The 115343-nt window shown below is 58.1% G+C and carries 97 protein-coding genes, 3 tRNA genes, 1 rRNA gene, 1 other RNA gene and 1 pseudogene (1 of these 103 running past the window's edge); 41 read left to right on the top strand and 62 right to left on the bottom strand.

All coding sequences use genetic code 11. The features are described 5' to 3' along the window. On the top strand, positions 1-146 hold the 3' portion of the coding sequence (locus FHW68_RS21920; RefSeq protein ID WP_183683089.1) for a calcium/sodium antiporter. The gene continues 916 nt to the left of window position 1, outside the view; 146 of the gene's 1062 nt are visible here — the last part of the coding sequence; its start codon lies beyond the left edge, outside the window; its stop codon occupies positions 144-146. Next, entirely contained in the window at positions 143-523 is a 381-nt protein-coding gene (locus tag FHW68_RS21915) for a carboxymuconolactone decarboxylase family protein (RefSeq protein ID WP_095634858.1), read from the top strand. The genes FHW68_RS21920 and FHW68_RS21915 overlap by 4 nt, the downstream gene beginning before the upstream one ends. A gap of 122 nt (positions 524-645) precedes the next feature. Here the strand turns inward: FHW68_RS21915 and FHW68_RS21910 are convergent, their stop codons facing one another. From FHW68_RS21910 to kdgD, 5 genes are all read right to left on the bottom strand, one after another. Further along, entirely contained in the window at positions 646-1587 is a 942-nt protein-coding gene (locus FHW68_RS21910; protein WP_183683087.1) for an AEC family transporter, read from the bottom strand. A 182-nt stretch (positions 1588-1769) separates the two neighbouring features. Beyond that, positions 1770-3323 (bottom strand): galactarate dehydratase, encoded by a 1554-nt coding sequence (gene garD / locus FHW68_RS21905; RefSeq protein ID WP_183683084.1) that lies wholly within the window; start codon positions 3321-3323, stop codon positions 1770-1772. A gap of 11 nt (positions 3324-3334) precedes the next feature. After that, positions 3335-4702, bottom strand: a complete 1368-nt coding sequence (locus FHW68_RS21900) for an MFS transporter (protein ID WP_095631266.1) — start codon at positions 4700-4702, stop codon at positions 3335-3337. Between the two features lie 160 nt (positions 4703-4862). After that, positions 4863-6308, bottom strand: coding sequence for an aldehyde dehydrogenase family protein (locus FHW68_RS21895; RefSeq protein ID WP_183683081.1), 1446 nt, complete (start codon positions 6306-6308; stop codon positions 4863-4865). Between the two features lie 60 nt (positions 6309-6368). Continuing rightward, positions 6369-7280: a 5-dehydro-4-deoxyglucarate dehydratase gene (kdgD, locus tag FHW68_RS21890; protein WP_095631264.1), complete on the bottom strand. Its 912-nt coding sequence runs from the start codon at positions 7278-7280 to the stop codon at positions 6369-6371. A gap of 235 nt (positions 7281-7515) precedes the next feature. Between kdgD and FHW68_RS21885 the strand changes: the two genes are divergently transcribed. Together FHW68_RS21885 and FHW68_RS21880 are read left to right on the top strand one after the other, a co-directional pair. Further along, entirely contained in the window at positions 7516-8847 is a 1332-nt protein-coding gene (locus tag FHW68_RS21885; RefSeq protein ID WP_183683078.1) for a phospholipase, read from the top strand. 14 nt (positions 8848-8861) lie between these two features. Continuing rightward, entirely contained in the window at positions 8862-9053 is a 192-nt protein-coding gene (locus FHW68_RS21880) for a hypothetical protein (protein ID WP_095631262.1), read from the top strand. A 139-nt stretch (positions 9054-9192) separates the two neighbouring features. On the opposite strand, the gene FHW68_RS21875 is transcribed toward FHW68_RS21880, so the two are convergent. The 4 genes from FHW68_RS21875 to FHW68_RS21860 form a co-directional block, all read right to left on the bottom strand. Beyond that, positions 9193-9942 (bottom strand): FadR/GntR family transcriptional regulator, encoded by a 750-nt coding sequence (locus FHW68_RS21875; RefSeq protein ID WP_008067294.1) that lies wholly within the window; start codon positions 9940-9942, stop codon positions 9193-9195. A gap of 178 nt (positions 9943-10120) precedes the next feature. Further along, a complete protein-coding gene (locus FHW68_RS21870) occupies positions 10121-11848 on the bottom strand; it encodes an ABC transporter ATP-binding protein/permease (protein WP_183683075.1) in 1728 nt (575 codons plus the stop codon). Positions 11849-11944: 96 nt separating this feature from the next. After that, complete coding sequence (locus tag FHW68_RS21865; protein WP_007901386.1) at positions 11945-12505, bottom strand: response regulator transcription factor; 561 nt, start codon at positions 12503-12505, stop codon at positions 11945-11947. After that, positions 12498-13760: an ATP-binding protein gene (locus tag FHW68_RS21860; protein ID WP_095631260.1), complete on the bottom strand. Its 1263-nt coding sequence runs from the start codon at positions 13758-13760 to the stop codon at positions 12498-12500. The genes FHW68_RS21865 and FHW68_RS21860 overlap by 8 nt, the downstream gene beginning before the upstream one ends. A 319-nt stretch (positions 13761-14079) precedes the next feature. Between FHW68_RS21860 and FHW68_RS21855 the strand changes: the two genes are divergently transcribed. The 9 genes from FHW68_RS21855 (at position 14080) to FHW68_RS21815 (ending at position 26209) form a co-directional block, all read left to right on the top strand. Beyond that, a complete protein-coding gene (locus FHW68_RS21855) occupies positions 14080-14796 on the top strand; it encodes an SIMPL domain-containing protein (RefSeq protein ID WP_123498939.1) in 717 nt (238 codons plus the stop codon). A gap of 647 nt (positions 14797-15443) precedes the next feature. After that, complete coding sequence (locus FHW68_RS21850) at positions 15444-17069, top strand: ABC transporter substrate-binding protein (protein WP_095631258.1); 1626 nt, start codon at positions 15444-15446, stop codon at positions 17067-17069. A 300-nt stretch (positions 17070-17369) separates the two neighbouring features. Further along, positions 17370-18971 (top strand): ABC transporter substrate-binding protein, encoded by a 1602-nt coding sequence (locus FHW68_RS21845; protein ID WP_183683071.1) that lies wholly within the window; start codon positions 17370-17372, stop codon positions 18969-18971. A 169-nt stretch (positions 18972-19140) separates the two neighbouring features. Beyond that, the gene (locus tag FHW68_RS21840; protein ID WP_095631256.1) at positions 19141-20574 is read left to right on the top strand and encodes an OprD family porin; all 1434 of its coding nucleotides are present in this window, start codon (positions 19141-19143) and stop codon (positions 20572-20574) included. Between the two features lie 75 nt (positions 20575-20649). After that, entirely contained in the window at positions 20650-22245 is a 1596-nt protein-coding gene (locus FHW68_RS21835; protein ID WP_183683068.1) for an ABC transporter substrate-binding protein, read from the top strand. Between the two features lie 72 nt (positions 22246-22317). Beyond that, on the top strand, positions 22318-23328 hold the full coding sequence (locus FHW68_RS21830; RefSeq protein ID WP_007900379.1) for an ABC transporter permease subunit: 1011 nt from the start codon (positions 22318-22320) through the stop codon (positions 23326-23328). A gap of 10 nt (positions 23329-23338) precedes the next feature. Next, positions 23339-24250, top strand: coding sequence for an ABC transporter permease subunit (locus FHW68_RS21825; RefSeq protein ID WP_095631254.1), 912 nt, complete (start codon positions 23339-23341; stop codon positions 24248-24250). Between the two features lie 10 nt (positions 24251-24260). Beyond that, positions 24261-25229: an ABC transporter ATP-binding protein gene (locus FHW68_RS21820; RefSeq protein WP_008067269.1), complete on the top strand. Its 969-nt coding sequence runs from the start codon at positions 24261-24263 to the stop codon at positions 25227-25229. Next, positions 25229-26209 (top strand): peptide ABC transporter ATP-binding protein, encoded by a 981-nt coding sequence (locus FHW68_RS21815; protein WP_183683066.1) that lies wholly within the window; start codon positions 25229-25231, stop codon positions 26207-26209. The genes FHW68_RS21820 and FHW68_RS21815 overlap by 1 nt, the downstream gene beginning before the upstream one ends. Before the next feature lie 104 nt (positions 26210-26313). Here the strand turns inward: FHW68_RS21815 and FHW68_RS21810 are convergent, their stop codons facing one another. Next, complete coding sequence (locus FHW68_RS21810; protein ID WP_095631252.1) at positions 26314-26529, bottom strand: hypothetical protein; 216 nt, start codon at positions 26527-26529, stop codon at positions 26314-26316. Between the two features lie 277 nt (positions 26530-26806). Beyond that, the gene (locus FHW68_RS21805) at positions 26807-28390 is read right to left on the bottom strand and encodes a peptide chain release factor 3 (protein WP_095631251.1); all 1584 of its coding nucleotides are present in this window, start codon (positions 28388-28390) and stop codon (positions 26807-26809) included. 477 nt (positions 28391-28867) lie between these two features. Here FHW68_RS21805 and FHW68_RS21800 point away from each other — a divergent pair, with 477 nt between their 5' ends. From FHW68_RS21800 to FHW68_RS21775, 6 genes are all read left to right on the top strand, one after another. Then, positions 28868-29584 carry an ABC transporter permease gene (locus FHW68_RS21800; protein WP_095631250.1) on the top strand — a complete coding sequence of 239 codons (717 nt, stop codon included), beginning with the start codon at positions 28868-28870 and terminating at the stop codon, positions 29582-29584. Positions 29585-29604: 20 nt separating this feature from the next. Continuing rightward, entirely contained in the window at positions 29605-30498 is an 894-nt protein-coding gene (locus FHW68_RS21795; RefSeq protein ID WP_095631249.1) for a glycine betaine ABC transporter substrate-binding protein, read from the top strand. Positions 30499-30510: 12 nt separating this feature from the next. Further along, a complete protein-coding gene (locus FHW68_RS21790) occupies positions 30511-31164 on the top strand; it encodes an ABC transporter permease (protein WP_183683062.1) in 654 nt (217 codons plus the stop codon). Next, entirely contained in the window at positions 31161-32318 is a 1158-nt protein-coding gene (locus tag FHW68_RS21785) for a betaine/proline/choline family ABC transporter ATP-binding protein (protein ID WP_095631248.1), read from the top strand. The genes FHW68_RS21790 and FHW68_RS21785 overlap by 4 nt, the downstream gene beginning before the upstream one ends. Positions 32319-32785: 467 nt before the next feature. Continuing rightward, complete coding sequence (locus FHW68_RS21780) at positions 32786-33949, top strand: type III PLP-dependent enzyme (protein WP_008067252.1); 1164 nt, start codon at positions 32786-32788, stop codon at positions 33947-33949. Positions 33950-34231: 282 nt separating this feature from the next. Then, on the top strand, positions 34232-36760 hold the full coding sequence (locus tag FHW68_RS21775; protein WP_183683059.1) for a sulfite reductase flavoprotein subunit alpha: 2529 nt from the start codon (positions 34232-34234) through the stop codon (positions 36758-36760). A gap of 171 nt (positions 36761-36931) precedes the next feature. On the opposite strand, the gene FHW68_RS21770 is transcribed toward FHW68_RS21775, so the two are convergent. After that, positions 36932-38473, bottom strand: a complete 1542-nt coding sequence (locus FHW68_RS21770; RefSeq protein WP_095631245.1) for an alkaline phosphatase — start codon at positions 38471-38473, stop codon at positions 36932-36934. A gap of 501 nt (positions 38474-38974) precedes the next feature. Here FHW68_RS21770 and FHW68_RS21765 point away from each other — a divergent pair. Next, positions 38975-40312 (top strand): S-type pyocin domain-containing protein, encoded by a 1338-nt coding sequence (locus FHW68_RS21765; RefSeq protein WP_095631244.1) that lies wholly within the window; start codon positions 38975-38977, stop codon positions 40310-40312. Next, a complete protein-coding gene (locus tag FHW68_RS21760; RefSeq protein ID WP_095631243.1) occupies positions 40312-40575 on the top strand; it encodes a bacteriocin immunity protein in 264 nt (87 codons plus the stop codon). The genes FHW68_RS21765 and FHW68_RS21760 overlap by 1 nt, the downstream gene beginning before the upstream one ends. Before the next feature lie 149 nt (positions 40576-40724). On the opposite strand, the gene FHW68_RS21755 is transcribed toward FHW68_RS21760, so the two are convergent. Genes FHW68_RS21755 through ptsP form a run of 3 tightly spaced genes read right to left on the bottom strand, consistent with a single transcriptional unit; the run spans position 40725 to position 46275 of the window. Then, positions 40725-42461 carry a PTS fructose-like transporter subunit IIB gene (locus tag FHW68_RS21755; RefSeq protein WP_095631242.1) on the bottom strand — a complete coding sequence of 579 codons (1737 nt, stop codon included), beginning with the start codon at positions 42459-42461 and terminating at the stop codon, positions 40725-40727. An 11-nt stretch (positions 42462-42472) separates the two neighbouring features. Then, positions 42473-43414 carry a 1-phosphofructokinase gene (pfkB, locus tag FHW68_RS21750; RefSeq protein WP_183683057.1) on the bottom strand — a complete coding sequence of 314 codons (942 nt, stop codon included), beginning with the start codon at positions 43412-43414 and terminating at the stop codon, positions 42473-42475. Beyond that, positions 43414-46275: a phosphoenolpyruvate--protein phosphotransferase gene (gene ptsP / locus FHW68_RS21745; RefSeq protein WP_183683054.1), complete on the bottom strand. Its 2862-nt coding sequence runs from the start codon at positions 46273-46275 to the stop codon at positions 43414-43416. Before ptsP ends, pfkB begins: the two co-directional genes overlap by 1 nt. A gap of 301 nt (positions 46276-46576) precedes the next feature. Here ptsP and cra point away from each other — a divergent pair, with 301 nt between their 5' ends. Together cra and FHW68_RS21735 are read left to right on the top strand one after the other, a co-directional pair. Continuing rightward, positions 46577-47572, top strand: coding sequence for a catabolite repressor/activator (gene cra, locus FHW68_RS21740; protein ID WP_095631239.1), 996 nt, complete (start codon positions 46577-46579; stop codon positions 47570-47572). A gap of 3 nt (positions 47573-47575) precedes the next feature. Further along, positions 47576-48352, top strand: a complete 777-nt coding sequence (locus FHW68_RS21735; RefSeq protein ID WP_183683050.1) for a TatD family hydrolase — start codon at positions 47576-47578, stop codon at positions 48350-48352. Between the two features lie 188 nt (positions 48353-48540). Here FHW68_RS21735 and FHW68_RS27590 read toward each other — a convergent pair whose 3' ends face one another. From FHW68_RS27590 to FHW68_RS21715, 4 genes are all read right to left on the bottom strand, one after another. Next, complete coding sequence (locus tag FHW68_RS27590) at positions 48541-49245, bottom strand: methyl-accepting chemotaxis protein (RefSeq protein ID WP_371916200.1); 705 nt, start codon at positions 49243-49245, stop codon at positions 48541-48543. A 1628-nt stretch (positions 49246-50873) separates the two neighbouring features. After that, positions 50874-51710 carry a regulatory signaling modulator protein AmpE gene (gene ampE, locus FHW68_RS21725; RefSeq protein WP_095631236.1) on the bottom strand — a complete coding sequence of 279 codons (837 nt, stop codon included), beginning with the start codon at positions 51708-51710 and terminating at the stop codon, positions 50874-50876. A gap of 2 nt (positions 51711-51712) precedes the next feature. Continuing rightward, on the bottom strand, positions 51713-52267 hold the full coding sequence (gene ampD / locus FHW68_RS21720) for a 1,6-anhydro-N-acetylmuramyl-L-alanine amidase AmpD (RefSeq protein WP_095631235.1): 555 nt from the start codon (positions 52265-52267) through the stop codon (positions 51713-51715). 63 nt (positions 52268-52330) lie between these two features. Next, positions 52331-54538, bottom strand: a complete 2208-nt coding sequence (locus tag FHW68_RS21715; RefSeq protein ID WP_183683115.1) for a DUF1631 domain-containing protein — start codon at positions 54536-54538, stop codon at positions 52331-52333. A gap of 357 nt (positions 54539-54895) precedes the next feature. Between FHW68_RS21715 and nadC the strand changes: the two genes are divergently transcribed. Further along, entirely contained in the window at positions 54896-55744 is an 849-nt protein-coding gene (nadC, locus tag FHW68_RS21710) for a carboxylating nicotinate-nucleotide diphosphorylase (RefSeq protein WP_095631234.1), read from the top strand. Between the two features lie 77 nt (positions 55745-55821). On the opposite strand, the gene FHW68_RS21705 is transcribed toward nadC, so the two are convergent. Beyond that, positions 55822-56127, bottom strand: a complete 306-nt coding sequence (locus FHW68_RS21705) for a DUF6388 family protein (RefSeq protein WP_095631233.1) — start codon at positions 56125-56127, stop codon at positions 55822-55824. Between the two features lie 302 nt (positions 56128-56429). Here FHW68_RS21705 and FHW68_RS21700 point away from each other — a divergent pair, with 302 nt between their 5' ends. Further along, positions 56430-56849: a hypothetical protein gene (locus FHW68_RS21700; protein ID WP_183683045.1), complete on the top strand. Its 420-nt coding sequence runs from the start codon at positions 56430-56432 to the stop codon at positions 56847-56849. Positions 56850-56856: 7 nt separating this feature from the next. On the opposite strand, the gene FHW68_RS21695 is transcribed toward FHW68_RS21700, so the two are convergent. The 17 genes from FHW68_RS21695 to rlmE all read right to left on the bottom strand — a co-directional run bounded on the left by FHW68_RS21695 (position 56857) and on the right by rlmE (position 72491). Continuing rightward, positions 56857-56932, bottom strand: a tRNA-Thr gene (locus FHW68_RS21695). Between the two features lie 30 nt (positions 56933-56962). Then, on the bottom strand, positions 56963-57133 hold the full coding sequence (locus FHW68_RS21690; protein ID WP_183683040.1) for a hypothetical protein: 171 nt from the start codon (positions 57131-57133) through the stop codon (positions 56963-56965). Positions 57134-57169: 36 nt separating this feature from the next. Next, complete coding sequence (gene pnp / locus FHW68_RS21685) at positions 57170-59275, bottom strand: polyribonucleotide nucleotidyltransferase (RefSeq protein ID WP_008005453.1); 2106 nt, start codon at positions 59273-59275, stop codon at positions 57170-57172. 195 nt (positions 59276-59470) lie between these two features. Next, complete coding sequence (gene rpsO, locus FHW68_RS21680; protein ID WP_003176135.1) at positions 59471-59740, bottom strand: 30S ribosomal protein S15; 270 nt, start codon at positions 59738-59740, stop codon at positions 59471-59473. A gap of 142 nt (positions 59741-59882) precedes the next feature. Further along, a complete protein-coding gene (truB, locus tag FHW68_RS21675; RefSeq protein ID WP_095631231.1) occupies positions 59883-60800 on the bottom strand; it encodes a tRNA pseudouridine(55) synthase TruB in 918 nt (305 codons plus the stop codon). A 3-nt stretch (positions 60801-60803) separates the two neighbouring features. After that, entirely contained in the window at positions 60804-61205 is a 402-nt protein-coding gene (gene rbfA / locus FHW68_RS21670; protein WP_123355979.1) for a 30S ribosome-binding factor RbfA, read from the bottom strand. Between the two features lie 158 nt (positions 61206-61363). Beyond that, entirely contained in the window at positions 61364-63889 is a 2526-nt protein-coding gene (gene infB, locus FHW68_RS21665; RefSeq protein WP_095631229.1) for a translation initiation factor IF-2, read from the bottom strand. A 27-nt stretch (positions 63890-63916) separates the two neighbouring features. Next, positions 63917-65398: a transcription termination factor NusA gene (gene nusA, locus FHW68_RS21660; protein WP_056854968.1), complete on the bottom strand. Its 1482-nt coding sequence runs from the start codon at positions 65396-65398 to the stop codon at positions 63917-63919. A gap of 47 nt (positions 65399-65445) precedes the next feature. After that, positions 65446-65904, bottom strand: a complete 459-nt coding sequence (rimP, locus tag FHW68_RS21655) for a ribosome maturation factor RimP (protein WP_038843818.1) — start codon at positions 65902-65904, stop codon at positions 65446-65448. Positions 65905-66042: 138 nt separating this feature from the next. Then, positions 66043-66119, bottom strand: a tRNA-Met gene (locus FHW68_RS21650). Positions 66120-66215: 96 nt separating this feature from the next. Then, positions 66216-66301: transfer RNA gene (locus FHW68_RS21645), tRNA-Leu, on the bottom strand. 23 nt (positions 66302-66324) lie between these two features. Further along, a complete protein-coding gene (gene secG / locus FHW68_RS21640; protein ID WP_095631228.1) occupies positions 66325-66708 on the bottom strand; it encodes a preprotein translocase subunit SecG in 384 nt (127 codons plus the stop codon). Between the two features lie 4 nt (positions 66709-66712). Continuing rightward, complete coding sequence (tpiA, locus tag FHW68_RS21635) at positions 66713-67468, bottom strand: triose-phosphate isomerase (RefSeq protein WP_095631227.1); 756 nt, start codon at positions 67466-67468, stop codon at positions 66713-66715. A 66-nt stretch (positions 67469-67534) separates the two neighbouring features. Then, positions 67535-68872: a phosphoglucosamine mutase gene (glmM, locus tag FHW68_RS21630; RefSeq protein WP_095631226.1), complete on the bottom strand. Its 1338-nt coding sequence runs from the start codon at positions 68870-68872 to the stop codon at positions 67535-67537. A gap of 16 nt (positions 68873-68888) precedes the next feature. Further along, positions 68889-69740, bottom strand: a complete 852-nt coding sequence (gene folP / locus FHW68_RS21625) for a dihydropteroate synthase (RefSeq protein WP_095631225.1) — start codon at positions 69738-69740, stop codon at positions 68889-68891. A gap of 8 nt (positions 69741-69748) precedes the next feature. After that, entirely contained in the window at positions 69749-71659 is a 1911-nt protein-coding gene (gene ftsH, locus FHW68_RS21620; RefSeq protein WP_095631224.1) for an ATP-dependent zinc metalloprotease FtsH, read from the bottom strand. A 202-nt stretch (positions 71660-71861) separates the two neighbouring features. After that, complete coding sequence (rlmE, locus tag FHW68_RS21615; RefSeq protein ID WP_007900501.1) at positions 71862-72491, bottom strand: 23S rRNA (uridine(2552)-2'-O)-methyltransferase RlmE; 630 nt, start codon at positions 72489-72491, stop codon at positions 71862-71864. A gap of 101 nt (positions 72492-72592) precedes the next feature. Here rlmE and FHW68_RS21610 point away from each other — a divergent pair, with 101 nt between their 5' ends. Beyond that, positions 72593-72901: a YhbY family RNA-binding protein gene (locus tag FHW68_RS21610; RefSeq protein ID WP_007900503.1), complete on the top strand. Its 309-nt coding sequence runs from the start codon at positions 72593-72595 to the stop codon at positions 72899-72901. Between the two features lie 9 nt (positions 72902-72910). On the opposite strand, the gene FHW68_RS21605 is transcribed toward FHW68_RS21610, so the two are convergent. The 8 genes from FHW68_RS21605 to grpE form a co-directional block, all read right to left on the bottom strand. After that, the gene (locus FHW68_RS21605) at positions 72911-73315 is read right to left on the bottom strand and encodes an MFS transporter (RefSeq protein ID WP_183683037.1); all 405 of its coding nucleotides are present in this window, start codon (positions 73313-73315) and stop codon (positions 72911-72913) included. Between the two features lie 28 nt (positions 73316-73343). Next, positions 73344-73820, bottom strand: coding sequence for a transcription elongation factor GreA (gene greA, locus FHW68_RS21600; RefSeq protein ID WP_007942892.1), 477 nt, complete (start codon positions 73818-73820; stop codon positions 73344-73346). Further along, entirely contained in the window at positions 73817-77038 is a 3222-nt protein-coding gene (carB, locus tag FHW68_RS21595) for a carbamoyl-phosphate synthase large subunit (protein ID WP_095631222.1), read from the bottom strand. Before carB ends, greA begins: the two co-directional genes overlap by 4 nt. Positions 77039-77155: 117 nt before the next feature. Continuing rightward, the gene (gene carA / locus FHW68_RS21590) at positions 77156-78292 is read right to left on the bottom strand and encodes a glutamine-hydrolyzing carbamoyl-phosphate synthase small subunit (protein ID WP_095631221.1); all 1137 of its coding nucleotides are present in this window, start codon (positions 78290-78292) and stop codon (positions 77156-77158) included. A 259-nt stretch (positions 78293-78551) separates the two neighbouring features. Further along, a complete protein-coding gene (dapB, locus tag FHW68_RS21585) occupies positions 78552-79358 on the bottom strand; it encodes a 4-hydroxy-tetrahydrodipicolinate reductase (RefSeq protein WP_095631220.1) in 807 nt (268 codons plus the stop codon). Between the two features lie 9 nt (positions 79359-79367). Beyond that, positions 79368-80492: a molecular chaperone DnaJ gene (dnaJ, locus tag FHW68_RS21580; protein WP_095631219.1), complete on the bottom strand. Its 1125-nt coding sequence runs from the start codon at positions 80490-80492 to the stop codon at positions 79368-79370. A gap of 298 nt (positions 80493-80790) precedes the next feature. Then, entirely contained in the window at positions 80791-82707 is a 1917-nt protein-coding gene (dnaK, locus tag FHW68_RS21575; protein ID WP_183683034.1) for a molecular chaperone DnaK, read from the bottom strand. Positions 82708-82809: 102 nt separating this feature from the next. Next, positions 82810-83376 (bottom strand): nucleotide exchange factor GrpE, encoded by a 567-nt coding sequence (gene grpE, locus FHW68_RS21570; protein WP_095631217.1) that lies wholly within the window; start codon positions 83374-83376, stop codon positions 82810-82812. A 241-nt stretch (positions 83377-83617) separates the two neighbouring features. On the opposite strand from grpE, the gene recN reads away from it, so the two are divergent. After that, entirely contained in the window at positions 83618-85291 is a 1674-nt protein-coding gene (recN, locus tag FHW68_RS21565; protein ID WP_183683030.1) for a DNA repair protein RecN, read from the top strand. 75 nt (positions 85292-85366) lie between these two features. On the opposite strand, the gene fur is transcribed toward recN, so the two are convergent. Further along, complete coding sequence (gene fur / locus FHW68_RS21560) at positions 85367-85771, bottom strand: ferric iron uptake transcriptional regulator (protein WP_003197684.1); 405 nt, start codon at positions 85769-85771, stop codon at positions 85367-85369. A gap of 97 nt (positions 85772-85868) precedes the next feature. On the opposite strand from fur, the gene FHW68_RS21555 reads away from it, so the two are divergent. Next, a complete protein-coding gene (locus FHW68_RS21555) occupies positions 85869-86396 on the top strand; it encodes an outer membrane protein assembly factor BamE (protein WP_007900538.1) in 528 nt (175 codons plus the stop codon). Positions 86397-86457: 61 nt separating this feature from the next. On the opposite strand, the gene FHW68_RS21550 is transcribed toward FHW68_RS21555, so the two are convergent. The 3 genes from FHW68_RS21550 to FHW68_RS21540 are packed head-to-tail and all read right to left on the bottom strand — an operon-like array spanning position 86458 to position 88610. Then, complete coding sequence (locus FHW68_RS21550; protein ID WP_183683027.1) at positions 86458-86772, bottom strand: RnfH family protein; 315 nt, start codon at positions 86770-86772, stop codon at positions 86458-86460. Then, on the bottom strand, positions 86765-87199 hold the full coding sequence (locus FHW68_RS21545; protein ID WP_095631214.1) for a type II toxin-antitoxin system RatA family toxin: 435 nt from the start codon (positions 87197-87199) through the stop codon (positions 86765-86767). Before FHW68_RS21545 ends, FHW68_RS21550 begins: the two co-directional genes overlap by 8 nt. Before the next feature lie 7 nt (positions 87200-87206). Continuing rightward, positions 87207-88610: a sodium-dependent transporter gene (locus FHW68_RS21540; protein ID WP_095631213.1), complete on the bottom strand. Its 1404-nt coding sequence runs from the start codon at positions 88608-88610 to the stop codon at positions 87207-87209. 118 nt (positions 88611-88728) lie between these two features. Between FHW68_RS21540 and smpB the strand changes: the two genes are divergently transcribed. Then, positions 88729-89211, top strand: coding sequence for an SsrA-binding protein SmpB (gene smpB / locus FHW68_RS21535; RefSeq protein ID WP_095055592.1), 483 nt, complete (start codon positions 88729-88731; stop codon positions 89209-89211). A gap of 52 nt (positions 89212-89263) precedes the next feature. Here the strand turns inward: smpB and FHW68_RS21530 are convergent, their stop codons facing one another. Beyond that, positions 89264-90031: a GntR family transcriptional regulator gene (locus FHW68_RS21530; RefSeq protein WP_095631212.1), complete on the bottom strand. Its 768-nt coding sequence runs from the start codon at positions 90029-90031 to the stop codon at positions 89264-89266. Positions 90032-90292: 261 nt separating this feature from the next. On the opposite strand from FHW68_RS21530, the gene FHW68_RS21525 reads away from it, so the two are divergent. The 8 genes from FHW68_RS21525 to FHW68_RS21490 all read left to right on the top strand — a co-directional run bounded on the left by FHW68_RS21525 (position 90293) and on the right by FHW68_RS21490 (position 100234). After that, positions 90293-91984, top strand: a complete 1692-nt coding sequence (locus FHW68_RS21525; RefSeq protein WP_095631211.1) for a lactate permease LctP family transporter — start codon at positions 90293-90295, stop codon at positions 91982-91984. Between the two features lie 152 nt (positions 91985-92136). Beyond that, entirely contained in the window at positions 92137-92961 is an 825-nt protein-coding gene (locus FHW68_RS21520; RefSeq protein WP_183683024.1) for a (Fe-S)-binding protein, read from the top strand. After that, positions 92958-94415 (top strand): LutB/LldF family L-lactate oxidation iron-sulfur protein, encoded by a 1458-nt coding sequence (locus FHW68_RS21515; RefSeq protein ID WP_183683021.1) that lies wholly within the window; start codon positions 92958-92960, stop codon positions 94413-94415. Before FHW68_RS21520 ends, FHW68_RS21515 begins: the two co-directional genes overlap by 4 nt. Then, positions 94412-95083, top strand: a complete 672-nt coding sequence (locus FHW68_RS21510) for a lactate utilization protein (RefSeq protein WP_095631208.1) — start codon at positions 94412-94414, stop codon at positions 95081-95083. Before FHW68_RS21515 ends, FHW68_RS21510 begins: the two co-directional genes overlap by 4 nt. After that, on the top strand, positions 95080-97890 hold the full coding sequence (locus FHW68_RS21505) for an FAD-binding and (Fe-S)-binding domain-containing protein (protein ID WP_183683018.1): 2811 nt from the start codon (positions 95080-95082) through the stop codon (positions 97888-97890). The genes FHW68_RS21510 and FHW68_RS21505 overlap by 4 nt, the downstream gene beginning before the upstream one ends. Before the next feature lie 128 nt (positions 97891-98018). Then, on the top strand, positions 98019-98303 hold the full coding sequence (locus FHW68_RS21500) for a hypothetical protein (protein ID WP_095631206.1): 285 nt from the start codon (positions 98019-98021) through the stop codon (positions 98301-98303). 95 nt (positions 98304-98398) lie between these two features. Continuing rightward, positions 98399-98792: a transfer-messenger RNA gene (gene ssrA, locus FHW68_RS21495) on the top strand. Between the two features lie 185 nt (positions 98793-98977). Beyond that, on the top strand, positions 98978-100234 hold the full coding sequence (locus FHW68_RS21490) for an integrase domain-containing protein (RefSeq protein WP_183683016.1): 1257 nt from the start codon (positions 98978-98980) through the stop codon (positions 100232-100234). A gap of 38 nt (positions 100235-100272) precedes the next feature. Here the strand turns inward: FHW68_RS21490 and FHW68_RS21485 are convergent, their stop codons facing one another. Together FHW68_RS21485 and FHW68_RS21480 are read right to left on the bottom strand one after the other, a co-directional pair. Continuing rightward, positions 100273-100767: a hypothetical protein gene (locus tag FHW68_RS21485; protein WP_183683013.1), complete on the bottom strand. Its 495-nt coding sequence runs from the start codon at positions 100765-100767 to the stop codon at positions 100273-100275. 775 nt (positions 100768-101542) lie between these two features. Then, a complete protein-coding gene (locus FHW68_RS21480) occupies positions 101543-101971 on the bottom strand; it encodes a hypothetical protein (protein WP_183683010.1) in 429 nt (142 codons plus the stop codon). Positions 101972-102507: 536 nt separating this feature from the next. On the opposite strand from FHW68_RS21480, the gene FHW68_RS21475 reads away from it, so the two are divergent. Continuing rightward, complete coding sequence (locus tag FHW68_RS21475) at positions 102508-102948, top strand: pyruvate kinase (RefSeq protein ID WP_150788325.1); 441 nt, start codon at positions 102508-102510, stop codon at positions 102946-102948. 62 nt (positions 102949-103010) lie between these two features. Here the strand turns inward: FHW68_RS21475 and FHW68_RS21470 are convergent, their stop codons facing one another. The 5 genes from FHW68_RS21470 to FHW68_RS21450 all read right to left on the bottom strand — a co-directional run bounded on the left by FHW68_RS21470 (position 103011) and on the right by FHW68_RS21450 (position 106751). After that, positions 103011-103421: a hypothetical protein gene (locus FHW68_RS21470; protein ID WP_150788326.1), complete on the bottom strand. Its 411-nt coding sequence runs from the start codon at positions 103419-103421 to the stop codon at positions 103011-103013. Positions 103422-103425: 4 nt separating this feature from the next. After that, positions 103426-104340, bottom strand: coding sequence for a hypothetical protein (locus tag FHW68_RS21465; RefSeq protein WP_221217233.1), 915 nt, complete (start codon positions 104338-104340; stop codon positions 103426-103428). 30 nt (positions 104341-104370) lie between these two features. After that, positions 104371-104649, bottom strand: coding sequence for a YkgJ family cysteine cluster protein (locus FHW68_RS21460; RefSeq protein WP_311656558.1), 279 nt, complete (start codon positions 104647-104649; stop codon positions 104371-104373). 781 nt (positions 104650-105430) lie between these two features. Next, positions 105431-106483 (bottom strand): ADP-ribosylglycohydrolase family protein, encoded by a 1053-nt coding sequence (locus FHW68_RS21455; RefSeq protein WP_183683001.1) that lies wholly within the window; start codon positions 106481-106483, stop codon positions 105431-105433. 10 nt (positions 106484-106493) lie between these two features. Continuing rightward, on the bottom strand, positions 106494-106751 hold the full coding sequence (locus FHW68_RS21450) for a hypothetical protein (RefSeq protein ID WP_183682998.1): 258 nt from the start codon (positions 106749-106751) through the stop codon (positions 106494-106496). 119 nt (positions 106752-106870) lie between these two features. On the opposite strand from FHW68_RS21450, the gene FHW68_RS21445 reads away from it, so the two are divergent. After that, positions 106871-107746 (top strand): WYL domain-containing protein, encoded by an 876-nt coding sequence (locus tag FHW68_RS21445; RefSeq protein WP_183682995.1) that lies wholly within the window; start codon positions 106871-106873, stop codon positions 107744-107746. Positions 107747-107796: 50 nt separating this feature from the next. Here FHW68_RS21445 and FHW68_RS21440 read toward each other — a convergent pair whose 3' ends face one another. The 3 genes from FHW68_RS21440 to FHW68_RS21430 form a co-directional block, all read right to left on the bottom strand. Beyond that, positions 107797-108465 carry an ankyrin repeat domain-containing protein gene (locus tag FHW68_RS21440; protein ID WP_183682991.1) on the bottom strand — a complete coding sequence of 223 codons (669 nt, stop codon included), beginning with the start codon at positions 108463-108465 and terminating at the stop codon, positions 107797-107799. Positions 108466-108510: 45 nt separating this feature from the next. Beyond that, positions 108511-111912 (bottom strand): TM0106 family RecB-like putative nuclease, encoded by a 3402-nt coding sequence (locus FHW68_RS21435; RefSeq protein ID WP_183682988.1) that lies wholly within the window; start codon positions 111910-111912, stop codon positions 108511-108513. Between the two features lie 63 nt (positions 111913-111975). Continuing rightward, positions 111976-113457 (bottom strand): hypothetical protein, encoded by a 1482-nt coding sequence (locus FHW68_RS21430; RefSeq protein WP_183682985.1) that lies wholly within the window; start codon positions 113455-113457, stop codon positions 111976-111978. 220 nt (positions 113458-113677) lie between these two features. On the opposite strand from FHW68_RS21430, the gene FHW68_RS21425 reads away from it, so the two are divergent. Then, entirely contained in the window at positions 113678-114325 is a 648-nt protein-coding gene (locus FHW68_RS21425) for a HEPN domain-containing protein (protein ID WP_183682982.1), read from the top strand. Here FHW68_RS21425 and FHW68_RS21420 read toward each other — a convergent pair. Next, positions 114315-114526, bottom strand: a pseudogene (locus tag FHW68_RS21420) (transposase domain-containing protein); the annotation flags it as partial. The gene FHW68_RS21425 and the pseudogene FHW68_RS21420 sit on opposite strands and share 11 nt — an antisense overlap. A 210-nt stretch (positions 114527-114736) precedes the next feature. Here FHW68_RS21420 and FHW68_RS21415 point away from each other — a divergent pair. Further along, positions 114737-115066 (top strand): hypothetical protein, encoded by a 330-nt coding sequence (locus FHW68_RS21415; RefSeq protein WP_183682979.1) that lies wholly within the window; start codon positions 114737-114739, stop codon positions 115064-115066. A gap of 183 nt (positions 115067-115249) precedes the next feature. On the opposite strand, the gene rrf is transcribed toward FHW68_RS21415, so the two are convergent. Then, positions 115250-115343, bottom strand: a 5S ribosomal RNA gene (gene rrf / locus FHW68_RS21410); the annotation flags it as partial.

The following is a 115343-nucleotide window of genomic DNA, read 5'->3' as shown; positions in this document are numbered from 1 at the left end:
TGGTGTCGTTCACCACCGGCATGCCGCTGGCCGGCAAGCTTGAACGCCTGATGCTGTTTTTCGTCCTGCCGGCGCTGGGGGCGTTTTTGCTGTTCACCTCGCTACGTGCCTGGCGTCGCCAACACCACAAGAGAGAATTGCCATGACCGACAACAAAAAGCCTGGGGTTGAAGTCCGTCGCCAAGTGATGGGCGACGCTTTCGTCGACCGCGCGTTGGCCAACGCCACCGAGTTCACCCAGCCGCTGCAGGACTTCGTCAACGAACACGCTTGGGGCGGAGTGTGGAACCGCGAAGGTCTGCCGCTGAAAACCCGCAGCCTGATCACCCTCGCCGCGCTGACCGCGTTGAAGTGCCCGCAAGAGCTGAAAGGCCACGTGCGCGGCGCGCTGAACAACGGCTGCACGGTGGAAGAAATTCGCGAGGCGCTACTGCATTGCGCGGTGTATGCCGGCGTGCCGGCGGCGATCGATGCATTTCGGGCGGCGCAGGAAGTGATTGATAGCTATCAGAAGCCGGAGTAATTTCGCCGCATTGAAAAAGATCGCAGCCTTGTAGGAGCTGCCGAAGGCTGCGATCTTTTGATCTTTGTCACCTTCGAGCACGCCAAAAATCAAGATCAAAAGATCGCAGCCTTCGGCAGCTCCTACGCCCATCCACCCCACTGCAACAAAAAGATCCCGACGTTGGTGGTGACCGCCGCCATCAGCGTGGTAATCACGATGATCGCTGCCGCCAGTTCATGATTGCCGTTGGCCTGCCGGGCCATGACGAAACTGGCCGCCGCAGTGGGGCTGCCGAAGTACAAAAACAGAATCCCCAATTCCGCCCCGCGAAACCCCCAGAGCCAGGCCCCGAGTGTTGCCAGCACTGGCAGGCCGATCATCTTCACCAGGCTTGAACTGAGCGCCATCGTGCCGCTTTTACGCATCGCCGCCAGCGACAACGTGCCCCCGATACAGATCAACGCCAACGGCAAGGTGGTTTGTGCCAGGTACTGGCCGGACGTTTCCAGCCACCCCGGCAAACCAATCTTGAAGTACGCAAACGGCGTCGCCGCAAACACGCTGATGATCAGCGGGTTAACCATCACGCTTTTGCAGATGCTCCACGGGTCAGACTTGATCACCGGGCTGTAAACCGCCAGCACGATGGTCGAGAGTGTGTTGTAGAACAGGATCACCAACGCCGCGAGAATGGCCCCCAGGGAAATCCCGTAACCACCGTACATGCTCGCCGCCAGCGCCAGGCCGATAACGCCGTTATTACCGCGAAACGCGCCTTGGGTATAGATGCCCCGGTCTTCCCGCGGGCATTTCCAGATCGCCCAGCCCCAGGCAATCGCAAAACTCATCAGCGTGGCAATCGAGAAGTAGATCAGCAGCGCCGGTTGCAGCGCGGCATGCAGGTCGGCATGCAAGATGCCCAGAAACAGCAACGCCGGCATGCTGACGTTGAACACCAGGGCCGACGCGGTATGAATGAAGTTATCGTTGATCCAGTCGATGCGCTTGAGCAGCGCCCCCAGAAACAGCATGGCAAACACCGGCGCGGTGATGTTCAGGGTTTCGAGGAAAATAGCCAGCATGCCGGGGGAACCTTGGGTGGGCGTCGTTAGGGGGCTAATGATAAGCCACTGGGGACGTTGGCGTCTGGTAGAACGCCTTCGCGGGCAAGCCTCGCTCCTACAGGATCGCGTCGTTCGCGGAAAATACGTACGACGCGATCCTGTAGGAGCGAGGCTTGCCCGCGAAGAACGATAACTCGGTCTCAGGTGATAGGCGCAGGGTTGAACAAGGTGATGTCGTTATGCAGCTTATGCTGCTCGGCCCACGTCTGTTTCTTGCCACTGGCCACGTCCAGGTAGTAGTGGAACAACTCCCAGCCAAGCTCTTCGATCGACGCCCGCCCGGTCGCAATGCGCCCGGCATCGATATCGATCAAATCCGGCCAGCGTTGCGCCAGTTCTGTGCGGGTCGACACCTTCACCACCGGCGCCATCGCCAACCCGTAAGGCGTGCCCCGCCCGGTGGTGAACACATGCAGGTTCATCCCCGCCGCCAACTGCAACGTCCCGCAGACAAAATCACTGGCCGGGGTCGCGCAGAAAATCAGCCCTTTGCGCTTGAACCGTTCGCCGGGGCCCAGTACCCCGTTGATCGCGCTGCTGCCGGACTTGACGATCGAACCCAGCGACTTCTCGACAATGTTCGACAACCCGCCCTTCTTGTTCCCCGGCGTGGTGTTGGCACTGCGATCCGCTTCGCCCTTGGCCAGGTAACGGTCGTACCAGTCCATTTCCCGCACCAGCTCCTGAGCCACCTCCTCGGTTTCGGCGCGGGACGTCAGCAGGTAAATCGCGTCGCGCACCTCGGTGACTTCGGAAAACATCACCGTCGCCCCCGCCCGCAATAACAGGTCCGAGGCATAGCCCAGCGCCGGGTTGGCAGTGATGCCAGAGAATGCATCGCTGCCGCCGCACTGCATGCCGAGGATCAACTCGGACGCCGGCACGGTTTCCCGACGACGCAGGTCGAGCTTCTTCAAACGAGTCTCGGCCAGCGCCATGATCTGCTCGATCATCTCGGTGAAACCGTGACTGGAATCTTGCAAGCGGTACAACCACGGCTCGCTCAAATCCACCGAGCTATCGTTTTCGTGCATCACCTGCCCGGCCTGCAATTTCTCGCAGCCCAGGCTGATCACCAGCGCTTCGCCGCCCAGGTTCGGGTTGCGCGCCAGGTTGCGCACAGTGCGGATCGGGATGTATGCGTCGGTGGCGGTGATCGCCACGCCACAGCCGTAACTGTGGGTCAGCGCGACCACGTCATCGACGTTCGGGTACTGGGGCAGCAACTCGTCCTTGATGCGTTTCACTGCGTGATCCAGCACGCCGGTAACGCACTGCACGGTGGTGGTGATGCCCAGAATGTTGCGCGTGCCAACGGTGCCGTCGGCGTTGCGAAAACCCTCGAAGGTGAAGCCTTCCAGCGGTGCCTGCGCGACCGGCACTTCGGTGGACAGCGGCAGGCTGTCCAGCGGTGGCGCGGTCGGCATGCGCAGTTGATCTTCCTTGACCCAGCTGCCGCGAGGGATCGGCTGCAACGCATACCCAATGGTCTGGCCGTAACGAATCACCTGGCCGCCCTGGGGAATGTCCTCGAGAGTGACCTTGTGGCTCTGCGGCACGAAATCCACGGTGACCAGGCCATCGGGGAATTCCGTACCGGCCGGTACGCCCTGATCATTGACCACGATCACCACATTGTCCCGCTCGTGCAGGCGGATGTAGCGCGGCGAGTCGGAATGTTCAATCAACTGCATGACGCCGCTCCTCAGGAATGCGCTTCGGACAATTTACTGTTGGTTTCGGGACCGCTGACAGGCGGCTCTTTGAGCACCACACGTTTGATCGGGCCAACGATCACCAGATAGCTGAAGACTGCAACCAGCGCGTTGCAACCGACGAACACCAGCGCCCATTTGAACGAACCGGTGGAGCTGATGATGTAGCCGATAACGATTGGCGTGGTGATCGACGCAATGTTGCCGAAGGTGTTGAACAGGCCACCGCTCAGACCGGCGATCTGTTTCGGCGAGGTGTCGGACACCACCGCCCAGCCCAACGCGCCCACGCCTTTGCCGAAGAAGGCCAGGGCCATGAAGCCGACGACCATCCATTCAACGTCGACATAGTTGCAGGCCACGATGCTGCTGGAAACCAGCAGGCCGGCGATGATCGGCGTCTTGCGGGCGAAGGTCAGCGAGTGGCCTTTGCGCAGCAGGTAATCGGAAATCACCCCGCCCAGCACGCCACCGATAAACCCGCAGATCGCCGGCAGCGAGGCAATGAAACCGGCCTTGAGGATGGTCATGCCGCGCTCCTGCACCAGGTACACCGGGAACCAGGTGAGGAAGAAGTAGGTGATGCCGTTGATGCAGTACTGGCCCAGATACACGCCGAGCATCATGCGGTTGGTCAGCAGCTGGCGGATGTAGTCCCACTTCGGACCGTCGCCTTTTTTGCCTTTGCCTTTGTCCTGGTCCATGTCGACCATGCCGCCATTGTCGGCAATGTGCTTGAACTCGGCGTCGTTGATCATCGGGTGTTGGCGCGGGCTGTAAATCACCTTCAACCAGATCCCCGAAAAGACGATGCCGATCACGCCCATGACGATGAACACGTGCTGCCAGCCAAACGCATAGACAATCCAGCCCATCAGCGGTGCGAACAACACAGTGGCGAAGTATTGCGCCGAGTTGAAGATCGCAGACGCTGTGCCGCGTTCAGCGGTGGGGAACCAGGCTGCCACAATGCGTGCATTGCCGGGGAACGATGGCGCTTCGGCCAGCCCCACCAAAAAGCGCAGCATGAACAGCGCAACCACCGCCGTAGAGAGGCCGAACTCACCGACATAGCCTTGCAGCACGGTGAACAGCGACCAGGTGAAAATGCTCAACGCGTAGATTTTTTTCGAACCGAAACGGTCCAGCAGCCAGCCACCGGGAATTTGCCCGGCCACGTAGGCCCAACCGAATGCGGAGAAGATATAACCGAGGGTGACCGCGTCGATGCCGAGGTCTTTTTGCAGGCTGGAGCCGGCGATTGCGATAGTGGCCCGGTCGGCGTAGTTGATCGTGGTCACCAGAAACAGCATGAGCAAGATCAAATAGCGGACGTGAGTCGGCTTGGTCGATTGCATTGTAGATGTACTCCCACTGATTATTTTTATGCGCGGGTGAATCTTCTTTGGTCGGTCTTTTGTGGGAGCTGGCCTGCCAGCGATACAGGCCACGCGGTGTGTCAGTCACACCGCGATGATGCTATCGCCGGCAGGCCAGCTCCCACAGGTATTACGTGGATCAGGAGCCGATGTAGCTGGTCTTCACGACCGTATAAAACTCTTGCGCATAGCGACCTTGCTCACGTGAGCCATAGGATGAACCCTTACGCCCACCGAACGGAACGTGGTAATCCACGCCGGCGGTCGGCAGGTTGACCATCACCATCCCGGCCTGGGAGTGGCGCTTGAAGTGGTTGGCGTACTTCAGCGACGTGGTGGCGATACCCGCCGACAGACCGAACTCCGTGTCGTTGGCCATGGCCAGCGCTGCCTCGTAATCAGCCACGCGAACGATATTGGCCACCGGGCCGAAGATCTCTTCGCGGCTGATGCGCATCGCCGCTGTGCTGTCGACAAACAAGGTCGGCGCGAGGAAGTAGCCTTCGGTGTCGCACGTCACCAGAGCACCGCCACTGACCAGACGCGCACCTTCGCCCTGGCCGATGTCGATGTATTTCATGTCCTGTTCAAGCTGAGCCTGCGAGACGACCGGACCGATATCGGTGCCGGTTTTCAGCGCGTGACCGACCTTGATCGACTTCATGCGCTCGGCCATGGCGTCGACGAATTTGTCGTGAATCCCGGCGGTGACGATGAAGCGGCTCGAGGCGGTGCAACGCTGCCCGGTGGAGTAGAACGCGCTCTGTACCGACAGTTCGACCGCTTGCTTGAGGTCGGCATCATCGAGAATGATCTGCGGGTTCTTGCCGCCCATTTCCAGCTGAACCTTGGCCTGGCGCGATACGCAGCTGACAGCGATCTGCCGACCGACACCGACGGAGCCAGTGAAGCTGATGCCGTCGACTTTCGGACTCTGCACCAGCGCATCGCCAACCACCCGACCGCTGCCCATCACCAGGTTGAACACGCCAGCGGGGAAGCCGGCGCGGGAGATGATTTCCGCCAGCGCCCAGGCACAGCCCGGTACCAGATCGGCAGGCTTGAGCACGACGCAATTGCCATAAGCCAGGGCCGGTGCGATTTTCCACGCCGGGATCGCAATCGGGAAGTTCCACGGAGTGATCAAGCCGACCACACCCAACGCTTCGCGGGTCACTTCGACGTTGACGCCCGGACGCACCGACGGCAAATAGTCGCCGGACAGGCGCAGGCATTCACCGGCGAAGAACTTGAAGATGTTGCCGGCGCGAGTCACTTCGCCGATGGCTTCGGGCAGGGTCTTGCCCTCTTCCCGGGCCAGCAAGGTGCCAAGCTCTTCGCGACGGGCAAGGATCTCGCTGCCGACTTTATCCAGGGCATCGTGACGTGCCTGAATGCCCGAAGTGGACCAGGCCGGGAACGCGGCGCGGGCGGCGTCGATGGCGGCGTGAACCTGGGCCAGATCAGCCTTGGCGTAATCGCCGAGGGAATCGGTCAGCTCCGAGGGGTTGATGTTGGCGCAGTAATCACTGCCCGCCACCCATTCGCCGTTGATGTAGTTGTCGTAACGCTTTGCATCAGCCACTTGAAGATCTCCTCACGCAACAAGCCGCTGATTGCTCAGCGGCCTTGGTTTTATCGAGTGTTATTGCGCACCTTGCTTGTCGATCAGCGCGGCGAGCATTTCGTACTCTTCGCCCGTCAGATCGGTCAGCGGCGCACGCACCGGACCTGCGTCGAAGCCGGCGATTTTCGCCCCGGCCTTGACGATGCTCACCGCGTAACCGGCCTTGCGGTTACGAATGTCCAGGTACGGCAGGAAGAAGTCGTCGATGATCTTGCCAACGGTGGCGTGATCTTCGCGAGCAATGGCGTGGTAGAAATCCATCGCGGTTTTCGGGATGAAGTTGAACACCGCCGAGGAATAAACCGGCACGCCCAGCGCCTTGTAAGCCGCGGCGTAGACTTCAGCGGTCGGCAAACCGCCCAGATAGCTGAAACGATCACCGAGGCGGCGACGGATCGACACCATCAACTCGATATCGCCCAGGCCATCCTTGTAACCAATCAGGTTCGGGCAGCGCTCGGCCAGACGTTCCAGCAAAGGAGCGGTCAGGCGGCAAACGTTGCGGTTGTAAACCACCACGCCGATTTTTACCGATTTGCAGACCGCTTCAACGTGGTCGGCAACGCCGTCCTGGCTGGCTTCGGTCAGATAGTGCGGCAGCAGCAACAGGCCTTTGGCGCCCAAACGTTCGGCTTCCTGAGCGTATTCGATGGCCTGGCGGGTGGCGCCGCCTACGCCGGCAAGAATCGGCACGCTGGTGGAACAAGTGTCGACGGCAGTCTTGATGATTTCCGAATATTCGCTGGCCGCCAGAGAGAAGAACTCACCGGTGCCGCCCGCGGCGAACAATGCCGAGGCGCCGTATGGGGCCAGCCATTCGAGACGCTTGATGTAGCCCGCGCGATGGAAATCGCCCTGAGCATTGAAGTCGGTGACCGGGAACGACAGCAGGCCGGAAGAGAGGATGGACTTCAGTTCTTGTGGATTCATTATTCGAACACCCTGGGTAGCAACGTTGTGTGAGAAAACCGTTCAGCCTTCGCCGAAGTTGTAGGTCATCGTACAACTTAAAATACAACCGTCAACTGCATTTCATCGTGAGCCGCAAAATCTGCGTCGGAAAAAGTAATCCCTTGACGTAGGAAATTTCTCATCTATGATCCAGATAGCTGTATATACATACAGTTAAATTTGATTCTACCTACGACATATCAAGGAGCTAGAAATGTCAGGTGTACACGCACAATCGAAGGAAAAAACCCGACAGATCATCGCCGATCTGGATGATCTTTTTACCGAGCACGGCATCGCCCTTTCTGGCAATGGCGACATGCTTAAACTCACCGCCGGCAGCCATCACGGCCTCAAGCAGCGGCGCCAGGGCCCGCTGCCGACACCAACAGAAAATACGCTGAAAGGCGCGCCCCAGCTGAGGTTTGAAGGTGCAGAACATACCGCGATCGGCGACAGCACCCTGCTGCGTTTCGTCAAGGATGCGCCTGCCATACCGGCCTCTCAGGTGGAGTTGCACCTGCCCAATGGCCTGGCATTGACCTATGGCCAAGTGATTGCGCTGGGAGGTGATTTCTATGGAATTCCCGACCAACCAATCTGCGAAGGCGCAACAGCGGCGGACCGGATCCAGCGCTTTACCAACGCCTTCAATTCCCTGGCGGTATTGCCGGCCTCAAACGCCGAGGCGAAGTTGATCCTCGGTGTCATGCAGAAAGAAATCGCCGCCATCCAGCAAGCGATCAGGGACGGTAAAGAGCCTCATGAGGCTTATGATGCCTTGGGTGATACGTTGTCAGAAGAGTGGAACAAGATCACCGGCGGCGGCAGTTTCGTCTCGGCGCTGTTCCCGTTGGGGCGCTATTTGAAACTGGCCGCCAACAATGCTGACCACTTTGCTGAATGGGCGCTGCTGGCTTACATCGCCGGGCACACGGCAGCGCTGCAACAAGCGGTGCTGGCCCACAACAGCGGCGATGAAAAGCAGCTGGAGCTGGCCTATGCGATGAACGCTTTTGCCGATCACTCCTTGACCGACCTGTATTCCGCCGGTCACCTGCGCGTCCCGCGCAAACAGTTGGCGGCGGTGGTCACGCCCAGCGATCTCGGCTCATTGATTACCCGCTTCATGCACGATGAAGACAGCAAGTTCGGCCTCAACGTGAGCAATGGCAACGGCGATCGCTGGCACGCCTACGGCGACAAGCGCTACTTCGACACCATCGACAGCGCCAATCGCGCCCAGGTCAATCAAGCGGTTCAGGTGTCTGCGGATGAAGTGTTTGCGGCGTACCTCAGCGGCACTGCTCCATCGGCCGGCAGTTTTGCTGCGTTGAAAAGACTGCCCGACCTGCAAGCGGTTCTGAACCCGGCCGGCAATTTCTCGCCACTGTTCAAGGTCGAGGGCGACAAGGTATTGCGGCGCAAGGACGTCAACAATTTGAACGACACCGCCACCGTGGACGACTGGTGGGGCTGGAGCACGTATCTGCTGCTCAAGGATTACCAACCAACTGGCGTGCTGAATTCAGCGGCCAATGCCTGATAAGGAAATCACTGATGACTATCAAACTGAAACTGGAACTGGCTTCTGGCCAATCGCTCAAAGGCGCGCCGCTGGAGTTGCTGTCCAAAGGCTTGCCGATCGCCCGGGCACTTGTAGATGAGCGCGGGCATGCGGTTTTCGATGCCAAACCTGGGGCTGCCGGGTTGGCGGTGAGGGTGGACCGGGGAATTTTGGAGACAATCTGAAAGATTAATTGACGGCGACTGACCCCATCGCGGGCAAGCCCGGCTCCCACAGGTTTCTGTGTGCGCTCACACTGTTGTGATCGACACAAAAACCTGTGGGAGCCGGGCTTGCCCGCGATGGCGTTCTTTCTGGTGACGCTCAGCCCCGCTGCGCCTGCGCCTCTTCATGGGCCTGGCGCAACCGCTCGCGGCTATTCGTCAAATGCAACCGCATCGCCGCCCGCGCCGCATCCGAATCCTGACGCGCGATCGCATCGTAAATCTCTTCATGCTCACGACTCAGGCGACTCATGTAGTGCTGCTGGTCGTCGTGGGCCAGGCGCGCGGAGTTCAGGCGTGTGCGCGGAATGATGCTGGTGCCCAAGTGGGTCATGATGTCGGTGAAGTAGCGGTTGCCGGTGGCCAGGGCAATCTGCAGGTGGAACTGGAAATCGGACGCCACGGCATCGCTGGCGTGGGAAACGCTTTCATTGAGCGCGTCCAGCGCCGCCCGCATCAACGCCAACTGCTCAGGAGTGCGACGTTGCGCGGCAAGGCCGGCGGATTCCACTTCCAGGCTGATGCGCAACTCCAGAATTGCCAGCACATCGCGCAAGGTCACCACGGTGGCCGGGTCGATCCGGAAACCGCTCGGGCTCGGCGTATCGAGCACGAAGGTGCCGATGCCGTGACGGGTTTCGACCTGGCCTGCGGCCTGCAAACGTGAAATCGCTTCGCGCACCACGGTGCGACTGACGCCATGGGCATCCATGATCGCCGACTCGGTGGGCAACTTGTCGCCACGCTTGAGGTGACCGTCGCGGATCTGCTCGGACAGCACCGTCACCAGTTCCTGAGCGAGGCTGCGGCGCTTGCGAGGGAGGCGAGGTGCGTCGATCGGGTTTTCCATGGTGAACGTCTGTCTCGAAAATTCGGCTGAAGCCGCATCATAGCGCATGCGAGTTGTACGATCACCACCACACCCGTAGGAGCGAGGCTTGCCCGCGAAGAACAATAACGTGGTCCTCAATCGGAAACCGCGTGAAGGCCTTCGCGGGCAAGCCTCGCTCCTACAGAGGGTGTGGTGTTCAGGCGGTCACGGTCTGGTCCACCAGATGCCCATTCTCGATCCGCACATGCCGTGGGTGGAAACGTTTCAGGCTGCTGCGATGGCCGACGCTGACAATGCTCAGCCCAGGCAATTCATCGATCAACGCCTGATACAGCGACGCCTCATCCTCTTCATCCATCGCCGACGTCGCCTCATCCATGTACAACCATTGCGGCGCGTACAGCAGCGCACGGGCAAAGGCCAGTCGTTGCTGCTCACCCGGTGAAAGCATGCGCTGCCAGTGATTGGCTTCATCCAGACGCCCAATCAAGTGTGGCAAGCGGCAGGTTTCCAGGACGTGGACGTAACGCTCATGCAGGTAGGTGTCGCCCGGCTGTGGATAACTCAGCACCTCGCGCAGGGTGCCAATCGGCAGATAAGGTTTTTGCGGCAGGAACAGATACCGTCCTGTCGGCAGACGGATGCTGCCATGGCCAGCCGGCCAAAGGTGCCCCATCGCCCGCAGCAACGTTGATTTGCCGCTGCCGGAACGACCGCTGAGCATGACACGCTCGCCCTCCTCCACCGTCATATCGGCGTTGGTCAGCAGGTGACGACCGTCAGCGAGGTCGAGGCCAAGGTTTTGTACTTTCAAGGCCGTGCCCTGGTTTTGCACGTCGATGGCCGGTGCGCGCTCTTCATTGTCGGTCATGGCCTGACGGAAACTCAGCAGGCGATCACAGGTCGCACGCCACTCGGCGAGGTCCTGGTACGCACTGATGAACCAGCTGAAGTTCTCCTGGACGTTGCCGAACGCGGAGTTGATTTGCATCAGTTCACCGAGTTCGATCTTGCCGGCGAAGTAACGCGGCGCCGCGACCATGAACGGGAAGATAATTGCGATCTGGGCATAACCGGAGGTGAAGAAGGTCAGGCGCTTGGACACCTTCATGATGTCCCAGAAGTTGTGCCAGACCAGCCCGAAACGGCTGCTCAAGCGACGATTCTCGTTGGGCTCGCCGTTGTACAGCGCAATGCTTTCGGCATTCTCGCGAACCCGCACCATGGAGAAACGCAAGTCGGCTTCGAAACGTTGCTGGTTGTTGTTAAGACCGATCAAGCGACGACCGATCACATGGGTCAGCCAGCTGCCGACGGCGGCATAAACCAGTGCGCACCAGAACATGTAGCCGGGGATCGTGAAGCCAAGCACTTCGATACTGCCCGATACGCCCCACAAAATGATCGAGAACGACACCAGGCTGACGATGTTACGGATCAGACCAAGGCCCAGGCCCAAGGTATTGGTAGTGAACTTGTTGAGGTCTTCGGAAATCCGCTGGTCCGGGTTATCGGTGTAACCGCCCTGCTCCAGCTGGTAGTAGTTCTTGTTGGCGAGCCAACGGGTAAAGTGCTTCTCGGTGAGCCAGGCCCGCCAGCGAATGGTCAGCATCTGAGTCAGATACAGCCGGTATACAGCGCCGAGAATCGCCACGGCAGCGATGCCGCAAAAATACAGAATCAACTGCCAGAACGCCGCGTCATCCTTCCTCTGCAGGGCGTTATAGAAATCCTTGTACCAACTGTTGATCCACACCGAAATCGCCACGCTGAACAATGACAGCGCGATCACCGCGATCAGCAATGTCCAGGCCTTGCCCTTCTCTTCGCTGTGCCAGTAAGGCGTGGTCATCGCCCAGACTTTGCGAAAAAACTGCCCGCGCACAGCATCGTTGACCGCGGAATATTCAGCGTTCTGATTCATGGAAAAGGCTCGATAAAGAAAAGAACACACACGAACCGATCATAAAGGATCGGTTCGTGTTATCGCGAGGGCTGGCGATAATCGTTCAGCGTCCGTTCAGCGACGGACCGGGCGCTTCTGCAGTTTGCGCTGCAACGTGCGGCGGTGCATGCCCAGGGCGCGGGCGGTAGCGGAGATGTTGCCTTCGTGCTCGGTCAATACGCGCTGGATGTGCTCCCACTGGAGACGGTCCACGGACATCGGGTTTTCCGGCACCAGCGTGTCGAGGTCGGCGTGCTCGGAGAGCAACGCGGCCAGCACGTCATCGGCGTCCGCCGGTTTGCACAAATAATTGCAGGCGCCACGCTTGATTGCCTCGACAGCGGTGGCAATGCTCGAATAACCGGTAAGGATCACCACGCGCATTTCCGGATCGAGCTCAAGCAATTTGGGCAGCAATACCAGGCCCGAATCGCCGTCCATCTTCAGATCCAGCGCGGCGTAATCCGGAATGTCAGCCTGGGCGATGGTCAGGCCTTCTTCGGCGGAACCTGCTGTGCTGACGCGAAACCCGCGGCGGGCCATGGCGCGGGCCATCACGCGGGTGAAGGTTGCGTCGTCGTCTACCAGCAGCAAATGCGGCAGTTCTTCGCCTTCGACTTGGATCTCGTCACTCATGTTCGTCTCCTCGGGCGACACGGGGCAGGCGCAGCTCGGTAAGCGTGCCACCTTCCTCATGACTGTAGAGTTTCACTGAGCCGCCGGCGCGTGTCACGCTGGCCTTGCTCAAAAACAGGCCCAGGCCGAAACCTTTGCCCTTGGTGGTAAAAAACGGTTTGCCAATTTGCTCGGCAATGGCCAATGGCACACCGGCGCCATGGTCGCGAATGCTGATGGTCACGTCCTCGGCATTCCAGTCCAGGGTCACTTGCAAGCCTTCGGGGCAAGCGTCGGCGGCATTGTTCAGCAAATTCAGCAGGGCCTGGGTCAGGTCCGGTGGTGGCGCCATGCGCGGCACGGTCCCCTGGCCCAGGCGCTGGAAGCGGTAACTGGCTTCCGGGCGCATCAAGTGCCAGCGGTTCAGGGCTTCGTCGAGCCAGTCGGTGACGTCTTGCATCTCCACCGCCAGGCGACGATTGGCTTCCGCCGCCCGGACTAACTGCTGCAAGGTTTCTTTGCAGAGTTTGACTTGATCCTGCAACACGCTCAAATCCTCCTGCAACAGCGGGTCGGGATGGTCCTGGCGCATTTCCTTGAGTAGCACGCTCATGGTCGCCAGCGGTGTGCCCAGTTCATGGGCCGCACCGGCAGCCTGGGTGGCGACGGCCAGCAATTGCTGATCGCGCAGGCCTTCTTCGCGACGTATGGCACGCAATTCTTCCTGACGACGCAGCTCCTCGGCCATGCGGGCGGCGAAGAATGTGATCACCGCCGCTGCCAGGGCGAAGCTCAGCCACATGCCGTAGATCTGCAGGTTTTCCCTGGCGATCGGGAACGTTTCCAACGGGTAGAACTGCGCCAGCAGCAACGTGTAAAGCGTCAGGGCGATACCCGACAAAATCACCGAATAGCGCCACGGCAGCGTCACGGCGGCGATGGTCAACGGCACCAGGTAATAAGAAACGAACGGATTGGTCGAACCGCCGGAGAAATACAGCAAGGCACTGTGGATAAACAGGTCACAGGCCAGTTGCAAGGCGTATTCGAGCTCAGTCACCGGCCACGAGGTGCGTAGACGAACCGCCGTGAACGCGCACAGCAACATCGAGCAACCCAGGGTCATTGCCAGTTGTACCCATGGCAACGGCAACAAGTCGAACCAGTAGGCCAGCCCCACAGAGCCGGCCTGAGCGGCCAGCACCAAGGTGCGGATGAACGTGAGCCGCCAGAGGTTCTGGCGAGTGGCGGAAGTAATTTGAACGGGGGCGAGCATGAGCTCTCCTGATGAGCGCTCCAGGCGGATCGCACGGAGTATAACCAAGCCGCGGGCCTGAGAGGCAAAAGTGCGGCAAACGACCACATGGCAGAAAGCACTGCTGCGTCCATAAGGACGCCTTCGCGGGCAAGCCACGCTCCCACATTGGAATGCGTTCCCTGTGGGAGCGTGGCTTGCCCGCGATTGGCTGCGAAGCAGCCACCTGCTGATTATCTGTATAGAAGTTGTAACTGTGCGAACCGGACCATTGAAGCTAGAGTCTGATGGTTTCACGCAGGTTCGGACCTTAACCCCTGCGCACTCCAAGGAGCTTTTCATGCACACATTGCGCCGCAGCGCCGCCCTTCTTGCCTTAAGCGTAGGCACCGTCGCCAGCCTTCCGGCCCTGGCCGTCGACGAGCTGCATTACAACCAGATCTCTCTGCGCGCCGAAGTCAGCCAAGAAGTGGCCCGCGACCTGATGATCGTGACCCTCTACACCGAAGAGCAAAACAGCGACCCGGCCAAACTCGCCGCCGACGTCAGCACCACCATGAACAAGGCACTGGCCCAGGCTAAAGAAGTCAAAGACATCACCCTGCGTCAGGGCAGCCGCAACAGCTACCCAATCTACGACACCAAAGGCCAGAAAATCACCGGCTGGCGCGAACGCGCCGAACTGCGCCTGGAAAGCTCGGACTTCGCTGCCCTCTCCAAACTTACCGGCGAACTGCTCACCGACCTGAAAATGGGCGGCATGGACTTCGCCATCGCGACGCCAACCCGCAAAGCCAGCGAAGACGCCCTGCTCAAAGAAGCCGTGACCGCCTTCAAGTCCCGCGCCCAACTGGCCACCGATGCCCTGGGCGGCAAGAGCTACAAAATCGTCAACCTGAACCTCAACAGCAACGGTTATCCACAGCCGTACATGCGCGGGCCGATGATGATGAAAGCCGCCGCCATGGATTCAGCGCCCGTGACGCCCGAGGTTGAAGCGGGTACTAGCCAGGTCAGCATGACGGCGGATGGGGCGATTGAAGTGTTGATGCAGTGATTGGATAAGTCGGTACAAAAAACGGCGATCACCGAAGTGATCGCCTTTTTTTTATTTTTCGCGAACTATCTGCCGCCATCGCGAGCAGGCTCCCACCTTAGATCTGTGTCGTAGATAAAATCCATATACCCCTCAATCCCTGTGGGAGCGAGCCTGCTCGCGATGAACGATAACGCGGTCTACGCCAGATCGACGTTATCCAACGCCCGGTTCACCGCCAACTCCGCGAGCATGATGACCTGTTGGATTGAGCCCTGAGAGTCACCAAGGTGATGACCAGGTTCCGCGCCAAGGGGGGAAATGTTCCAGCCTCTGAGCACGGAAGTGACCGTCTTCAAGACTCAATCCGTTCGGCCTCACACCTTCGATGAGTGGGTATAAATAAGTAACACCAGGCGCCAACCGGGTGCGCCAGATGGGCCGATTGCCCTGTGTCGGTGCGCGATTTGCACCGTAAAAAACCTGCGCAAACGGTCAAATGCGTCAGTATTTATACATATGCGACATTAAGGTACGTTCGTTCCACTGTTTAAGGTTTGGAGCCATTCAGGATCTTGCATTGGGTATGGCCCCTGCATAAGTATCCGCAGGTCGACTCACGAGGTCGTCCTCTAATTCCAAAAATGACAACAAATCATGAGGCCACCATGCTTAAACACGCGGTCATTCCGTTTTTAGTCGGCGCAAGCTTGTTAGCCAGCGCACCATTCGCCTTCGCGGCGACTAACCTGGTGTTTTGCTCCGAAGGGAGCCCGGCCGGTTTCGATCCTGGTCAGTACACCACCGGAACCGACTTCGACGCCTCTGCCGAGACCATGTTCAACCGCCTGACCCAGTTCGAGCGCGGCGGCACCGCCGTTGTTCCTGGCCTGGCGACCCAGTGGGACATTTCCGATGACGGCCTGACTTACACCTTCCACCTGCGTGAAGGCGTCAAGTTCCACACCACCCCGTACTTCAAGCCAACTCGTGAGTTCAACGCCGACGACGTGCTGTTCACCTTTAATCGCATGATTAACAAGGATGATCCGTTCCGTAAGGTCTATCCGACTGAATTCCCGTACTTCACCGACATGGGGATGGATACCAACATCACCAAGATCGATAAAGTCGACGACCATACGGTCAAGTTCACTCTCAAAGAAGTGGATGCCGCGTTCATCCAGAACATGGCCATGAGTTTCGCCTCGATCCATTCCGCCGAGTACGCTGCCCAGCTGCTCAAGGAAGGCAAAGCCGCCGACATCAACCAGAAGCCGGTCGGTACTGGCCCGTTCGTGTTCAAGAGCTACCAGAAAGACTCCAACATCCGCTATACCGGCAACAAGGACTACTGGAAGCCTGACGACGTGAAGATCGACAACCTGATCTTCGCCATCACCACCGACCCGTCGGTACGCATCCAGAAGCTGAAAAAGAACGAGTGTCAGATCACCCTGTTTCCTCGTCCGGCCGATCTGAAGGCGCTCAAGGAAGACAAAACCCTGAAGGTGCCGGACCAGGCCGGTTTCAACCTGGGTTACATCGCCTACAACGTGATGGACAAGATCAAGGGCAGCGATCAGCCAAACCCGATGGCGCAGCTGAAAGTGCGTCAGGCACTGGACATGGCCGTCAACAAGCAGCAGATCATCGATTCGGTTTACCAGGGTGCTGGCCAGCTGGCCGTCAACGCCATGCCACCGACCCAATGGTCTTATGACACCACCATCAAGGACACGCCGTACAACCCTGAGAAAGCCAAGGAGCTGCTCAAGGAAGCCGGCATCAAGGAAGGCACCGAGATCAACCTGTGGGCCATGCCGGTGCAACGTCCCTATAACCCCAACGCCAAGCTGATGGCCGAAATGCTCCAGTCCGATTGGGCCAAGGTCGGTATCAAGGCCAAGATCGTCACCTACGAATGGGGCGAGTACATCAAGCGCTCCAAAGGCGGCGAAAACGGCGCGATGCTGATTGGCTGGAGCGGCGACAACGGTGACCCGGACAACTGGCTGAACGTGCTGTTCGGCTGCGACTCGTTGCAGGGCAACAACTTCTCCAAATGGTGCGACAAGACGTTCGACGGCATCGTCAAAGAAGCCAAGCGTACGACCGATCAGGCCAAGCGCACCGAACTGTACAAGCAGGCTCAACACGTCCTCAAAGACGCCGTTCCAATGACACCTATCGCTCACTCAACGGTGTTCCAACCCATGCGCAACAACGTGCAGGATTTCAAGATCAGCCCGTTTGGCTTGAACTCCTTCTACGGCGTCAGCGTCAGCAAATAAGAAAAGCAGCGGCGACGTCTTCAGCGGCGCCGCTGTTTTTTTTCTGCCGATAAGTAGGAATTTGCCTACATCCAAATCCGCTGTCTTGTACAGCCAGGATTAGGACGCGTTGACAATTCCTACGAGTTTTTAGGACTCAGCGCAATTTACTGCCAGACCCACGGCCCCTACCGTCGGGATCTGACCAGCAATTGCGTGGCTATCGGTTTGCTGCCCGTATTGGTTTGAGCTCAATGCGCCACAACATCCCCCGACGGGGTCGCGGCGCATTGAATAAACACTACAAAAAGAGGGAGCGTCATGCGCCATACCTTGGTTTTATCCGCATTGCTGGGCACCGGCCTGCTGGCCGTCACTTCCATCGGCCAGGCCGCCAATAACAGCCTGGTGTTTTGCTCCGAAGGCAGCCCCGCCGGTTTCGACACCGCGCAGTACACTACGGCGACCGATAACGACGCCGCGGAACCGCTGTACAACCGATTGGCAGAATTTGAAAAAGGCGCCACCAACGTCGTACCAGGCCTGGCAACGAGCTGGGACGTTTCCGAGGACGGCCTCAAATACACTTTTCACCTGCGTGAAGGGGTGAAATTTCATACCACCAAATATTTCACGCCGACCCGCGATTTCAACGCCGATGACGTGCTGTTTACCTTCAATCGCATGCTCGATCCGCAACAACCCTTCCGAAAGGCTTACCCGACTGAGTTCCCGTACTTCAACGGGATGAGCCTGAACAAGAACATCGCCAAGGTCGAGAAGACCGGACCATTGACCGTGGTAATGACGCTCAACAGCGTCGACGCCGCGTTCATCCAGAACATCGCCATGAGCTTCGCCGCGATCCTGTCCGCCGAATACGCCGATCAATTGCTGGCCTCCGGCAAGCCGAGCGACATCAACCAGAAGCCGATCGGCACGGGCCCGTTCGTGTTCAAGAGCTATCAGAAAGATTCCAGCATCCGTTACAGCGGCAACAAGCAGTACTGGGACCCGAGCCGGGTCAAGCTCGAGAACCTGATTTTCGCCATCAATACCGACGCCTCGGTGCGCGTGCAGAAGCTCAGGGCCAACGAATGCCAGATCACGCTTCATCCACGCCCCGCCGACGTGACCGCGCTGAAAAACGATCCGAAACTGCAATTGATCGAAAAGCCTGGCTTCAACCTGGGTTACATCGCCTATAACGTGCGGCACAAACCGTTCGATCAGCTCCAAGTGCGCCAGGCGCTGGACATGGCGGTGAACAAGCAAGGCATTCTCAACGCGGTCTATCAAGGCGCCGGTCAACTGGCAATGAACGCCATGCCACCGACTCAATGGTCCTACGACGAGACGATTAAAGACGCCGCTTACAACCCGGAAAAGGCCAAGGAATTGCTCAAGGCCGCCGGTGTCAAGGAAGGCACTGAAATCACCCTCTGGGCCATGCCGGTGCAACGTCCCTATAACCCCAACGCCAAGTTGATGGCCGAAATGCTCCAGGCGGATTGGGCGAAGATCGGCCTCAAGGTCAATATCGTCAGCTACGAATGGGGCGAGTACATCAAGCGCACCAAGAACGGCGAGCACGACATCAGCCTCATCGGCTGGACCGGTGACAATGGCGATCCGGACAACTGGCTCGGCACGCTGTACAGCTGCGATGCCATTGGCGGCAACAACTATTCCATGTGGTGTGATCCGGCTTACGACAAGCTGATCAAGCAGGCCAAGGTCGTCACCGACCGCGACCAGCGCACCGTGCTCTACAAACAGGCTCAGCAATTGCTCAAGCAGCAAGTGCCGATCACGCCTGTCGCTCACTCGACGGTCAACCAGCCGTTGAGCGCCAACGTCGAAGGATTCAAGGTGAGTCCTTTCGGTCGCAACGTGTTCTCGGGCGTCAGCATCGACCAATAACCAATTAGCCAGAACGCTGGGGGCGGCTTGCGCCCTCACGCAAGCGTATTGCCGTAATTCGCCAATCCGGCCTATAGCAAACGTTTGCAATGCCTGAATGTGTTCTAAACAAATAGCCGGATCACCAAAAAAAGACCGGCATAAAAAAAGAAAACAAGGAGCTTCACCCATGAAACTGAGCAGCACTGCGTTATTGGCCTTGGCCATCAGCAGCGTGACCGCCACGGCGTACGCAGAATCCCAGAGCCAGGCGTTCACGCCGGTTACCGTTAAAGAGAAAAGTGCCCAGAGTGAAGCCAAAGGTTTTGTCGAAGGCCAATCGATCACCGGCAGCACGCGTAACTGGTACGCCAATGAACAACTGAAGCGCGGCGCCACGTTCAGCTATAAGAAGCACGGTGTATCGACCCCGACTGATCGTCGTATCAACTGGGTTCAGGGCACTATCCTCAAGTACAACTCCGGGTTCACCGAAGGCACCGTAGGTTTCAGCACCGAAGTGGCGGCCTACAACGCTATTGCTCTGGATCGTGATCGCAAGGATCTGGCGTCCAATAACGGTGGCGCACCGGGTACTCGTTCTGGCGCGGGCAACAACCGCACCCTGACCGAAGAAGGTGGCGACGCCGTCGGCCAGTGGAGCAAGCTAGGCCTGGCCAACGTCAAGGCCCGCGTATCCAACACCACCCTTACTGCCGGCCGCCAGAATTTCAGCAGCCCGATGGTCGATGTCATCGGTAACCGTGCGCTGCCTTCAAGCTTCCAGGGTGTGAGCCTGCACAGCGAAGAGCTGGAAAACCTGAGCTTCGACATCGGCACGTTCGATCGCAATTCGCCACGAACCGAACAAAGCCAGCGCAAGTTCCGCACCGAATACGCCAACGGCATCGTTGAAACCGATCACGTCCACACGGCCGGTATCACTTACACGCCATTCGCCAGCCTGACCACCAGTGTGTGGGGCACCCAGGCTGAAGACCTGTGGAACCAGTACTACTTCGGCGCCACTCATGTGTTGGGCGACAGCTCGATCCTGAGCCTGACCACTGGCCTGAACTACTACAAAACCCAGGAAGAAGGCAAAGCCCTTATCGGCAAGATCGATAACGACACCTATTCCCTGTCGCTCGGCCTGACCCACCAGGCTCACAGCCTGACCTTCTCCTATCAGGAAATTAACGGTAACGAGTACTTCGATTACCTGCACGAAACCAACGGCATCTACCTGGCCAACTCCCTGCTGTCGGACTTCAACGGCCCGAACGAGAAGTCCTTCCAGGTTGCCTACGGTTTGAACATGGCTGAATACGGCGTTCCTGGCCTGAAGTTCAACATTTACCAGGCTCGCGGCTGGGGCATCGATGGCACTCACTACACCGGCAACGAAGGCGTAGCAGGCAAGGGTTACGACGGTATCCAGTCCCAGGACGGCGAACACCACTACGAATACGGCATCGGTGCTTCGTACGCCGTGCAGAGCGGCCCACTCAAGGCCACCGCTATCCGCGCCACCTACACCGCTCACCGCGCCAGCGAAAACCAGGCGGATGGCAGCATCAATGAGTTCCGTCTGGTGACCACCATCCCGTTCAACATTTTGTAAAACCCATGCCGGCGGCTGACTCATGATGAGTCGGCCGTCTGGTTTTTCTGTTCAACCGATTGCAGAGGGCTCTAGATGAAAATGCTTCCCCTACGAGCGGCCATCGCTGCCGCGTTGCTGAGTGTCGCCGTCGGCGCCTCGGCCAAACCCTTGGTGGTCTGTACCGAAGCCAGTCCGGAAGGCTTCGACATGGTCCAGTACACAACTGCAGTCACAGGCGATGCGGTGTCCGAAACCATCTTCAACCGTCTGGTGGGCTTCAAGCCCGGTACCACCGAAGTGGTTCCGGCACTGGCCGAGTCGTGGGACATCAGCGATGACGGCCTGACCTATACGTTCCATCTGCGCAAAGGCGTCCAGTTTCACACCACCGATTACTTCAAGCCGACCCGCGACATGAACGCCGACGATGTGGTCTGGAGCTTCCAGCGTCAGCTGGACCCGAATCACCCATGGCACAAACTGTCGAGCGTGGGCTTCCCGTACTTTGAAAGCATGGGCTTCAAAGAACTGCTCAAAAGCGTCGAGAAAGTCGACGACAACACGGTGAAATTCACCCTGACCCGCCGTGAAGCGCCGTTCCTGGCCGACATTGCCATGGCCTTTTCCTCGATCTACTCCGCTGAGTATGCCGACCAGTTGCTCAAAGCCAACAAAACCGGCGACCTGAACAGCAAGCCGATTGGCACCGGCCCGTTCGTTTTCCAGCGCTACGCCAAGGACGCTCAAGTCCGCTTCAAGGCCAACCCGGATTATTTCCTCGGCAAGCCACCGGCCGATGCGCTGATCCTGGCCATCGCCACCGACAACAACGTGCGCCTGCAAAAGCTCAAGGCCAACGAATGCCAGATCGCGCTGTATCCGAAACCGGATGACATCCCGAGCATCAAGAAAGACACCAACCTGAAGGTTGACGAGCTGAACGCGATGACCGTGTCCTATGTCGCCATGAACACCGCCCGCCCGTACATGAGCGACGTGCGCGTGCGTAAAGCCATCGACATTGCCTTCGACAAGGCGGCATACGTCAACGCGTTGTTCGGCAAGGGCAATGCGACCGTGGCGGTCAACCCGTACCCGGACACCCTGCTCGGCTACAACCACCAACTGACCAACCCGCCGCGTGATCTGGACAAGGCTCGCGCCCTGCTCAAGGACGCCGGCGTACCGGAAGGCACCACCTTTACCCTGTTCACCCGCAACGGCGGCGGCCCGACCAACCCGAACCCGATGCTCGGCGCACAGATGATGCAGGCCGACCTGGCCAAGGTCGGGATCAAGATCGATATTCGTGTCATGGAATGGGGCGAAATGCTTAAACGCGCGAAAAACGGCGAGCACGACATGGTGTCCGCCGGCTGGGCTGGCGACAACGGCGACCCGGATAATTTCCTGACGCCTATGCTCAGTTGCGAAGCCGCCAGGAACGGCGAAAACTACGCTCGCTGGTGCAATGAAAAGTTCCAGGCGCTGATCGACGAAGCACGGGCTAAAGTGAACCCGGGCGAACGCACGGCGCTCTACGAACAAGCCCAGGCCATTTTCAATCAGGACCAGCCATGGATCAGCATGGCGCACACCCGCGTGTTCACGGCCATGCGCACCAACGTAGAGGGCTATCACATTAGTCCCCTCACCACTAATAACTTCGCCACCACCCAGGTGAAGTAGATAAAAACGCCCGGCATCGCTGACCCCAGCGCTGCCGGGCATGCCTAACCGGCTGATGAGGTACCACACAAGATGTTTAGTTTTATTGCCCGCCGATTGGGGTTATTGATCCCCACGTTCTTCGGCATCACCTTGCTGACTTTCGCGTTGATTCGCATGATTCCAGGCGACCCCGTGGAAGTGATGATGGGCGAACGCCGGGTCGACCCCGAAATGCATGCTCAGGCAATGGAACGCCTGGGTCTGAACAAACCCCTGTATGCCCAATACCTGGATTACATCGGCAAATTGGCCCACGGCGATCTCGGCGAATCCCTGCGTACCCGTGAAAGCGTCTGGACCGAGTTCAGCTCTCTATTCCCCGCGACCCTGGAACTGTCCATGGCCGCCCTGTTGTTCGCCGGCATCCTGGGCCTTCTGGCCGGGGTGATTGCGGCACTCAAGCGAGGATCCCTGTTCGACCACGGGGTGATGGGTATCTCCCTGGCGGGCTACTCGATGCCGATCTTCTGGTGGGGCCTGATTCTGATCATGTTCTTCTCGGTAAGCCTGGGCTGGACCCCCGTGTCCGGGCGGATCGACCTGCTCTACGACATCGAGCCGCGCACCGGTTTCATGCTGATCGATACGTTGCTGGCCGATGACGTCGGGGCGTTCTTCGATGCCCTGCATCACCTGATCCTGCCGGCCATCGTGCTCGGCACCATCCCGCTGGCGGTGATCGCGCGAATGACCCGTTCGTCGATGCTGGAAGTGCTGCGTGAAGACTACATCCGTACCGCCCGCGCCAAAGGCCTGTCGCCATCGCGGGTGGTGTTCGTTCACGGCCTGCGTAACGCACTGATTCCGGTACTGACCGTGGTCGGCCTGCAAGTCGGCACACTGCTGGCCGGTGCGGTCCTGACCGAAACCATTTTCTCCTGGCCCGGCATCGGCAAATGGCTGATCGAAGCCATTGGCGCACGGGACTATCCCGTGGTGCAGAACGGCATCCTGTTAATCGCCTGCCTGGTGATTCTGGTCAATTTCGTGGTGGACATCCTCTACGGCTTTGCCAACCCACGCATCCGTCATCAGCGCTGAGATCAAGACCATGACCACTCTCATTACACCGGTAGCAGTCGATCAAAGCCTGCTGTATCCGTCCCCGTATAAAGAATTCTGGCACGCGTTCTCCAGGAACAAAGGCGCCGTCGCCGGCCTGATGTTCATGCTGCTGGTGATCTTCTGCGCGATCTTCGCGCCATGGGTTGCACCGCATGACCCAAGCGAGCAATACCGCGACTTCCTGCTGACCCCGCCGTCCTGGCTGGAAGGCGGGCAGATCCAGTTCCTGCTCGGCACCGATGAACTGGGTCGCGACCTGCTGTCGCGGCTGATCAACGGTTCGCGCCTGTCCTTGCTGATCGGCTTGTCGTCGGTGGTGATGTCGCTGATTCCGGGCATCCTTTTGGGTCTGTTCGCCGGGTTCTTTCCGCGCGTGCTCGGCCCGACCATCATGCGTCTGATGGACATCATGCTGGCCCTGCCGTCCCTGCTGCTGGCCGTGGCGATTGTCGCCATCCTCGGCCCTGGCCTGATCAACACCATTATCGCCATCGCCGTGGTTTCGTTGCCGTCTTATGTTCGTCTGACCCGCGCCGCGGTGATGGGCGAATTGAACCGCGACTACGTGACCGCCGCGCGCCTGGCCGGTGCCGGTCTGCCACGTCTGATGTTCGTCACCGTGCTGCCCAACTGCATGGCGCCGCTGATCGTTCAGGCCACCTTGAGTTTCTCCTCGGCGATTCTCGACGCCGCGGCACTGGGCTTCCTCGGCCTTGGCGTACAACCGCCAACCCCTGAGTGGGGCACCATGCTGGCTTCGGCTCGTGACTACATCGAACGTGCCTGGTGGGTGGTGAGCTTGCCGGGTTTGACCATTTTGCTCAGCGTGCTGGCAATCAACTTGATGGGCGACGGCCTGCGCGATGCGCTGGACCCGAAACTCAAGAACGCCGCCTGAGGAGATTCAAATGTCACTGTTAGAAATCAAGAATCTCAACGTTCGCTTCGGCGACGCCAACGCCGTTCCGGTGGTCGACGGTCTCGACATTACCGTGGACAAGGGCGAAGTGCTGGCCATCGTTGGCGAATCGGGTTCCGGCAAGTCCGTGACCATGATGGCGCTGATGGGCCTGATCGAGCATCCGGGGATCGTCACCGCCGACGCCCTGAATTTCGACGGCAAGAACATGCTCAAGCTCAGCAACCGTCAGCGGCGGCAAATCGTCGGCAAAGACCTGGCCATGGTCTTTCAGGATCCGATGACCGCGTTGAACCCGAGCTACACCGTCGGTTTCCAGATCGAAGAAGTGCTGCGCCTGCACCTGAAAATGTCCCGCAAGGACGCCCGCAAACGTGCCATCGAACTGCTGGAAAAAGTGGAAATTCCGGGCGCCGCCAGCCGTATGGACGCCTATCCGCATCAACTCTCCGGCGGCATGAGCCAGCGTGTTGCAATCGCCATGGCGATTGCCGGCGAACCGAAACTGCTGATCGCCGACGAACCGACCACCGCGTTGGACGTAACGATTCAGGCGCAGATCATGGACCTGCTGCTGGCCCTGCAGAAAGAGCAGAACATGGGCCTGGTGCTGATTACCCACGACCTCGCGGTCGTGGCCGAAACGGCCCAGCGCGTGTGCGTGATGTATGCCGGCCAAGCGGTTGAAGTCGGTCAGGTGCCACAACTGTTCGACATTCCGGCGCACCCGTACAGCGAAGCACTGCTCAAGGCGATTCCGGAACACAGCCTGGGCGCCGCGCGCCTGTCGACATTGCCGGGCATCGTTCCCGGTCGTTACGACCGCCCGCAAGGCTGCCTGTTGTCGCCGCGCTGCCCGTACGTGCAGGACAACTGCCGCACCCAGCGTCCGGCCCTTGACCCGAAAAGCAACAGCCTCGCCCGCTGCTTCTACCCGCTGAATCAGGAGGTGGCGTAATGGCCGTCGTACTTACCGCCCGCAACCTGACCCGTCACTACGAAGTGTCCCGTGGCCTGTTCAAGGGGCATGCGACCGTGCGCGCCCTCAACGGTGTGTCGTTCGAACTGGAAGCCGGCAAGACCCTCGCCGTCGTGGGCGAATCGGGTTGCGGCAAATCCACCCTGGCCCGGGCCCTGACGCTGATCGAAGAACCGTCCTCCGGCTCCTTGAAAATCGCCGGGCAGGAAGTCGCCGGCGCCGACAAGGCTCAGCGCAAGCAGCTGCGCAAAGACGTGCAGATGGTGTTCCAGAGCCCGTACGCCTCGCTGAACCCACGACAGAAAGTCGGTGATCAGCTCGCCGAACCGCTGCTGATCAACACCAACCTGAGCGCCTCGGAACGTCGCGAGAAAGTCCAGGCAATGATGAAACAGGTGGGCTTGCGGCCTGAGCATTACCAGCGCTACCCGCACATGTTCTCCGGCGGTCAGCGCCAGCGGATCGCCCTCGCCCGCGCGATGATGCTGCAACCCAAAGTGCTGGTGGCGGATGAACCGACCTCGGCGCTGGACGTGTCGATCCAGGCACAGGTACTGAACCTGTTCATGGATTTGCAGCAAGAGTTCAACACCGCCTACGTGTTCATCTCCCACAACCTGGCGGTGGTGCGCCACGTCGCCGATCACGTGATGGTGATGTACCTCGGCCGTCCGGTGGAAATGGGCCCGAAAGAGGACATCTACACTCGCCCTCTGCACCCCTACACCCAGGCGCTGCTGTCGGCCACGCCGACCATCCACCCGGACCCGGCCAAACCGAAAATCAAGATCGTCGGCGAACTGCCGAACCCGCTGAACCCGCCGTCGGGCTGCGCCTTCCACAAGCGCTGCCCGTACGCGACCGAGCGCTGCACCACAGAAGAACCGCTCCTGCGGCTGGTCGACACCCGTCAGGTGGCTTGTCACTACGCCGAGCAATTTCTCGACGGCGCGGTGTAAAAAAACGCGCCTCGGGTATCGAGGCGCGTTTTTATCGAGTTGACCAGACCCCTCCGCCAGATTGCGCATCAGTCCGGCAGGAGGGGTTTTCTTTTGTCCGTCACTTACGTTTGCGTATCTTCCTCGTCTTCGTCCTCATCGACGTCCGGGTCGTCCTCATCCGATTCGGTCGCGGCGATCATCAGCTCGCTATGCACCCCTTGCCCGTTCAAAGCCTGTTTTTCATGGTTCTCACACTCTGCCCACGCCATCGCCGATGTGCCGAGGGACAGCAGCACCAAAACCTTAAGCAACAACACAATGCGTTGATAAATACTCATAGCCGATTCCATCCTTTTCTTGGGTGACGCGTGGATGCTGAAGGTACTGAGTGAAATCTAGTTCCGATTGACCGGGTTCTCCAGACAGGACACTACCGGGTAGCAGAAATTATCGTTGGCGGGGAGATTGGTTTGGAATAAGGGATATGCTGAACAGCAATTTCAACATCAGTGACGACTTGTGGTGAGGGAACTCGCTCCCTTGCCACAGGTAATTCATGGTCAATAAAAAACCCCGGAGCTTTCACAACGGGGTTTTTGTTTTGTAACTCAGCGCTTAATGATGCTCACGCGTCGCACGGAATTTCACATCCGGCCAGCGCTCTTCCATCAGCGCCAGGTTAACCCGGGTCGGCGCCAGGTAGGTCAGGTGACCACCCCCATCGACCGCAAGGTTTTCCACGGCCTTGACCCGGAACTCCTCGAACTTCTTCTTATCGTCGCAATCAATCCAGCGCGCGGAATAAACAGTGATCGGCTCGTACGAGCACTCGACCTTGTATTCCTCTTTCAAACGGCTGGCGACCACGTCGAACTGCAGCACACCGACGGCACCCAGGATGATGTCGTTGCTGCGCTCGGGGAAGAACACCTGAGTGGCGCCTTCTTCGGCCAGTTGCTGCAAGCCCTGACGCAGTTGCTTGGATTTCAGCGGATCACGCAGACGCACGCGACGGAACAGTTCCGGGGCGAAGTGCGGGATGCCGGTGAAGCCCAGGACTTCGCCTTCGGTGAAGGTGTCGCCGATCTGGATGGTGCCGTGGTTGTGCAAACCGATGATGTCGCCCGCAAAGGCTTCTTCCAGCTGCTCACGTTCGGAGGAGAAGAACGTCAGCGCATCGCCGATCCGTACGTCTTTGCCGGTGCGCACGTGGCGCATTTTCATGCCTTTTTCGTACTTGCCGGAGCAGATCCGCATGAAAGCGATACGGTCGCGGTGTTTCGGGTCCATGTTCGCCTGGATCTTGAACACGAAGCCGCTGAACTTCTCCTCAACCGGCTCCACCGTGCGCTCGTTGGCCACACGGGCCAGCGGTTTCGGCGCCCAGTTGACCACGGCGTCGAGCACGTGATCGACACCGAAGTTGCCCAGTGCGGTACCGAAGAATACCGGCGTCAGTTGGCCGTCGAGGAATTCCTGTTGATTGAATTCGTGGCAGGCGCCCTGCACCAGTTCCAGCTGATCAACGAAGCGATCGTACTCATCGCCCAAGTGCGCACGGGCTTCATCGGAGTCGAGCTTCTCGATGATTTTCACCTCGGTGCGCTCGTGGCCGTGACCGGCGGTGTAGACGATGATGTAGTCGTCGGCGAGGTGATAAACGCCCTTGAAGTCGCGGTAGCAACCGATCGGCCAGGTGATCGGCGCAGCCTTGATTTTCAGGACCGCTTCGATTTCGTCGAGCAGTTCGATCGGGTCGCGGATGTCACGGTCGAGTTTGTTGATGAAGCTGACGATCGGCGTGTCACGCAGACGGCAGACGTCCATCAGGGCGATGGTCCGTGGCTCTACACCCTTACCGCCATCGAGGACCATCAAGGCCGAGTCCACTGCCGTCAAAGTGCGGTAAGTATCTTCGGAGAAGTCTTCGTGCCCCGGGGTGTCGAGCAGGTTGATCATGTGATCGCGATACGGAAACTGCATGACCGACGTGGTAATGGAAATACCCCGTTGTTTTTCCATTTCCATCCAGTCGGAGGTGGCATGGCGGTCGGATTTTCGAGATTTCACCGTGCCCGCAATCGCAATCGCCTTGCCCATCAGCAAGAGCTTCTCGGTGATGGTGGTTTTACCGGCATCGGGGTGGGAAATAATGGCGAAAGTGCGGCGTTTCGCGACTTCGGCGGCCTGTTTGGTCATGGGAAATCGCCTGGCAGGTGATTCAAAAAAGGGCGGCGAGTATAGCGCAAACCGAGCCTGACAGACCACCGTTCGCCCTGTAGCAGCTGCCGAGCCTGTGAGGCTGCGTTCGGCGGCGCAGCCGTCGTAAAACCAGACGCTGCGGTGTATCAGGCAGACCGGGCATGCCGACTCTACGACGGCTGCGCCGCCGAACGCAGCCTCGAAGGCTCGGCAGCTGCTACATGAGGCGCGGGGTGGCTAAATGCTGTTAATTATGGAACCTTTTAAAAGGTGGAGGCGTCCACTCCCCTGTTACGACCCATCGTCAGGGGCTGAAAAATCAGCAAGTTAGCCTGACGGGGCTGCGCTTATGGCTCGATTTCATGCGGTTTCACGAGCATGAAGAGCTGCTTCTCGCGAACGTTGATTTCCCGGCAGCCAGGAATGGCATGCCACTCGGGACTGCGTCCGCCGACTGAAAAAAGGAGTCCGCCTGTGGCTATTCGCTATGGCAAAGGGCTGATAGGAGGTGCGGTTGTCGTCGCCCTTCTGGCCCTGCTGGTCCACTGGATTGGCATCAACACGATCGAACAGTACCGCGACGATTTGTTGTTTTACCTGCAAGCTCATCTGATTCTCGTCCTCGTTTCCATGCTGGCCGCCCTTGTAGTGGGCATACCCGCCGGTATCTTCCTCAGCCGCCCGACCATGGTTGGCCGCGCCGAACGCTTCATGCAGATCTTCAATATCGGCAACACCGTGCCGCCTCTCGCCGTACTGGCCATCGCCCTGGGTATCCTCGGCATCGGCAGCGGCCCTGCGATTTTCGCCTTGTTCCTCGCCTCACTGTTGCCCATTGTGCGCAACACCTACGAAGGGCTGAAAAACGTCCAGGGTTCACTCAAGGAAGCGGCCGTCGGCATCGGCATGACACCGACTCAGGTGCTGTGGCGGGTCGAACTGCCGAACGCCGTGCCGATCATCATTGGCGGCGTGCGCGTGGCACTGGCGATCAACGTCGGTACCGCACCGCTGGCGTTCCTGATTGGCGCCAACAGCTTGGGCAGCCTGATTTTCCCCGGCATCGCCCTGAACAATCAGCCGCAATTGCTGCTCGGCGCGGCCTGCACCGCCCTGCTGGCCTTGCTGCTCGACGGTCTGGTGACAGCCGCCAGCCGACTCTGGCTCGAACGCGGCCTGCGCCCGTCTTAAGCCTCGGCAAAGGAATATTCATGAAGACATTAAGCTTTTTAACAGGCTGCATTCTGCTGTTCGCAGGATTTGCCCAAGCCGCTGAAAAACCCGTGATCCGCATCGGCGCCCGGGTGTTCACTGAACAAACCCTGCTGGCGGAAATCACTTCGCAATACCTGCGCACCAAGGGTTACGACACCCAGGTGACCGGCGGCCTGGGCAGTAACCTGGCCCGTAGCGCCCACGAAAGTGGTCAGCTGGATTTGATGTGGGAATACACCGGCGTGTCGCTGGTGGCTTACAACCACGTCACCGACAAGCTTGATAGCGCTCAGTCCTACGCCCGGGTGAAAGAACTCGACGCAAAAAAAGGCCTGGTCTGGCTCACCCCGTCGAAGTTCAGCAACACCTACGCCCTGGCGCTGCCGGAAAACACCGCCAAGGCTTACCCGCAGATCAACACCATCAGCGAACTGAATGCCGTGTTGCAGGCCGAGGCGAAAAGCCCTCACCTCATCGCCCTGGACACCGAGTTTGCCAACCGCTCCGACGGTCTCGATGGCATGGTAGATCTCTACGGCATGAACCTGACCCGCAACAACATCCGCCAGATGGATGCCGGACTGGTCTACACCGCGCTGCGCAATGGCCAGGTGTTTGCCGGTCTGGTCTACACCACTGACGGTCGCTTGAATGCCTTCAAGCTCAAGTTGCTCGAAGACGACAAGCATTACTTCCCCGACTACACCGCCGCGCCGGTGGTGCGTCAGGTCTACCTCGACGCCCATCCGAAACTCGCCGAAGAACTCAAGCCGCTGGCCGAACTGTTCGACGACGCCACCCTGCGTCAGCTGAATGCGCGGGTCGATGTCGATCACGAAAGTCCTTCATCCGTTGCTGCAGATTTCCTGCGCCAGCACCCCATCCACTGAGGAGGAAAAGCCATGGAATTTTTGAACGCCTTTTCCCATCTCGATTGGTCGCAGGTTTTGCATCTGACCTGGCAGCACATCACCCTGGTTGGCATCGCCGTGACCCTGGCGATTCTGGTCGGCGTGCCGCTGGGCATCCTGATGACCCGTTTCCCGACACTGGCCGGTCCGTTGCAAGCCAGCGCCACGGTGTTGCTGACCGTGCCATCGATTGCGCTGTTCGGCCTGCTGCTGCCGTTCTATTCGAAATTCGGCCAGGGCCTCGGCCCGATGCCGGCGATCACTGCAGTGTTTTTGTACTCGTTGCTGCCGATCATGCGTAACACCTATTTGGCCCTGACCGGCGTCGAACCTGGCATTCGCGAAGCGGCGCGCGGCATTGGCATGACCTTCGGCCAGCGCCTGCGCATGGTCGAATTGCCGATTGCCGTGCCGGTAATCCTCGCCGGTGTGCGCACCGCCGTGGTGATGAACATCGGTGTGATGACCATCGCCGCGACCATCGGCGCCGGTGGCCTGGGTGTACTCATTCTCGCTTCCATCAGCCGCAGCGACATGTCGATGCTGATCGTCGGCGCCGTGCTGGTCAGTCTCCTGGCCATCTTCGCCGACCTGCTTCTGCAATGGCTACAACGCACGCTGACTCCAAAAGGACTCCTGAAATGATCGAACTTCAAAACCTCAGTAAAACCTTCCAAAGCAACGGCAAAGATGTGAAAGCCGTGGACTCGGTGAGCCTGACCGTCAATGAAGGCGAAATCTGTGTGTTCCTCGGGCCATCGGGCTGCGGCAAAAGCACCACGCTGAAGATGATCAATCGCCTGATCAAGCCAACCTCGGGCAAGATCCTGATCAACGGCGAAGACACCACCGACCTCGACGCCGTGACCCTGCGTCGCAACATCGGTTATGTGATCCAGCAGATCGGTCTGTTCCCGAACATGACCATCGAGGAAAACATCACTATCGTTCCGCGCCTGCTCGGTTGGGACAAACAGAAATGCCACGATCGCGCCCGCGAGTTGATGAGCATGATCAAGCTCGAACCCAAGCAGTACCTGACTCGCTACCCGCGTGAATTGTCCGGCGGCCAACAGCAGCGGATCGGCGTGATTCGCGCGTTGGCGGCGGATGCGCCGCTGCTGTTGATGGACGAGCCGTTCGGCGCGGTCGACCCGATCAACCGCGAGATGATTCAGAACGAATTCTTCGAGATGCAACGGGCACTGAACAAGACCGTGATCATGGTCAGCCACGACATCGACGAAGCGATCAAGCTTGGCGACAAGATCGCCATTTTCCGCGCGGGCAAACTGCTGCAGATCGATCATCCGGACACGCTTCTCGCGCACCCGGCGGATGACTTTGTCAGCAACTTCGTCGGCCAGGACAGCACCCTCAAGCGCCTGTTGCTGGTGAAAGCCGAAGACGCGGCGGATAACGCGCCCTCAGTGAGCCCGGAAACGCCAGTGGCCGAAGCGCTGGAATTGATGGACGAACTGGACCGTCGTTACGTGGTGGTCACCTGTGCCGAGAACAAGGCCCTGGGCTACGTGCGCCGTCGCGACCTGCACCGCCAGACCGGCACCTGCGCGCAATACCTGCGCGAGTTCAACGCCACCGCGGCCTACGACGAGCATTTGCGCATCCTGCTGTCGCGCATGTACGAGTTCAACCGCTCATGGCTGCCGGTGATGGATGCCGAGCGGGTGTTCCTGGGTGAGGTGACTCAGGAATCGATTGCCGAGTACTTGAGCTCCGGCAAGTCGCGTGGGGGCAAAACCAGCATTGTTTCGCCGGCCGAGACTGCTGTCGCCTGATCTGACGGTCTTCGCGGGCAAGCCTCGCTCCTACAGGATTTGTGGTGTGCGTTGATTTTTTGCACGACACCAAACCTGTAGGAGCGAGGCTTGCCCGCGAATGGGGCACCACCAATCCCTCCTGAACCCCCTCAAATATCCCTCCTACGGGAACATCACACTGTCATGCAGGTCGGTTACATCAGTAGCTCCCCAGGACCGCACGACGGAAGCGTGCAAAAACGCGACATTTTTTGTTGATCTCAAGCCCCTCACGCCCTAAAGTTCGCGCCGAACGTCCATGCTGGAAACGATCCATCCGGCTCAAGTACTGACGACGAGACAGCAAGGCCAAGGGAAGCACCGTTTCCCATGGCCTTTTTGCTTTCGGCGACATGCCTTGGGAAGTAGGCGAACCAAAGTGGGGATACGGAGGGCGTTCATTTGCACCCATTGATAATTTCAGTTTGCCAGTAGGAGTTCCCAGCATGTCGATCAACGTCGAAGACTATTTCGCGCGCGATACCTTCCAGAAAATGAAGGCCTTCGCCGACAAACAAGAAACCCCGTTCGTGGTGATCGACACCGCGATGATCAGCCAGGCCTACGATGACCTGCGCGCCGGTTTCGAATTCGCCAAGGTCTACTATGCAGTCAAGGCCAACCCGGCCGTTGAAATCATCGACCTGCTCAAAGAAAAAGGCTCGAACTTCGACATCGCCTCGATCTATGAGCTCGATAAAGTGATGAACCAGGGCGTCGGTCCGGATCGCATCAGCTACGGCAACACCATCAAGAAATCCAAAGACATTCGCTACTTCTACGACAAGGGCGTGCGTCTGTATGCCACCGACTCCGAAGCCGACCTGCGCAACATCGCCAAGGCAGCTCCAGGCTCGAAAGTCTATGTACGCATCCTGACTGAAGGCTCGACCACTGCCGACTGGCCACTGTCGCGTAAATTCGGCTGCCAGACCGACATGGCCATGGACCTGCTGATCCTCGCTCGCGACCTGGGCCTGGTGCCGTACGGCATCTCGTTCCACGTCGGTTCGCAGCAACGCGACATCAGCGTGTGGGATGCGGCGATCGCCAAGGTCAAAGTGATTTTCGAGCGTCTGAAAGAAGAAGACGGCATCCACCTGAAGCTGATCAACATGGGCGGCGGCTTCCCGGCCAACTACATTACCCGCACCAACAGCCTGGAAACCTACGCCGAAGAAATCATCCGCTTCCTCAAGGAAGACTTCGGCGACGAGCTGCCGGAAATCATCCTGGAGCCGGGCCGTTCGCTGATTGCCAACGCCGGCATTCTGGTCAGTGAAGTGGTGCTGGTGGCGCGTAAATCCCGTACCGCCGTCGAGCGTTGGGTGTACACGGATGTGGGCAAATTCTCTGGCCTGATCGAAACCATGGACGAAGCCATCAAGTTCCCGATCTGGACCGAGAAGAAAGGCGAGATGGAAGAAGTGGTCATCGCCGGTCCAACCTGCGACAGCGCCGACATCATGTACGAAAACTACAAGTACGGCCTGCCGCTGAACCTGGCGATCGGTGACCGTTTGTATTGGTTGTCGACCGGTGCTTACACCACCAGCTACAGCGCTGTTGAATTCAATGGCTTCCCGCCGCTGAAGTCGTTCTACGTGTAAGCGCTACACGCAGAAATCAAAAAGCCCATGACCTGTCATGGGCTTTTTTGTGTCTGACGTTCGAAGCTGTCGAGGTCGTTTTGCTATCGGTGTTTCCGCACCTGCGATAGACGGCTGATCAGCCACGACCGTCGAGCAGATTCTGCCCGGGCAACGCCTGAGCATCGAGCGCGCCTTCACGGGCGGCGATCAGGTTTTTCTGTGTAAAAAAGAATCTTTCTCGACAACTCACGGCATAATGCGCGCCGTGATGATGACTTTTGAACGAACAAGGCGAGCGACGTGTTGAAGAAATCCCTGTTCCAGTTGCACTGGTTTTTCGGCATCAGCGCCGGACTGGTCCTGGCCCTGATGGGCATCACCGGGGCGGCGGTATCGTTCCAGGATGAAATCCTGCGGGCGTTGAACCCCTCTGTGCTGCACGTCGAGAAGCAGATTGCTGGCGTACTGCCGCCTGCCGAACTGGTGGAGAAGATCGAAGGTGCCTCGGGCAAAAAAGTCTCGATGCTCTGGGTCGAGACCGACAGCGGCAACGCCGCGCGGGTGATCTTTACGGCGCCCCCCGGTGAACGTCGCGGGCCGATGCGTTACTTCGACCCGTACACCGGCGAGTTCATGGGCGACGTCACCGGCCAGGATTTCTTTGGCCTGATGCTGCAACTGCACCGGGTTCTGGCCATGGACGATATCGGCCGGCAGATCACCGGTGCCTGTACCCTGATCCTGGTGTTCTTCTGCCTGTCCGGCCTGTACCTGCGCTGGCCACGCCAGTGGAAAAGCTGGCGGGCCTGGCTGACCCTCGACTGGAAGAAAAAGGGACGCGGCTTCAACTGGGATTTGCATTCGGTGGCCGGTACCTGGTGCCTGGTGTTCTATCTTTTGGCAGCGCTGACCGGGTTATTCTGGTCGTACGAGTGGTACAACAAAGGCCTGACCCGGCTGCTTTCCGATTCGCCGCAGAACGAACGAGTGCGCAGTGGCCGCGGTCCTGCGCCAAACGGCCCAGCCCCCACCGCCGATTACAGGGCGATATGGAGCAGCATCTACAGCGCTGCCGGCCCAGGGCTTGCCTCCTACAACGTCCGAATGCCGCCCGTGGCCGGACAACCGGCAACCGTGTTCTATCTGCTGCAAAACTCCCCTCACGACCAGGCGCGGAACCAGCTCACTCTCGATCCGGCGACCGGGATCGTCAGCCGGCATGACCGCTACAGCGACAAGAGCCTCAAGGCGCAGCTGCTGACCAGTATCTATGCGCTGCACGTCGGCAGTTACTTCGGGATGATCGGACGGATTATCCTGACGATCGCCGCGCTGACCATGCCAGTGTTTTTCATCACCGGCTGGTTGCTGTACCTGGACCGCCGACGCAAGAAACGTCAGATCCAGGAAACACGCAAAGGCCTCACGCAACCGGGCAGTGATGCGCCGGCATGGCTGATTGGCTTCGCCAGTCAGAGCGGATTCGCCGAACAGCTTGCCTGGCAGACTGCCGGACAACTGCAGGCCGCCGGGTTGCCGGTGAAGGTCCAACCATTGGCCAATGTCAGCCAACAGGATCTGCAGGATTCCAGCAACGCGCTGTTTGTGGTCAGCACCTTCGGCGACGGTGAAGCGCCGGACAGTGCCCGAGGATTCGAACGCAAAGTGCTGGGCCGGGCGCTGAGCTTCGACAGCCTGAACTATGCCGTGCTTGGCCTCGGCGACCGTCAATACCAACATTTCTGCGGCTTCGCTCGCCGCTTGCACGCATGGCTGGGCGAAAACGGCGGCAAGACTTTGTTCGCTCCGGTAGAAGTCGACAGCGGTGACCCTTACGCCCTGCGCCACTGGCAACAGCAACTCGGCCTGCTGACAGGCCAGGCGCCGGTGGATACCTGGCAAGCGCCAAGTTACGACAACTGGACCCTCACCCACCGCGAATTGATGAACCCGGACAGCAGCGGTTCGCCCGTGTATTTGCTCGGTCTGAGCGCTCCCACTGCCAGCAGTTGGCTGGCCGGGGATCTGGTGGAAGTGCTGCCACGCAATTGTCCGTGGGCCATCGAGCATTTCCTCGACGGTTTGGGGGTTGATGGCCGGGCCATGGTTGAGTTCGATGGCCTGTCGCAAACACTGGAACAAGCCCTGGCCAGCCGACAACTGCCCGAAAACCGCACCCATCTGGTTGGCCTGCACGCGCAAGCGCTGGCGGACGCTTTAGTGCCGTTGTCCATGCGCGAATACTCCATCGCCTCGATCGCCGCCGACGGCGTACTGGAATTGATCGTGCGTCAGGAGGTGCATGCCGACGGCAGCCTGGGGGTCGGTTCCGGCTGGTTGACCGAACACGCTCCCGTGGGGAGTAGCATCAGCTTGCGGGTACGCCGCAACAGTGGCTTCCATCTGCCGAATCAACCGGTGCCGATGATCCTGCTGGGCAACGGCACTGGCCTTGCCGGGTTGCGCAGTTTGCTCAAGGCACGGATTGCCGACGGGCAGCAGCGTCACTGGCTGCTGTTCGGCGAGCGTCATCGCGAGCACGATTACCTGTGCCGCGCGGAACTGGAAGAGTGGTTGATCAACGGTGATCTGGAGCGGCTGGACCTGGCGTTTTCCCGGGATCAGGCCGAGAAGATCTATGTGCAGGATCGGCTGCGCGAATCTGCCGACGAGTTGAAAAAATGGCTGGCCGATGGCGCCATGATTTACATCTGCGGCAGTCTGCAGGGAATGGCTTCAGGGGTGGATCACGCGCTCAACGAATTGCTCGGCATTGAGGAGGTCGAGCGATTGATCGAACAAGGCCGCTACCGCCGCGACGTCTACTGACACCCTTGATCCCCTGTAGCTTGCCTGCGATGAGGCCATCACATCCAACGTTGATCGTTCCCACGCTCCGCGTGGGAATGCAGCCCGGGACGCTCCGCGTCCCACAACAGCCGAACGCAAAGCGTCCGTTGAGGCATTCCCACGCAGAGCATGGGAGCGATCGTGCAGTCCTCAAACCGGCTGCAACTTACGCTCAAACACCCCCACCCCATCCAGATCCCGCAACACCACACTCATCTCCCCCGTCTGCCCATCGATGTTCACCTCGCCAAAAAACTGAAACCCGGCAAACGGCGAGGTGTTCTGCGCCGGTGGTGCTTTCTCGAACACCACTTCGGGGCCGAAGGTTTTATCCAGCGCATTCGGCCCGAAGCTCCCCGCATTCAACGGCCCCGCGACAAATTCCCAGAACGGTTCGAAGTCCTGAAACGCCGCGCGGTCCGGGTGGTAATGGTGCGCCGCACAGTAATGCACATCCGCCGTGAGGAACACGAAATTACGCACCCGCTGCGCCCGCAGAAAACCGAGCAGTTCGGCGATTTCCACTTCACGGCCCTGAGCCGGGCCAGGGTCACCATTGGCCACCGCTTCCCACCGCGCCACACCGGGGCTGACTTCACCATCGGGCACGCCGAGGCCGATGGGCATGTCGGCGGCGATGACTTTCCATTGGGCCTGGGAGCCTTTCAATTCGCGTTTGAGCCAATCCAATTGTTCGCGACCGAGAAACGCTTTGGCGGCACCCAGGTTGTCGTCATTGGCTTGGCGATAACTGCGCATGTCGAGCACGAACACATCAAGCATCGGCCCATAACTCAGCTTGCGATAAATCCGCCCGCCGTCATCGGCACTCTGCAAGCGCATCGGCGCGTACTCCAGCCAGGCCTGGCGCGCGCGACCCACCAGGCTGTGGATATCTTTGCTTTTGTAGCGCTCATCCAGCTGCTTGCCCGGCGACCAGTTGTTCACCACTTCGTGGTCGTCCCATTGCCAGATCTGCGGCACTTCAGCGTTGAAGCGGCGGATGTTTTCATCCATCAGGTTGTAGCGGTAATTGCCGCGATAGTCGTCGAGGGTTTCGGCGACTTTGCTCTTGGCTTCGCTGGTGAGGTTGCGCCACACCCGTCCGCTTTCGGTGGTCAGTTGCGCCGGCACCGGGCCGTCGGCGTAAATGGTGTCACCGCTGTGGATAAAAAAGTCCGGCAGGCGCAGACGCATGGCTTCGTAAATGCGCATGCCGCCAATGTCCGGGTTGATGCCGAAGCCCTGCCCGACCGTGTCGCCGCTCCAGACAAACCGAATATTCCGTCGGGCGGTTGGCACACTGCGCAGATGACCGAACCAGGGTTCACTGGCGACACCGCTCTGGGCGTCTTCGAAATACACGCGGTAGAAAATTGCCTGATCGGCGGGCAGGCCAGTGAGGTCGACCCGGGCAGTGAAGTCGGTGCGGGCATCGGCCAATGGCGAAACGAATCGACGAGGATTACTGAACAGGCTGCGGGTGTCCCATTCCACCACCATCCGCGCCGCACGGTCGCAACGGCTCCAGATCATCGCCCGGTCGCCCAGCAGGTCACCAGACTGCACGCCATCGGTGAGTTGCGGCCGATCCTTGACCGAAGCGATCACCGCCGGGGCCATGCCAGGCATCAACAGCCCGGCCCCGACGGCTTGCATGACACGACGGCGGCCGAGGTCGAATTCGCTCATGGTGTTCTCCCTGAAAAGGAAAACTTAAGCATGGCTGCATGAAACCGGTATGACAGGATCTTCGCCGACTTAATGAAATGCACAACTTCTGTGGCGAGGGGGCTTGCCCCGTTCGGCTGCGAAGCAGTCGCAAACCCGGCAAACACGGTGTGTCTGACATAACGCAGTTGCAGGTTTTGGGGCCGCTGCGCGACCCAACGGGGGCAAGCCCCCTCGCCACAAAAACCCTTCCACAGTCGGTGTTTTAGCCGGGTGCAGCCTTCGGCCGCTCCTACAGGTTCGATGTACGCCGCAATATCGCGGTCGAACACAATCCCGGGTAGGAGCTGCCGAAGGCGCCATTCACCGGGCCACAGTCGAAACCGAGCAATAGCCCTTCCTCCCCCAGCAACAACCTGAAATAGGAAATTTCAGCGCCGCTTTTGGGAAACGTCCTAACGCCAGCCCCTTCGCTCTCCGGTTAGGTTCGAGGCTCCCCTAGCCACATGCAGAAAAGCACCAATGGCGCGCAACAAGGACATCCCCCAATTCTGGGAATATTCCAGCGGTGGCGGCGGCAGCGGAATCGGCATCCGCTACCTGCGCGACATGACCCCGACCGAGCTGGCCGAACGTGACGCCAGACAAAAAGCCTACGACGACATGCTCGCCCGACAACAGGCGTATGAAAATCGCCTCGTCAGGCAAGTCGAAAAACGCAAGCAAGCCGCCAGCAACGGTTGCGTGTTCACCAAAAGCTGCAACCTCCCTGACGGCGTCATCAATCACAGCAACCCCGCCGGGTTTGTCCCGGTCGAGAGACTGGCCGACTACGGGGCGTGGGCCGTACTGGGCACTGGCGCAGCGATTACCGCCGAAGGCATACCGCTCAAATGGGTGGCCGGCTCGGCCACCGGCAACGCCCTGGCCCAGCGTCTCGGCGGATCCCTTGCCCTCAGTCTGCTGACCAGTTCAACGGCGGTGGCAACCACTGCGGCGGTCGGCACCGTCGCGCTCTTGATACCGAACACCAGCCTTTCCCCCGACAGTGCCTTCTACAAGAAAGAGCAGTACGCGGAGCTTGATAGCGGGCGAACTCGTGTCCGCCTCAACTTGAAAACCTTGCCGGACGGCTCCATCAGCGCTTACGGCTTCTACACGGGCGGGAAAAAAGACTGGGAATTTGTCCCGGTCATCAAAGCCGCCCGAGAGGGGGAACATTTTGTCGCCGATATCGGCAACGGCATTGGCCTGATCTGGACTCCCGCAGCGAGTCCCGATGATCTGCCGCGCATTCCTGCACTCGAAGGCGCCCCGCCCCTGCCGACGATATGGGTATATCCGCCCACCGAACAAGCCAACAAGGCCCTGGTGAACCCGGAGCATCCGCCCGAGTATCAGGATGCGATTATCTGGTTTCCTGCGGATGCGGGGCTTGAGCCAATCTACATCGTACTCAATGCACGGTATGAACCTGGTGGGGTTACGGGGGTGGGCGAGAATGTGTCGGGTATTTGGCTTGCTGGGGCTGGCACAGCGTTAGGCGCCCCCATTCCAACGCGGATTGTTGATCAGCTTCGTGGCCGACAGTTCAGTAGCTTCGACGCATTCAGGAAAGCGTTCTGGATAGCAGTAGCCAATGACTTAGAGTTAAGTCAGCAATTCAATTCACGCAACCTGTCCGGCATGGCGAAAGGTTTGGCCCCCGCATCCCCCAAAATCGAGCATGTAGGAAAACGAATTGCTTTCGAATTGCACCACGTGGAACCAATCATGGATGGTGGCGCCGTATACGATGCTGACAATCTGCGAGCTGTCACGCCAAGGCGCCATATCGACATACACAGAAGGGTTGAATAATGGATTTGAAGAACAATCTTGCCGAGTACACAAAACAGGAATTCAAAGCGCTGATTGGCGCTATCGACGATGCCGAAATAGAGGACGACCGGGGGAAGTTGGTGGAGCATTTCAACAGGATCGTGCCGCATCCAGCAGGGAGTGACTTACTGTTCTATCCAGAAGATGGAGCAGATGACTCGCCGGAAGGAGTCGTGCAGACAATCGAAGACTACTGCGCGTCCAAAGGCTTGCCAGGTTTCAGAACTGATCCTGAAAACTGAAGTCATGAAGCCGCCGACCTGGCTCAATATCGAGATGACAGGAAAAAGACCGCAGCCTTCGGCAGGTCTACAGGTTCGATGTACGCCGCAATATCACGGTCGAACACAATCCCGGGTAGGAGCTGCCGAAGGGCTGCGATCTTTTGCTGTTAAGCGTTGGCCGGTTCCAGCGCCAGTTCTACCGTTTCCGGCCGCTTGAGCAGCGCATACGTCACCGCCGTCAGCAAACTCCCGGCCACGATCGCCAGCAGATACAACAGCGCATGGTTGATCGCGTTCGGAATCAGCATCACGAACAAACCGCCGTGGGGTGCCATGAGTTTGCAGCCGAAGTACATCGACAGCGCGCCCGTCAGCGCACCGCCGGCGATGCTCGCTGGAATCACCCGCAACGGGTCTTTCGCCGCAAACGGAATCGCGCCCTCGGAGATAAAGCACAGCCCCAGCACCAGCGCCGCTTTACCGGCCTCGCGCTCAGTCTGGGCGAACTTGCGCCGGGCGATGAACGTGGCAATACCCAGACCAATCGGCGGTACCATGCCGGCGGCCATGGTCGCGGCCATCGGTGCATAACTTTGCGATGCCAGCAGCCCCACCGAAAACGCGTAAGCGGCTTTGTTGATCGGCCCGCCGAGGTCGATGCACATCATGCCGCCCAGCAGCACACCCAGCAGGATGGCATTGGTGGTGCCCATGCTGTCGAGGAAGTGCGTGAGCCCCGCGAGCATCCCAGCCACTGGTTTGCCGACCACGTAGATCATCACCAGACCAGTGAACAGGCTCGCCAGCAACGGAATGATCAGGATCGGTTTCAGCGCCTCAAGGCTCTGGGGCAAACGTGCATAGCGGTTGATCGCCTGGGCGGCATAACCGGCGATGAAACCGGCAATGATCCCGCCGATGAAACCGGCCCCCAGCGTACTCGCCAGCAAACCGCCGATCATCCCCGGCGCCAGGCCCGGGCGGTCGGCGATCGAGTAGGCGATGTAACCTGCCAGCAACGGCACCATCAATTTGAACGCAGTGTCGCCGCCGATCTGCATCAGCGCGGCCGCGAGCGTGCCCTCTTCCTTGAACGCAGTGATGCCGAACACAAAGGACAAGGCAATCATCAGACCGCCCGCCACCACCATCGGCAACATGTACGACACACCGGTCAGCAAGTGTTTGTAGATGCCGGTCTTCTCTTGCTTGGCCGGGCCTTTGGCCCCGGTCGAAGCGCTTTCCTGTTTGCCCTCGGCCAAGGCTTTGTTCAGGGTCGCTTCGGCCTGTTTCAGGGCAATGCCGGTGCCGCAACGGTAGATTTTCTTGCCCGCGAAACGCTCGGTGGCCACGTCAATGTCTGCCGCCAACAGCACCACGTCGGCATCGGCAATCGCCTCGGCGCTGAGTGGATTGCGCGCGCCGACCGAACCCTGGGTTTCCACTTGCAAGTCGTAGCCCAGACGCTTGGCCGCTTGCTGCAAGGCTTCGGCGGCCATGAAGGTATGGGCGACCCCGGTCGGGCACGCGGTGACAGCCACTAGGCGTGGCACCTGTTTACCCACGGCAGGTTCGACGGCGACGTCGGGCGCGACGTAAACCTCGGCTTCTTCCACCCCACGCCGCAGCACCGCTTCGACATCTTGCAGGGCCTGGGCCGGGGTGCTCTGGAATACCCGTTTACCGACAAACCGCGACATATCCACAGGCGTGCTGGTGACCAGCAACACCCACTCGGCGGCTTCGAGGGTCGCAGCTGACAGCTGCCGTTCCGGATGGGCCGCATCAACGACTTCGACACTGGTGCTCCAGCCCTGACGCTGAGCCGCTGCATCGAGCAGACGGGCGCACAGCACACTGGTGACCATACCGTTCGGGCAGGCCGTAACAATGGCTAACTTCATGACAAACCCTCTTATTGTTCGGTCAGGGGACGCACGCGTACGCCCTGTTCAAGGTGCGCCAGTTGCGCCGTGTCGCCGATACCAAAACCGATCTGGGTAACGGCCATGGCGGCAATCGCAGTGGCGGTGCGCAAGGTTTGTTCGGGTGTATCGGCACTGAGCAAACCGTGCAGCATGCCCGCCAGCAACGAGTCACCCGCACCGACAGTACTGACCACGCTGACTTTGGGAGGCGAGGCGTGCATGGCCGAGCCGACACTGAACCAGTTCACCCCGTCGGCACCGTCGGAAATCACCACGTGCTCGATACCATGCGCATGCAAACGGCTCGCGGCCTCGGCTTGGGCGCCCACCGAAACCACCTCGCAACCCAGCGCCTGCGCCAATTCTTCGGTGTTGGGTTTGATCAGCCATGGGCCGGCCGCCAGACCTGCGCGCAAGGCTTCACCGCTGGTGTCGAGCGCCACTTTCAAACCGCGTTTTTTCAAGCGCTGAATCATCTCGCGCAACCACTGAGGGCTCACCCCCCGGGGCAAACTACCGGCAATCACGACCGCATCATGCCCGGGAGCGATCTGGTCGAGCCGATCGAGCAAGGCCTGCTGCGCCGCTTCACTGACCCTCGGCCCGGGGCCGTTGATGTCGGTGATGCGCCCGTCGCTTTCCGCCAGTTTGATGTTGCTGCGAGTCTCGCCGGGGACACGGACAAACGCGTCGGTAAACCCGCGTTTGGCAAACAGGGTTTCGAACGCCTGAAGGTTATCTTCCCCGAGAAAACCGCTGACGGTCAGCTGATGCCCGAGGTCGGCCAGCACCTGCGCCACGTTCACCCCTTTGCCGGCAGCGTGGGTGTGCATTTCGTCGCTGCGATTGACCTGACCGGGTGCAAGGAGCGGCAATTGGACGGTGAGGTCCAGCGCCGGGTTAAGGGTCAGGGTTAAGATCTTGGCCATTACAGGGCCTCCACTAATGCACGGACTTCGTTCGCGCTGCCCACGGCCAGGGCCTCTTGGGCAAGGGTTCGAGTCTGGGTCAGGCTGAGTTCACGGATACGCGCCTTGACCTCGGCGATGCTGCGCCCCGACACACTCAACTCATCCACACCCAGTCCCACCAGCACCGGTACCGCCAGCGGATCGGCCGCCAGCTCACCGCACACACCGACCCACTTGCCGTGAGCATGAGCCGCACGCACGGTGATGTCGATCAGCTGTAGCACCGCCGGATGCAAACCATCAGCCTGGGCCGACAAGGTCGGATGACCACGGTCGATGGCCAGGGTGTATTGCGTCAGGTCGTTGGTGCCAACGCTGAAGAAATCCACTTCCTTGGCCAGCACCGGCGCCAGCAAAGCAGCCGACGGCACTTCGATCATGATCCCCAGTTGCAGGTCCGCAACCGGGATTTCCAGGCGCAGACGTTCAGTCATATCCCGCGCCTGACGCCACTCATCGACGCTGCCGACCATCGGGAACATGATCCGCAACGGACGGTTGTTCGCCGCACGCAGCAAGGCGCGCAATTGCGCTTCCATGACCTGCGGACGTTGCAGAGTCAGGCGAATGCCGCGCACGCCGAGGAAGGGGTTTTCTTCTTTCGCGATCGGCCAGTACGGCAGCGGTTTGTCACCACCGACGTCAAGAGTGCGCACCACCAGCGGTCGACCGGCCAGGCCATCGAGCACGCGTCGGTATTCGACTTCCTGGGTCGTCTCGTCCGGCGCTTGCGGGTGGGCCATGAAAATCAGTTCGGTGCGCAGCAGGCCAATACCTTCGGCGCCCTGCTCCACCGCACTGGTGACGCCGGCGCTTTCGCCGATATTGGCGAATACTTCCACCGCGTGGCCGTCGGTGGTCAGCGCCGGCTGATGGCGCTGTTCAGCCGCGGCTTTCAAGCGCAGTTCGCGGGTGTCGCGTTCTTCGGTGGCGCGCTGCAAGGTGGCGGCATCGGCATCTACGTGCAGGCGACCACGTTGACCATCGATCAACAGCGGCGTGCCCGGTTTCAGCAGCAACACCGCGGCACCGGCGCCCACCAGCGCCGGAATACCGAGTGCTCGCGCGACGATGGCGCTGTGGGCCGTGGCACCACCGCGAGCGGTGAGGATGCCGGCCACGCGCGTCGGGTCGAGACGTGCCACGTCGGACGGGCCGACTTCATCCATCACCAGAATGTACGGTTGCTCCGGCTCGGCCGGCGTTTCGACGCCACTCAATTGCGCCAGCACCCGACGGCCAATGTCGCGCAAGTCGGCGGCACGTTCGGCGAGCAAGGCGTCCTGCAGCGATTCCTGTTGTTTGGCCGCCGCCTCAATCACCGCCATCCACGCTGCTTCGGCGCTTTCGCCTTGCTTGAGGCGGGTGTCGACTTCATCGGTCAGTTCCGGGTCGTCGAGCATTTCCTGATGGGTAATGAAAATCTCGCGAATCGCTTTGGCCTTGCTGCGCTCTATCAGGCCTTCGATGTCGCGACGCACATCTGCCAACGCTTGTTTGAGACGTTCGCGCTCGATGGCGGCGGACTCACCGCGCAGCGGGTAATCGATGACTTGCAGCACTTGAATATGCGCCGGGCCGATGGCGATCCCCGGGGCAGCAGCAATCGCCTGAATCAAACTGCCGGAAGCCGGTGCAAGCAGCACTTCGGCAACATCGGCGATCACTTCACGCTGTTGGCTCACTGCCGGCAGCGGCTCGACTTCTTCACCGAGGCCTTCTTCGATGGCCGCCAGCAAGGCCGGCAAGGCATCGGCGGCGATGGTCGGTTCGGCGATGAATTCCAGCACCTGACCGCGACGGGCGCCGAGGCTGAGCAGTTTGCTCAAACTCTTCACCGACACCGCGCTGTCGTGGCCATCGACGATGCGCACGCGGATTTCACCTTCAAAACTTTTCGCCAGTTGCGCAAGAATTTTCGCCGGGCGCGCATGCAAACCGTGGGCGTTGGCCAAGGCAATGCGCGCGCTCGGCCAATCCGCCGGCACTTCACCACCCAGCACTTCCAGCACCGCGCGACTGCTGGTGGCACGGCCCAATTCATGGCCACGGCCTTCGATCAGCAACGCGCAAAGGCGTTCGAGCAGCGCCTGATGGGCTTCACCGAGGCTGGCCAGGCAGAACAGACCGCTCAACGGCTGACCGAGGTAGCGCATGGGTTTGTCCGGGGTAACGAACGCCAGGCCCGGACGCTTCACCGTTTGTTCGCTGTGCAGCCACCACAGGCCATCGCCCAGCGGCAGCGCGTCGACCTGCTGCAAGACGCCGGCAAAACCGTTGCTCACGCAATCGGCCTGACGCAGCAAACGGGCACCGCGCCAGACCAGTTCTTCGAAGTCATCGGCGGAGACGCCGAGGCCGATCATCTGTGCGTCCAGCGCCAATTCCTGCGGCGCGCCTTGCAGCAGTTTCAACAAGGCTTCGGCGGAACTGGCGCGGCGCAGGGCCTGGCCCAGGTCGGTTTCACCGAGGGCGCGAGTCAACAGTTGCAGCAGGCGCAAGTGTTCATCGGATTTGGCGGCGATACCAATGGCCAGATAAACGATCTGGCCATCGCCCCAATCCACGCCGTCCGGGAACTGCATCAGCCGCACGCCAGTGGCGAACACCTGATCACGGGTTTGCGGGGTGCCGTGGGGGATGGCAATACCTTGGCCGAGAAAGGTCGAGCCCTGGGCTTCCCGGGCCTGCAAGCCCGCGAGGTAGCCGTCGGCCACCAAGCCATCGGTCACGAGTCGGTCAGCGAGTAATTGCAAGGCGGTGGCTTTATCCACAGCCGACTGGCCCATGGATATTTGCTCTATGGTGAGCTCGAGCATGCTTTCTCCTTTTTGGCGCCGTGTGACGCCAGGTATTGTTTTGATTGATTCAGCTTAGGCCCTTTGGGAGCGCCTTTTCAGGGGCAGTTTTGGCGGTTTTGCGGCAGAACCGTTCAAAGCGACCTGGAACGTAGAAAATACGCCTGCTGAAACGTTTAATCTAGAATGTTAGGCACGTTACTCGATAATGTCTCATCCTTGAAGTCCAATTGTCGGATGTGCTGCCACAATGATCGCCTGCCGAATCGGGTAGGATTGGCGAAAATGCCGGGCACGCTCGAATAAACAAGGAAATACCGGGTTGAAACTCAGTGATATTGCACAGTTGGCCGGCGTCTCCGTGACCACCGCCAGTTATGTCATCAACGGCAAGGCCGAACAGCAACGTATCAGCAGCGCCACCGTCGAGCGCGTGCGAGCAGTTGTCGAACAACACGGCTTCACTCCTAACCCTCAGGCCGCTGGACTGCGCAGTCGGCATACCCGCACTTTGGGGTTCATTCTGCCGGACCTGGAAAACCCCAGTTACGCGCGAATCGCCAAACTGCTGGAACAAGGCGCCCGGGCTCGCGGCTATCAGTTGCTGATCGCCAGCTCCGACGATGCGCCAGACAGCGAACGGCAATTGCTGCAACTGTTCCGCGCCCGCCGCTGCGATGCGCTGATCGTCGCCAGTTGCCTGCCGGCCGGCGACGATAGCTATCGCCAGTTGCAGGCCAAAGGCATTCCGATCATCGCCATCGACCGGGTGATGGAGCCCGAGCACTTCTGCTCGGTGATCAGTGACGATCGCGAAGCCAGTCTGCACCTGACCCGCAGCCTGCTGGACCCGTTGCCCAAGCAGATCGCGCTGATTGGCGCGCGTCCCGAATTGAGTATCAGCCAGGAACGGGCGGCGGGCTTCAAGGAAGCGCTGAACGGCTTCAAAGGCGAAGCGCTGATCGAACACGGCGAGTCGTTCAGCCGTGAGTGCGGCAAGCAATTGATGGAAGAGTTGCTTCAGCGCCTGGGCCATTTGCCGGATGCGTTGGTGACCACCTCCTACGTGCTGCTTCAGGGCGTGTTCGATGCCTTGCATGACTTCCCGCTGAAAACCCGCCCGCTACGCCTGGGCACTTTCGGTGATACGCAGTTGCTGGACTTCCTGCCGCTGCCGGTCAACGCCATGTCCCAGCAGCATCAGCTGATCGCCGACAAGGCGCTGCAACTGGCGCTGGCGGCCATCGAACAGGCCGATTACAAGCCCGGCGTGCAGGCCATCGCGCGGACCTTCAAGCAGCGAATTCTGCAGGGCTGAACCGTGGAACTGATCGACACCCACACCCATCTGGATTTCCCGGATTTCGACATGGATCGTCAGGCACTGTTGGCCAAGAGTCGCGCTCTCGGCGTGCGGCGGATGGTGGTGTTGGGGGTTTATCAGGCCAATTGGCAGCGGGTCTGGGACCTGGTGCAAAGCGATGCCGATCTGTATGCGGCGTTTGGTTTGCATCCGGTGTATCTGGACGAACATCGGCCTGAGGATTTGACCGAACTCGGTGACTGGCTGACGCGTCTGGCGGGCCATCGGCAGCTATGTGCGGTGGGCGAGATCGGCCTGGATTACTTCATCGAAACCCTGGATCGTGAACGCCAGCAAGCGCTGTTCGACGCCCAACTGCAATTGGCGGCAGACTTCAATCTGCCGGCGCTGATTCATGTGCGACGCAGCCATGCGGCAGTGATTGCCACGCTCAAACGATTTCGCTTGAAGCGCGCGGGGATCATTCATGCCTTTGCCGGTAGCCATGAAGAAGCGCGCGAATACATCAAACTGGGTTTCAAACTCGGCCTGGGCGGCGCCGCGACCTGGCCGCAGGCCCTGCGCATGCACCGTGTACTCGCCGGTTTACCGGTTGAATCGGTGGTACTGGAAACCGACTCACCGGACATGGCCCCCGCCATGTTTGCCGGTCAACGTAATAGCCCGGCTCATTTGCCGGCGATCTGCGCGGCACTGGCTGCCATCATGGCCGTCAGCCCCGAACGACTGGCTGCCGCCAGCACGGCTAACGCCTGCGAGTTGTTTAACTGGTAGTCCGTTGATTCACGCACTACCTGTGGGCTTTTGTGGCGAGGGGGCTTGCCCCCGTTCGGCTGCGAAGCAGTCGCAAATCCGGACAACTTGGTCTGTCTGGATGGGCGCCGGGGGCCGCTTCGCGACCCAACGGGGGCAAGCCCCCTCGCCACATAAGCTCGCTCCCACAGTAAATCAACTCTGTAGCATCAAACCCGGAACGCACTGATCAATTGCTTGAGTTCCACCACCTGCGCCGACAACGCCCGGCTGGCATTTTCGGTCTGGTGCGCGCCGTCGGCAGTACGCTCGCCGGCGCGGTTGATCTCGACGATGTTCTGGTCGATGTCATGAGCCACGGCCGTCTGCTGCTCAACCGCGGCGGCGATCTGCTGGTTCTGGTCGACGATCATGCCGACGGCGCCGAGAATGTTTTCCAGCGCCTGCTGGACCTTTTCCGATTGCCCGACCGTGCCGTTGGCCATCTGATGGCTGGTGCCCATCGCCTTGACCGCCGCACCGACACCGCTGTGCAGCTTGGCGATCATCTGCTCAATTTCTTCGGTCGATTGCTGGGTGCGTTTGGCCAGGGTCCGGACCTCGTCTGCCACTACCGCAAAACCACGGCCCTGCTCGCCTGCGCGCGCGGCTTCGATGGCCGCGTTGAGCGCCAGCAAGTTGGTCTGTTCGGCGATACTCTTGATCACTTCCAGCACACGACTGATGGATTGGCTGTCGTTGGCCAGTTGATTGATTACCCGCACCGACTGATCGATCTCGCTGGCCAGTGCAGCGATGCTGCCCTGCTGAGACTCCACCAGCCCGCGCCCGCTGATGGTCTCGTCGTTGACGCTGTGGGCGCTGCTCACGGCCGCCGCGGCACTGCGTGCCACCTCCAGAGACGTGGCTGACATCTGGTTCATCGCGGTGGCGACCTGCTCGATCTGCGTGCGTTGCCCCGCCACCGCCTGGTTGCTCTGGGCGGACACATTTTCGACTTGGCCGGCCTGCCGCTCGACCTCACCAACGGTCTGGCCCACCCGCTCGATCAGGTCATGGATTTTCTTCACGGTGGCGGTGAACACCTCGCCCAACTCGCCCAGTTCATCGCGACTGTTGGCGCTGAAGGTCACGGTCATGTCGCCGGCCGCCACTTTATCCATCACCGCGCCAAGCCGCTTGAGCGTGGTACGGGTCGAGGCGTAAAAACCGCCATAGAGGTAAAAAATCAACACAAACACGACCGTCAGCGCCACTGCCTGCAGGATCATGTGGGTGCGGTGCTGCTCCAGTCGCTGCTGCAACTGGATGCCGAGAAACTTCAGGGTGGCTTCGTTGAGTTGGTAGGTCTGGTCGAGCAGGCCTGTGACCTGATCGTAAAAAGCCTGCCACGGCGCATCGAGGGTATCGGCCATCACCACCTGTTCTTCGAACAGTTCACTGGCCTTTTTCAGGGAGGCCTTGCTGCTTTCGGCCTGAGCAGCCAGGGTTTCGTGCGCCGCTTTACTGGAGCCCAGCGCGTCCTGCAATTTCAGAGCGTATTCAGCCTGAAGCTTTTCGATCTGCGCCAGCAATTCATCGAAACGGGTGCTCGACGCCGAATTGAGAAAACCCTGCCCCAACGAGTAAGACCCCATTGCCCGGCCTTCGCCGAGCGTCTGGGTGACAGCTGGCGTGACGTTGATAATGAGCTCGCTCAGCTGACGCATGTCGCTCTGGCTGTCGCGGCTCAAACCGGCCTGACTGGCAATGATCTGGCTGAAAATCTGCGCATTGCCGAGCAATTTGCCGATTAGCGCACTTTTACTTTGCAGGGAGGTTTCCGTTTGCTGGGCCTTGAACGCGGCGATCATTTCGTCGCGCTTGCCATTGAAAAAGGTGATTTGCTCCGGGTCAGTGGTCATCGCCGCCAACCCTTGCAAACGGCTCAGAACGCTTTGCTCCAGAGTACTGATAGTCGATTCGACAGCACCGGCCTTGCCGGACTGGCCAAGGGTGACGTTGATCTGCACCAGGTTGTTCAGGGTTTCCAGATCCCGGCGCAAGCTCAGGCCGCTGCCCAGCAGGTCGAGGCTCTGCAGCTCGACCCGGGTGCCCTGGAATTCGCGATAGGAATCGCGCACCAGATAGAAGTTGGTCACCAGCATCGGCACGAGGAACAGCACGCTGATCAGGCTGAACTTCATGCCGAAGCTCAGGCGGTTCATCAGCGCGACGGCGGGATAGAGCAAGCTCTTCACTGTGAAGTCTCCCTTTTGAATTCTTATTTTTATGGCAGGCGCGCAGAGACAGCAGATAGCCACTATTGGCGCTATCCCTGTATAGCCTAAATCGGCGGAAGGTTTTGTAACTTAAGGTTAACGACAGACACGCAGCCTTGTAGCAGCTGGCGAAGCCTGCGTTCGGCTGCGAAGCAGTCGCCAGCTCAAGCACTGCATTTTGTCAGGCTAACCGTGCACGCAGGATTCACGACTGCTGCGCAGCCGAACGCAGGCTTCGCCAGCTGCTACAGGGCTGCGATCTTTTCGACTCAAAGCAGAAATCAGGACAAAACAGTCCACACCGCAAACCCGGCATACCAAAGCACCGCCGCGCGCAGCAGCAGTTCCCAGATCCGGTCGAGGCTGTTGATGCCGTCCGGCCCGACCACCGGCGCCGGAATTTCACCGGCCACCAAACCGACCTTCTCGATCAACTGGGCGGCGCTGATGTTCCAGTTCAGTAGCTCGTTCAACATCACTCGGCCGACCGCAACAAAGTTGCCGACCAATGCGAAGCTGGCCGCCAGCAGGCGCACCGGTACCCAATCGAATGCATGACGCAGCTGTGCCGCTCGCTCGACCACGGCCAGGTTCTGCCCGTGTTCCTCGGCCAGCGCCAGCAGTCGATAGCTCAATGCGGCAACCGGGCCTAGCAGGAAGTACCAGAAGATCACCGCAAAAAAGCTCTGATAGGCTTGCCACAACAGATGCCCTTCAACTCGCTCCAGCAGTTGCTCGCCGCTGTCGGCGCAAATATTCAGGTCACGTTTGGCCACATGGGCAGCGGCTTGCAGGTCTTCCCGACGCCAGGCATCGCGGAATGGCCCGAGGCCGGCCAGCAGATCACCACGGCCCAGACTGTAGATCACCACCAGCAGATGCACCGGCAACGCCAGCAAACCGTAAGCTACCGGCTCCAGCACCACCAACAGCAAACCCAGCAGTGCCACCGGCAACAACACTAGCACCACCAGTATCAGCCACGGACGGTTTGTCATGCGCGGGTTGGCTTCAAGCTTGTTCAGCTCACGCACCCAACCGCCATCACGTTGAATCTGATGACGCAGGGCCGAGAATTTCTCGATCCACACCGCCAACAGCAGCACCAGAAAACTCATTGTCACTCCTTTTTTTCCAGAGCCGCGCGATAGCGTGCCCAGTCAAACGCTGGTCCCGGATCAGTCTTGCGCCCGGGGGCGATGTCGCTATGACCGCAGATGCGTTGTGCGGTGATGTCCTTGAAGGCGCTTTGCAGCTGTCGGGTCAGGGCCGTCAACGCTTGATACTGGGCGTCGGTGAACGGCAGATCATCCGTGCCTTCGAGCTCGATGCCCACGGAAAAATCGTTACAGGTTTCCCGTCCCTCGAAACACGAGACGCCAGCGTGCCAGGCGCGCTCCAGACAAGAGACAAACTGAGTGACGATGCCGTCACGTTCGATCAGAAAGTGCGCAGACACCCGCAGGTCGGCGATTCCTGCAAAGTAGGGATGTTCCGTGACATCCAGACGATTCTGGAAAAATTCCTGCACCTTGCCGGTCGCAAACTGCGCAGGCGGAAGACTGATGTTGTGGATCACCAACAGGGAAATTTCGCCCTCGGGGCGCGCATTGAAGTTAGGCGAGGGGCATATGCGCACGCCCTGGCACCAACCGCTCGCGGGGTCCAACTGCATACAGGTTCCTTCAACGACAACTGTGTTGGTGCCCAGTATGCCGCGATAGCCCCTCGGCGGCGATCACTTGCCGCGATTGAGACGCCGCAGATTACCCAGCACCGACTCCAGCGCCCGGTCGAACAGCAAGGTGTCGTCCAGCGTTCGCACCGCGCCACGCCGGAATTCCAGGGCCAGAGCGGTGCGACTGTGCTCCAGCACTTTCATCCCGGTACGGTTGACGAAGATGTACTTGCCGGTGGCTTGAATGATCGCCGCCAACTTGCAGCGCAAGGTGTTTTCCTGGTCTTCCTGAAACTCGACCCAGCAGCCCAGGCGTAACTGATCGACTTGAAGCAACGCGAAATCGTCCTCGGGCAAACGCATCGATGGGGTTTCAACCGGGCCTTCGTCAGCGGTGCGAAGCACGATTTGCTGCTGCACTTCGACCATCATCGGAGCGTCAACAGCCATGCTTTTCTGGTCCGGACGTTCGAACAACTGCACATGCAAAGCTTCCAGCTTGCTGAAAAACTCGCCGGTGGCGAACGGATCGAATGCCGAACTGTTCAAACCATCGCGTAACGACTTGAGCAACCCCGGTACCAGCGACAACAAACGCAGACTCGCGTCAGGCTCGTCATGGCGCTGCACGCTCCAGATCAGTTGCGCCATGGTCTGCACATCGGCATGCCATTCGGCGGACTGATCACCGTGCTTGAGGCAGGTCAGCAACAGCACTTTGCTCCAGGCCTCCTGGACAAACGCCACCACACTGTGCGGCAGCACCTTGCCCATCAACGCCTGGTTCAGCGCCTGCTCGACACGCTGACGCGCCAGTTCGGTCCTGGCACGGCCTTCTTCGGCGTCACGGGTGCGTTGCTCAAGTAATTCGCTGCGACGGCGCTCGTCATGGGTGAAGGCAAGAAAATCGGCCAGTAATTCGGAAAAGATTGCCGGGTCATCGACAAAGTCGTTCAGCAAACGCTGCACCACTTGCTCGATGCGCAGGTACAGGCTATCGCGCTCATGGTCATCGCACTCGCCCCAGCCCATGGCCGCCGCAGCAATTTCGTTGAGTAAACGCCGGGCGGGATGGCTGCTGCGGCTAAAAAAACTCTTGTCGAGCACCGCGACTTTCAGCATCGGGATCTGCAAACGGCCAATCAGAGCCTTGAGCGAGTCCGGCAGGTTGCGGTCATCGAGGATGCATTCGAAGAGCATGGCGATCAGGTTGATCACATCTTCGTCGGCCACTCCCACCACGCGGGACTTGCCGCTTTTGACGCTGACCCGAGTCAGTAGTTGTTCGAGCTGGGTGCGCAGGTCAAAGTCGTCCTGAGCCGCCAGCGCTGGCACGTATTGCTGCAAATGCGAGAGCAGGCGCAGCAGATCGCGGGTTGAGATGGGTTGGGTTTGGGCGCTGACTTCCAGCGTCGGCGCAACGCTGCCACGCACGTGGAACAGTAATTCCTGCAAGGCGGCGAAGACTTGCTGCACGCCTTCGTCAATCTGTGTATTGCCAGTTCGCACGCCTGTCTCGGCGGGATCAGCACGAACACTGGCAGCCGCCCGATCGGTCGCACGCCGTGCCGGGACGGGCTTGAGGTCCGGCAGTACACCGGTGGCGATCAGCAGTTGATTGGCTTCGGCGTAGAGTTGATCAGCATTGCTGAGCACATAGCGTTCAAACAGCTTGAGGATGATCAGCTTGACCTTGATCTCCATCCCCAGGTTGCGCCCGGCCTGCAAGAAATACTCGCAAAGCAGCGTCGGCCCCAGGGGATTGTGCTGTTCGACCAGCGTCTTGCCCAGCAGTGTGCTGAGTCGTGCGGTGAGCTGATCAAGGGCGAAGCCGTCCCGATTCAGTACTTTGCCAACCATGGCCTCCACCGCCACGTTACGCTCCACGTCGTCATGGGGCATCGAGGCCGAGGCATCGAAAACCAATGCCCGTGGCAAGGCCGCTTGAGCAATATCGTACTGCGCGAGGCTGACGAAGGCCTCGAAGAATTGTTCGAGAAAACCTCGCTCGATGCTTTTGCGCTTGAGACGCAAATCACGCATGGCCTCGAAGAAGATGTTCTGCTCGACGTTGTCTCGGGCCCGATCGGCCATTTCGAACAGGGTGTCGTCGGCGTTATCGAACAGCGCCTGCAAACCTTGTTTGAGCTGTTGAGCGGCCTTGTCGCGAACCTGAAGCAGAATCACGGGCAGGCGGGCAAGCGGCGAGTGAGTCGCCTGGTCGGTAGCGGCCTTGTGCAAGGGCACTACATTCCCGTCGTTGTGCATCCAAGCCTCCTGAAACGGTGATTCTTCGGTACGGTAAGAAAGATCGAGACGCAGGCCAAACAGCCGACGCTTAATGAAGACAGTCATCATCCACTGTCATTCAAAATCGGGCATCCAAAATCACGTCAAAGCTATGACGTCAAATGCAAGGCGGATTATCTGCAAAAGAACTTCTTTGCACCAGCAGACTCTACGTGCACCCAGGAAATAGACGTTAGAGAGAAGCCTTCGCTTAACACTGATTGCTCGCGCCAATCGACCAAATGCAGGTTGCCGAACGATGGAATGGCCGTTGATGCCTTGGGTTGGCTTGCACCATGGCCCTATAATCGGGCCACTTTGTTTGTGGAGCCCGTTATGCCGAATCTACGTCTCGCCGATTTGACCGCCGAAATCGAAGCCAACGTGCGCCGTGCGTTGCTCGAGGACATCGGCAGCGGCGACATCACCGCACAATTGATCCCGGCTGAACGCCTGGCCAAAGCCACCATCATCACCCGCGATGCCGCCGTCATCAGCGGCACGGCGTGGGTCGATGCCGTGTTTCGGCAGCTGGATCCGCGGGTTGCGGTGCACTGGCAGGTAGCCGATGGTGAACGGGTGACCCCCAATCAGGTGCTATTTCACCTCGAAGGGCCGGCGCGCTCGCTGCTGACGGGCGAACGCAGCGCACTGAATTTTTTGCAACTGCTGTCCGGCGTGGCCACTCGCGCGCAGTACCTGGCCGATTTCGTCGCCGATACTCAAGTGAAGTTGCTCGACACCCGCAAAACCCTGCCAGGTCTGCGCCTGGCCCAGAAATATGCCGTGACCTGCGGCGGTTGCCACAACCACCGCATCGGCCTGTATGACGCCTTCCTGATCAAGGAAAATCATATCGCCGCCTGCGGTGGCATTCCTGAGGCTATCGCAGCCGCGCACAAGATCGCCCCGGGCAAACCGGTGGAGATCGAAGTGGAAAGCCTGGCGGAACTGAAGGAAGCACTGGCGGCGGGTGCCGACATCATCATGCTCGATGAACTGAGTCTGGATGACATGCGCGAAGCGGTTCGCCTGAACGCCGGCAAGGCAAAACTGGAGGCCAGCGGTGGTATCAACGAAAGCACGTTGCTGCCAATCGCCGAAACCGGGGTGGACTATATTTCGATTGGTGCGATGACCAAGGATGTGAAGGCTGTGGACCTGTCGATGCGCCTCAGTCTTTGAGGAGCTGCAAGCCATAAGCTACAAGCTACAAGCGGTTTCGCTTTGCCTGTAGCTTGCGGCTTGAAGCCTGAAGCTTGTCAAACGACTAGATTATTCATCTCGCAGTACTCTTCCCACTCGACGCCCAAAACCTCGGCCGCCTCCTTGTGCAGCGCCAGGCGCGCAGCCTCGAACTCTTCCGGGGTTGAGGTGTACTTGAGCGTCAGCTCCCACGGCTGCAAGCCCTGAGCTTCCGCCTCATCCTCGAACGCCCACTGGATCTGGTCTTTCTGATCGTCGGCGGGCAAGTCCTTGATCTCTTCCAGCAACTGGGGCGCGTCCAGCACGTACTTTTTCAGGGCTTCTTCGTGTCTGGCTTCTTGGGTCAATTCTTTAACGGACATGGCGTTCTCGCTGATCTGGGGAATGGAAGATGGATCTGGATCATCAAGGATCTCTCTGACGCAAAAAACCGTTTCAAGCCCGGTTTGTCTGGCCTTCAGAACCATTCGGGATCATCTGAAAACTGCTGGGCGATGCTCATGCAGGCAACGAATATAGGACGTTTTGCCGATGATTTACACGGGCTTTTACATCTATTGTGCAAAAAGCCGCGTGCATCAGGTGTTGGGGATCTTTGGGAACATAAATCGAAACCCCAAGTCATAGCGATGTGCCATTTCGGCACGGCACAAGGAACCCAGTGATGCGCAGTTTTTCGAAGGTTTTGTCTACCCGATTTGCCACCGCTACGCTGCTGTTCGGCATGGCCAACGCTGCTCAAGCGGCTGTCGAAGTCACCTCTGACCCTGCGTTGTACTCCGACAAAATCTGCGCCCTCCACAATTCGTTCGGTAAGGACACACTTGTCAGAACCAGCGTCAGTATCGATGATCTTGAAAGCCTGCAAAAAACCGTGAAGGCCAATGCCACCGAACTGGAAAGCCAGAAGCGCACCCTCAGCGAGCAGGCCCGTCAGCTCGAAGAGCTAAAGCGCAACAGCGGTTCCAGCTCAAGCTCGAACACCAGCGAAATCTCTGGCCTGAAACGGGAAATCAGTGATCAGGAGCGCGCGATAGATCAGCTCAAGCGCACTGTTGAGGAGCTGAGCAGAAAGGTGAAATAGCAAGAAGTGGTGCCCGAGACAGGAATCGAACCTGCGACCTTCGCGTTACGAGTGCGCTGCTCTACCGGCTGAGCTACACGGGCTGTGGGCTAAACCTAGCACCGGCTTCGGGGTCAGGCAACTTCACGCACCGCAAAAAGAACGCAACCTTCGGCAGCGCCTGCAGATCGATGGATGCCGCACATAACGTGGTTGAACACAATCTCGGGTAGGAGCTGCCGCAGGCTGCGATCTTTTGATTTTTCTGCACAAAAAAATGCCCCACCGTTTTCACGGCGGGGCATTTTTTATAACGTTGAAGCGGTCAGGCGAAGGGGTGATTAAACGCCCGAAGCCTTGGCTGCTGCTACGTCTTTGATGGACAGCTTGATACGGCCGCGGTTGTCCACGTCCAGTACCAATACTTCCACTTCCTGGCCTTCTTTCAGGATGTCGGTCACTTTCTCGACGCGAGCATCGCTCAGCATCGAGATGTGAACCAGACCGTCCTTGCCCGGCAGGATGTTGACGAATGCGCCGAAGTCGACAATGCGCTCAACCTTACCGACATAGATCTTGCCAATCTCGGCTTCTGCAGTGATGCCCAGAACGCGCTGACGCGCAGCTTCCGCAGCTTCCTTGGTTTCGCCGAAGATCTTGATCGAACCGTCGTCTTCGATGTCGATCGAAGCCTTGGTTTCTTCACAGATCGCACGGATGGTCGCGCCGCCTTTACCGATGACATCACGGATTTTGTCGGTGTCGATTTTCATCGCGATCATGGTCGGAGCGTTTTCCGACAGTTCGGTACGCGACTGGCCAATGATCTGGTTCATCTGACCGAGGATGTTCAGGCGCGCTTCCAGGGCTTGGCCCAGAGCGATTTCCATGATTTCTTCGGTGATGCCCTTGATCTTGATGTCCATCTGCAGCGCGGTAACACCTTTGGCGGTACCCGCTACTTTAAAGTCCATGTCGCCGAGGTGATCTTCGTCGCCCAGGATGTCGGTCAGGACGGCAAATTTCTCGCCTTCTTTAACCAGACCCATGGCGATACCGGCAACCGGTGCCTTCATCGGAACGCCGGCATCCATCAGAGCCAGGGAAGCACCGCAGACCGAAGCCATGGAGCTCGAACCGTTGGACTCGGTGATTTCCGACACCACACGAATGGTGTACGGGAACACGTCGGCAGCAGGCAGCATGGCCTGAACCGAACGACGGGCCAGACGGCCGTGACCGATTTCGCGACGACCAGCGCCACCCATGCGACCACACTCACCGACCGAGAACGGAGGGAAGTTGTAGTGCAGCATGAACGGGTCTTTTTTCTCGCCTTCCAGGGTGTCCAGCAGCTGTGCGTCACGGGCAGTACCCAGTGTCGCGACTACCAGGGCCTGTGTTTCGCCACGGGTGAACAGTGCCGAACCGTGGGTCTTCGGCAGAACACCGACTTCGATGTTCAGCGGACGTACGGTCTTGGTGTCGCGACCGTCGATACGTGGCTTGCCGTTAACGATGTTTTCGCGAACGGTGCGGTATTCGATTTCACCGAAAGCCGCTTTGACTTCAGCGGAAGTCGGCTGGCCTTCTTCACCGGACAGCTTGGCAACCACCTGGTCTTTCAGTTCGCCCAGGCGAGCGTAACGGTCGGCCTTGATGGTGATGGTGTAAGCCTGGGAGATCGCGTCGCCGAACTCGGCACGGATAGCACCCAGCAGTGCGGTGGCTTCTGGCTGTGGAGCCCAGGTCCAGGTCGGTTTGGCGGCTTCAGCGGCCAGTTCCTTGACGGCGTTGATCACCACCTGGAACTCGTCGTGAGCAAACAGTACTGCGCCCAGCATCTGGTCTTCGGTCAGCTCTTTGGCTTCCGATTCAACCATCAACACCGCTTCCGAAGTACCGGCGACGACCATGTCCAGGCTCGACGCTTTCAGCTGTTCGTAAGTCGGGTTCAGCAGGTAGCCGGTGCTTTCGTGGAACGCAACGCGAGCAGCGCCGATCGGGCCATCGAAAGGAATGCCGGAGATGGCCAGCGCAGCCGAGGTACCGATCATCGCAGCGATGTCCGGATCGGTCTTCTTGCTGGTGGAAACGACGGTGCAGACAACCTGCACTTCGTTCATGAAACCTTCCGGGAACAGCGGACGGATCGGACGGTCGATCAGTCGGGAAGTCAGGGTTTCTTTCTCGGAAGGACGGCCTTCACGCTTGAAGAAACCGCCAGGGATCTTACCGGCAGCGTAAGTCTTTTCCTGGTAGTGAACGGACAGAGGGAAGAAGCCCTTGCCTGGATCGGCTTGTTTGGCACCGACTACAGTCACCAATACGCTGACGTCATCGTCAACGGTGACCAATACTGCGCCGGAGGCCTGACGGGCGATACGGCCAGTCTCGAGGGTAACGGTCGACTGACCGAACTGGAATTTTTTGATTACCGGGTTCACGGTGTCTTACCTTCTTTTGTGGCTCTTGGGGAACTTGTCTTCTTGCGAAATTCTTGGGCAATGTCGGGAATCGGCCCAACGCCTGTCCAGGGTAAAACGTATATCCAGATAAAACTTGAGGCTGGGAGCCTGCCATGTACCGACGGGAAACCCGCTGGCACACAGCAAACAACCAACCTCTAGCGCAATCGCTTATTAGCGACGCAGACCCAGGCGACCGATCAGAGCCTGGTAACGGCCCAGATCCTTGCCTTTCAGGTAGTCCAGCAGCTTACGGCGCTGGTTTACCATGCGGATCAGACCACGACGGGAGTGGTGATCTTTACCGTTGGCCTTGAAGTGACCTTGCAGCTTGTTGATGTTGTGGGTCAGCAGTGCAACTTGCACTTCTGGCGAACCAGTGTCACCAACAGCTTGCTGGTAGTCAGCTACGATTTGAGCTTTTTCTTGAACGTCGAGAGCCATGAGGCAATCCTTTTATCAGGAAACTGTTTCAAGGAAACAGCTTCAACAGGCCAGGGACAAATCCCTGTATCTATAAATGAGTAGTGACCGTGCCTGTTAACAGCCACACTCGCCGACCTGCTGTTACACAGGCCGGTTCCGGTCATTCTGACCGAATCAGTCGACGTGGCGCGATGCGCCCGTCTTCGCTCACTTCACCGATACCGATGAAACGACCGTTGTGATCCTGTACCCGTACCATGCCGAACTTCGGTGCATCCGGGGCACGTACCGGTTGGCCGTTAAGCCAGTAGAACGCGCTGTGCTCCGAGAAATGCAACAGTGGCCAGTCCAGCAGGCCGCTGTCCGATGGCATCAGGAAGCGGTCGACCGCTTCGTTGCCGCCTTCGGCATGTACCGCTTCCAGCTCTTCCAGAGTGACGGACTGTGCAAGCGTGAAAGGCCCGGCCTGGGTACGTCGCAATTCAGCCACGTAAGCGCCACAACCGAGTTGCTCACCGATATCCTCCACCAGGGTGCGGATATAGGTGCCTTTGCTGCAATCCACCGCAAGCCTCGCAGTATCACCCTCAAAGGCCAGTAATTCCAAGCGCGCAATAGTAACAGAACGCGGTTCGCGCTCCACTACTTCGCCTGCACGGGCCAGCTTGTACAGCGGCTGCCCATCACGCTTGAGCGCCGAGTACATCGGCGGTATCTGACTGATTTGCCCACGAAATTTCGGTAGCACAGCTTCGATATCGGCGCGACCAACGGTCACCGGGCGCTCCAGCAAAACTTCACCTTCGGCATCGGCCGTGGTGGTGGTCTTGCCCAGTTGCGCCAGGGTTTCATAAGCCTTGTCGGAATCGAGCAGGTATTGCGAGAACTTGGTGGCCTCGCCAAAGCACAACGGCAGCACGCCGGTGGCCAGCGGATCGAGACTGCCGGTATGTCCGGCCTTCTCGGCATTGAGCAACCAGCGAACCTTCTGCAATGCCGCGTTGGAAGTGAACCCCAGCGGCTTGTCGAGCAGGATGATGCCGCTGACGTTACGACGGATACGTTTGACCTGAGCCACCGATTACTCCTTGGCGTCTTCGGGTTCAGCCGCTACCGGGTGCTGATTGTCTTCAGCCACCGCACGTTCGATCAGGGCCGACAGGTGCGCGCCACGCACGACGCTTTCGTCGTAATGGAAGTGCAACTGCGGAACGCTGCGCAATTTCATTTCGCGAGCCAACTGCATGCGCAGGAAACCGGCGGCTGCGTTGAGCACCTTGATGCTCTGCGCGATGTCTTCAGCGCTGTCCTGCCCCATCACAGTGATGAAGATCTTGGCATGACCGACGTCACGGCTGACTTCAACAGCGGTAATGGTGACCAGGCCGACGCGCGGGTCTTTGACTTCACGACGGATCAGCTGTGCCAGCTCACGCTGCATCTGATCGCCGATACGTTGGGTACGGCTGTATTCTTTTGCCATGTCTTGTTACCTGTTACTGCCCCTCGGGAAACCCGAGGGGTCTGAAAGCGGCAAACGCCCGGCCTGACAAAAGCCAGACCGGGCGTTGCGTTTAGAGTCCGGACGTTGCGCCGCGCATCTGCATGCGGCGGCTCATCGTGGCCCTTGAAGTGCGCGAGTTAGAGGCTGCGAGCAACCTGAACCTTCTCGAAGACTTCGATCTTGTCACCGACCTTAACGTCGTTATAGCTCTTCACGCCGATACCGCATTCCATGCCGGCACGTACTTCGGAAGCGTCATCCTTGAAGCGGCGCAGGGATTCCAGCTCGCCTTCGAAGATAACGATGTCTTCACGCAGTACACGGATTGGACGGTTACGGTGAACAACACCTTCGATAACCATGCAACCGGCGATCGCGCCGAACTTCGGCGAACGGAACACGTCACGCACTTCGGCGACACCCAGGATATTCTCGCGAACATCGCTGCCGAGCATACCGGTCAGGGCTTTCTTGACGTCTTCGATAATGTCGTAGATCACGTTGTAGTAACGCATATCCAGACCTTCCTGCTCGACGATCTTGCGAGCGCCAGCATCGGCACGCACGTTGAAGCCGAACAGTACAGCGTTGGAGGCCAGTGCCAGGTTCGCGTCGGACTCGGTGATACCACCGACACCGCCACCGACCACACGCACTTGCACTTCGTCGTTACCCAGGCCATTCAAGGCGCCGTTCAACGCTTCCAGCGAACCACGGACGTCGGATTTGAGGACGATGTTGAGCGTCTTCTTCTCTTCCTGACCCATGTTCTCGAAGATGTTTTCCAGCTTGCCGGCGTGAGCGCGAGCCAGTTTGACTTCGCGGAACTTGCCTTGACGGAACAGAGCCACTTCACGGGCTTTCTTCTCGTCGGCAACCACGCTCATCTCGTCGCCAGCGTCCGGGGTACCGTCCAGGCCGAGAATCTCGACAGGGATGGCCGGACCGGCTTCCTTGATTGGCTTGCCGTTCTCGTCGAGCATGGCACGAACGCGACCATAGTTCGAACCGACCAGCACCATGTCGCCTTGGCGAAGGGTACCGTCTTGAACCAGAACGGTTGCAACCGGGCCGCGACCTTTGTCAAGACGCGATTCAACCACGACACCACGGCCAGGAGCCGACGGGGTAGCGGTCAGTTCCAGCACTTCGGCTTGCAACAGGACAGCTTCGAGCAGCTCATCGACGCCAGTACCCATCTTCGCCGAGACCGGTACGAATGGAGTGTCACCACCCCACTCCTCCGACGTCACGCCGTGGACCGACAGTTCGCTACGGATGCGATCGAGATCGGCGCCCGGCTTGTCGATCTTGTTCACCGCTACAACCAGTGGAACACCGGCAGCTTGAGCGTGTTGAACAGCTTCGATGGTCTGCGGCATAACGCCGTCGTCCGCCGCAACCACCAGGATCACGATGTCGGTCGCCTTGGCACCACGGGCACGCATTGCGGTAAACGCAGCGTGACCCGGGGTATCGAGGAACGTCACCATGCCACGGTCGGTTTCAACGTGGTATGCCCCGATATGCTGGGTAATACCGCCGGCTTCGCCAGCAGCAACCTTGGCACGACGGATGTAGTCGAGCAGGGAAGTTTTACCGTGGTCAACGTGGCCCATTACGGTCACGACCGGCGCACGGGAAACAGCCTCACCTTCAAACTTCAGCGACTCAGCCAGGGAATCTTCCAGGGCGGTGTCGCTGACCAGGGTCACTTTGTGGCCCAGCTCTTCGGCAACCAGTTGGGCAGTTTCCTGATCCAGTACCTGGTTGATGGTCGCTGGAGTACCCAGTTTGAACATGAACTTGATGATTTCAGCAGCCTTGACCGACATCTGCTGGGCGAGATCGCCAACAGTGATGGTCTCGCCGATCTTCACTTCGCGCACAACAGGGCCGGTTGGGCTCTGGAAACCGTGGGCGTTGCGTTTCTTCAGCTTGGCCTTGCCGCGACCACCACGACGGAAGCCATCGCTTTCTTCGTCGGTAGTACGTGGCGCAACTCGTGGAGCAGGCGCTTTTTCCTTGACCGAAGCACGATGCGGAGCGTTTTTGCGTTCGCCATCGCCACTGCCACGACGATTGGTATCGTCGGCACGTGGTTTGTCCGGACGACGCTGTTCGTCGCGTTTGCGAGTGTCGGCCGCAGGTGCTGGTGCAGCTGCAACAACCGGCGCGCTTTCACGCACTGGCTCGGCAACCGCAGCAGGCGCTGCAACGGCGTCTTTAATAGCGGTTTGCGCAGCAGCAGGCTGGCGACGCGCTTCTTCTTCGGCGCGACGCTTGGCTTCTTCTTCAGCCTTCTGACGAGCAGCATTTTCTACTGCGCGGCGTTCTTCCAGTTCGCGTTTGCGCTCGGCTTCGATTTCTTCCGGGCTGCGCTGTACGAAGACTTTCTTCTTGCGTACTTCAACGCTGATGCTCTTGCTACCAGCAACACGCAGGGTGCTGGTGGTTTTGCGCTGCAATGTAATCTTGCGCGGTTCTTCCACTTTCGCCTTGTGGCTGCTCTTCAAGTGAGTCAGCAGAGACTGCTTCTCACTATCGCTCACACCTTCATCGGCGGCGGTGTGCGGCAGACCTGCCTCACGCATCTGCTGCAACAGGCGCTCTACCGGTGTTTTGACCTCATCGGCCAGTTGTTTCACCGTGACTTGCGTCATGCACTTCTCTCCTCAGGCCGCGCCTAATTACTCGAACCAATGGGCTCGGGCGGCCATGATCAACTTGCCGGCACGATCATCGTCAATGCCGTCGATGTCGAGCAGGTCGTCAATAGACTGCTCGGCCAGGTCTTCGCGGGTAATTACGCCGCGCACCGCCAGTTCCATCGCCAAATCCTTGTCCATACCCTCAAGCGAGAGCAGGTCTTCGGCCGGATGGGCGTCTGCCAGCTTTTCCTCAGTAGCGATGGCTTTGGTCAACAAACGATCCTTGGCACGAGCGCGAAGCTCGTTGACGATATCTTCGTCAAAGCCGTCGATGTTGAGCATTTCTTCCAACGGTACGTAGGCAATCTCTTCCAGGCTGGTGAAACCTTCATCTACCAGCACCTGAGCCAGTTCTTCATCGACTTCAAGCTCTTCGATGAAGTTGCGCAGGATGTCGCCGGTTTCTGCTTGTTGCTTAGCCTGGATGTCCGATTCGGTCATCACGTTCAGGGTCCAGCCAGTCAACTGGCTAGCCAGACGCACGTTCTGACCACCGCGACCAATGGCCTGAGCCAGATTGTCTGCGCCAACGGCGATGTCCATTGCATGGGCATCTTCGTCAACGATAATTGCCGCCACTTCAGCCGGCGACATTGCATTGATCACGAACTGCGCCGGATTATCGTCCCACAGGACGATGTCCACACGCTCGCCGCCCAATTCGCCCGATACTGCCTGGACGCGCGAACCGCGCATACCGATGCAAGCGCCTTGTGGATCAATGCGTTTGTCCTTGGAGCGGACCGCGATCTTGGCGCGCGAACCCGGGTCGCGGGACGCAGCCATTACTTCAATCAGGCCTTCAGCGATTTCCGGCACTTCGATGCGGAACAACTCGATCAGCATTTCCGGCGCGGTACGCGACAGGATCAGCTGAGGGCCGCGGTTCTCGGTGCGGATTTCCTTGAGCAGCGCACGCAGACGCACGCCAACCCGGAAGGTTTCGCGAGAAATGATGTCTTCACGTGCCAGCAACGCTTCAGCGTTATTGCCCAGATCGACGATCACGTTGTCGCGGGTGACTTTCTTCACGGTGCCGGAGATGATTTCTCCCAGGCGCTCGCGGTAGGCATCGACGACTTGAGCACGCTCGGCTTCGCGAACCTTCTGCACGATGACTTGCTTGGCAGTCTGTGCAGCGATGCGGCCGAACTCGATGGACTCGATCTTTTCTTCGACCACGTCACCGACCTTGGCGCCAGGATGCGTTTCGGCAACCTTGCTCGGCCAGGTTTCGATGGCCGGATCGTCCAGATCTGCTTCCTCGACGACCGTCCAGCGACGGAATGTCTCGTAAGCACCGGTGTGGCGATTGATTTCCACACGCAGATCGACTTCGTCCTCGAAACGCTTTTTGGTAGCAGTGGCCAGAGCCAGCTCCAGCGCTTCAAAAATTACGTTTGCCGGTACGCCTTTTTCATTGGATACCGACTCAACAACCAGCAGTACTTCTTTGCTCATCGTACGCCTCGCCTTTCGCAAGCCATTGGATCCGCGGGATCCGCGTCTCAGTCAAAACTGGGAATAATGTTGGCCTTGTCGATCATATCGATCGGCAACAGGAACTCATGGTCTTCAACCTGCACCACGACGTCCTGCTCTTCTACACCGCGCAGAAGGCCCTGAAAGTTGCGCCGACCTTCAAAAGGCGAACGCAGCTTGATCTTCACTTGTTCACCGGCAAATTTTGCAAACTGCTCAATAGTGAACAGTGGGCGTTCCATGCCAGGCGAGGAAACTTCAAGGGTGTATTCAACGGAGATAGGATCTTCAACATCCAGTACACCGCTGATCTGACGGCTGACGATGGCACAATCGTCCACCAGCACGCCGCCCTCTTTATCGATATAAACGCGCAACATTGAGTGACGACCTTGAGCCGAAAACTCAATACCCCAGCATTCATAGCCTAGGGCCACGACCACCGGGGCCAGCAAGGCCTGCAACTCTTCTAGCTTGCTCGACACCTGAACCCCCTCGTGCATGTATGTGCATGCTGTGCAAAATAAAAAAATGGGCGAAACGCCCATCCTTGAAACGCCGTTGAACAGCGGCGTTGAAAGTGTCCAGCTAACAAAAAGCCCCTTAAAAGGGGCTCCTTAAACTGGTTGCGGGGGCCGGATTTGAACCGACGACCTTCGGGTTATGAGCCCGACGAGCTACCAGACTGCTCCACCCCGCGACAAAGCTGGGGCGGAAGTATACGACCGATCCCTGACAGGGTCAATGTAACCTTCCACCTACAAGAAAGCCCGCAACAGCGGGCTCTCCTGACAATTGGTACCGAGAAGGGGACTCGAACCCCTACACCCTATGGGCACAACCACCTCAAGGTTGCGTGTCTACCAATTCCACCACCTCGGCAATACTACGTTTTGAAACCCTTCTTACTTTTGCTCTTGAGCTGGAGGCACGTCAGTCGCTGGAGTAGCCGACTTTTGCTCTTGAAGCACCGGGACATCATCAGAAGCCGGTTGTTGCTTTGGAACTTCCAACACTGCCGGGTTTGGCAAACCTGCTTGAGTCAGCTCTTGAGCCTTCTCTTTAGCAAAGTAACCTAACCCCAAGCTGGTTATGAAGAAACCGGCGGCAAGTATAGCAGTAAACTTACTAAGAAAGGTAGAGGAACCTTGGCTTCCGAACACAGTATTTGAAGCACCTGCTCCGAAAGACGCGCCAGCGTCCGCACCTTTACCCTGCTGCAGCAAAACCAGAGCAACTACGCCCAATGCACCCAGCAGATGAAAAACGACTACGACTGTTTCCAGCATTTTTTCAGTTTCCCGCGGCGCGACAAATCGCACCGAACTCATCTGCATTCAGGGAGGCCCCACCAATGAGCCCCCCATCGATATCCGGCATGCCGAACAGTTCGGCCGCATTGGCCGCCTTCACGCTGCCGCCGTATAGAAGCCGCACACCTTGCGCGATTTCAGAATTCTCTGCCGCCAACTGAGCGCGGATAGCTGCATGCACATCCTGCGCCTGTTGCGGCGAAGCAGTCAGCCCGGTGCCAATGGCCCAGACCGGCTCATAAGCGATTACCGCTCTTGCAAAGACACCTACACCCAGCTCCTCGATGATACTGACAAGCTGACGCCCGACAATCTCAAGAGTTTTTCCAGCTTCGCGCTCTTCGAGGGTTTCCCCTACGCACAACACCGGAATCAAGCCACTTGCCTGTGCCGCTGCAAACTTGCGAATCAGCATTCCATCCTGCTCGCCCATTATCTGGCGGCGCTCGGAGTGCCCGACAAGCACCAGGGAACAACCTGCATCCACCAATTGACTCGGCGCAATTTCACCAGTCAACGCACCTTGTCTGGATTCCACTGCAGAATTCTGCGCGCCGACCGAAATCGACTTGCCTTTCAAGCCATCAATCACTTGATTGATATACAAGCAAGGCGGGAATACCGCGACATCAACACCGCTCGGCAAGGCCAGATGACGAAGGCCGTCGATCAGCTCAGCGACGCTGGCGCGGGTACCGTGCATCTTCCAGTTACCAGCTACCATAGGGCGACGCATGCTGTACCTCGTCGGTCAAAGTGGGCGCAGATGTTACCCAACACAATCATGGCTGGCAAGCCGAAATCAGACAGAAACTTCAGTTACCAGTTTTGCGAGCTCTTCGGCGTAACCGCGAACCTGCGTTTCGTCCTCACCCTCGACCATGACCCGCACCAGCGGCTCTGTCCCGGACTTGCGCAATAGCACACGCCCACGACCTGCCATTGCTTGAGTAACTCGGTCACTGGCCGCCTTGACGGTCGAATGCTCGAGCGGATTCGCACCACCACCAAAGCGGACATTGATCAGCACCTGAGGACACTTGCGCAGCGCCTGACGGCACTGAGCCAGGCTTTCTACGCGCCTCTTCAGCGCCATCAACACCTGCAACGCGGCAATAATTGCATCACCGGTGGTGGTATGACTGAAGCAAACGATGTGCCCCGAGTTCTCGCCACCCACCTGCCAATCGCGCTCCAGCAACTCGGAGATCACGTAGCGGTCGCCAACGTTGGCACGCACAAAAGGAATGGCCAGATCAGCCAAGGCCAATTCCAGCCCCAGGTTACTCATCAGCGTACCGACCACGCCGCCCTGCAACTTGCCGCGCTCCTGCAGATCGCGAGCAATGATAAACAACAACTCGTCACCGTCGACGACAGCGCCGGTGTGATCGACCATCTGCACCCGATCACCATCACCGTCAAAGGCAATACCCAAATCGGCGTGCTCGGCCAGCACGGCAGCTTGCAACGGCTCCATATGGGTTGAACCGCAATTCTCATTGATGTTCAGGCCATTAGGATGAGCAGAAAGCACAACAACGTCGGCCCCCAGCTCACGGAAAACACTAGGCGCCACTTTATAGGTCGCACCATGGGCACAGTCGATCACGATCTTCAGCCCGGCAAAACTGGTGCCGGTCGGAACGCTGCTCTTGCAAAATTCGATGTAACGGCCCGAGGCATCGTTGATTCGCGACACCTTGCCGATCTTGCTCGACTCAACCACAGTCATCGGTGTGTCGAGCAACTCTTCGATCATCAACTCGACTTCATCCGGAAGTTTGGTGCCCTTCCCGGAGAAAAATTTGATGCCGTTGTCGTCATGAGGGTTATGCGAAGCGCTGATCACGATACCCGCTTCAGCATGAAAAGTACGCGTCAGATAGGCGATGGCCGGCGTCGGCATCGGCCCCAGGAGCATCACATCAGCACCGGCCGAGGTCAGCCCGGCCTCAAGTGCCGACTCAAACATATAACCGGAGATCCGGGTGTCCTTGCCCACGAGCACCTTGCAGGCACCCATGCTGCGAAATGCCATGCCTGCCGCCCAGCCAAGCTTGAGCATGAAATCAGGAGTAATCGGGTATTCACCGACCCGACCACGAATGCCGTCGGTGCCAAAGTATTTCTTGCTCATAAGTACTCCATCATTCTTATTCGGCTGATTCTACGGCGGCGATCATCCGCACCACATCAACGGTTTCGGCTACATCATGGACGCGCAATATACGCGCCCCCTTGATCGAAGCCAGTGCCGCAAGCGCCAAACCGCCATGCAGACGCTCCCCCACCGGCCGATTCAAGGCTTGCCCGATCATGCTCTTTCGCGAAACCCCCACCAACAGGGGCCGCCCCAAGGCATGCAAGGCCTCCATATGCTTAAACAGGCTCAAATTGTGTTGCAAGGTTTTCGCGAAGCCGAAGCCCGGATCGAGAATGATCCGTTCAGCGGGAATACCCACTGACGCGCACTGGACCATGCGTTCAGCGAGAAACTCGCCGACCTCTTTCGTCACATTCTGATACTGCGGATTGTCCTGCATGTCACCTGGCTCACCAAGCATATGCATCAGACACACCGGCAAACCGGTGGCCGCTGCGGCATCCAGGGCACCATCCCGACGCAACGAACGCACATCATTGATCAACCCCGCCCCCAACCTTGCGGTTTCTCGCATGACCGCCGGCGTGGAAGTATCGACCGAGATAATCACATCGAGTTCACGATGAATGCACTCGACGATGGGCGCTACACGCTCCAGCTCCTCAAGCGGTGAAACCGCCCTGGCACCGGGCCGGGTCGATTCGCCACCAATGTCAATCAGCGTCGCACCAGCCACCATCATTGCCTCGGCATGACGCAGCGCCGCATCCAGCTGACTGTATCGGCCACCATCGGAAAAGGAGTCGGGAGTGACATTGAGAATGCCCATGACATGCGTCTGGGCCAAATCAAGAACCCGGTTGCCGCAAGGCAACCGGGTCGAGGACTGAACAGAAGTCATTTCAAGCCTTATACGTCAGCAGCCGGGCCACCGATTGGCGTTTCTGGACGCCCATCCTGCACCGCCGGAGGCGTGCCAGGAGTATCGCTGCCGCCAGACCAGTCGCGAGGTTCGCGAGGCGCACGACCCGCCATGATGTCATCGATCTGATCGGCATCGATCGTCTCGTATTTCATCAAGGCATCCGCCATGGCATCAAGCTTGTCACGGTTATCCGTAAGGATCTGCTTGGCCGTGCCATAGCACTGGTCAATGATGCTGCGTACTTCGGAGTCGATCAGTTTGGCTGTCTCACCAGAGAAGCTGGCATGTTGGCCACCGCCGCCACGACCAAGGAACACTTCGCCTTCTTCTTCGGCATACATCAATGGACCGAGTTTTTCCGACAGCCCCCATTTGGTCACCATGTTCCGTGCGATCTGGCTGGCACGCATGATGTCGTTGGATGCACCTGTGGTGACACCGTCGAAGCCCAGGGTCATCTCTTCAGCGATACGACCGCCGTACAACGAGCAGATCTGGCTGATCAACGCACGCTTGGACAGGCTGTAGCGATCTTCTTCCGGCAGGAACATGGTCACACCCAGCGCACGACCGCGCGGGATGATCGACACTTTGTAGACCGGATCATGCTCAGGTACGACACGGCCGACGATAGCGTGGCCGGCTTCGTGATAAGCAGTGTTCTGCTTTTCTTTCTCGGACATGACCATGGATTTGCGCTCGGCACCCATCATGATCTTGTCTTTGGCCAGTTCGAACTCTTTCATCTCGACGATACGCTTGCCGGCACGAGCTGCGAACAACGATGCCTCGTTCACCAGGTTGGCCAGGTCGGCACCGGAGAAACCAGGCGTACCACGTGCGATCACGGCCGGAGCAACGTCGTCACCCATTGGCACTTTGCGCATGTGGACCTTGAGAATCTGCTCGCGACCGCGGATATCCGGCAGACCGACCACGACCTGACGGTCGAAACGACCCGGACGCAGCAATGCAGGGTCCAGTACGTCGGGACGGTTGGTCGCTGCAATGACGATGATGCCGTCATTCATCTCGAAGCCGTCCATCTCTACCAGCAACTGGTTGAGTGTCTGTTCGCGCTCGTCGTGACCGCCGCCCATGCCGGCACCACGATGGCGACCGACGGCGTCGATTTCATCGATAAAGATGATGCATGGCGCGTGCTTCTTCGCCTGCTCGAACATGTCACGTACACGACTGGCACCGACACCGACGAACATTTCGACGAAATCGGAACCGGAAATAGTGAAGAACGGCACTTTGGCTTCGCCGGCAATCGCCTTGGCGATCAGGGTTTTACCAGTACCGGGAGGACCGACCATCAGCACGCCGCGAGGAATGCGACCGCCCAAACGCTGGAACTTGCCCGGATCACGCAGGAACTCGACCAGTTCGCCAACTTCTTCCTTGGCTTCGTCGCAACCGGCAACGTCAGCCAAGGTGGTTTTCACCTGATCTTCCGAGAGCAGGCGCGCCTTGCTCTTGCCGAAGCTCATAGGCCCGCCTTTGCCGCCGGCACCGCCCTGCATCTGCCGCATGAAAAACATGAAGACAGCGATAATCACCAGAATCGGGAAGCTTGCGACCAGGAGTTGAGTCCAGATGCTTTGCTGCTCAGGCTGCTTGCCTTCGACTACCACGCGGTTATCCACGAGGTCGCCGATCAGGCCATTGTCCTGGATTGCCGGACGGATGGTCTTGAAACTGTCGCCATCGGTGCGCTTTCCGGTAATCACGTAGCCATCAACCGCTACGCGCTCGACCTTGCCATCCTTGACCTGCTGGATGAAGTCGGAATAGTTGAGGGTCTGCGGCTCGTTAGGGCTGGAGAAGTTGTTCATCACCGTCACCAGGACAGCCGCGATGATCAACCACAGGATCAGATTCTTTGCCATATCGTTCAATTAACTACCCTCTGAAGCAAGCTCCGCGAATGGCGCGTGCTTCGCATGATATTCACCGGCCTAACTTACTACATTACCTACGGCTCTGGCAGGCGCCGTCTGTAACCCTTTGTGAAGCACTTTCTACACAATATTCGCTAATGCTCACGGGACGAAATACGAAAAACCTATCGACCCGCAAAAAAACCTCGATTTACTCACTACGGCCGCGGTAGCCCCATGCCAGCATGTATTGCTCGCGGGAACTGCCACGGGAAGAGTCCGGTTTGATCATCTGGACCTTGTCGAATTTCTGACGAGCGTCCTTCACGTAAGCATCAAACCCTTCACCCTGAAACACCTTGATCACGAAATTACCACCTGGCTTGAGTATCCGAGCCGCCAGATCAAGAGCCAGTTCACATAGAAACATGGCTTTTGGCATGTCCACCTCAGGCGTACCACTCATATTGGGGGCCATATCGGAAATCACAAGGTCCACCTGCGAATTACCCACGGCTTCAAGGATCTGAGCGAGCACTTCGTCCTGGGTGAAGTCACCCTGAATGAAAGTCACGTCCGGAATGCTGTCCATTTCCAGGATGTCCGAGGCGATCAGGCGCCCCTGACCACCGATCAGCCGACTAGTGACCTGCGACCAGCCGCCGGGTGCCGCACCCAGGTCGACAACGCTCATACCAGGACGGATGAGCTTGTATTTCTCCTGGACCTCCAGAAGCTTGTAACTCGCACGCGAGCGGTAACCATCCTTCTGCGCCTGCTTCACATAGGGATCATTGACATGTCTTTTCAGCCAACCAAGGCTTGTCTTGGAACGCGCCATTGGGCACCTCGATGATAAGGGTCGTGATTAATTGGGCGGATCCACGAACCCTCGGGTAAAATGGCCGCCATTTTACAGAATCCAGACTAAAGGGTCAGATTATGCCGCTCACTCAAGAGCAGAAGAAACAGTACAAATCCATTGGCCACCATCTGAAACCAGTTTTAATTGTGGCTGACAACGGTTTGACTGAAGGTGTGTTAGCCGAACTTGAACGTGCTTTGGCGGATCACGAGCTGATCAAGATCAAGCTCAACATCCTCGATCGCGAATCGCGCCTGGCAGCCATTGCAGAACTCTGCAAGGCCGGCAAAGCCGATCTGGTTCAAGTCATCGGCAAGATGGCACTGATTTACCGCAAGAACTTCAGCGTCAACAAGCAGTTGTCGAACGTCCATCGCTTCAAGTGATGACAAGGGTCAAGGGTGTGCTTCGCGCACCCTCGCACTCCATCCCGGCACCGGCTGCATCACCAGCACCAGCCCGGAAAATCCCAGAACAAGATAGCTGAACAGCTGCCATTGCGCCGCCTGCGGCCAGCCGAGATGGACCGCGAAATACATCGCGCCCCCATACGACGCCATCATCAGCAGTTGCCCACGAATATCGCGCCATAGACTGGCAAGGCCCTCGGCCTGAACCAGCACCAAAGCCTGAAAAATCACACACACTGTGGCAAATCCCACCATCAGTGTATTCAGCATGCCTGCAATCTCGTCGATCAGCAGCGGCGCCAGGCCTATTCGCCCCAGCACCGGCAGCAGACCGATGTGCAACAGCCACAGACCCCCAACCCACAACATTTGGGTCAGTTGCCAAAGCATGGCGCCCGCACGTAGCGGGCGCCTTCTTTCAGAGGTGGCGGACTTCGACAATCTCGTACTCGATAACGCCACCTGGCGTTTTCACGGCAACCACATCACCCTCTTCCTTGGCGATCAAGGCGCGAGCCAGTGGCGAACCCACGGAAATCTTGCCGAGTTTGAAGTCAGCCTCATCCTCACCCACGATGTGGTAAGTGACGCGCTCATCCGTCTCGACGTTGGCGATTTCAACGGTAGTGCCGAAAATCACTTTGCCAGTATGAGGAATGGTCGTGACATCGATGATGACCTGATTCTGAATCCGGCCTTCGATGTCACGAATCCGCGCCTCGACCATACCTTGCTGCTCGCGAGCAGCGTGGTATTCGGCGTTTTCTTTCAAGTCACCCAACTCGCGGGCCGTACCGATGTCCTGGCTGAGCTTCGGACGGACGACCTTGGTCAGGTGAGCGTGCTCTTCTTCCAGGGCTTTCGCGCCCTGGACGGTCATTGGGTATTTGATCATGCCTTCAATCCTGCGTGTAAATCCTGCAAGCGGCGTACGGTCTTCTCAGGACCGAACTTCAGCGCTTCACAGATAGCTTCGCCTGCAGCAATGGTAGTGGTGCAGTAGATTTTGTGCTGCAAGGCATTGCGACGAATGGAGTAGGAATCGGCGATCGACTGGCGACCTTCGGTGGTGTTGATGATCAGGGTGACTTCGTCATTCTTGATCATGTCGACCACGTGCGGACGCCCCTCGGTCACTTTGTTCACGCGACGCACTTTCAGGCCTGCGGCTTCAATCAGCTTGGCAGTACCGGCAGTGGCGACCACTTCAAAGCCCAAGTTGATCAGATCACGAGCCACGCCTGCAACCAGCGGCTTGTCATCATCACGCACACTGATGAACGCGGTACCGCCAGTCGGCAGCACTTCGCTGGCACCCATCTGGGCTTTGGCAAAGGCTTCGCCAAAGGTATCGCCCACGCCCATCACTTCACCGGTGGACTTCATCTCCGGGCCCAGGATCGGGTCCACACCAGGGAATTTGGCGAATGGGAATACCGCCTCTTTCACGCTGTAGAAGTTCGGAATGATTTCCTTGGTGAAACCCAACTCTTTCAGGGTTTTACCCGCCATCACGCGCGCAGCGATCATCGCCAGGGAAACACCGATGCACTTGGACACGAACGGCACGGTACGGGAGGCACGCGGGTTGACTTCGATGACGTAGATGTCTTCGCCTTGCAGCGCCAACTGAACATTCATCAGGCCGACCACGCCCAGTTCCAGGGCCATCTTCTTGACCTGTTCGCGCATCTCGTCCTGGATGTGAGCAGGCAGCGAGTACGGCGGCAGGGAGCACGCGGAGTCACCGGAGTGAACGCCGGCCTGCTCGATGTGCTGCATGATCGCGCCGATCACCACGTCTTTGCCGTCGCAGACCGCATCGACGTCCATTTCGATGGCACAGTTGAGGAAGTGATCCAGCAGCACCGGGCTGTCGTTGGACACTTGAACCGCTTCGCGCAGATAGCGCTTGAGTTCTTCTTCTTCGTAGACGATTTCCATCGCACGGCCGCCCAGTACATAGGACGGGCGCACCACCAGCGGGTAACCGATCTTGCTGGCCGCACGAATTGCTTCGTCTTCGCTGCGCACGGTGGCGTTTGGCGGCTGACGCAGGTTCAGGCGCTGGACCATCTGCTGGAAGCGCTCACGATCTTCGGCACGGTCGATGGCGTCAGGGCTGGTGCCGATGATCGGCACGCCAGCAGCTTCCAGGGCACGCGCCAGTTTAAGCGGGGTCTGGCCGCCATACTGGACGATCACGCCTTTTGGCTTTTCGACGCGGACGATTTCCAGCACGTCTTCCAGAGTCACTGGCTCGAAGTACAGGCGATCGGAGGTGTCGTAGTCGGTGGAAACGGTTTCCGGGTTGCAGTTGACCATGATGGTCTCGTAACCATCATCGCGCAGGGCCAATGCCGCGTGTACGCAGCAGTAGTCGAACTCGATGCCCTGGCCGATACGGTTCGGACCGCCGCCCAGGATCATGATCTTGTCGCGACCCGATGGCGCGGCTTCGCACTCTTCCTCGTAGGTCGAGTAGAGGTAAGCCGTATCGGTGGCGAATTCGGCAGCGCAGGTGTCGACGCGCTTGTAGACCGGGAAGACTTCCAGCTTGTGACGGTGAGCACGCAGGCTCTTCTCGGTCACACCCAGCAATTTGGCCAGGCGCATGTCGGAGAAGCCTTTGCGCTTGAGGCGGAACATCAGATCGCGATCAATGCTGGTCAGGCCCAGGGTTTTGACCTTCTCTTCGTCCTTGATCAGATCTTCCATCTGCACCAGGAACCAAGGATCGATCATGGTCATGCCGAAGATATCTTCAACACTCATGCCCGCGCGCATGGCATCCGCCACATACCAGATCCGCTCGGCGCCTGGCACGGTCAGCTCGCGCTTGAGCACGCTCATGCTTTCCGGGTTGCCCAGGTCGACCTTCTCGTCCAGACCGCAAACGCCCACTTCCAGACCGCGCAGGGCTTTCTGCAAGGATTCCTGGAAAGTACGGCCGATGGCCATGACTTCACCCACCGACTTCATCTGAGTGGTCAGGCGCGCGTCAGCCTTGGCGAACTTCTCGAAGGCGAAACGTGGCAGCTTGGTGACGACGTAGTCGATGGACGGCTCGAAGGACGCCGGAGTCTTGCCGCCGGTGATGTCGTTCGACAGCTCGTCGAGGGTGTAACCCACAGCCAGCTTGGCCGCGACCTTGGCGATCGGAAAGCCAGTGGCTTTCGAAGCCAGTGCCGAGGAACGGGACACCCGAGGGTTCATCTCGATCACGACCATGCGACCGGTGTTCGGACAGATACCGAATTGAACGTTGGAACCGCCAGTCTCGACGCCGATCTCGCGCAGTACCGCCAGGGAGGCGTTACGCAAGATCTGGTATTCCTTGTCGGTCAGGGTCTGTGCTGGCGCAACTGTGATCGAGTCACCGGTGTGCACGCCCATCGGGTCGAAGTTTTCGATGGAGCAGACGATGATGCAGTTGTCCTTCTTATCGCGGACAACCTCCATCTCATATTCTTTCCAGCCAATCAGCGATTCGTCGATCAGCAGCTCTTTGGTCGGCGACAGGTCCAGACCGCGGGCGCAGATTTCTTCGAACTCTTCACGGTTGTAAGCGATACCGCCACCGGTGCCGCCCATGGTGAAGGACGGACGAATGATGCACGGAAAGCCCAGGCGCTCGAGAACCGCGTTGGCCTCTTCCATGCTGTGGGCGATACCCGAACGCGGGCAATCCAGACCGATGGATTTCATCGCCTTGTCGAAGCGCGAACGGTCTTCGGCCTTATCGATAGTGTCAGCATTGGCGCCGATCATTTCTACGCCGAACTTCTCCAGAACGCCTTCGCGCTCCAGGTCCAGGGCGCAGTTCAGGGCGGTCTGGCCACCCATGGTTGGCAACAGCGCGTCCGGACGCTCTTTCTCGATGATCTTGGCAACGGTCTGCCACTTGATCGGCTCGATGTAAGTGGCGTCTGCCATGGCCGGGTCGGTCATGATGGTCGCCGGGTTGGAGTTGACCAGGATGACGCGGTAACCCTCCTCGCGCAGGGCTTTACAGGCCTGGGCGCCGGAGTAATCGAATTCGCAGGCCTGGCCGATCACGATCGGGCCAGCGCCGAGAATCAGGATGCTTTTAATGTCTGTACGTTTTGGCATGGGTTGTCACTCAAATCCGCAGGTCAGTCGGCAAGCCGTCTTGTTCAATCCATGAAGCCTTGAGGGGGCCACCGTTTTCGGGACCGCCCTCAGGCTTCGCTACATCAGGGCGAGCGATTAGCGTCGCTTGGCCATTTCGTTGATGAAGCGATCAAACAGTGGCGCTACGTCGTTCGGGCCGGGGCTGGCTTCAGGGTGACCCTGGAAGCTGAAGGCGCTCTTGTCGGTACGCTCGATGCCTTGCAGGGTGCCGTCGAACAGCGATTTGTGGATCGCCCGAACGTTGCCTGGCAGGGTCGCTTCGTCTACCGCAAAACCGTGGTTCTGGCTGGTGATCATCACCACACCGCTGTCCAGATCCTGAACCGGGTGGTTGGCACCGTGGTGGCCGTGGCCCATTTTCAGGGTCTTGGCGCCGGAGGCCAGAGCCAGCAGTTGGTGACCGAGGCAGATACCGAATACCGGGATCTCGGTTTCCAGCACTTCCTTGATTGCCTGAATCGCGTAGTCGCATGGCTCAGGGTCGCCCGGGCCGTTGGACAGGAACACGCCGTCCGGTTTCAGTGCCAGCGCTTCAGCGGCCGGAGTTTGCGCAGGTACCACGGTCACGCGGCAACCGCGCTCGACCAGCATGCGCAGGATGTTGACCTTGACGCCGTAGTCGTAGGCGACCACGTGGTACGGCAGATCGGAAGCGTCGATGGTCGCGTGGCTGTCGGTTTTCAAGTCCCAGACAGTCGAGCGCCACTCGTACTTTTCTTCGGTGCTGACGACTTTCGCCAGGTCCATGCCTTTGAGGCCAGGGAAACCCTGAGCGGCGGCAATGGCGGCTTCTTCGGAAATGTTGTCACCGGCCATGATGCAGCCGTTCTGCGCGCCTTTCTCACGCAGGATGCGTGTCAGGCGGCGGGTGTCGATACCGGCGATGGCCACCACATTGTTGGCCTTGAGGTAGTCGGACAAGGACATCGTGTTACGCCAGTTGCTCGCAACCAGTGGCAAGTCACGAATGACCAGGCCGGCCGACCAGACACGGTTCGACTCGGCGTCTTCCGGCGTGGTGCCGGTATTGCCGATGTGCGGGTAAGTCAGGGTAACGATCTGTTGGGCGTAGGAAGGATCGGTAAGGATTTCCTGATAGCCGGTCATTGCGGTGTTGAACACCACCTCACCAACGGTTTGACCGTCGGCTCCAATGGCTTCGCCGCGAAAAATGCTGCCATCAGCAAGGGCGAGTATGGCTGGCTTAGTCAAGAAGACCTCCCGTAAATAAAGCCTGAAAGGGCGATCGCAGGTTGTAAAAAAGCGGAGTGACGTATGGACACGTCACCCCGCTTCTTCATCGAATTATTCTGCGCGCTTTTAGTGGACACACTAAAGCTGTAGCTTACAGAAAAAGGCATTTTTGGTCTACCGCCAATGAGCCCTAAAGGCCGGAGAATGCGACAGGACGTCGCCAGGCGGAACAAAACCGGGTTCAAACGCCTGGTTTGAACCCGATTTCGGGCACATCTTACCGCAGGTCGAGCACGTCTTGCATGTCGTAAAGACCCGGCTCACGACCGTCCAGCCACAAAGCGGCACGTACCGCCCCCTTGGCGAAGGTCATACGGCTGGATGCCTTGTGTGTGATTTCCAGTCGTTCACCCTCGCAGGCGAAGAGCACCGTATGATCACCAACCACATCACCACCGCGAACAGTCGCGAAACCGATCGTTTCACGCTCACGCACACCGGTGTGACCTTCACGACCATAAACCGCAACTTTCTGCAGATCACGATCCAGCGCATTGGCGATCACTTCGCCCATGCGCAGAGCCGTGCCTGAAGGCGCATCGATCTTGTGCCGATGATGAGCCTCGATGATTTCGATGTCAGCGTCATCGCCCAGCACACGAGCCGCCATGTCGAGCAGCTTCAGCGACAGGTTGACACCGACACTGAAATTGGCCGCGAACACAATCGCAATATCCTTGCTCGCCTCGGCCAGCAACTGCTTCTGCGCCGCGTCCAGCCCAGTGGTACCGATCACCATGGATTTGCCCGCCTGACGGCAGAACTCCAGATTTTTCAGCATCACTTCCGGCAGCGTGAAGTCGATCAACACATCGAATTCATCGACTACCGCATCCAGCTTGCCGGACAGCGGCACACCGATTCGCCCCAGCGATGCCAGCTCACCGGCATCCACGCCAATCAGCGTGCTGCCGGGGCGCACTATGGCGGCCGTCAGGCCGGTCAGCGGCGCGCGCTGCTGCACCGCCTCGACCAGAATCTTGCCCATGCGCCCGGCAGCGCCCATCACAGCTATACGTCGCATGTCGACTCCTTACAAATCGCCGAAGAAGCGCTTCACACCTTCGAACCAACCGGTGGTTTTTGGCGAATGACTGTTGTCACCCGCCATGGAGTTGCGCAACTCTTCCAGCAGTTCGCGCTGACGACGACCCAGGTTGACCGGGGTTTCGACCACCACGCGACACATCAGGTCGCCAGCACCGCCACCACGAACCGGCGCGACACCTTTGCCGCGAACACGGAACTGCTTACCGGTCTGAGTCCCTTCCGGAATTCTCAGCTTGACCCGACCATCGAGGGTCGGAATCTCCAGCTCGCCGCCCAGCGCTGCATCAACGAAGCTGATTGGCACTTCGCAGAACAAGTGCTTGCCGTCACGCTGGAAAATCGCGTGCTCGCGCACATTGATCACCACGTACAGGTCGCCGGTCGGCCCACCCTGCGCACCCGCCTCGCCTTCGCCAGACAAGCGAATACGGTCGCCAGTATCGACACCGGCCGGCACTTTCACCGACAGGGTCTTGTACTCTTCGACTCGACCTTCGCCGCGGCAGGATTCGCACGGATCGGAAATGATCTTGCCCTGGCCATGGCAGCGCGGGCAGGTCTGCTGCACCGAAAAGAAGCCTTGCTGCATGCGTACCTGACCGATACCACCGCACGTCGGGCACGTGACCGGCGAGGAGCCTTTCTTGGCGCCCGAGCCATCGCACGGCTTGCAGTTGACCAGTGTTGGTACGCGGATATTCACGGTCGTGCCACGCACCGCTTCTTCCAGATTCAGCTCCAGGGTGTAACGCAGATCGCTGCCGCGCTGAGCGCCGCCACGAGCACCGCCGCGACCGCCACCGAAGAAGTCACTGAAGACATCGCCAAAGATGTCGGAAAAGTTCTGACCGCCAAAACCGGCACCGCCGCCACCCATGCTCGGATCGACACCGGCATGACCGTATTGATCATAGGCCGCGCGCTTGCTGGAATCAGACAGCACTTCGTAGGCCTCGTTGGCCTCCTTGAACATATCTTCCGACGCTTTGTCATCGGGATTACGGTCCGGGTGATGCTTCATCGCCAGACGACGGTAGGCCTTTTTCAGGTCCGCATCGCTTGAACCACGCTCAACACCCAATACTTCGTAATAGTCACGCTTTGCCATAAGTCTTTGCACTCTTAAGGACGTTCGGCAAACCCCTCCTGAGCCTCGCCAAACTCGTTGAGCCCCAATGCAGGCCCGGACCCAACTCACGTCAATTCAACGATCCTGGTCTTTGATTCAATACGGTACTTCTGGCTCGAAAAGCAGGAGCATTTCCGGCCATACCATCAGCACCCGAACGGTTGTCGCATGCTGTAAAAATTCTCTAACTCCAGACATGCCAACGCGGGAGCAAGCTCCCGCGCGGCGACATCCTACCAGTCACCGCCTGAAGGCAGTCAACCGGGCGACCAACAACTTACTTGTGGTCTTTAACCTCTTCGAACTCAGCATCCACGACGTCATCAGCTTTTTCGGCTTTTTCGTCTTGCGGTGCCGCGCCTTCAGCTGGCTGAGCCTGTTCGGCATACATTTTCTGAGCCACTGGCGCAGAAACCTTGGACAGCTCTTCAACCTTGGCTTCGATAGCAGCCTTGTCATCGCCTTTGATGGCGGTTTCCAGGGCAACTACAGCGGCTTCGATTGCAGACTTCTCTTCAGCGCTCACTTTATCGCCAGCATCAGCGACCATTTTGCGCGTCGAGTGGACCAGGGCATCGCCTTGGTTACGGGCACTGGCCAGCTCTTCGAACTTGCGATCTTCTTCAGCGTTCACTTCAGCATCGCGAACCATCTGCTGAATTTCTTCTTCGGACAGACCGGAGTTGGCCTTGATCACAATCGACTGAGTCTTGCCGGTAGCCTTGTCTTTCGCGCCGACGTGCAGGATGCCGTTGGCGTCGATGTCGAAGGTCACTTCGATTTGTGGCACGCCACGTGGCGCTGGCGGAATCTCGGCCAGGTCGAACTTGCCCAGGGACTTGTTCTGGGCGGCTTGCTTACGCTCACCTTGCAGGACGTGAATGGTCACTGCGCTCTGGTTGTCGTCGGCAGTCGAGAACACTTGCGATTTCTTGGTAGGAATCGTGGTGTTTTTCTCGATCAGCGCGGTCATCACGCCACCCATGGTTTCGATACCCAGGGTCAGCGGGCTGACGTCGAGCAGCAGAACGTCTTTCACGTCACCGGCCAATACTGCGCCCTGGATTGCAGCACCCATGGCAACTGCTTCGTCCGGGTTAACGTCTTTACGAGCTTCTTTACCAAAGAAGTCGGAAACCGCTTTCTGCACCATTGGCATACGGGTCTGACCGCCAACCAGAATCACGTCGTCGATCTTGCTGACGTCGATACCGGCATCTTTCATAGCGATGCGGCAAGGCTCCACGGTGCGCTGAACCAGGTCTTCAACCAGCGCTTCGAGCTTGGCGCGGGAGATTTTCACGTTCAAGTGCTTAGGACCGGTAGCGTCTGCAGTGATGTACGGCAGGTTCACGTCGGTCGACTGGCTGGAGGACAGTTCGATTTTGGCTTTCTCAGCGGCTTCTTTCAGGCGCTGCATGGCCAACGGGTCACCCTTGAGGTTCATGCCGCTTTCTTTCTTGAATTCGTCGACGAGGTAGTCGATCAGACGAATGTCAAAGTCTTCACCGCCCAGGAACGTGTCACCGTTGGTGGCCAACACTTCGAACTGGTGCTCGCCATCGACTTCGGCGATTTCGATCACGGAAACGTCGAAAGTACCGCCACCCAAGTCATAAACGATCACGGTGTGATCGCCTTTCGCCTTATCCATACCGTAGGCCAGTGCGGCTGCGGTTGGTTCGTTGATGATACGTTTAACGTCCAGCCCCGCGATGCGACCGGCATCTTTGGTGGCTTGACGCTGACTGTCGTTGAAGTAAGCCGGAACGGTGATCACCGCTTCGGTCACTGGCTCGCCGAGGTAGTCTTCGGCGGTCTTCTTCATTTTCTTCAGAATTTCAGCCGAAATTTGTGGCGGCGCCATTTTCTGGCCGTTTACTTCAACCCAGGCGTCGTTGTTGTCAGCCTTGACGATCTTGTAAGGGACCATCTGAATGTCTTTCTGTACAACTTCTTCGTCGAAACGACGACCGATCAGACGCTTCACCGCGTACAGGGTGTTATGCGGATTGGTCACTGCCTGACGCTTGGCCGACTGGCCAACCAGGATTTCACCGTCGTTGGCATAAGCGATGATCGACGGCGTGGTACGCGCGCCTTCAGCGTTTTCAATAACTTTGGCTTTGCCATTTTCCAGCACGGAGACGCAGGAGTTGGTAGTCCCCAGGTCGATACCGATAATTTTGCCCATGTTCACTCTCCCGAAACTTTGGATTTGGATGCCGCAGTAGTGGTGGCTGACCGCGGTAGCACTTAAACGCTTGACTTCTAAATGGGGGCCTTGCGGCTAATTTCAAGCCTGCTCGTCAATCGAAGGCGAAACCGGTGCAGGTGCCTTGCTGACCACGACCATGGCCGGGCGCAGCAGGCGGCCGTGAAGCTGATAGCCCTTCTGAAACACTTTGAGCACACTGTTTGGCTCGACGTCGGCGCTTTCCTGCATGGCCATTGCCTGATGATGCAAGGCATTGAAGGGTTCGCCCTCAGGGTCGATCGCTTCCAGGTGATAGCGCTTCAGGGTGTCCTGGAACATTTTCAGGGTCAGCTCGATCCCTTCGCGCATTGGACGAATGTTTTCGTCGTCAGGGTTGGACAGTTCAAGGCCGCGCTCCAGGCTGTCGATGATCGGCAGCAGGTCACCAGCGAACTTTTCCAGCGCGAATTTGTGAGCTTTTTCAACGTCCTGCTCGGCACGGCGGCGGACGTTCTGCAGATCGGCGGCTACACGCAAAGCCTGATCCTGCGCACCAGCCAATTGCTCTTCGAGCACTTGTACACGAGCCGCCAGGTCTTCACCCGAAGCCTCGGGGCCCTGGTTGGCGTCTAGATTCTGCGTATCCACTGTCTGTTCGTCAGCCATAGATTTCTCCTTCCGATATCGTCCGCGAGCTCAACTCGCGCTTCTGCCCCGGTATATGGGGCCGCAAAATTCAGCTTCAAGGGCTATTTGATGTTTGCCTCCACAAAAAACAGCCGCATAGTCATTCCTCATTGCACTAAGGATTTTCAATACTCAAGCAAATCGACCTAAGAGAGGGCATTGTCAGCCCGAAACAAAACACTGTATAAATAACCAGACCTAAAGCCTGGGAGCGGCCTTCATGCTGGTGCACCTGTCCGTACATAACTACGCCATCGTTGAACATCTCGATCTCGAACTCGATCGCGGGATGAGCGTGATCACAGGGGAAACCGGTGCCGGCAAGTCGATCATGCTCGACGCCCTGGGCCTGACCCTGGGCGATCGCGCCGACAGCGGCGTAGTCCGCCCCGGCGCCGACAAGGCCGATATCCTGGCCACCTTCGACCTGGTCGACATTCCAGAGGCCAGTGCCTGGCTGGCGGAGCGCGATCTCGAAAACGACGGCCCGTGCATTTTACGTCGAGTGATCACCGCTGAAGGACGCTCGCGTGGCTATATCAACGGAACCCCCTGCCCCCTCGGCGATTTGAAGGCCTTGGGCGAGTTGCTGATCGATATCCACAGTCAGCACGAACACCAGTCCCTGCTCAAAACCGATACCCATCGCCGCCTGCTCGACGAATACGCCGGCGCCACAGACCTTGCCCGCCAGGTGCAACTGGCCGCCCAACGCTGGCGCCAGACCCGCCAGGAACTGGAACGCCTTTCCAACTCCGGCGACGAACAACGTGCCCGCCATCAGTTGCTCAGCTATCAACTTGAAGAACTGGAAAACCTCGGCCTGGGCGAAACCGAGCTTGAACAGCTGGAACAGGAACACAAGAACCTGACCAACGCCGAAACCCTGCTGGGCATCTGCCGGCAAGTGGTCGAACAGTGCAGCGAAAGTGATTCCGGCAATGTACTGAATGCGCTTACCGCCAGCCTTAATCGCCTATCGAGCGTGAACAATTCGATCGGCGCCCTGGGTGAAGCCAGCAGCCTGCTGACCAGCGCACAGATTCAGGTTGAAGAAGCCGTCGGCGAGCTCAACCGCTTTCTCGACAATTTCGACGCCGATCCGGCGCGCCTTCAATACCTGGAAGAGCGCCTTGATGCCATCTACACCCTGGCGCGCAAACACCGTATCCAGCCGACCGAAGTCGCCGAGATGCAGCAGAAACTACTCGATGAACTCGAAACCCTGAATGCCAATGACGAATCCATCGAACGACTGAGCGATGAGCTGGCCTCCTATGCCCGCCATTATCAGGAGAAGGCGCGGGAACTGAGCGATCTGCGGCATCAAGCCTCAAACAGCCTGGCCAGCGCCGTAGAACTGGAAATCCAGCGCCTGGGTATGCCCGGCGGCCGCTTCACCATCGAACTGCGCCCCAACAACAGCGACGAGCTGCTGCCCAATGGGCTCGAACAAGTAGAGTTGCTGGTAAGCGCCAACCCGGGGCAGCCATTGAAAGCCCTGGCAAAAGTGGCGTCGGGTGGCGAACTCTCGCGTATCAGCCTGGCGATTCAGGTGATCACTGCACAGACCTCTCGCGTACCGACCCTGGTGTTTGACGAAGTGGACGTGGGTATCGGCGGCCCGACTGCCGAAATTGTCGGTCAATTGCTGCGAGGCCTCGGGGAGCGTGGGCAGGTTCTGACCGTGACTCACTTGCCGCAAGTGGCGGCGCAGGGGCATCAACATCTATTTGTGCACAAGGTCCGGGGCGAAGACGCTACCCATACAGCCGTCTCAAAACTGAGCAAGACCGATCGCGTTGAAGAAGTGGCGCGGATGCTGGGCGGCATCGATATCACCAAGGAATCACTGGCTCACGCCAAAAAAATGGTCGTGACCGCGAAAATTTAAGTACGGCAGACAGCACGAAGGCGACCCTGGGGTCGCCTTCGTTCGTTTCGCGAACCTGAAGTTCGCGCGACATGCTTACTTTTTCTTGCGTACGTACAGTACAAGATTGTGATCAACCATCTCGAAGCCATACTTGTCGACGATTGCTTTCTGCAGCCGCTCGATTTCTTCGTCGAAGAATTCGATCACTTCACTGGTCTCGACGTTGACCATGTGGTCGTGATGCTTGCCGTCGTCCAGCTCGAAGACCGCATGGCCTCCGTCGAAGTTGTGCCGCACCACAAGGCCAGCTGCCTCGAACTGGGTCAGTACACGGTAAACCGTGGCCAGACCGACGTCCTCACCAGCCTCCATCAGCGCCTTGTAGACATCCTCGGCACTCATGTGGCGTTGCTCGGCGGAATCGAGCATTTGCAGAATTTTGACCCGTGGAAGGGTCACTTTGAGGCCGGCTTTGCGTAGTTCGCTATTTTCAACCATGGTCAGCTTTCTCGCGATGCTGCTTCGCAGCTTCTCTTAATGCGGGTATGATCGGCGTTTACGTTGTCCCAGCCAAGATAGTGGAAGTCGCCCACCGATGCAAAACACCAAGCTCTTGCTAACCAGTTTCACCTTTGTGGGACTGCTCGCACTCGCCGGTTGTTCATTCCCCGGGGTTTACAAAATCGACATCCAGCAGGGCAATGTCGTCACGCAGGACATGATAGACCAGTTACGCCCGGGAATGACCCGCCGGCAAGTACGGTTTATCATGGGCAACCCTCTGCTGACCGACACGTTCCATGCCGATCGCTGGGATTATCTGTACAGCCTGCAACCAGGTGGCGGTGAACGCCAGCAGGAACGCATTAGCGTTATCTTCAACCCAAATGATCAACTTGTCAGCCTCTCTGGCGACTTCATGCCGGGCGTGAGCCGCGACGAAGCCATTCTCGGCAAGGACAGCGACACAACCGTGACCGCGCCAGCCGAAAATGCCGAGAAGCCGAAGCCAGAAAAACCGGTCAAGCCTGGGTCGTTGCTGGACCAGATCCAGAAGGACGTGGACAACGTGGAAACCGTTCCAGTCCCGACACCAGAACCGCTGGAAACCTCGCCGCAATAATTTGCGAGGCAATAAAAAACCCGGCATGTCCGGGTTTTTTATTGTCTGGCGTTTGACCGGGTCATTGATTCCGGGCTTTAGCCTCGGCAGCCTTGGCGGCGCGCAACCGGCGAACTTCTTTCGGATCGGCCAGCAACGGCCGGTAAATCTCCAGGCGATCACCTGCCTGAACCGGACGATTGGCCGGTTCAGCGATCACTTTGCCAAAGATCCCGACCGGACAACTGGCCAGATCCAGCTCAGGGAATTCGCTGTTCAGGCCGGACTCCAGCAACGCTTCTCGCACCGTTGTGCCCACCGGCACCGTTATGGTCAGCAATACCTGACGATCAACAACGGCATACACCACTTCGACCTTGATCATTGCCTCAACCATGCATCTGTTTCGCACGCTGGCAAAACGCGTCCATCAGCGTATTCGCCGCCTGATTGAACAAAGGCCCCAACGTCGCACGCACCAGCGGCCCCGAGTAGTCGAACGACAAATCCAGACTGATCTTGCAGGCCTTATCACCCAACGGCTTGAACACCCAGATGCCGTGCAGCTGGCTGAACGGACCTTCCTCGAGGTTCATCTCGATAGAACGCCCGGGCACCAGGGTGTTACGCGTCACGAAATGCTGACTAAGGCCACCCTTGGCCACGCCGACGCTGGCACGCATAAGCTGGGGAGTGCTTTCCAGGACTTGCGCCGACGAGCACCACGGCAAGAATTCCGGATAGCGGGCCACGTCGTTGACCAGGTCATAAAGCGCTTGCGCCGGATACGGCAGCAGGGCCGAACGTTGAATGTGTGTCGTCATGTCAGCGTTACTTCCACAGCTGGGCGGCAAACACTACAAGAATGCCGATGGGCGCCACATAGCGCATCAAGAACAGGGACAGGGCGAACAGCAGCGGACGACGGATCGACAATTCGTCGCGCACCGCTTCACGCCCCATCACCCAGCCCGCAAACATTACGAAACACAAACCACCGAGTGGCAACATGATCCGCGAAGTGAAGAAATCGATCACACCAAAGAAGTCCAGACCACCGGCTGCTCCCCATTGGTAGAGGTGGAACATCCCGCCTTCGTTCACGAAAAACCTGGCTTGCTTCCAGATATTGAAGGAGAACACGGTGCCCAGACCGACGAACCAGCAAGTAAATGCCAACCAGAAGGTGACCCAGGCGCGGCTGATCTTCGTGCGCTCAACCAAATAAGCCACCATCGGCTCGAGCAGGGAAATCGCCGAACTCCAGGCCGCGATCGCCACCAGTACAAAGAACACTACGCCCATCAACTGGCCGAACGCTACGTTACCAAAGGCAAATGGCAGGCTGACGAACATCAGGCCAGGGCCTTCGCTCGGGTTCAGGCCAGCAGCGAACACAATCGGAAACAATGCCAGACCGGCGACCAGAGAAACGAAAGTATCGAGCAGCGCCACTCCGACAACGGTGCCGGAAATCGACGAGCTCTTGGGCATATAAGCCCCGTAGATCATGATCGAACCGACGCCCACGCTCAGGGAAAAAAACGCGTGCCCCATGGCCGGCAGCAAGCCGTCGAGTACTTTTTCCGGATGGAAGTCGAACATGAAATGCACGCCCTCCATGAAATGGCCAGTGGTCATGCTGTAGCCCAGCAGGACAATCACCATCACGAACAGCAGCGGCATCATGATCCGCAGGCTGCGCTCCAGCCCGGCGACTACGCCTTTGGCGATTACCACGGCGGAGAGGAGCATGAAAGCGGTGTGCCAAAGTGTCAGGCGCCATGGATCGGCGATCACATTGCCAAAGTAGGCGCCGACCTGATCAGGGGTCGCGCCCTGGAAATCGCCACGCCCCATGTCAATGATGTAATCCAGCGACCAGCCGCCGACCACACTATAGAAAGACAGAATCAGCAGCGCCGTGATCATCCCGGCAAATGCACCCCAGGACCATTTCGCCGAATGCCCCGCTTCCAGCGCCAGGACCTTCAAGGCATTGGCCGGGCTCTGCCGCGCACGGCGACCGATCAGGGTTTCGGCCAGCATGACGGGCATACCGATCAGCGCGATACAGGCCAGGAACATCAGCACGAAGGCTCCGCCACCGTAGACGCCGACCATGTAAGGGAATTTCCAGATACTACCCAAACCCACGGCCGAACCGGTCGCGGCGAGTATGAAGACCCAGCGGCTAGCCCAACTGCCGTGGACAGAAACCTTGTCTGTCGACATCGTTATCACGCCCAAGCGTTCAAAAAAGAGGCCGCATTGTCCGGGATTCAATCAACCTGCTCAAGCACGTAGCGTCACCGTAGCCGACTCGCTTGCAACTCCCTATAATGCCGCCCCTATGGCTAAACAGAAGAAACACCCAACAGGGACCATCGCGCAGAATAAAAAGGCGCGACACGATTACTTCATCGAGCATAAGTTCGAGGCTGGTCTGGTCCTGGCCGGCTGGGAAGTAAAAAGTTTGCGGGCTAGCAAGCTACAACTGGTTGACAGTTACGTGCTGCTCAAAGATGGCGAAGCCTGGCTGCTCGGCAGCCACATTACGCCATTGACGACTGCCAGCACCCACGTCATCGCAGATCCGACCCGCACCCGAAAATTGCTGCTCAACCGGCGGGAGCTGGAAAAGCTGGCCGCTGCCGTGCAGCAAAAAGGTTACGCCTGCGTATGCCTTTCCTGGTACTGGAGCAAGCACATGGTCAAGTGCGAGATCGCTCTGGGCAAGGGCAAGAAGGAATACGACAAGCGTGATACCGAACGCGAGCGCGACGCCGGTCGTGAATTGCAGCGTGCGGTGCGAAACAAGGGCAAGGAAGATTAATTTTCCTACCTGATCTGATCGTTCCCACGCTCTGCGTGGGAACGATCATTGACTACATCCCCTTGCGCCGCTCCGCCCGAGCCACGCGCTGCACTTCCTGACGCACCTCTTCCAGCACTTCCTGCACATACAGAATGTGTCGACTGGAAACCTCCCGCGCCTGCTCCGCCTTGCCTTCGATAATCGCCAGGTACAACTCCCGATGCTGCGCAATCAGCATGTCGCGGGTTTCGGAGCGCTGTTTGTACATGCCGCCGATGTTGGTCACCACGTTGCGCTTGAGCAGGTCGAACAGCCCGCGAATGGTGTGCAGCAACACCGCGTTATGACTGGCTTCGGCGATCGCCAAGTGAAATCTTGCGTCCGCCGCGCCTTCTTCCAGCCGACTCACTTCGTCATGACGCGAATAGCAGTCTTGCAACTCGTCAAATGCCGCCGTCAATCGCTCGCGATCCACATCAGTGGCGCGCAATGCCGCGTAGTAAGCACAGGAGGCTTCCAGCGTATGACGAAACTCCAGCAAATCGCGCTGGGCCTCGGGGTTGCTTTCCAGCAAATGCAGCAGCGGATCGCTGAACGTCGAGCCCAGGGATTCCACCACATAGTTACCGCCGCCCTGACGACTGACCAGCAGCCCTTTGGCCGTCAGTTTCTGAATCGCTTCGCGCAACGAAGGGCGTGACACGCCGAACTGCTCGGCCAATGCACGCTCTGCCGGCAAGCGTTCGCCAGCCTTCAATGTGCCCTCGAGAATCATCTGCTCGAGCTGCTCGACAATATCGTCAGACAAACGGCGCTGCCGAATCTGATCAAACCCCATCACTCATTCTCCACAATCCCGGCGGCTCGCCGGGCTCTCTATTCTGGCCTATTGGCGCTGCACCAGCACCAACCAGACGACGTTTGATCGAACAGATCAGATGCGTTCTGCACCGCTCATTCGACAAAAGTTTTAGGGCGGCAAATTGACACACCGCATACAAGGCTTTTACCCTAGCCAACAGCGATTGTAAATTGGTATTACCAATTAACCAAGAACGCTGATCAGTGCCTGACCAACAACAATTAGGGGCCACCCCATATGCAAACCTGGCAACAGCTCTACAGCCCGCTCGGCAGTCTCGGCGTGTCCGCACTCGCGGCCGTCATTCCCATCGTATTTTTCTTCCTCGCTTTGGCCGTGTTCCGCCTTAAAGGCCACGTGGCTGGCAGCATCACCCTGGCGTTATCGATTGCAGTAGCCATCTTCGCGTTCCAGATGCCGGTCGATATGGCTTTCGCGGCTGCCGGATACGGCTTCGCCTACGGCTTATGGCCGATTGCGTGGATCATCGTGGCGGCGGTGTTCCTCTACAAACTGACGGTCAAGAGTGGCCAGTTCGAAGTGATCCGCAGCTCGGTACTGTCGATCACTGACGACCAACGCCTGCAAGTACTGCTGATCGGTTTCTGCTTCGGCGCCTTCCTGGAAGGTGCCGCCGGTTTCGGTGCCCCGGTAGCGATTACCGCCGCGCTGCTGGTCGGGCTGGGTTTCAACCCGCTGTACGCCGCCGGCCTGTGCCTGATCGCCAACACCGCGCCGGTAGCCTTTGGCGCCTTGGGGATTCCGATCATCGTCGCCGGGCAAGTCACCGGCATCGACGCGTTCAAGATCGGCGCCATGACCGGCCGTCAATTGCCATTGCTGTCGCTGTTCGTGCCGTTCTGGCTGGTGTTCATGATGGACGGCCTGCGCGGCGTTCGGGAAACCTGGCCGGCAGCCTTGGTCGCCGGCTTGAGCTTTGCCATTACCCAATACTTCACCTCGAACTTCATCGGCCCGGAATTGCCGGACATCACCTCGGCATTGGCCAGCCTGGTTTCCCTGACGCTATTCCTGAAAATCTGGCAGCCAAAACGCGCCGCCGGCCAACACATCGTCGGCGCTGTCTCGGCTTCCGTAGTGGCCAGCAGCGGTGGTTTCGGCCAGCCACGCACCACCGTGGCTTCGCCTTACAGTCTGGGGGAAATTTTCAAAGCCTGGTCGCCGTTCCTGATCCTCACCGTATTGGTCACCATCTGGACGCTGAAACCGTTCAAAGCGATGTTCGCTGCGGGCGGCTCGATGTATAGCTGGGTGTTCAACTTCGCGATCCCGCATCTGGATCAAATGGTGATCAAGGTCGCCCCGATCGTGACCGCCCCGACGGCGATTCCGGCGGTGTTCAAACTCGATCCGGTTTCCGCGACCGGCACGGCGATTTTCTTCTCCGCGCTGATTTCGATGCTGGTGCTGAAGATCAATCTGAAAACTGGTCTTACCACTTTTAAAGAGACTGTCTACGAGCTGCGCTGGCCGATTTTGTCCATCGGCATGGTGCTGGCCTTCGCCTTCGTCACCAACTATTCGGGCATGTCATCGACCATGGCTCTGGTACTGGCAGGCACAGGCGCGGCATTCCCGTTCTTCTCGCCATTCCTCGGCTGGCTCGGTGTGTTCCTGACCGGTTCCGATACCTCGTCCAACGCGCTGTTCAGTTCGCTGCAAGCGACCACCGCGCATCAGATCGGCGTCAACGACACCTTGCTGGTGGCCGCGAATACCAGCGGCGGCGTAACCGGCAAGATGATTTCGCCCCAATCGATCGCCGTGGCCTGCGCCGCGACCGGGTTGGTGGGCAAGGAATCGGATCTGTTCCGCTTCACACTCAAGCACAGCCTATTCTTTGCAGCGATCGTCGGCCTGATCACCTTGGCCCAGGCCTACTGGTTCACCGGCATGCTGGTGCACTAAGCACTACACGCGATACGGAAAAAACCGACGCCGGGTTACGCCCCCCGGCGTCAGCTATTCACAACCGGGTCTGCAAGGCTGCTGAAAGCTTCCCTCACTATATTCAGCAGCCTCAGCGGACGGATAACCGGGACCACCCGGAGACACGCCTGATGAGCGAGCTTTTTTACAACGCAGTGCCGAACGCGACCCGCGTCGCCCCGCCACTGCCCGAGCCTCGGCAATACCCCAGCGAGAAACCGTCACGGGTCTACCTGTTCGGGACTTGCGTAGTGGATCTGTTCTACCCGGAAGCCGGGATGGACGCGATCCACCTGCTGGAACGCGAAGGCATTCGTGTCGAATACCCGCAAGGGCAAAGCTGCTGTGGGCAACCGGCCTACACTTCGGGTTACACAGAACAGGCCCGGACCGTGGCGCGCTCGCAACTGGCGCTGTTTGCCGGTGATTATCCGGTGGTGGTGCCGTCGGGGTCTTGCGCGGGGATGTTGCGCGAACACTACGCCGACTTGTTCAAGGACGAGCCGCAAACGCTGAAGCAGGTTCAGGCCCTCGCGGCACGGACTTATGAACTGGCAGAGTTTCTGCTGTTTGTCTGCAAGGTGCAGCTCAAGGACAGCGGTGAACCGGTCAAAGTGGCACTGCACACGTCGTGCTCGGCACGTCGAGAAATGAACACCCACCTGCATGGCCGTGAGTTGTTGGCGCAGCTGAGCAACGTGGAGCGAGTCGACCACAGCCACGAAAGTGAATGCTGTGGCTTTGGTGGGACTTTCAGCGTCCGTATGCCAGATATTTCCGGCGCGATGGTGGCTGACAAGACCCGGTCGTTGAAGGAATCCGGTGCGCACAAGGTACTCAGTGCCGACTGCGGCTGTCTGATGAACATCAACGGCTCGCTGGAGAAACAGCAGGAAGCATTGCGCGGCCAACACCTGGCCAGCTTCCTGTGGCAGCGGACCGGAGGTGTTCTATGAACGCTTCCGCGATTATTCCTACGATTGCCGTGGAAGAAGATTTCCGCATCCGGGCTCACAAGGCGCTGGATGACACGCAACTGCGAAACAACTTTCGCAGCGCGATGGATTCACTGATGAGCAAACGGGCAGCGTCTTTCAGCGATGCCTTTGAGCGAGAACATTTGCGAGTGCTGGGCAATGCTGTCCGCGCCCGTGCTTTATCCAGGTTGCCCGATTTGCTCGAGCAGCTTGAACAGAACCTGACCCGCAACGGTGTGACAGTGCACTGGGCGGAAACGGTGGACGAGGCCAATGGCATCGTCTTATCGATCATCCGCGCTCACGAGGCGCGGCAAGTGATCAAGGGCAAATCGATGGTCAGCGAAGAGATGGAAATGAACCATGTCCTCGCGGCTCAAGGCATTGAATGCCTGGAGTCGGACATGGGTGAATTCATCGTCCAGCTCGACCACGAGAAGCCTTCACACATTATTATGCCGGCGATCCACAAGAATGCCGGTCAGGTCGCGTCCTTGTTCCACGACAAACTTGGCGTGGAGTACACCAAGGACGTAGACCAACTCATTCAGATCGGTCGCAAAGTCTTGCGACAGAAATTCTTCGAAGCCGACATCGGTGTTTCCGGCGTCAACTTCGCCGTGGCCGAAACCGGCACTTTGCTGTTGGTGGAAAACGAAGGCAACGGGCGCATGTCGACCACCGTGCCGCCTGTACACATCGCCGTCACGGGCATCGAAAAAGTTGTCGAAAACCTGCGGGATGTTGTACCGCTGTTGTCGCTTCTGACCCGTTCGGCCCTCGGCCAGCCGATCACCACCTACGTCAACATGATTTCCGGCCCACGCAAGGAGCATGAACTCGACGGCCCGCAAGAAGTGCACCTGGTATTGCTCGACAATGGTCGCAGCCAAGCCTTCGCTGACAGCGAATTGCGTCAGACCCTGAACTGCATCCGCTGCGGCGCCTGTATGAATCACTGCCCGGTCTACACCCGAATCGGCGGCCATGCCTATGGAGAGGTTTACCCCGGGCCTATCGGAAAAATCATCACCCCGCACATGGTCGGCCTGGCGAAAGTCCCTGATCACCCGAGTGCCTCGTCGTTATGCGGCGCTTGCGGTGAAGTCTGCCCGGTAAAAATTCCGATTCCCGCATTACTGCGTCGCCTACGGGAAGAGAACGTCAAACCCCCGAACACCCCGCGTCAAGTCATGCGCGGCCAAGGCAGCAAGTTCTCACGCAAAGAACGGTTTATCTGGAATGCCTGGGCGAAGCTCAACAGCTCGCCAACGCTCTATCGCCTGTTCGGCTTCCTCGCTACTCGCCTGCGCGCGCTGACCCCGAGCAACGTCGGCCCGTGGACTCAGAACCACAGCGCACCTAAACCTGCGGCCCGTTCACTGCATGACATGGCCCGGGAGCATCTGGCCAAACAGGAAGACCGTCGATGAGCGCCAAGCAAAATATCCTCGCCAAATTGCGCAACAGTCTGACAGGCACTACGCCGTTAGCTGACAACTTCGATGTCGAACTGGTGACAGCGCCCTACACCTACACGCCTGAGCAACGCATCCCGCAACTGCGCAAACTGATGGAAGCGGTGCACACCGAGATTCATCTGACGTCCGGGGATGGCTGGCCGGAATTGCTGGCGAAACTGCTGCAGGATCGCCAGTTGCCCAGCCTGTTGATTGCGCCGACGACACCTCATGGTCAACGCATCACTGCGCATTGGGCGAAAAATCCTCGCTTGCCAGCGCTCAAAGCCTACAACCGCCCGGTCGAGGAATGGAAAGCCGAGTTGTTCAACGACACCCCGGCCAGCCTGACCGGCACCCTCGGCGCAATCGCCGCGACAGGTAGCCTGATTCTCTGGCCGACGCGGGAAGAACCGCGCCTGATGAGCCTGGTGCCGCCCGTGCATTTCGCCCTGCTCAAGGCCAGTGAAATCCGCGACAACTTCTATCAGGTGCAGCAGGAATTCGAATGGGCCCAAGGCATGCCGACCAACGCCTTGCTGGTGTCTGGCCCGTCGAAGACCGCCGACATCGAGCAAGTTCTGGCTTACGGCGCCCACGGCCCGAAAGATCTGGTCGTTCTGATTCTGGAGGACCAATGAGTCTACCGGCGGCTTTTCTGCAAGATGTGCGGCAACTGATTCCTGAAATGCGGCGTTTTAACGATCCGCTATCGACTTTGGCCTTCGGCACCGACGCCAGTTTCTACCGGCTGATTCCGAAACTGGTGATCCGCGTCGAGTCCGAAGATGAAGTGGTGGCGCTGCTCAAACTGGCGCAACGGGATCAAGTCCCGGTGACCTTCCGCGCCGCCGGCACCAGCCTGTCTGGCCAGGCCATCAGCGATTCAGTACTGATCGTGCTGGGCGATAACTGGAACGGCCGGGAAATCCGCGGTCAGGGTACGCAAATCCGTCTGCAACCGGGCGTGATTGGTGCTCAGGCCAATGCCTGGCTGGCGCCGTTCGGGCGCAAAATCGGTCCGGACCCGGCCTCGATCAACGCCTGCAAAATCGGTGGCATCGTCGCCAATAATGCCAGCGGCATGTGCTGCGGCACCGCTCAAAATACCTACCACACGCTGGCCGGGATTCGTTTGGTACTGGCGGATGGCAGCCGTCTCGATACCGAAGACGCCGCCAGTGTGACGGCCTTCCGCAAGAGCCACGCCGAGCTGCTGGAACGTCTGGCGACGTTAGGGCGCGAGACCCGCGCCAATGCCGAACTGGCTGCAAAAATTCGCCACAAATACCGTCTGAAAAATACCACCGGGCTGTCACTCAATGCGCTGGTGGATTTCGACGAGCCTGTGGATATCTTGAGCCACTTGTTGGTGGGCTCCGAGGGCACGCTCGGGTTCATCAGCGCAGTGACCTACGACACGGTAATCGACCACCCGAACAAGGCGTCGGCGCTGATCGTGTTCCCAGACGTAGAAACCTGCTGCAACGCTGTCTCTGTACTGAAAAGCCAACCGGTGTCGGCGGTGGAACTGCTGGATCGCCGCAGCCTGCGCTCGGTGCAGGACAAGCCCGGCATGTCGGCTTTCGTACAACAACTGTCGACCCATGCCTGCGCCCTGCTGATCGAATCCCGCGCCGCATCTTCCACTTTGCTGCAGGAACAACTGACGCAAATCATGGCATCGCTGACGGGCTTCCCAGTGGAGAAGCAAGTCGACTTCACCGAAGACCCGGTGGAAAACGCCCGGCTTTGGGCGATCCGCAAAGACACCTTCCCTGCCGTCGGCGCGGTGCGTAAAACCGGCACCACAGTGATCATCGAAGACGTGACGTTCCCGGTGGAACAATTGGCCAGCGGCGTGAACCGCTTGATCGAACTGTTCGACAAACACCATTACGATGAAGCGATCCTTTTCGGACACGCCCTGGAAGGCAATCTGCACTTCGTCTTCACCCAAGGCTTCAACAGTGCGGAAGAAGTCGCACGCTACCAGGCGTTCATGGACGACGTGGCGCAGTTGGTGGCCGTTGAGTTCGGCGGTTCGCTGAAGGCTGAACATGGCACTGGTCGCAACATGGCGCCCTTCGTCGAACTGGAATGGGGCAGCGATGCTTATCAGTTGATGTGGCAGCTCAAACGCCTGCTCGACCCTAACAGCATTCTCAACCCGGACGTGGTGCTCAGCGACGATCCACAGATCCACCTCAAGCATCTGAAACCGCTGCCGGCCGCCGATGAGATTGTGGATAAGTGCATCGAGTGCGGTTTCTGCGAGCCGGTGTGCCCGTCGAAAGGCCTTACGCTGAGCCCACGCCAGCGCATCGTGATCTGGCGAGATATCCAGGCGAAGAAGCGCGCAGGCGTCGACACCACCGAGCTCGAAGCCGCTTACGAATACCAGGGCATCGACACCTGCGCCGCCACTGGCCTGTGTGCGCAACGTTGCCCTGTAGGAATCAACACCGGCGAGTTGGTGAAAAAATTCCGTAGCCGTCAGGCAACGCATACGAAAACCGCTAACTGGATTGAAGGAAATTTCGCCACCGCGTTGCAAGGCGCGCGTTTCACCCTGCACGTGGCCAACGGTGCACGGATGCTGTTGGGAGCACCACGCCTGGCAAAACTGTCGGCATCGCTGACGCGGTTGTCCAAGGGGCAAATCCCGCAATGGACTAATGCCATGCCACAGCCGGAAAGGGTCATTCGCTTCAGCCCGACGGTGTCGGACGAACGGCCTCGGGTGGTGTACCTGGCGGCCTGCGTATCGCGGGTCATGGGCCCGGCGGCGAGTGATAAAGAGCAAATGTCGTTGTATGAAAAAACCCGCGGTTTGCTGGAAAAGGCCGGTTATCAGGTAGTCTTTCCAGACAATCAGGACAACCTCTGCTGCGGTCAGCCGTTTGCTTCCAAGGGCTACGCCGAACAGGCCGAACACAAACGCCAGGAACTGATCGGCGCACTGCTGCACGCCAGCCGCGGCGGGCTCGACCCGATCTACTGCGACACCAGCCCCTGCACCTTGCGGCTGGTTCAGGACCTGGGCGACGTGCGACTGGACCTCTACGACCCCGTGCGCTTCATCCGCACTCACTTGATGGATCGTCTCGATTTCACCCCCCAGGAAGCGCCGATTGCGGTGCATGTCACGTGCAGCACTCAGCATCTCGGTGAGAGCCAGGCGTTGATCGATCTGGCGCGCAAGTGCAGTAAAAATGTGGTCATCCCGGAAGGCATTCACTGCTGCGGTTTTGCCGGCGACAAGGGCTTTACCACTCCAGAACTGAATGCCCATTCGTTACGCACGCTCAAGGACGCGGTACAGCAATGCAGTGAGGGGATTTCTACCAGCCGCACCTGTGAGATCGGTCTGACAGAACATGGCGGAATTGACTACCACGGGCTGGTTTATCTGGTGGATCGAGTAACGCAGGCCAGGGCGAACTGAAGAAAAATAGAACCCTGACGCACCGTCGCAGTCCACTGATCAAGTCCCGCAGCGCGGGACCTTCCCCAAAATTGGCAGCCCGTCCTGATGGCCAGCGATGCCTGGCCCCTCAGTTCAAGGAGATACACATGAAACGTTCTGTACTGTTAGGTCTGTTCGTTACTGCCTCAATGCTGGCGTCTCCTTCGTTTGCCGGCAACACAGAAGACCTCTGCCAGGTCAACCTGCAAACCATCGCGAATGCCAAGGCACAGATCCTGACACCGGAAATGCAATCCCGGGTAGAGGCCAGCGTCCAGCAAGCTAAGGCCTATCAGGCGATGAATACCAAGGAAGGCACCGAGAAATGCATCGCCGAAACCACTCAAACCATTCAAGAAATCCAGAAAGCGAACAAGGACAGTAAGGGCTAAAAGTACTCAGGCCAACCTTCGGGTTGGCCTTCTGAGCCACATGGCGTACACTGTGCAGGCTTGTTGCTCACTCAGATGTACAGAGCAATGAGTTCGGGGCCGTTCAGGATTCGACGCCGGTTGCGAAACTTTAGGTGCATGCCGAGTTGGTAACAGAACTCGTAAATCCACTGTTGCAACTTTCTATAGTTGCCAATGACGAAACCTACGGGGAATACGCTCTCGCTGCGTAAGCAGCCTTAGCTCTTCCCTTCTGGTACCTTCGGGTCCAGCAATCATCAGGGGATGTCTGTAAACCCAAAGTGATTGTCATATAGAACAGAATCGCCGTGCAGTACGTTGTGGACGAAGCGGCTAAAACTTACACAACTCGCCCAAAGCACCCTGCCCGTCGGGTCGCTGAGGGTTAACTTAATAGACACGGCTACGCATGTAGTACCGACAGCGGAGTACTGGCGGACGGGGGTTCAAATCCCCCCGGCTCCACCAATCAAACATCTAAAGACGTCCATGGACGTCTTTTTTTGTGCCTTAAATCCAGTAAATACAAGGGCTTCAGCGCCAGTAGCGTCCCAAGACATCCGATAGAATCTACGACCATTGGTATTCCACATGGTATTCCAAGCCCTTCAGTGGTAATTTTTGGAATACCGAATGATGTCGTGGAATACCTCATGTGCGCCCAAGCCACCCGTCTCTCTGATCGTCAGCTCAAAGCTATCAAGCCGAAAGATAAGGATTACGTCCTAAGCGATGGCGACGGCCTTCAATTACGAGTGAGAATCAATGGCTCTACGCTATGGAACTTCAACTACCGGCATCCGGTAACGAAGAATCGTATCAACATGGGACTCGGCACCTACCCAGAACTCTCTCTCGCGCAAGCCAGAAAGAAAACGGTCGAAGCTAGAGAACTGCTTGCACAGGCCATCGACCCGAAAGAGCAACGCAATGCGTTGGAGCAAACAAAAAAAGCAGCAACTGAGCACACGTTCGAGAACGTAGCTGCTACTTGGTTTGAGCTGAAGCAGGATGTCGTTACACCGGCCTATGCCGAAGACATATGGCGCTCTCTCACCCTGCACGTATTTCCAAAACTCGGAACTACACCCATCTCGCAAATCACTGCGCCGATGGTCATCGAGTTGCTGCGCCCACTGGAAACGAAAGGCAGCTTGGAGACAGTGAAACGACTGACTCAACGGCTCAATGAGATCATGACCTATGGCGTGAACTCGGGAATGATCTTCGCCAACCCACTCAATGGCATCCGGGCCGTTTTCAAGAAACCGAAAAAGCAGAACATGGCGGCCCTTCGACCAGAAGAACTGCCAGAGCTAATGGTTGCAATCGCCAACGCCAGCATCAAAAGGACAACACGCTGCTTGATCGAATGGCAGCTTCACACCATGACCCGTCCTGCGGAAGCCGCCACGACTTCCTGGGCTGACATCGACCTCGATAAGAAACTCTGGACGATTCCAGCGGAGCGTATGAAAAAGCGACGCGCTCACATCATACCGCTGACCGACCATGCGCTTGCTCTTCTAGAGACGATCAGACCCTACAGCGGCCATAGGGAGTACGTGTTCCCTGCAGACAGAGACCCACGCACTCACTGCAATAGCCAGACAGCAAACATGGCTCTGAAGCGAATGGGCTTTGAAGGACGATTGGTGAGCCACGGAATGCGCTCAATGGCCAGTACCATCCTGAACGAACGGGGTTGGGAATCTGAGCTGATAGAGGTCGCACTTGCACACGTGGACAAAGATGAAGTGCGCAGTGCCTACAATCGTGCGGATTATATTGAGAGAAGACGCCCCATGATGATCTGGTGGAGCGAGCACATTCAACAAGCCGCCATTGGTAGCCTGTCCGTCTCGGCGGTTCAAGCAACCCGAGGTTTGAAAGTCGAATCGATACGGTAGCCAATCAATATTTAGCATTAGCCGCAATGGTTCGTTTTTCAACCTTTGGTGACGGGCAGAGAACGGCCAAGAGCGGACCTTCCTATAGAATGGCGTGCGGCAAGCTCATCGATAGGAAAGACTCTTTTTGCTTCTTCGTACTGACGTACCGCCTGCGCATCTATTACCTGTAAGAACACATACTGACGATGCTGCCGCACCAATGCCATCTTTTTGCCACCACAAGATAGGATATACTCTTCAGCAGGCAAGTTAATATTCGCTCGGTGATCCGCACACCTGCACACCTGCTTAGGACTCCCACCAACAGAACGAGCAACCATGTCAAAAACATCAGGTAGCCTTTTCGCAACAGGCATTGTCGCAGCTCTTGCTATCGGCGCTCTTACCAAAGCCATTCTGTTTCTAATGATTGCTGCCGGGATATTGCTGCTTTTCTGCCTGATAACGCGACCAGGTCCCACGTTATCTTTTCTGGTGCTCGGATTGATTGGATCGGTGCTCAATAGAATTCCTGATCCTTTTCTGATCACTTGCTTCGGTATCCTGTGCTTGGTTTGGGCTATAAGCATTCTCAGGAAGTCGCCGCCCCCAAGAACTGATTCGCCTGAGCAGCTCTCATTACCAAATGCTGATTCTGAAAAGCGCTCCTAAGCAGGATAATTCGATCCTGTTTTCGTAGATGCTAACGTATTAGGTAGTAGAAGTTGTTCTGTGATGTGTTCGATCTCGGTCCGAACCGCGTTCGGAAAAATCCAACTTTTGAGGCTTCCGAATGCCAGATTTATCTAGTGGTTCAGACTTTCCGGCATAAGTGCGTAACCCCGTCGACCTTGACTATCCATTTAAATTGTCGCTGACCAGTCAATTCCGCGGCGTTGACCGGCCGTTTTCATTCGACTTGACCAACTCAACCCGTAGCAACAGCGGGCAGAAATCGGGCAGTCGTGACAGGCAGAAATCGGCCATTTCCGGTCTGTTGTGACAAACACAAACTCGCCAGCGTGCCTCGCTGCGACACCAGATTTTTGCCTTGAGTGGGAGCACGCGAGCGTATCGGGTTCACCTCCCATCCTTCTCAATGGCACATCTATCGCATTTCATGTCTCAGATAATTGGGCACCTGCGACAGACGCACGTGACATTTAAAGCCTTTACCGTCAGGCGCGAGTGAATCGTCGTATAACTCAGGATATTTGCAACAAGAAAGGCCTGAATGATCCAGGCCCTCCTAAGAAAGGTCTGACGCAAGAAGGCGCTGGCAGAGGGTGCCTCAAGGCAGCTCAAAGACACTTCTAAAAATCTATATTAGTACTTGGTGGCTTTTGTTAATTGAGCTCCGGCGCCCTTCATTATTTCCAATATCTCACATGTTATTCTATAAAACTTAGGAAGAATCCCTGGAATATTTACATATAACCCATGATCATTTAACGACCTTATGTCAGGAAACTCACTCCATAGCTTGCGCTCAGTAATATAATTATTGGCCGCTTTTTGAGTTTTAAAGTTATTTTCACAGTAAATACCCATATAGCTTTTTATCTGAATCACTTCTTCTTTGGTGAGGTTGTATTTAGCCAGCAAGTCCTCATAGTTAAACGATTCGATTCTAGACTGTAAGTCAGATGCCTTTGAGGAGATCTCAGTGCAATATTCTGCGAGCCAGTTATCCATGAAATCAGGATCACTTGCATTGCCTCCAAACGCTTCACAAAAATCTTGATAATCACTCATTACTTACTCCTAACATGACATAATTGAAAAGCACCTAAGCATACTTCGAACAAGCTAGCCAATGAACGCCCAAGAAATCCTAAACTCAGCCACTGGCAGGGCTCTTTTCGCGATTTACGTTGCCGTGGGTCACGCCCCTGCTCTCACTGAATTCAAAAAGGTCGGAGCTCAATGGATAGAGGCTGAGTGAGCCTTAGGAAAAGCGCTCTGCGCTGGATTGTCCGCGTTAGAACCTGGGATTTACCATAAATACCGATTTATGAGCAGCCTTGTTCGCTTACATTGACTCGGCTTCGCAGCCGGACAGTATTGGCTACGGGATCGAATTAATGGGACATAAATCCCTTAATAAACCTCTTAACTGTTCTCTTTGTGAATATCTGCCGGCGACGACCGGCCGGTATGGGTCATTTTCGGCCGGACGAGACAGGTAACTATCGGCCAAAAGCTGAAATTTTAAAACGCCTAGAAACCCGAGGCCCTTCAAAGTGTATAGTCAGCCCCACCACCAGAATCGTCGCCCACAAGGATTTAACATGACCGTTACCTACTGGCATATGCAGATTCATCCAGACGATAAGTCCTTTGCCGATGCAAACGTACATTCGATTCTCGAACACAAGAAAATCATTGGCCTGGGTAATTGGAAGGCGGGAAAAAGCACCATTGATTCTTTTCGCACTGAAATGAACGTCAACGACATCGTTGCCATAAAAAATGGAGCAAAACTGATTGCCCTGGTTCAGGTCGTGGGTGGGTGGTATGAAGTGGAAGATGACGACACCGATCTGGGTTGGATCGAGAACCGCAGGCCCATCAGGGTGCTTGACTGGGAGTTGGATGGCAGGACGCTACCTCAACCACAGGGCACGCTTAACAAATGCGTAAATGACGTAGAAACCACGAAAATTATTAAAGAATGGCATCAACGCGTAATAACGTCCTTCAAGAAAAGAAAGCTGGACCTTCTGGTCTGAACCTAACATTCAGTCACAATACCTGTCGATGCAAGCTCGCTTGCATCGACAGGTCGTAGGATTCAGATCTCTATCGTCTTGATGTCCGGATCGTACATCGCTCCGATAATCTCCCGCGCACCCGCAAGGGGAGACTCCTTGGTGATATCGACGATGGCGCCGATAGCCAGGCCAATCAGTTCGCTGTCGCCATTTTCAATACCCTTATCCAGTCGCTCGAAAAAGCCGTTTATCGTCGAGGCCCTTTCCTTGAATACACCCGAAAGGTACTGTTCAAGGATGCTTCTCTGAGATTCAATCTGAGCCAGCTTGGTTTCTTTGAACGCTGAGATAGCCGCCCTCTTTGTACCTTCTGTCTCGGCGATTTTCTTGTAATCGGCCCAGGCCGAAACCAGCATATTGAAAGACGTCCCAGCAGCCTCCGTCGGATTGACAGGAAGATTCTTAACCAGACTCGCAACTTGTTTTTTCATGACGTTAGTCCAAGGTCAATATGCCGGAAATAGTGCGCTTGATATCCTTGGTCGCAGCTCCGTCCTGGGTAATGATCGGCACGTCCAGCACCTTCTTCAAGCCCACGCCCAAAGCCATCATTCTTTCGAATGCGGCGCGGTCACTGTCGTCATCAACCTTGATCAATTCAAAGCGCGCCACCAGTTCATTAATGGTCTTGGTCATCTCCGCAGCGTTGGACCTTACCGCCTTGAGAGCAGTTTTCAGCACGTCCATGTCCGCAATTGCAGTTTCAACTTCGGCGTCGTACTGATGGGCCTTGGTTAGAGCTTCTTCAGCCTTGCCCGCCATCATGAAGCCGCCGATGGCCAGGGCCGGGCCCAACACAATTCCGCCCAAAGCCAACATACCGCCGGCCATGCCGAATCCCCCCGCACTCAGTGCTCCTCCGCCCAGCCATGCCAAGGTGGCATTGGTTGCCGCGACCCCGGAAAGCCCGGAAATGGCAGCACCGGTGGAGGCACTGGCCAAGGCGCCTACCGAACCGTAGGCACCGATGGCCGCTAAGGCACCGCCGCCAATGCCGGAGGCAAGGCCTTTTTCAATGGCCAGGGAATTGAGCACTAGCGTTTCATAGGCCTTCAGTTCATCGATGGTCAGGTCTTCATTAAAACCTTTCAGGGTACTCTTGGCGTTCTTCTGTTTTTTGATCGCTTCGATGAGGTGCTTTATCTGCCGGGTGAACGTATGAACTTTCAGCTCCCCCAGTGCCGCAAGGACAGTTTGGGTTTCGGCACGGGACTCATCCAATTTTTTCGACGCTTTCTTGTAGTTGCTCTCGGCGGCCTTACCGATTTCCTTGGCCTTGTCGAAATTACCGGAAGCCTCAACTCCCTTGAACACACCTGTCGCTGCCAATGCGGCGGCGGCACCCCACAAAATAAACGGAATAGGCACTTAAGATCCCTCTCAATCAATTGACGAAATAAGTAACTTTTCTGCAGCCTGTACATCCCTGCAACTTTGTATATTGGCGGCGATATATTCATCCCGGCTCATGCTGGCGGATAAATTTCGCTCATAGTAAGCATCGACCCTGCAGATCAAAGGCCGATCCTCATAAATTTTGCAGAGATGACTTGCACTATCAAAATTAACGCAAGTGCCGTCGCCCCTATCCAAATATGAATAAACAGAAGACTTGTCCAGATTCTTGCAGCACAGCCCGCACTTAGTGCAAGGAAACACAATCAACGCTCCCGGCTGGTGATGTCGACTTCAGTGGTGCAGTCAAGAACAATCCCTTGCCCATGCTTCACGTCCTTTGCGCGGCTGGCTGTGGTGCCAGCCGAAACAAAGATAGCTCAGTGCTATCACTCAGTCCACTACAACGTAGCAGCAGATTCGGGGTGGCGAACATCCACGAGTTGCGCTACTTGTGAGTGCTGCGCAACCCGCTCGCGTCGCGTCCGCCGCAATCTGGCGCACTGAGTCATCCGCAACTTTGCGAGACAGAACTGGGTGATGACAGCCAATTGCAGCAGGCCGAGCGACCAGCACTCGACGAGATCGACGAGATTCCTTCTAGCCCTGCATCGAGGTCAGAGGCGTCACTCAGCACGCGCTGTTCTTGGAACCACCGCTATGGAGAGATATCGATCGATGTAATCCCGGATATCACACCGATTGTGGGTTACATCGACGACGTTGGGGGCCGCTGCCTATATCTGCGACGAGCACGTCGCCCGCGCAGAGGAACAGCTCTCCCCAAACATCACTGACAATTCACTTAACGACGCACAAGCAACTGCGCCAACGTCCGCTCAACCCAGCCAGCAGCCCGTATCTTCAACGGCTCGCTCCCGCACTTCGGGCACTGCTTGAACCACTCCCCTGGTCCCAGCGCATCACTCTGCGGTGCCACCGTTTTCCTCCAACCACATTCACCACACACAAACGTAAATGGCCTGGGCTTTATAGGCATCGCAGCTCTCCTGAAAATTATCCATAGTCGTCTCCATCAGCGCTCTCAGCCAGCGGGATACGCCAGCTCGATCTGCTGATCGAACTCTCCACCATACCCACAGTACTCACGCGGAATGCGCTCAATGTCCTCGGCGATTTGCACAATCACTTCGCGCAGCTCCAATTGTTCGAACCACCGAGCAGGAATCGCCGCAGCACCATACTGAACGCCCAACAAGTGCCCGGCGATGAGCCCGGTACTGTCGCTATCGCCACTGTGATTCACCGCTGTGATCACGCCCTCTTCGAACGAACGCGCTGCCAGGGCGCACCACAAGCCGATAGCCAGCGTTTCTTCGGCGACCCATCCGCCACCGAGCTCGCCTATTCGTTGCGGAGTGGGCTGGTAGCCCTCGTAAAAGTAGAAAAGTACGCGCTCAATGAGGCTCCGTGTTTCTTCCATACCCGGCGTTTGTCCATATTTGGCCAAGCTCTGAGTAACCGCGTGCTCCAAGCTGTCTTGCCGATCGACAATGCGCTGGAGAATATCGGCAAACAACCCGGCCGCCAGGTAGCCCGTAGGATGTCCGTGAGTCAGGCGTCCTGACTGGGCAGCGTAGTCAAAGGCGTTTGCAAAAAAGGCGCAGGGCGCAACGCGCATCAAGGCGCCACAGCCTTTGCTGTTGTTCTCGGCAACTGCGCCCAGCCGCGGACTGGCCTTGAGTGCACCTAGGCAAGTAGTGCCAGGGGCGCGCCGAGACCAGAGCTCCGATTGCTTGATCAGCCAGCCGTCCACGCCGATCGGCATCGCCGTAGGGTAGTCCTGGGTTATCAGCCAGCGCAGCAACGAATGGTGAATAATGCTGGGGACGTGGCAAGTCCCTCGAGAGCTGCCGCACACATAAGCCCGCAGCAAGCCTTCTGCGGTGAAAAGCATCATCTGCGTGTCGTCGGTGATGGCGCCGGCGGTACCAAAAGCAGGGGCAAAATCAACGATACCTTGTGGACCGAACTTAGCTTCAATTGCAGACCACTCGAGAAACTCCACTGGGGCGCCTAGCGCATCTCCGACGGCGCCGCCGAGCAGGCAACCCTTGATCCGTTCAAGTCTGTTCATGTCCTTTCCCTCATCCCTCTGCAGGGATCAATTCCTGCAGAATCACCAGCTTTCTTTGCAACTGCTGGACGTGCTCTTTCTCGGCTCGCAACGCCGAACGCAATTCGCGGTTTTCCACTTCCCAGATCCGCGCCCAGCGCACATTTTTTTGGCAGCCCATAGCCATCTGCCAGAGCTCACGCAATCTCAGACACTGATGCAGTAACACCAGCAGGATTGCTCCCATCATCAGCAATGCACCCGTCGAAACCGCTTCCGACATACTCATGTCCACTTCCTTTCGTGACTTCAATTCATTTTGAAGACAGACACACGATATGTAGTGTTTAACGACAGGTCTAGAATGTAGACTTATACAGGTAAAGAATTCGCGCACATGGAGAGGGTATGAAACGCAAGCAGTCCATCGAACAGGTCCGCTGGGATCTGGCACTTCGCTATCGTTTGATTGAGACCGTTGCCTGGTGGGAGGGCCGGTTGACCACGGGACACTTGATGCAGAGCTTCGGCATCAGCCGTCAGCAGGCGTCCAAGGACATCAACACCTACATCACAGAACATGCGCCTAAAAATCTTACATATGACAAAAAAATAAAAGGCTACGTGCCCAGTAAGACGTTCAAACCGCTGTTCATCGACGACAGCGCCAGCGCCTATTTGCACCTGCTTTACCAGAACAACGAACGCGCCCCGCACATCGATGGGCTCGCCCTGGCCTACGCCCACACCAAGGTACTGGAAGTCCCGGATCGTCCGATTCGGCCGGAAGTCCTGCGCCCATTACTCAAGGCCTGTCGCGATGGCCTGCGCCTGGAAACCGAGTACGTGTCGCTCAATACTCCGAACGTGGAGATTCGCCTCATAGCCCCTCACACGCTGGTCTACACCGGTATGCGATGGCATGTACGGGCTTACTGCGAGAAGAATGGCCAGTACCGCGACTTTGTACTCAGCCGCCTACGGGGGCAGCCGGATTTGCTCGACGAATCGCAGAACACTCGTGAGCTGGACGAAGACTGGAATACCGAGATACCCGTCATCTTTGCAGCCGATGGGCGATTGAACGCGGCGCAGAAGTCAATCATCGAAACCGACTTCGGCATGATTGATGGCCAGCTAATGGTGCCCAGTCGCAGGGCGCTGGTGAAGTATGTATTGCAACGCTATCAGATCGACCCGAGAAACCAGGCCACTAACCCCGAGGCACAGCAAATCGTGGCAACCAACCTCAAGGAGCTGCGCCCCTGGCTCATGCATGACTGATCCTCAAGCCTCTGGTCGAAGGCGTGTTGCCCCGAGTCGATCGCTGTCTGTCAGGCGTTTCGACGCGGCAACATCCATGTCCACCCGGCCGACATCTCGTGCCAGATACGCGCAGCACTTATGTAGTTGTTGATCTCCCGGATCAGCAGCTGCTGCGCTATGTCGTGATGGCCATTGAGGATGGCCAGATTTCGAGCGGTATTGCCCTCGTTGTTCTTCGCGTTCATATCAAGCTCGAACATATTGTAGTTGTCAGTGAAGTACTTGACGGCCTTGAAGTGGCCGTTTATTGCGAGCCAATGGATAGGCGTATTTCCGCCCACATCACGATGGTTGAGACTCCCGCCTAGCCGGAAACGCGTTTCTAGAGTTTTTATTTTTCCCTGCCTGGCGGGAAGATGCATGTATTTATCGTGCGGCATGAAGCTGCCGAGGCCTTTCCAGTCCCGCAGTTGCTTGTCCCCCAAGGCACCAAGTGCCTCCAGCTTCTCTATCAGGGCGATTCGGTTCAGCCGATAGGCGATGTCCAGTGGGGTGTCCCCCACAAGATTCCGGTCATTGAACGCCAGCGGATCAAACGACGACAGATACTGCGTATTGTCGAGAAGCACTGAAGCGTGCCAGTCCCCCAAGCCGAGCCCCTCCATGTCGTCAACGCAAAAGCTCGTCGAGGCCAAAGCCTTCTGCAGCAGAGGAAGCAAAGCGGGCGTGTATGGCATTACTGTCTTCCCTGTTGCGGATAGATGACAAAACCCTTGATGGCGCTACTCACACCGGGCGAGAGCATTGGCAGCCGTCCCGTACCTGACAGCCATGCACAAACCGTTGACCAGGCTCATGTCGTGCGGAGTCAGGCAGCGTATGGCAGTCAGATCGGGGCTGGCGACGATACAGGCCAGCGATTTCGCCCGGCTGACGGCCACATTCAAGCGATTTTTCGAATACAGGAAGCCAATGTCTCTGGGCAAATAGTCTTCATTCGAGGTCGCCATCGATACGATGACAATCTCCGCTTCCTGCCCCTGAAACTTATCCACAGTACCGACACGAGCGCCCGCTGGCAGCACCTGTTTCAACAACTGCACTTGCAGGTTATAGGGGGCTACTACCAGGATGTTTTCGATGCAGATCGCGTGCTCTACGCCCTTCTTATCCACATAACGCTGGCGCAAGAAGTATGCGTAAAGCGCTTGGACTTGCGCCGCTTCTTCGTCCGAACTCTGGCTGTTGCCATCGTGCTCCACAGGGCAAAACATCAGCCCGCTGTTCGGCACTTCCGGTCGCTGGCCATCCAGTAACAACACCCGCTTCTCAGTACCGGGCGCCGAAGAAAGTTGCCCTTCGTACACGGCTTGCGAAATGAACGAGCAAACGTTGGGGTGCATCCGCCAGGTTTGCTCCAGGAACACCCCACGATCAGGCGCGATTGTGGGCGTGCCGTCCAGCAGATAGTCGAGGATGGAATCGCCGGAGCGGCCCGGATGCACGCCTTGCACTGGCTGCGACAATTGCATCTGGTCACCCATCAGGACGATGTTTCGCGCAGCCAAGCCCATCGTGACCAGATTCGCCACACTCACCTGACCAGCCTCGTCGATGAAGAGGTAGTCCAGTTGCTCGGCGAAAGCAGGGTCGGCAAATAGCCAGGCGGTGCCGGCCGTCAAGTCCGTGTTCGGCCCCCAGGCATCGAGGAACTCCTTTTTGTCCTCGATGGAACGAATGCAGCGTCCGGTGAACTCCGTACCTTCCCCGTCCGAGGACTTTCTCAATCCCGTGAAAGTGAACCCCTCTTCTTGCGCACGAGATTCAACCGCCGCCAGCAGGTTATTGATGGCGTGGTGCGAATTGGAAGTTACGCCGATGCGCTTGCCTGCCTTGAGCAAGTCAACGATGACGTGCGAGCCGGTGTAGGTCTTGCCTGCACCTGGCGGCCCCTGAATAAACAGCACGCTGTGCTCGAGGTTTCGCACCACCTGCTTGATGGCATCAATCGTCGGCAGGCTTGAATCAAGCAGTGGTGCACCCGGCTTGACGCCCTTCACCCGCGGAGCGCGTCGATGCAGAAAGTCTGCAACCGCCTGGAAGCGCTGTTCGCCGGCCAGGAGGCTGTCGGCATAACGGAACAACGCCTTGCGCAGCGAAGTAGACGGGATCGGCCTCCCGGGAATCATGTCGAAGTAATCAGGCGGTGCATTTCTCTCGGTAGCCTTGAATGTCGCCAGACCGTAGTCATGGTCCAGATTAACCAGCTGCACGCTGGCCAGGGACTCGGTGATGACGCCCTGAGAACCGGTACGCATTTTGGTTTCTTGAGGTTCGAAACTGTACTCATACAGATAAGACCGATTGATCGGTTCCGGCGGTGTTTTTGTGCGCTGCAAACCGGCCAGACTCTCGATATCTTCCAGCAGTTCCTCGGTTGTCATGTCCTGACGGCTGAACAGCTGCCACCATGTCGGCTTATCTGCGCGGCGGTGGAAGTCGAGTAACTGGAAGGTGAGCAACGTGACCTGATCCTCGTCACTCATGGCCTCTTCGTCGGTGCACATCCCCCCCAGCAAACGATCGCGATAATCTTCCAGACGAATCTCGATCTCCTTTTGCTCCGCCATGGATTTCTCGCTTTCGGCTTCAGACCCGAGAAAAGCGCCTGCACCCGACGGCTTGATTTCCAACAGCCAGTTACGCAGAAGATAGGTGGATAGCACGTCGTCTTCGTTGTAACGCTCGATCTGCTCAAGCAACGCCGATTCGCCGGTCTCTTTCCACCGCTCATAAAACACGATGCTCGCGCCGGCATTGGTGACGTCGCCGTCGCGCTGATCCATGTAAAAGTGCTCGATATTCTTGATCGAGTAGCTGGGCTCGGACACCCGGATCGCTTCACGCACGACCTTGTACAGATCGATCAGTTTGCCGTTACGCAGCAACCAGTCCACTTGCGCTTCGCGCGTCCCGTGTTGGCTCATCAGTCGCTTGATAGCTGTTTCTTCGTAGCTCGCGTAGTGGTAAATATGCGCGTCGGGGTAACGCTTGAGATGGCCGATGACCCAGTCGATAAACTGCTCGAAGGCGATCTTTTCTTCATCCCGGGTATGCGCCCAAAAGGGTTTGAAAATTTGCTGCCCACCCTCGTCGATGTAAAGACCGAAGAGGTATTCCAGCCCTCCCTCCTCCAGCGGATTGCCCTCCATGTCGAAGAACAGATCACCGTCGACCGCCTTGGGCATCCGATGGAAACCACGCCGTTCACCCAAGACAGGCAGGAGCTCGAACAACGGCACGTCACTGGAACGCCCCTGGAACTGCAAACGCGCCTGATGCCGCAACTTGCTCAATGACTCTGTCTGCAGTTTAGGAATGCGCAGGTCGTCAGTACTGTCCGCCAACTGGTGCAATGTGGTCACGCCGGCAATCTGTAACTTCTTGATTTGCGAACGGCTGATACCCGCTACCGCCGAGAGATGATCGTCCTGCAGTCGTTGTTCGTCGCAGCGATCACGCCAGGCGCAGAACCCACAATGCCCGCATGGCTCCGGGTAAGTAACGGGTCGCTCGGCACTGTTCACGAACGCTTCGAAACGCTGTAGCACATGCTCCAGATAATCGGCGTAGTCAGCGACCCGAAATGCCTGCTCGGTACGCGCAGCATCACCGAGTACGACATACATAAACGTTGGCTGTACACCCTGGATCGAGATCAGCATTCGTGAATAAAGCGCAACCTGTACAAGGAACTTGGCCTTGGCCGTTTTCGCCAGTTTGGTGTCGATCACCTCATAGCTGTGGTCGCCCAGCGCCGACGCCCGCGGCACTTTGCGCAGGAAGTCGGCATGGCCAATAAAGGCGCCTTCCTGAAGCGACGCCTGGAAGATGATATCGACACCGGCCTTCATGGCCTGGATGGTCAGTTCCACCCGACGCGCGAAACTCGGATTGCCCTCGGCAACGTCGACAACGTTGGCGTATTGGTTTTTCAGCCGTTCGAAAAAGGCCGCTTCATGGACCAGACCTTTGTCCTGGATCAAACGGTTCTGCTCGCTTGCCGCCGCTTTTTCCATAGGGCTTACAAGGTTCTGAAGGTCCAGCACCGTGAGGTGCTGGCACTCAAGAAAACCGCAGATATCTGAGGCAGAGTACAACTGAATTCCGTTTCGGCTTTGCATGGTCGCTTCCAGTACGGTGAAGCGTCCAGGAACGCTTCACGCTGATTCAATGTCGTGTGTGAGTCAGGCGTCGAGCGAGCATCCGCCGAAAAACTGCTCGAACAACGTCGTCGGCAAATGTTCTGCATCGAGCAGCCCGAAGTGCTTGCCCACGTTGCGCCCCAACGCCATCAGCGTCTTGGCAGAGTTCTCGGTACCTGCATATCCGGCGCTCAAGAGGTAGCCGATGCGTGCCTTTTCAGTCGTCGCCTGCAGATACGCATTGCCCGTGATCAACACATCCACCAAACAGACGCTTGCCCGTTCATCACCCAGGGTGAACGGTTCCAATGTCTCGGTCGCCAGTGCCGCACATAATCCATCCTTGCCACCTGCGGCGATTCGCTCAAGCTCTTCGAGCGGCCGGCCGAACAGGTCGAATTCCTCAATGGAAAACGCGAAACAGTAACCCAGCGCGGTGGCACGCGTGAGCGGGTTCTCGTTACGCGGGTTAGTCAACAGCCATGCAACGAAGGACGCTTTGTTGTCGAGCAAACCGCTGTGGCGGAAGGCCAGATAATCCTTCAGGACCTGACTGAAGGGGTGCCCGGTAGGCACCCAGCCAGTGCCCTCACGTTCGCTTTTCTGCGCATCAATCACTGGCACTGCTGCCTTCGGATCAGTCGCCAGCGTCACACCAAAGCACCGCAGGTCATAGCCGAGCATAAACAGGCTGGCCTCGAAGGCGTGGCACCGCGCGGGCAGAGCCCCTTGTTCCGCAAACCAGCCGGTACGCTTGAGCAGAGCTCGGATAATCCACCCCAACCGCACTTGCCAACGTGCCCATGCGGCATAATCGATCGCCGAAAATTGCGGCGCCGCCAAACCGTTCAAGAATGCTCCCGGGTTGCGGATCTGGCTGCCACGAGCGGCTCCGGAGGGGAACGCCAGCAAGGGCTTGCCACTCCCCGTCCATTCCTGGCGAAACAGTGAATACAGCATGCCCATTGCAGCGCCGACGCGACTGTCATAGATCGGTGAGCCCCACACATCGAACAAGGCGTGAATCTTAGTCAGGCCGGCATCGAAACGCTCGACACTGATCGCGTCGAGATCATTCAGATCATTGACGCCGTCGAGTGACATGAGCCGGGCCATCTTTTTCAGATAGCTCGACAGCTCGCCCTTAGCGGCCAGACGATGCAAAAACGGAATGGCTCCCCGGACACCACCCCAGCGAAGAATCTGCAAACATGCCTGCAGCGCTTGTTGCTCATCCCCCAGGCTGACCGCACTGGTCAGCCACTCGCGAAGTTGCCCGAGGGAGCATTGGGTTTCAGCCCAGGTTTGTGAATCTACCGGGGTTTGATTGGTATCTAGCCAGCTTGCCTTCCAGCGATAGTACTCAAGCACCTGCTCGAAACCCTGGACATCAGCCGTTAAACCGCCAGGCACAAATTTGCTCGCCTTGAAGCGCAGCTTGAAAGTCAACGTCGGCAAGTTCGCTGCAAGCCATGCGATGAAGGACTCAACTTCAGGTTGCGCCAGGAACTGTTCGCGCTTCATGCAGACCACCTTGCAGGTAATATCGAATGGCCATACCCTAAGCAAAACCACAGCCCCCGTCCATGTTGTTTGTCCGTACAGGTAAACAAATGGAGCAGGTTCTCAGGCCCTGGATAGACACTTCTCTACCAACGCCTGGGTTTAGCCAAAATATATGTAAAGTTTTCAGACGCTCCTATTCTGTTTACGTACTGCCCATGACCTCAAGGATCGGCACCCCATGGACCATCAAGCACTCAAGACCCGTCATCGACAGGAACGTGAAAGTCATCACCCCAACCTCACCTTGCGTGTTCATCGGGCGCTGAGTTGGCTCAATCGTGCCGAGCAGGCTGACGATGTCGATGGGCGCTTTATCTTCCTGTGGATCGCTTTCAACTCTGCCTACGCCACCGATATCGATGAGCAATTCCGTCTTTCCGAGCAATCCACGTTCAAGGCGTTCCTGGACAAGCTGTGCGCGCTCGACACTGCCAACCTGATCGAAAACCTGGTCTGGTCCGAGTTCTCCGGCAGCATTCGCGCGTTGCTGGACAACCCCTATGTGTTCCAGAGCTTCTGGGATCACCAGAAAGGCATGATCAGCGAGCAACAGTGGACCGAGCGCTTTTCCAGTGGTCGGCGAGCAGCGCAGCAAGCGTTGGCCAACCGCAATACCCCAGCAGTACTCGGCGTTCTGTTCAATCGAATCTATACATTGCGTAACCAGGTAGTGCATGGGGGCACAACCTGGAATAGCAGTGTGAACCGAGATCAAATGCGCGACTGCTCGAACCTCCTCGGCAAGCTGGTGCCGGTGATTATTTTGCTGATGCTGGATAACCCAGAAACGCTATGGGGTGATGCTTGTTATCCGGTTATTGCTTAGGTAGACCGTAAACGAACGGGCATTGCAGGTTGCGTAACGGCATCCAGTTATGCGGCAAAAGCTCGGCGATCTCGCTCGCTTCGTCGGCGGTCGCGCCAGTACATCCTTCAAATACGCGTACGGATCATGCACATTGAGCTTGGCCGACTGGATCAGACTCATCAGCGCCGCCGCGCGTTTGCTGCCACACAACGACACGGCAACGCGCACTCAATTTCCAGCCCCCGGTCCTCAATAACACTTGGAATATTTCGACTTGCCGCGTGATTTCAACTAATTGCTGCTTGAAATCCCAATCAAAAAAAATTCAGACCTATATCACCTCTGTGAACGCCCACCGTATTAACTGCGGTAGGGATTTAGCGTGCCTGCTTTTTGGCTAGTACGCTCATCACTTGAGAGGATTTACGTATGTATACCCCTTGCCCTAGCTGCAAATCTGGACGTGTCGTAACGAAAAATATCGGTAAGCAAACGGGTGGTTTGATTGGCGCTGCAGGCGGTGCAGTCAGTGGGGCCGCCGGAGCCCTGTCGGGAGCGGAAGCTGGTGCAGTACTCGGCATAGTCGGCGGGCCTGTTGGGATCGCTGTGGGCAGTATCGCTGGCGCCATACTTGGAGGGCTGTTTGGTGGTGCTGCCGGCGGGATCGCTGGGGCCATGCTGGGTGAACAGATTGATGAGAAGGTGCTGGATAACTATCAGTGCCTGGAATGCGGTTACAGCTTCAACGTCAACCGTTAACGCGTTGTGAACAAGCGTCTGACGGTGCAGATCAAAATAGGTGTCCACCATCGCCCTAAGCGTTGGGATCAGAAAGGTGTGTTGGCCGGACATTTACGTCTGTCAGGCGGAGCCGTGGTCTTTTTCCACCACGTAAAGACAAAACCCCTACCTGCAGATGCAGATAGGGGTTTCGGAAGTTAATCTTGACGATGACCTACTCTCACATGGGGAAACCCCACACTACCATCGGCGATGCATCGTTTCACTGCTGAGTTCGGGATGGGATCAGGTGGTT

The organism is Pseudomonas sp. Tn43, from assembly GCF_014192635.1.
In the GTDB taxonomy this organism is placed as follows: Bacteria; Pseudomonadota; Gammaproteobacteria; order Pseudomonadales; family Pseudomonadaceae; genus Aquipseudomonas.
Note: the sequence above shows the minus strand (reverse complement) of the source record. Positions and strands in the feature narration are given on the sequence as shown.

Coding starts and splice junctions, on each gene's coding strand:
- FHW68_RS21915 (WP_095634858.1), top strand. CDS start 143: ATGACCGACAACAAAAAGCCTGGGGTTGAAGTCCGTCGCCAAGTGATG.
- FHW68_RS21910 (WP_183683087.1), bottom strand. CDS start 1,587: ATGCTGGCTATTTTCCTCGAAACCCTGAACATCACCGCGCCGGTGTTT.
- garD (WP_183683084.1), bottom strand. CDS start 3,323: ATGCAGTTGATTGAACATTCCGACTCGCCGCGCTACATCCGCCTGCAC.
- FHW68_RS21900 (WP_095631266.1), bottom strand. CDS start 4,702: ATGCAATCGACCAAGCCGACTCACGTCCGCTATTTGATCTTGCTCATG.
- kdgD (WP_095631264.1), bottom strand. CDS start 7,280: ATGAATCCACAAGAACTGAAGTCCATCCTCTCTTCCGGCCTGCTGTCG.
- FHW68_RS21885 (WP_183683078.1), top strand. CDS start 7,516: ATGTCAGGTGTACACGCACAATCGAAGGAAAAAACCCGACAGATCATC.
- FHW68_RS21880 (WP_095631262.1), top strand. CDS start 8,862: ATGACTATCAAACTGAAACTGGAACTGGCTTCTGGCCAATCGCTCAAA.
- FHW68_RS21875 (WP_008067294.1), bottom strand. CDS start 9,942: ATGGAAAACCCGATCGACGCACCTCGCCTCCCTCGCAAGCGCCGCAGC.
- FHW68_RS21870 (WP_183683075.1), bottom strand. CDS start 11,848: ATGAATCAGAACGCTGAATATTCCGCGGTCAACGATGCTGTGCGCGGG.
- FHW68_RS21865 (WP_007901386.1), bottom strand. CDS start 12,505: ATGAGTGACGAGATCCAAGTCGAAGGCGAAGAACTGCCGCATTTGCTG.
- FHW68_RS21860 (WP_095631260.1), bottom strand. CDS start 13,760: ATGCTCGCCCCCGTTCAAATTACTTCCGCCACTCGCCAGAACCTCTGG.
- FHW68_RS21855 (WP_123498939.1), top strand. CDS start 14,080: ATGCACACATTGCGCCGCAGCGCCGCCCTTCTTGCCTTAAGCGTAGGC.
- FHW68_RS21850 (WP_095631258.1), top strand. CDS start 15,444: ATGCTTAAACACGCGGTCATTCCGTTTTTAGTCGGCGCAAGCTTGTTA.
- FHW68_RS21845 (WP_183683071.1), top strand. CDS start 17,370: ATGCGCCATACCTTGGTTTTATCCGCATTGCTGGGCACCGGCCTGCTG.
- FHW68_RS21840 (WP_095631256.1), top strand. CDS start 19,141: ATGAAACTGAGCAGCACTGCGTTATTGGCCTTGGCCATCAGCAGCGTG.
- FHW68_RS21835 (WP_183683068.1), top strand. CDS start 20,650: ATGAAAATGCTTCCCCTACGAGCGGCCATCGCTGCCGCGTTGCTGAGT.
- FHW68_RS21830 (WP_007900379.1), top strand. CDS start 22,318: ATGTTTAGTTTTATTGCCCGCCGATTGGGGTTATTGATCCCCACGTTC.
- FHW68_RS21825 (WP_095631254.1), top strand. CDS start 23,339: ATGACCACTCTCATTACACCGGTAGCAGTCGATCAAAGCCTGCTGTAT.
- FHW68_RS21820 (WP_008067269.1), top strand. CDS start 24,261: ATGTCACTGTTAGAAATCAAGAATCTCAACGTTCGCTTCGGCGACGCC.
- FHW68_RS21815 (WP_183683066.1), top strand. CDS start 25,229: ATGGCCGTCGTACTTACCGCCCGCAACCTGACCCGTCACTACGAAGTG.
- FHW68_RS21810 (WP_095631252.1), bottom strand. CDS start 26,529: ATGAGTATTTATCAACGCATTGTGTTGTTGCTTAAGGTTTTGGTGCTG.
- FHW68_RS21805 (WP_095631251.1), bottom strand. CDS start 28,390: ATGACCAAACAGGCCGCCGAAGTCGCGAAACGCCGCACTTTCGCCATT.
- FHW68_RS21795 (WP_095631249.1), top strand. CDS start 29,605: ATGAAGACATTAAGCTTTTTAACAGGCTGCATTCTGCTGTTCGCAGGA.
- FHW68_RS21790 (WP_183683062.1), top strand. CDS start 30,511: ATGGAATTTTTGAACGCCTTTTCCCATCTCGATTGGTCGCAGGTTTTG.
- FHW68_RS21785 (WP_095631248.1), top strand. CDS start 31,161: ATGATCGAACTTCAAAACCTCAGTAAAACCTTCCAAAGCAACGGCAAA.
- FHW68_RS21780 (WP_008067252.1), top strand. CDS start 32,786: ATGTCGATCAACGTCGAAGACTATTTCGCGCGCGATACCTTCCAGAAA.
- FHW68_RS21770 (WP_095631245.1), bottom strand. CDS start 38,473: ATGAGCGAATTCGACCTCGGCCGCCGTCGTGTCATGCAAGCCGTCGGG.
- FHW68_RS21765 (WP_095631244.1), top strand. CDS start 38,975: ATGGCGCGCAACAAGGACATCCCCCAATTCTGGGAATATTCCAGCGGT.
- FHW68_RS21760 (WP_095631243.1), top strand. CDS start 40,312: ATGGATTTGAAGAACAATCTTGCCGAGTACACAAAACAGGAATTCAAA.
- FHW68_RS21755 (WP_095631242.1), bottom strand. CDS start 42,461: ATGAAGTTAGCCATTGTTACGGCCTGCCCGAACGGTATGGTCACCAGT.
- pfkB (WP_183683057.1), bottom strand. CDS start 43,414: ATGGCCAAGATCTTAACCCTGACCCTTAACCCGGCGCTGGACCTCACC.
- ptsP (WP_183683054.1), bottom strand. CDS start 46,275: ATGCTCGAGCTCACCATAGAGCAAATATCCATGGGCCAGTCGGCTGTG.
- FHW68_RS27590 (WP_371916200.1), bottom strand. CDS start 49,245: ATGTCAGCCACGTCTCTGGAGGTGGCACGCAGTGCCGCGGCGGCCGTG.
- ampE (WP_095631236.1), bottom strand. CDS start 51,710: ATGAGTTTTCTGGTGCTGCTGTTGGCGGTGTGGATCGAGAAATTCTCG.
- ampD (WP_095631235.1), bottom strand. CDS start 52,267: ATGCAGTTGGACCCCGCGAGCGGTTGGTGCCAGGGCGTGCGCATATGC.
- FHW68_RS21715 (WP_183683115.1), bottom strand. CDS start 54,538: ATGCACAACGACGGGAATGTAGTGCCCTTGCACAAGGCCGCTACCGAC.
- nadC (WP_095631234.1), top strand. CDS start 54,896: ATGCCGAATCTACGTCTCGCCGATTTGACCGCCGAAATCGAAGCCAAC.
- FHW68_RS21705 (WP_095631233.1), bottom strand. CDS start 56,127: ATGTCCGTTAAAGAATTGACCCAAGAAGCCAGACACGAAGAAGCCCTG.
- FHW68_RS21700 (WP_183683045.1), top strand. CDS start 56,430: ATGCGCAGTTTTTCGAAGGTTTTGTCTACCCGATTTGCCACCGCTACG.
- FHW68_RS21690 (WP_183683040.1), bottom strand. CDS start 57,133: ATGCCCCGCCGTGAAAACGGTGGGGCATTTTTTTGTGCAGAAAAATCA.
- rpsO (WP_003176135.1), bottom strand. CDS start 59,740: ATGGCTCTCGACGTTCAAGAAAAAGCTCAAATCGTAGCTGACTACCAG.
- rbfA (WP_123355979.1), bottom strand. CDS start 61,205: ATGGCAAAAGAATACAGCCGTACCCAACGTATCGGCGATCAGATGCAG.
- infB (WP_095631229.1), bottom strand. CDS start 63,889: ATGACGCAAGTCACGGTGAAACAACTGGCCGATGAGGTCAAAACACCG.
- nusA (WP_056854968.1), bottom strand. CDS start 65,398: ATGAGCAAAGAAGTACTGCTGGTTGTTGAGTCGGTATCCAATGAAAAA.
- secG (WP_095631228.1), bottom strand. CDS start 66,708: ATGCTGGAAACAGTCGTAGTCGTTTTTCATCTGCTGGGTGCATTGGGC.
- tpiA (WP_095631227.1), bottom strand. CDS start 67,468: ATGCGTCGCCCTATGGTAGCTGGTAACTGGAAGATGCACGGTACCCGC.
- glmM (WP_095631226.1), bottom strand. CDS start 68,872: ATGAGCAAGAAATACTTTGGCACCGACGGCATTCGTGGTCGGGTCGGT.
- folP (WP_095631225.1), bottom strand. CDS start 69,740: ATGACTTCTGTTCAGTCCTCGACCCGGTTGCCTTGCGGCAACCGGGTT.
- ftsH (WP_095631224.1), bottom strand. CDS start 71,659: ATGGCAAAGAATCTGATCCTGTGGTTGATCATCGCGGCTGTCCTGGTG.
- rlmE (WP_007900501.1), bottom strand. CDS start 72,491: ATGGCGCGTTCCAAGACAAGCCTTGGTTGGCTGAAAAGACATGTCAAT.
- FHW68_RS21610 (WP_007900503.1), top strand. CDS start 72,593: ATGCCGCTCACTCAAGAGCAGAAGAAACAGTACAAATCCATTGGCCAC.
- FHW68_RS21605 (WP_183683037.1), bottom strand. CDS start 73,315: ATGCTTTGGCAACTGACCCAAATGTTGTGGGTTGGGGGTCTGTGGCTG.
- greA (WP_007942892.1), bottom strand. CDS start 73,820: ATGATCAAATACCCAATGACCGTCCAGGGCGCGAAAGCCCTGGAAGAA.
- carB (WP_095631222.1), bottom strand. CDS start 77,038: ATGCCAAAACGTACAGACATTAAAAGCATCCTGATTCTCGGCGCTGGC.
- dapB (WP_095631220.1), bottom strand. CDS start 79,358: ATGCGACGTATAGCTGTGATGGGCGCTGCCGGGCGCATGGGCAAGATT.
- dnaJ (WP_095631219.1), bottom strand. CDS start 80,492: ATGGCAAAGCGTGACTATTACGAAGTATTGGGTGTTGAGCGTGGTTCA.
- dnaK (WP_183683034.1), bottom strand. CDS start 82,707: ATGGGCAAAATTATCGGTATCGACCTGGGGACTACCAACTCCTGCGTC.
- grpE (WP_095631217.1), bottom strand. CDS start 83,376: ATGGCTGACGAACAGACAGTGGATACGCAGAATCTAGACGCCAACCAG.
- recN (WP_183683030.1), top strand. CDS start 83,618: ATGCTGGTGCACCTGTCCGTACATAACTACGCCATCGTTGAACATCTC.
- fur (WP_003197684.1), bottom strand. CDS start 85,771: ATGGTTGAAAATAGCGAACTACGCAAAGCCGGCCTCAAAGTGACCCTT.
- FHW68_RS21555 (WP_007900538.1), top strand. CDS start 85,869: ATGCAAAACACCAAGCTCTTGCTAACCAGTTTCACCTTTGTGGGACTG.
- FHW68_RS21550 (WP_183683027.1), bottom strand. CDS start 86,772: ATGGTTGAGGCAATGATCAAGGTCGAAGTGGTGTATGCCGTTGTTGAT.
- FHW68_RS21545 (WP_095631214.1), bottom strand. CDS start 87,199: ATGACGACACACATTCAACGTTCGGCCCTGCTGCCGTATCCGGCGCAA.
- FHW68_RS21540 (WP_095631213.1), bottom strand. CDS start 88,610: ATGTCGACAGACAAGGTTTCTGTCCACGGCAGTTGGGCTAGCCGCTGG.
- smpB (WP_095055592.1), top strand. CDS start 88,729: ATGGCTAAACAGAAGAAACACCCAACAGGGACCATCGCGCAGAATAAA.
- FHW68_RS21530 (WP_095631212.1), bottom strand. CDS start 90,031: ATGGGGTTTGATCAGATTCGGCAGCGCCGTTTGTCTGACGATATTGTC.
- FHW68_RS21525 (WP_095631211.1), top strand. CDS start 90,293: ATGCAAACCTGGCAACAGCTCTACAGCCCGCTCGGCAGTCTCGGCGTG.
- FHW68_RS21520 (WP_183683024.1), top strand. CDS start 92,137: ATGAGCGAGCTTTTTTACAACGCAGTGCCGAACGCGACCCGCGTCGCC.
- FHW68_RS21515 (WP_183683021.1), top strand. CDS start 92,958: ATGAACGCTTCCGCGATTATTCCTACGATTGCCGTGGAAGAAGATTTC.
- FHW68_RS21510 (WP_095631208.1), top strand. CDS start 94,412: ATGAGCGCCAAGCAAAATATCCTCGCCAAATTGCGCAACAGTCTGACA.
- FHW68_RS21505 (WP_183683018.1), top strand. CDS start 95,080: ATGAGTCTACCGGCGGCTTTTCTGCAAGATGTGCGGCAACTGATTCCT.
- FHW68_RS21500 (WP_095631206.1), top strand. CDS start 98,019: ATGAAACGTTCTGTACTGTTAGGTCTGTTCGTTACTGCCTCAATGCTG.
- FHW68_RS21490 (WP_183683016.1), top strand. CDS start 98,978: ATGTGCGCCCAAGCCACCCGTCTCTCTGATCGTCAGCTCAAAGCTATC.
- FHW68_RS21480 (WP_183683010.1), bottom strand. CDS start 101,971: ATGAGTGATTATCAAGATTTTTGTGAAGCGTTTGGAGGCAATGCAAGT.
- FHW68_RS21475 (WP_150788325.1), top strand. CDS start 102,508: ATGACCGTTACCTACTGGCATATGCAGATTCATCCAGACGATAAGTCC.
- FHW68_RS21470 (WP_150788326.1), bottom strand. CDS start 103,421: ATGAAAAAACAAGTTGCGAGTCTGGTTAAGAATCTTCCTGTCAATCCG.
- FHW68_RS21455 (WP_183683001.1), bottom strand. CDS start 106,483: ATGAACAGACTTGAACGGATCAAGGGTTGCCTGCTCGGCGGCGCCGTC.
- FHW68_RS21450 (WP_183682998.1), bottom strand. CDS start 106,751: ATGAGTATGTCGGAAGCGGTTTCGACGGGTGCATTGCTGATGATGGGA.
- FHW68_RS21445 (WP_183682995.1), top strand. CDS start 106,871: ATGAAACGCAAGCAGTCCATCGAACAGGTCCGCTGGGATCTGGCACTT.
- FHW68_RS21440 (WP_183682991.1), bottom strand. CDS start 108,465: ATGCCATACACGCCCGCTTTGCTTCCTCTGCTGCAGAAGGCTTTGGCC.
- FHW68_RS21435 (WP_183682988.1), bottom strand. CDS start 111,912: ATGCAAAGCCGAAACGGAATTCAGTTGTACTCTGCCTCAGATATCTGC.
- FHW68_RS21430 (WP_183682985.1), bottom strand. CDS start 113,457: ATGAAGCGCGAACAGTTCCTGGCGCAACCTGAAGTTGAGTCCTTCATC.
- FHW68_RS21425 (WP_183682982.1), top strand. CDS start 113,678: ATGGACCATCAAGCACTCAAGACCCGTCATCGACAGGAACGTGAAAGT.
- FHW68_RS21415 (WP_183682979.1), top strand. CDS start 114,737: ATGTATACCCCTTGCCCTAGCTGCAAATCTGGACGTGTCGTAACGAAA.